Raw genomic sequence first — 86,710 nt, 5'->3', positions numbered from 1 at the left:
TTTGACCAAATTCGTCGTTATGCTTTGGTTTTAGATTGGGTGGATACTCTCCCTTATATTGTAGTGCTTTAAAGAATTTAAGAAGATGTTCAGAGAGATTGGTAATTCTTGTTGTGATATTTTTATGGACATAGAGAAATAGCACGACGATTAGTATTAGTAAGATGATAATGCTACAGCCTAATATTATGTAATTTAATTCATAAACATTAGCATAGATAGAATGTAAGGGAGCTAGGGCTACAGCGGTCCAAAAAATACCTGTTCCATAACCGATTTCAAAACTCGTTATAGCAGCAAAAGTATCTTCTCCTTTGTAATCAATAAAAGGAAAAACGCCATTTTGGTGATTTTTTATAGCATTGATTATCGTATCATCATTTTTCTTGTGGATAACATTCATTAAATTCTTTGCGAGAATATCTGGGTTAGGGTGAGATCCAATGGTTAAATCTTCTGAAAGTAAGATTCTGTAATCATCAGTGAAAAAAGAATACCTAGAATTATTGAGTTCTTCTGAGAGTTCGCTTAAATCAATGAAGATTCCAACAACCCCTTGCGTTACATTTTGTGTATCCTTTAAAGGAAAGTTAATAGCAATTCCTAAACGAGGAGTATCTCCTGCAAAGGTTTGCATACTAGGGTTACCCATAGAGATTCTTCCGGTTGTTAATGCTTTTTGAACACTTCCAAAGTTTGTAATTGTATCATCAGCTCGCATTATCACTATGCCACCTGGATTTTGAATGTTATTATCTTTAGCAAGCAGTATAAGTCCGCCATCATTTAATTTGTATTCAGGATTTATATAATTATCTCCGCCAATGATATTTGCATCTTTAAGGTAAATATAGCTATATGCTCCCCAATTATTGTTGTCTAAGGTATTTGCGATATTTTCTACTAAGAATTTTAGTTTGTCATTAGAAGAGCCTTGAATAAGAGATTGTATTCTTCCATGAGAGTTTGCAAGTGCCGTATAAACTTCATTAAAAACTATAAGAGAAGTTTTTGAGGCGTCTTCAGAGATCATCTCCAATAAATTTTTACTGCTTTTTGCTTGAATGTTTGAAGAAGTAATGGAGATGATGATAGATAAAGTCCCTAAACAGAGAATGAAAACCAATGAAATAATTATGGTAATTTTTGTGCCAATTTTTAAGTGTTTAAGCATAAGTTTAGCCCCTTATTTAATTGTATTTTGAAAAACGCATATCGTAATTATTTAATTATTAAGATTTAATTAATTGTTGGTAAAAAGTAAAGAAATTTTTATTTAGGCTTAGTTTTTAAGGATTGCTGGTAGTGATAAAATTGGCGGAATTTTTTGGGGAGATTCATTTTTCTATATATTTCTTTTGTTTCTTTATTTATCGAGATATTCGAGATGTATGGGAATATATAGATTTTGTTATTGCCTTTTTCTAGCGCAATTTTATTGCCAAAGACTAAGGAGTATTCTTGCTTGTTTAAGTATTTTTGGATTTCGAATTTTTGCTTTTTTGAGAGGATATAGCCTAATTTTTTATACGCTAAATCAATGGCATAGAAGTCTTTTGGAGTAGAATCAAAGCAGTAATAGCCTCCTAAATCATCAAGAGGTAATGTTGATTGAAACTCTTCTAGGAGTTTGAAGCTAAAATTAATCCCTTCTTTGAATTCTTCTAAAATTCTATGGGTAAAATGGTAGCGAAAATAATTGCGTTTAAAATGCGTATCAGAATTACTAAAATCCTCAAAATAAAAAATTTTTTGTTGTTTTAGATAATGCAAAATTTCTTTTTTATAAACCCCTAGCATAGGGCGAAGAATATTATAGGTGTAGCCTTTGATGCTTTGGGTGATGCAAGATTGCATTAACATAGCATTGATGTTTGTTCCCTTGCAAAATTGCATTAAAAACCATTCAAATTTATCATTGAGTTGGTGGGCTAAAATAACATTGGTATAAGAATGCCTTAAAACCAGAGATTGAAAAAAGTTATAGCGAATGATTCTTGCATTATGTTCGAAATTTTTTTCTATTTTTGGAGATTTTAAAACATAGCATTGTTTATTATCCCAAAAACAAAGCGTCTTTGCTCTTTGTATTTCTAAGATAGATTGGTATCTTTTGCCATAATCAACAATGGCTATATCAAAGCTAACGCCATAAGATTTTAATAAAAAATAAAGTGCCGTAGAATCTGCTCCACTTGAGAAAGCCAAGAGATTTTTCCCTTTTTTTAAGACTTCTAAGAATTCTAATTTAGGCTTTTCCAATCACGCAACCTAGAATGGTATCCCCTAGAATTTCTGTTATCCTTACGCGATAAAATCCAACCTCTAAAGACTCTTCAATGGTTTTGTCATTGATTAAAATCTCTCCATCAATTTCTGGAGCAAATCGCATATCTCTTGCTTTATAAAAGTATTCACTCTCTTCACTAATGCCTTCTAATATAGCAATGATTTCTCTACCTACCAAATTTTTTAGGTTTTGTCGGTATTGTTTTTGAAAAATAGTGTTGATTTGCTTTAATCGTGAATTTTTAATCTTTTGTGGGATTTGCTCCATTGTGGCACTTTTTGTCCCCTCTTCAGAGGAGAAACTAAAGAAATTTATCCTATCGAAGTTAAAGGTGTTTATAAAATTGCAAAGTTCTTTAAAATCTTCTTCCTCCTCTCCGGGATGCCCTATGATAAAGCTTGTGCGGATAAAGTTATTGGGAGCTTTTTGCATTAATTTTAAGAGGTTGATAAACTCTCCATTGCGCCCCATTTGTTGCAAAACTTTTTTAGAGCTGTGTTGCAAGGGCATATCAAAGTAATTATGAAAAATAGGCGATTTTGTGATTTTTTGGATAAGTTTTGTAGAGGTTGTGGCAGGATAGAGATAAAGGATTCTTGCGCTCTTAATCGCAATTCCTTCATTAGCAAGGTTTTCAACACCTTCAATTAAATCCACTAAACCATCTTTAATGCCATAGTCTCTTAGATAAGAGCTTGAATCTTGAGAAATGAAAGTAAAGTCTCTAAAGCCTTTTAAAGCAAGATTTTTGACTTCTTTAAGCGCAGAATCAAGTGTTCTTGAATGGAGTTTTCCTTTAAAAGAGGGGATAGCACAAAAGCTACATTTTTGGTTGCAACCTTCAGAGAGTTTGATGTAAGCGTGTATGGTGGAATTGCTAATAATGCGTTCATTATCTTGTATTAAAAAAGTGCCTTTTTGGTTAGAAACGATAGTTTTTCCGCTTTGTTTTCGCTCTTGTATGAGTTTATCAATCTTGTCATAATCTCCAACCCCTGTAATAATATCAATTTGTGGAATCTCTTCTTTTAGCTCTTTAGCATAACGTTCACTTAAACAACCACTAGCAATTAAAAGCGCATTCTCTTTTTTGTTTTCTAAAGCATTTAAAATCTCTCCGATACTCTCTTTTTTTGCAGCTTCAATGAATCCACAGGTATTAATGATGATTAAATCCGCTTCACTCAAACTTTGGGTGTTTTCATAATCTTTTAATTTTTCTAGCATAACCTCGCTATCAACGAGATTTTTAGTGCAACCAAGTGAAATTAAATGTAGTTTTTTGCTCATTTATAAACCCTGTATTTTTTTTAAAGCAGCTTTTACCATAACTCCTACTTCATTAGCCTCTAAATCTTTAGTAGCCTTTTGGATAACATCATTTTTATAGCCTAGAGATTCTAAAGCTAAGATAACTTGATAAAGATTAGAATCTTCTTTGGGTAGAGTATTATGGCTAAGCTCCAAAGACCAGCCAGAGAGTTCTACTAAGATTCTACCTGCGCTCTTTGGTCCAATGCCCGGCACTCTTTGCATAGATTTAATATCATTGCTTTCAACAACTTTGGCAAAGGTTTGTGGGGTATAGGTTGAGAGGATTGCCATTGCCACTTTTGGACCCACGCCATTAATTTTAATGAGTGTATCAAAAAGCTTCTGCTCGGTTTTTTCTAAAAAGCCAAAGAGTGTTTGGGAATCCTCACGCAAGATATGGGTTGTTAAGAGGGTTAAGGTTTCGCCTATTTTTTGAGAAATTTGATTGCTTGTTTGTAAGGAGATAAAAACCTCATAAACCACTCCTGCACATTTTAGGGCGATTTTAGTGGGTTCTTTTAAAAATATTTCACCTTCTAATGCTATAATCATCGTTACTCCTGTAAAGTTAGTTGTTTGGTTTGTTTGTCATAAGCGACTTTTTTGGGTTGGCTAGGTTTTGGGATAAGCATTAATTCTAGCTTTGGTGCATAGAAGCGGTAATGCACTTCATTGTATCCTACCCAACCGCTTTGTATTTCAATCGTTGCTTCTTGGGTTGCTTCATCAAAGGCATTTAAATCTTTTAGGGATTGTTTATAGGTTTGGCTAAGTTGGTTGATTTTTTCTCGTTTTTGTTTGAGGTTTAAAATTAACTGATGATAGGCTTCAAATTCTTTAAGGAGATAGCTAGGTGGAGTTGTTTTGGTATTTTTATAAAGTATTAGAGTTTTTCTTATTTCATCTGCTGTTGGTTTGAGTTTTTGGATATGTGCATTTTCTGTTTTTAGTTCTTTGGTTAAAGTAATGGCTTCTTGTATGGAATCATTTTTTTTCTTTATGAGTGTCTTGTAGTATTCTCTAGCCTGTGGGCTGTAATTAGCAGCGATGAAAAATTTATTCTCTCCTTTTTCCATAGCGGTAACTCTAATGCTCTTTGTTGCATACAAAAAGGCGTTAGAGTGAAGATTTTGGATAATAATTTCTTGAGCATAAACTTTTCCTCCATACATTTGCTCTATTTCTACTATTTTTCCCTCAACAATGCCTGTTTCAAGGTTTTCTATTTTGATTATCTCTCCATATAAATAACCCTTATGGGTTTTAATAGTGGCATTTTGGGTATAAATTTTTGAGCTTTGGTGTGTAAATCCCCCGATATTGACTTCTTTAGCCTTTATTTCGGTGTAAGCACCAATGTTTCCTGTAATATTGACTTTAGAGGCTTCTACTTTCATACCTTGCCCTAAAGATTCTTTAAGGCTATCGGATTCTGTGATGTTGATAATGGTTCCGCTATCAATTCCTCCTATAAGCGAACCTGTTGTTTTAAGACTTACTTCTTTGGTTTCAAAAGTGTCTTTAATTTGCAAATAATCTTTATCGTATTGTAAAATCCCTCCCATAGCCGATAGGTAATAGATAGCATTAGGGTATTCTTTGGGTTTGATACTCGCATTATCATACTTTAGCGGACTATTTTGATGAAGTGTTTTTGGCTCTTCTGGGATAATGTATTCCCCACGCGCATTTCTGCCGGGTTTGCCTTGCAAAGCTTTGTGGTAAATGCAAATAATTTCATCTTTATTGATGGTTTGGAAGTTCTGTGTTATTTCTTTTTTAAATTCAAGCTTTGATTCTATGGTTGGGAGGAGGTTAGTCCCTTGTGCTAAGAGGTATTTTATTTCTTGTTTTAAGGGGTATTGTAGGCTTATTAAAAACTCTTTTAAAGCCTTTTTTTCTAAAAATTCGTTAAAAAAGAGGATTTTATTCCAAGCTTTTATTTTTCTTATTTCTTGATAGAGGGATTCAAAGTTAGCATCAGTATGCGTAAAACCGGCTCTAAAAATTAAAAAAACCTCTGAAACTATCTTGTCGGCTTGAAAATGGAATTGCTTTTGTTGTTTGGCTTGTTCTTTGATTAAAATACAATATCGTTGGGTGATGGTTAAATTAGGGTCTAAGAGATTATTACGATTATTTAAAAAAAGATTGACTTCATTTGGTGGAATGAGTTGTATTTGGTGATCATAAGAAGTTTTTTTATAAGTTGTAATGCTTTGTAAATCAAAATCTAAAGTATTAGGGTCTTTATTAAATTGTGAAGCGACTTGTTTAATGGCAAATTTAATATCTTCACACTCATTGACATAGTAAGGTCGAAATGTTGAGCTTAGTTTTTTGTTTAACATATTCTAAAACCTTTTTATGCAAGAATAAATTTCTTAATATTGTAATGCAAAATTACTATAAGAAGTATAAAATTAAAAGAGGCAAGGTGTTTTTTAAAGCTTTTTTAACCAATAGTAGTGGAATTTTAGTATCGAGAATATTGGGGTTTATACGTGATTTGTTGATGGCTACTATTCTTGGGGCGGGAATTTATAGTGATATTTTTTTTGTGGCTTTTAAACTCCCTAATTTGTTTCGTAGAATCTTTGGCGAGGGGGCTTTTAATCAATCTTTTTTACCGAGTTTTTTAAAGGCTAGGTATAAGGGAGGATTTGCGCTAAAAGTTTTTTTGATTTTTTGTATCTTGCTTTTGTTGCTTTCTTTGTTTGTGTGGGTGTTTTCTTTGGAGATAACCAAACTCTTAGCTTATGGATTTTCTGAAGAACTCATTGCGCTTACCGCACCCTTAGTTGTTATTAATTTTTGGTATTTATTGTTAGTTTTTGTTGTAACCTTTTTGGGCGCAATTTTGCAATATAAGCGTAATTTTACTGCTTGGGCGTATTCCCCTGCTGTATTAAATTTAGCAATGATTGTTGTATTACTTTTAGTGCAAAATACTGATTCTTATAGGAGTGTTTTATATCTAAGTTATGGGGTTTTAGCTGGTGGAGTTGGGCAGATTTTGTTGCATATCTATCCTTTATGGAGGCTCAAGTTTTTTAAATTATTTTATGTCGGGATAAAGGAGCTAAAGGCTAAAAAGGATTCTATTACTCAAAGTGTCAAATCCTTTAATAAGCAGTTTTTTCCCGCTATGATTGGAAGTTCCACAGCCCAAATTGCTTCTTTTGTGGATACTTTGTTGGCTTCTTTTTTAAGTAGTGGCACTATTTCTTATTTGTATTATGCTAATAGAATCTTTCAGCTTCCCTTGGCGGTTTTTGCTATTGCTACTTCTGTGGCACTTTTTCCTCTTATCGCAAAATATCTCAAAGACAAAAAAGAGGATTTGGCACTTAGTGCTTTGAAAAAACCTTTTTGGTTTTTATGTTTCTTGCTAAGCGCTTGTGTAGTGGGAGGTATTTTATTGCGGAATGAGATTATTTGGCTTTTATTTGAAAGAGGGAGATTTTTGCGTGAGGATACGCTCCTAAGTGCGGCTGTTTTTAGTGCTTATATGATTGGGCTTTTGCCTTTTGGATTGGCAAAAATCTTTTCTTTATGGCTTTATTCACAAAACCAACAATCCCTAGCGGCTAAAATTTCTGCTTTTTCTTTGGTGGTAGGGATATTTTGCTCATTGGTGTTAATGCAGTTTTTTCAAGCCGTTGGATTAGCATTGGCTGGAAGCATTAGCGGAATCGTTCTTTTATTGCTCACTTTGCATTATTTTGGTTGGGACAAGTTTTTTACTCTCATAAGGGATTGGAGATTAATTGCTTTATGGATATTAAGCTTATGTGTAGAGGTTTTGTTAATTAGCGCATTTAAGCATTTTGTTTTTGAAATTAGCTCCTAATATGGCTTAAGAAAAATTTTAATCGCTCATTTTTGGGATGGTTAAAGAGTAGATTAGGAGGTTGGTCTTCTAAGATATTTCCATTTTCCATAAATAATACGCGTGTGGCAACTTCTTTGGCAAAACCCATTTCGTGCGTTACACAAATCATACTCATCCCCTCATTGGCTAAATCTTTCATAAGCTCTAATACTCCCCCTACCATCTCTGGATCTAATGCACTTGTGGGTTCATCAAAAAGCATTACTTCAGGTTTCATCGCTAAAGCTCTAGCAATAGCGATTCGTTGTTTTTGCCCACCACTAAGGCAAGAGGGGTATTCGTTTTTTTTATCATATAAGCCGATTTTTTCTAAGAGGGCTTTTGCGATTTCTTGGGCTTCTTGTGGTGTCGCCTTTTTTAGTTGTATGGGTGCTAAGGTGATGTTGTCTAAAACATTGAGATTGTTAAAGAGATTGAAATGTTGAAAAACCATTCCCATTTTGCTTCTTGCCTCATTAATATTTTGGCGCATTTTTAAGTCATATTCTTTAATTTTTAGTTTTAAGGCATTTTTAGAGAGATTTTTAAGCTCGGGATAGAGGTTAGGGCTTAGATGAGAGATTCTTTTGTTATTAAGCCATATCTCTCCGCTATCTGGAATCTCTAAGAGATTAAGGCAACGCAAGAAAGTGCTTTTTCCTCCCCCGCTAGGTCCTATAATCACGACTTTTTCACCCTTATGGAAGTTTATATTAATTTTATCAAGCACAATTTTTTTATGGTATTTCTTAATAAGTTCTTTAACTTCTATCATTGCTTTTACTCTTCGCTTTTTCTTAATTTTTTCTCATAAAGACTTACTAAATAACTAGCTATTAAAACAAGGGCTAAATAGCAAAGTGCTAAGAAAAAGTAAGGCACCATATATTCATAACTTGCGCCTCCAATAACCCTAAAGGCATAAGTTAGGTCATGCACAGTAATATAATTAGCCACAGAAGTTTCTTTTAAGAGGGTAATAAATTCGTTACCTAAGTTTGGTAGAGCATTTTTAAAGGCTTGAGGAAAGACGACAAAGCGCATACTTTGGTTAGCGTTTAACCCTAAGGCTCTAGCGGCTTCATTTTGCCCCCTATCCACACTTAAAATTCCACTGCGTATAATCTCACTGACATAAGCTCCACTATTTAAACCAAAAATAACAACCGCTACAAGCAATGCGCTACTTCCGGCTAATCCTAAGAGCGGTAAAATAACAAAGTAAATAAAGAGTAATTGCACCACAATGGGAGTGCCACGAAAAAACCCTACATACATCTTAACAATTATCGTAATATATCTTTGCAAGGGAGTTTTTTCTTTTTTGGTGATTAAAATAGCAATGAGTGTACCAATGATAATACCAATGAATAATCCGCAAATTGAAAGTAAGATTGTAACAAAAACCCCTTCAATCACAAGGTGATAACCACCTTTTAAGATTAGCTCTTGATAAAAGATTGCTAGTTTTTCACTCAAATTTTAAGCCTTAGAAATATTTTTGCAGGATTGTTTTTAGGCTTCCATCTTCTTGCATTTGCTTTAAAATATCATTGATTTGTTGTAATAATTCTTGATTATTTTTATTCACTCCAACACCATATTCCTCTTCTGTAAGGTAGGTATTAATAACCCTTGTTCCAGCATTTGCTGCAACAAACATTTTAGCGGGTGCTTCATCGATGATAACTAGGTCGATTTGCCTATTAGAGAGTGCATTAGTCGCTAAACTTCCATTAGTGAAGCTCTTAACCTCTGCATTTTTAAATCCTTCAAAGCCCCAGTTTGCATCCCCTATTGCATAAAAAGCACCAGTTGAACCGCTTTGCACTCCAATCTTGACCCCATTCTTGGCTTTAATCCAATCAATAAGGGCTTGTGTATCTCCCTCTAATGCAGGATTATAATCCTCCTCTCTAACGATAACGACTTGCGCAGCATTGTAATAGGGGATAGAAAAGTTAATGACTTTAGAGCGCGTAGCATTAATCGTTAATCCGCTTATTCCAAAGTCTGCATTACCACTATTGATAGCACTTACCACAGAATCAAACTCTATATCTAAGATTTCTAAAGTTTTGCCTAATCGTTTCGCAATTTCTTGTGCAATTTCTATATCAATCCCTTTAAATTCTTTGCCTTCTTTGTATTCAAAAGGAGCAAAGTTTGCTGCTGTGGCTACAACGAGTTTATTTTCTTTTTTGCAACCCAAAAGAAGTAGGGGAAATATTATTAAGCACAGTGTTAAAGCAAGTTTTTTCATTTTTACTCCTTGAATTTTGGAGAGTGATTATAACAGATTTTGCAAAATACTAAGGTAAGAATTCACTTATTTTCTAAATTATTAAGGGTATATATTTGTTAGGAGACATAAATCCTACTCCCCACTTCTTTGAAGTAAAAGATTCCCTAAAAACCGATAGAGACAAAAAGAAGCTTTTATGATGATAAAAGCTTGTAGTATCTTTTGCTTTTGCTTGGAGGGTGAAAATAAACTAAGTGTTTTTGGTTTTCTCTCTTTTAGATAGATAGAAATTCTTTAAAACAAAGAGAGTGGGGAGGCAAAGAATGAGAATACAAAGCGTTAGAAAAACAAGGAAATCAATCTTACTCCTTAACATTAAAACAAATAAAGAAAACATCGCAGGTGAAGAAAATATTATATAAAACAAATGAAAAGTTCTCTCTTTTTTTCTTTTGTGGATATGTGTATGGATAGCAAGGATAGAAGGGAGGAAAGAAAAAATAACAAGAGAAACAAAGATGTGAATAAAAAACCACCCCATTAAAGTAAGATTATTCTGCATATAATACCAACCCTGCAGGGATATATAAACATATAACAATGCCATTTATGACAACAATGACTCCTACAAACCAATCTAGCATTTGTTTTTTGTAAAGATAACAAAGAAAACAACAACTAATCAATAAACTTCTAAGTATAAATTCAACAATAATGGATAAAAGATCTTTGCCTAATGTCCCTAAAGTAAAAGCTAAAAATACTACTAAGAATTGTATAAGAATACATAACAATATCGGAATCAAATAATCTCTAGTTCTTATCATTTCCCATTCTCCCTTCATTAATTTCTCTAAGTCTATCTTGCAACATTATATTTTCAACTATATCTTTAATTCCAAAGAGAGGCTACAATTTTAGTTTGTATTAGAGTATCTTTAGAAAAAGTTGGTGTTAGTTTTAATCCTTTATTTAATTCTTTTTCTTGATAGCTTTGTAGAATTAGAGGTTTAATCTCTAAGGTATTAGCTTTTAAAGTCATATTATTAGAGCTAATCTTTACTCCCTCTAAAAGTAAAGAGGAGGTAGCATCTAAAGTAAGATTAGAATCACTTTGTATTAAAGCATATTTAGCATTTTGTATAAAAGAAGATTCTTTAAAAGAGGATTTCTTTAATCCAAAGAAACTAGAAGAGGTTTTAGAGTGATAAGAGAAAGTAGTATCTTTTACACCTGCTTGGAGAATGTTGTTAGCCTCTAGAGTAATAGAAGTATTAGAATTAGTATTAAGATTAGATTCTAAAGAAGTATTAGGATTAGAATCTAAGGTTAAAGAAGGATTAGTAAAAGTAGAATCCCTATCCCCTCTTGTCTTTATATCTACTCCATAAAGGGTTAAATCTTCTTTAGCCCTTAAAGTAATGTTTCTTCCTTCTAGGGTATTTTTAGTATAAGTATTCTTTTGAAAGAAACTAAATTCTTGAGTAGATTTAAACATTCCTTTCTTACTCTTTTTAACTTCTAAGCTTTGAGTATTTTCTCCTGGAATTAAATAAATATTATTAGCTTCTAAGAGGATATTCTCTTTAGCTAAGAAATTAGAGCCTACACTCTTTATATTTTCTTTAGCGAATAAATACATATTCTTAGATTCTAAGCTATTACCATTATGATTAATCTCTTTACTTAAAGAGCTATTATCTCCTAAACCTCTTTGGATACTCTTTAGAGTATTATCCCCTAAGAGGGAAATATCCTTTGCTAGAATAAAAAGGGAATCTTTAGCTTTAAATAAAGCAGCTTTACTTTGAAAGTCTTGTGCCTTAATAAAGATATTCTTAGATTCTAAGATAGCCTTATGGGTAAGAGAGGTTTGTAAATGATAAGCATTAGAATTATCTTTATACAGATTGCTTGTTTTAAAAATACTTTGGTTTAAGAAATCTTGAGTGTTAATACTAAGATTTTCTCCTGCTTTTAAATCTCCTCCTAAGTTTTTAAAAGAAAGAGTATTAAGAAAGAGATTATTTTGTGCTTGGAATCTAGCTTTAGTAAGATTAGATTCTTGATTAAAGCTTTGTAAAGAAGCAAAGAGGTTTTCAGCAGTAATGTTTGCTTGGTTAGTTAGGGTATTAGCTTGAAGGGTTAAATCCCCTTTAGCTTCAAGCGTAGAAGAGGAATCTAAAGTATGATTAGCTAAATAGACTTTAGGGACTAAGACTTCTTGAAGGTTTCCATCAGGAGTTTGTATGCTATGGTATTCATACCATAGAATATCTTTATTTAAAGATTTTATTTGTTCTACACTTAAAGGCATTCCTGCTTTTAACCCTAGTCTTGTTTGTTCTAAGAGAGCATTTTCTAAAAGATTATGCCTTAAGGAGAAATAATCTTTAGCTAGATAGTTTTTGCTAGATTGCTCTAAGAGACTTTGAGAAATAAGATATTCTTCTAAGGCATTATCTCCTAAGAGTTTAGTCTTTGGGTTAAAGCCAAGTCTTTTTAAGAAATAATCACTAGAGAGAACCATAGAAGGATCTGTATAGAGAGGATTAGATTCTATAGGGGCTTTTAGAGTAGGAGAAGCTAGAGTCTTAGAGAGAGAGTTATTCTCTTTGGTATAGAAATTTGCAAGAGAGGTATTAAGCTTAAGCAAAGGACCTTCTTTATCTAAATTAAGACTAAAGATGGAGTTATTAAGGGTGGAGAGATCAAGGGTAAAGGTTGGATGAGAGTTGGCATTAGTTCTGTTTGTTTTATTAGAAAATAAAGCATTGTTTTTAAGGCTTTGAGGGATTAGGAATGTTAAGAGGGGATTTAGGGGGTTTATAGTAGAAGGTTTGGTAAATGCTTGGGTGTTTTTATGATGACTAAGGAGCTCCCCATTTCCTATTCTTTTGGCTTTAATATTAGCATTCCCTGCTACAAGGATAGAGGTGTTAGAAGCAGAATAAAAGCCTTGATTTGTGCTTCCTCTAGCACTTGCTATATCATCTCCCCAACCCCATTTCCCCCATTTGTTTCGTTTAGAATACCTAAAGCCTTGATTAAGGATAAAATCTACTTTAGCATATTGGGGGATTTTAGAGTTGTTTAAAAGATTAGCTGTTATTTGCAAGTTTTTCCCTACAAGAATATCTGCTTCTTGGTTTAAAATCTCTTTAGCTTGTATATCAAGGTTTCCCTTAACTTCTAAAAAGGCTTTAAAGCTTGGAGCATTAGAGGTAAGTAGTTCTGATCTTACAAGATGTTCAGCAGGACTATTATCCCAAGTCCCATTTTTACGCGATGTTCTTTGAGCATTAAGGTAGGAGCGAGGTTCTCTTAAATCCTCTTGTGCAATCTCCTCTAAAATAAGCGCACTCTCTTGTGCATTCACCCACCTTTGGGAGTAGGTTTTATTAGATATTCCTTGATTTTTTAGGGTATGGAGGTTTAAAGAGGCATTATTATTTGAGACTATCTTCCCTGCAATGTTTTCTAAAGTATGCAAGGTAGCATCCAAACTCCCCACTCTTAATTCTCCCTCATTTTTAAAGGTATGAGCTTGGAGGGATAAGTTGCCATTATTAAAAAATATAGCGTCTTTAGTATTATTTAGGAGATGGGTAGTTAAGGTGGTGTTTGCTTGGAAACCTAAGAAAGATTGATTAAGAATATTTTGTGCTTGGATATTAGCTTCTCCTGCTGAGCGGATAAGGGTTGGGGTGTTAGAGAATAGGGAGGTAGCATAGTGGCTTTTGTATTCAGGGGTTATAGTTTTTGTGAGGGTGTAGGAGTAGATAAATCTAGATTTGCTAAATTTTCTGCTCCTGAAGCTTAAGTTTTCATTGCTTATTCTCCCCTCTTTTAAGGCTTCCTCTTTGATAGATTCTACCTCCTTTTGTGCTTCTTCTTGGCTTTGATTCTTCTTTAAAGGAATACTCCTGTTTTCTACCACTTCATAATCCCTCCCATATACCACTTGTAGCCTAAGAGGCATAGAAACTCTCGTGTTTTGTAAGGATTGGGTGGTAATATTTAGAGAGTTACCCGCTAGTATCTTTGCTTCTTGGTTTAAAATCTCTTTAGCGGTTATTGTTAGGTTTCCTCCTGCTTTAAGGGAGGATTGAGTAGTTTTAAGAGTGGAATTTGGGAGTTCTATGTTTTTCACATAAGGACTACTGCTCCATTTTCCTTGGGGTTTATGAAGCTGTGCATAGAGGCTTTGGAAGTCTTTATCTAAAGTCTTTAAGAAAATGTCTTTTGTGGTAATAGGTGGGGTTTTATGAGGGCTTGTTGTTAAAGGATAATACCATCTTGTGTTATAAGGGCTTTGGAGAATACTTCCTTGATTATTTAAGGTGTGCGTAGAGAGCGTGAAGTCTTGCAGGGATTGGATAGAGGCGGATAGGTTGTTAAGCGTTTGGGTGTGGATGTTTAAGGAATGAGAGAGTATTTCTCCTTTGTTCTCTAAAACTTGATTCTCTAAAGCTAGATGTTTTAGGCTTAGGAGTTTTGCATTTTTAGTATTGCTAAGGCTTTTACTCTCTAAAATAGAATCTTCTCTTAGGGCAATCACAGAGGTATTCATAATCTTATTGGCTTGGAGGTAGAGAGCGTTTAAAGAGAGGTTTTTAGTATTATGGAAGTCTCCGCTAAGGTTGATAAAGGCATTTGCTGGGATATTGAGGTTTTTAGAGAGTGTTAAGTTATTGGCATTAAGGGATAAAGAATCTTCTGCTACAATCTCCCCCTCTTGGAAGTTATAGTCTTTTAAGGACATATTAAGAAAGTTTGCCCTAAGGCTTCCTTGATTGCCTAAAATATCCGCCTTTAGGGTTAGGGTATGTGCTTGTAGAGAATCGGTATTCTCCAAAATATTAGAATTTATAAGCAATGTGCTACTTGCAAGAGAACCATAATTACTGAGGTTATGGGCTGTAATCTCTGCTTGATTGCTTTTTAAGCTTCCCTTATTGTTAAAGGCTTGGGTGGTAAGGGCTAGGTCTTTACTTTCGATATTTCCTAAATTTTTAAAAGTATTTGTTTGGATATTAAGCTTAGGGGATACAAGGATTCCTGAATTTTTAAAAGTGTTGGTATGTAAGTTTAAAGCCATAGAGTAAATTTGTGCTTGATTATCTAAGAGATTGGTAGTAATGGTGCTATCTTTAAAATGAAGTTTTGCGGTATTTTCTAAGATAGGGCTTATTATGGCAAGTCTTTGTGCCTGTGCTTCTTGTGTTAATGTGATTTTTCCTGAAGCCTTTAAGTTTATCTCATCTTTTGCAATAGCTTCTTTTAAGACTATCTCCCCTTTGGTATTAATGCTTAAAGAATCCGCATTGGCATAAAGCCCTCCTTCAGACTTCACCCCTACCCCTTCCTTATTAGCAATAATAGTGATTTTCCCAGCATACAAAGAACCAAGTATCCTAGCATCAAAGCCAAAGGAGGGTTGAGGAGGATTAGAAGTATTATTTGTATCCTCTTCTTTTGTAGCATTGTTTGGGTTAGGATTAGTAGCTTTAGAATCCTCAATCCTAAAAAGTACTTCCTTTCCTCCATATAAGGGAGCATTTAATCGTGCAATTTGGGTGATAAATTCTGCTTTATTAATGGCTGTTAAATCCGCACCTAAACCCTCAATTTCTATTTTAGAATCATAAAAAGGTTGAGGGGTATTAGCAGTAGTGTTTAAAAACAAATTATGGATGTTGATAAAACCCGCACCATTTAAATAGATTCCATTAGGATTGCTTAGGATTAAATCCGCTTTTCCTCCAGCAATTTCTAAATAGCCCAAAAGAGAACTTTTAGTGCTTCCAGAGACTTCAAGGAGAATCTCTTTTGCTAAGGGGGTGTTGGGGGAGTAATTAGGGTTTGCATAGATGATTCCTCCAAGCTTAGAGCTAGTAAGGGTATTGCTATTGTTTAAAATAGCCCCTTTTTCATCGACATTAAAGGCTTTAAAGACATTATGAGATTGGAGGTTTTCATTAGGGGCAGTTATATGGATTAAATCTACACCATTATTAGTTTTGTCTAAGGATAAAGAGGGGGATCTTTGTTTATCTATGATTTGATTAGCAGAGGCGGTAGAAGGGATAGATAATACAAAGGATATTAGCATTAAAAGCGAGGCTAGCCTTAATGGTTGTGTTGGTATTTTTAAGACTTTAGGTTGTAATTTCCCTACACCCATACTCCCCCCTAAGATTGTTAAAGAATCCCTCTTTCTTTAAAATATGCTTTTATGTTTAGATGAATGGTTAAAAATAGCTTAAAAGCAAATCAGTTAGAAATATTTATAATAAAAACATCCTTAAAAATTTATTTTTTCAAAGGCATTCTTTAATCTCAAGGATTGCAAAAGATTCTTTAAAAACTTTCTAAAATTTGTGTTTTAGGGTTAAAGATGACATTTAAGATGAAGCCATAGTTCCCTAATGTATAGTTACTAAATGCTACATCTGAAGTTTTAGAAATTCCAAGTTATGCTAGTGGCTATTTCTTTGGGATTAACCAGAAGTGTTTTAGGGTGTTTGAGGGCATGAGAGAAAGTAAAAGAGGTTTCAAGGGATTTATAGGTGATTCTTGCCCCTACGGATACTCCTTGCAGTTCCCTACCTGTCTCTTGTAAGCCATAGGAATTTTTCACTCGTCCTATATCATAGGCTACAAAGGGTTTAATCCTATTAAGATTAACACCTAACTCATTCCTTAAATAAAACCCTTTATCTCCTTGTAATCCATTGTTTCTAAACCCTCTAATCGTAGTATCATCGCCAATATAGAGCCTTTCATTAGAGTATAAAATATCTTTAGTGGCTTGTCCATTAAAGTCAAATTTATAATAATAATACGCAAAGGGTCTATACCAGCTAAGATGATAAGAGTATTTTAAAAATTGTGCTTCAGGTGTGGTGGGTGTGCGATACCATTCTTTATCTTTATTGGCTTTAAAGGACTTTAGTCCTTGATGTATTCCCACACTTGCAGTTGTTAAACCCCCTGCTATCCTACCAAAATAAGAAGATTCTAAAGAGGCTACGGAAAGTCTCCTTGAACTAAGAATTAATCGGTAATTATCAAGTAAATTGTCTATTTTCTTTAAGGCAAGATTAGCCTTTAGATGAATCTTTGTGCTTTCATCACGATAAAGCATTTTGGAGAGATTGAAGTTTTGGGTGGTGGAGTTTCCATTGGCTATATAGATCCTCCCTAGTGCATAAATGTCTTGTCGATAATGAGAGTTTTCATAACTATAGCCTAGATGATAATATTGCAAAGGAAGGGTAAAGGATAATAGATAGCTTTTGGCATTATTGTTTCGTTTTTTGGGATTTAGACGCTGCTGATGATAGAAAAAAAGCGTTTCATTCCACCCTAAGATGTCTTTTGATTTTAAGGAGATTCTTGCTCTTGCTTTACCTGTTGAGCTTTGCCCTAGATTGTTATAGTTAAGCACTCCCTCAAGGTTTAATGCTTTAGGGGTTTCTACATTGACTATGCTATATCCTAGCTTAGAGGAGGGAATAATAGAAATCTTAGCCAAGCTAGAGAGATTATCAATGCCTTGATCAATATCACGGATATTGAAATATTGATTTTTTCGTTTTGGAAAGGTAATGGCAGATTTTTGTGAGTTTTCTTGATGATTAAAGAGATATTTCTCAATTTTGCCCTCTAAGACAATGATAATAAGCTTTGGTTTGGGTGAATTAACAGCACTTAAATCCACTTTTATCCGAGTGCTAACATAGCCTTTATTAAGATAGAGATTTTCTAATGCGTTAATTGCTTGTTGTAGAGATTGCAAATCTTTAAGGGGTGTATGCTTGCTCTTCCATTGTTGCAGGATTTTAGGGGATAAAATCGTATTACCTTTAATCTCTATTGCTTCTAAAGGGTGGGTAAATTCTTTGTTTTGCAAAGAGGGCTTAGGGGAGATTTTAGGTAAAGGAGCAAAAGATTCTTCAAGCTTTTGGAGATTTTCTTGCTGCATTCTTCTTTTTTCACTTTGGTCAAGATTGTTTAGATAATTAGCTTGTAATATACCCATACTAAGCCAAAGCACTAAAAGTCCTTTAGAGAAAAAATACTTTGGAAATATAGAATCTAAAGATAAAACAAACAAAAAAGATTTGAGTATATGAAATTTTGCTAAAAATTTTATGATTGTATCTTTTAAAGAAGATTTCATAGTTTTTCTTAAATAGTTTCTTTTGAAGTTTATAAAATCATTGTAGCTGTTCTATTCTAAAGACCCTTGTTTGTTTAAATATCCTCTACATCCCTTTGTAGAATAATCACTCTAGCGCATATTGTAAGGAATAAAACCTATAAAATATCGCTAAAAGTCGTATTACTAAAAGTAGCCCCAACCAACCTAATAATTCTTCTAATCTCATCTCACTAACCTCATAAACCAAACCAATAAATAATCCTAGAAATACTAACTCTAAATAATCCATAATCCTATAATCTCCATAACCAGCCAAACAAATCCCATCAAAAAATACTAGAATATCCTCAATATCCTCACCTAAATATTTCCGCAGAGTTTAAGCATTTTATAATAGTAGCTCTATGCAAAATTAGGATGTTTAAGTTATTCTAAAATCTTATGGATATTTGACTTTTGTCATAAAAGATATTATAATTCGCACTCTTTAATCATTGGGGTATCGCCAAGTGGTAAGGCAGCTGGTTTTGGTCCAGCCATTCCGAGGTTCGAATCCTTGTACCCCAGCCAATTTAGCTTAAGTTTTAGCTTTTAACGCGGGGTAGAGCAGCCCGGTAGCTCGTTGGGCTCATAACCCAAAGGTCGGTGGTTCAAATCCGCCCCCCGCTACCAAATCATATCTCTCTAAGCTCTTCTATATTAGCTTTAAAGAACACTCTTAGACTTTTTTAACAAGCAAGTGATTATGAAAGTTTAAGATAAATTTAATAAAACTTCCATTGAATTTATTATACAATCCCACAATGTCTTTATGAAATTATTTAACACACAAGGTTGATTAATGACACAAGAAGAATTGAACGCACTATTAAATGAAGATGCTTCGGAGCAACAAACTCAAGAAGATATTCAACCAAATACAGAGGAAGTAGCGCAAGAGGGTAAAGAAGAGGATGGGTTACCAAGCAAATTTAAGATAGAACACGATACGCTTTGGCCACCTCCTCCTCCTAATGCCGAACATAAAGTTATCCATCAACTTGATGATGTTACGCAAGATTCAGAAGTAAAAGCAGCCCAAACTTTCGATAAATTAGAAGCAATAAGTAATGCAGGAGAGGCTATTGAACAATCACTAAGTGAGTTTGAAAAATTTATTGATTCCCAAGAAGAAATGCTCCAAAAACTCCACACAAAATTTCCAGATTTTAATACTTTCTCACAAAAACTTGAAGAGATTCAGCATATCAAAGAAAAATTAGAGACTATTACAAGCAATATCCAAGATATTAGCAATGCTACTTTAGAAGCTATGGATATTATGCAATACCAAGATATTCACCGCCAAAAAATCGAACGCGTTATTAATGTGATGCGCTCACTTGCTAGATATATGAGTTCTCTTTTTGAAGGTAAAATTGATGATTCCAAACGCGTTAGTTCTGCTGTGCATATAGAAGGTGATAATACAGAAAATGTCCTTAATGAAGAGGATATCGAAAGACTTGTATCTGACCTTAATAAATAATCAATGAAATCACAAAAGAAGCCGGAGATTCTCTCTCCTGCGGGAAACCTCAAGAAATTAAAAATCGCATTAGAGTATGGAGCAGATGCTGTATATGGGGGAGTAAGCCATTTTTCGTTACGGAATCGCTCGGGTAAAGAATTTGACTTTGAATCATTTCGCGCAGGTATAGAATATACGCACCACAAAGGCAAGAAAATCTATGTAACCATTAATGGATTTCCTTTTAATTCCCAATTAAAGTTACTCCAATCTCATATTGAGAAAATGGCAGATTTAAACCCCGATGCTTTTATCGTCGCTACACCCGGAGTAATAAAGCTTGCCCAAAAAATAGCACCCCATATTCCTATTCATCTCTCAACCCAAGCTAATGTTTTAAATATCCTAGATGCTGAAGTTTTCTATGAAATGGGGGTAAAGCGGATAATTGCTGCTCGTGAAATTAGCTTAAAAGATGTTATTAATATCAAACAAGCCTTGCCTGACTTAGAATTAGAGATTTTCATACACGGAAGTATGTGCTTTGCCTTTTCAGGTCGTTGCCTTATCTCTGCCCTGCAAAGCGGGAGAGTTCCAAACCGAGGTAGCTGTGCCAATGATTGCCGATTTGATTATGAATATTATGTAAGGAATCCCGATAATGGTGTGATGATGAGATTAGTGGAAGAAGAGGGGGTTGGCACACATATTTTTAATGCCAAAGATTTGAATCTTTTAGAACATATCCCGATGATTTTAGAGAGTAATGCTATTGACTCTTTGAAAATTGAAGGACGTACCAAATCAAGTTATTATGCGGGTATTACCGCCTATGCTTATAAGATGGCAATTAAGGATTTTTATGAGGGAAAGTTTAAAAAAGAGATCTATGAGCAAGAGCTAGACACTCTAAAAAATAGAGGTTTTAGTGATGGCTATCTTATTCATCGCCCCTATGAGAAGCTAAATACACAAAATCATCAAACCGCTATTAGTGAGGGGAGCTACCAAGTCAATGCCGAAGTTAGTGAAGATGGTAAATTTGCCTTATGCAAATTCACAATACGTACAGGAGAAGCTAAAGAAATCATTAGTCCTTATGGGCAATCTATTGTGGATTGCGAGAATGAATTAGGAAAAATTTTCACCAAAAATAACAAAAAATTCCTACAATTCCATAAAATACTCTTAGAGAATGGCAAAGAGCTAGAATCTATCCATAGTGGGAATGAAAATCGCTTTTTGCTCCCCGCTCCACTCCCACCTTTTAGCTTTTTGCGCCAAAGAGTGGAGTAGTATAAACCTAAGCTTAAGGAGACACAATGCGAAGCGACATCATCAAAAAAGGCTACCAAAAAGCCCCTCATAGGAGTTTATTACGCGCCACAGGGCTAAAAGATGGGGATTTTAATAAGCCCTTTATTGGTGTGGCAAATAGCTATATCGACATCATTCCCGGGCATTTTTTCTTAAACCGCTATGCGCAGATTGTCAAAGAAGAAATCCGCAAGGCTGGTGGTGTGCCTTTTGAGTTTAATACTATCGGTGTGGATGATGGCATCGCGATGGGGCATAGCGGAATGCTTTATTCTCTGCCAAGTCGCGAACTCATTGCTGATAGCATTGAGACAATGATGAATGCTCATAGTCTTGATGCGATGATTTGCCTACCTAATTGTGATAAAATCGTGCCCGGAATGCTTATGGGAGCGTTGCGCGTGAATGTGCCAACCATCTTTGTGAGCGGGGGACCGATGAAAGCGGGTAAGCTAGAAGATGGCACGATACTCGATCTAAACTCTGCCTTTGAGGCTGTGGGGGCATTTGGTGAGGGCAAAATTGATGAAAAAAGGCTTTATGAGATAGAGTGTAATGCCTGTCCAAGCGGTGGGAGTTGTAGCGGAATGTTTACTGCAAATTCTATGAATACACTTTGTGAGGCTATGGGGGTTGCGCTACCGGGTAATGGCACGATTTTAGCCTTGAGCCAAGAGAGGGAAGAGCTTTTACGCAAAGCAGCGCGTAGAATCGTGGAGATTGCGCTTAGTTCTGAAAAAACCGAGCAGTTTAGATTCCGCAATATTCTAAACGTCAAAGCCGTGCATAATGCCTTTGTCGTGGATATGGCGATGGGCGGTAGCACGAATACGATTTTGCATATGCTCGCAATCGCCAAAGAAGCCGAGGTGGATTTTAATTTAGATTCTATCAATGCTATCGCAAGCCAAGTGGCGCATATCGCCAAGATTGCCCCTGCATTAAGCACAATTCATATGGAAGATATTCATCGCGCAGGTGGCGTAACTGCTGTGATGAATGAGGTGGCAAAACGAGATTGCGTCTTAAAGCTTGATGCGCTCACGATTACGGGAGAGACTTTGGGTGAGCGCATAGCAAATGCCAAAATTACAGATTCTGAAGTTATCCGCCATAATGAAAATGCCTATTCGCAGGTGGGTGGGTTAAAAATCCTCTATGGCAACCTTGCGCGTGAGGGTGCGGTGCTAAAAGTCGCCGCAGTGGCAGAATCGATGAAAGAATTTGAAGGAGTGGCGGTGTGTTTTAACTCTCAAGATGAAGCGATTAAGGGCATTGCAGGAGGCAAAGTAAAGGCTGGGAATGTCGTGGTAATCCGCTATGAGGGACCCAAAGGAGGACCCGGAATGCAGGAAATGCTTGCGCCAACAAGTATGATTATGGGAATGGGGCTTGGTGAATCAGTGGCACTTATAACCGATGGACGCTTTAGCGGCGCAACGCGTGGCGGTTGCATTGGACATATCAGCCCCGAATCGGCAGAGGGAGGAGTGATTGCACTTATCGAAGATGGCGATAGAATCGCGATTTCGGTAAGTCGCGGAACATTGGAATTGCTTGTGGATTCTGCTGTTTTGGAGGCACGCAGGGCAAAATGGAAGCCCATCAAAAAAGAAATTAAAAGCAAATGGCTTAAAAGATATTCCTTGCTTGTAAGCAATGCCGCAAATGGCGCGGTACTGAAAACGGAGTTGTAAAATTATAGGATAAGAGATAATGCAAAAACACCTAAACAAAGAACGAACCGTTAATCTTGGTTCGTTTTATACCCCCACAAATATTGTCCAAAAAGCCTATGAGCTACTACAAAAAAGAGTGAATCTTAAGGATTTTTTGCTCTTTGATAGTGCTTGTGGTTATGGGGATTTTTTCATCGGTGATTATCAATATTTAGGTGCAGATATTGATGAGATTGCCTTGCAAAAAGTCAATTCTAAAATCCGTACAATTGCGACAAATTCTCTTTTAAATGTGTCTCGTTCTAAGTTTGGAATCCCAGAAAATGAAAATCTCATTATCATTGGAAATCCACCCTATAATGATAAAACTTCCATTATTAATAATGGCATTAAACGGCAACTTTTTGATATAGATAAAAATCTCGCCCACAGGGATTTAGGAATCTCATTCTTGCGATCTTTTGCGCTTCTTAATCCAGGTTTTATATGTGTGCTTCACCCACTCTCATATCTGATTAAAGAGAGTAATTTCAAGGCGTTAAAATTATTCAAGGAGTGTTATGCACTGCTTGAGGATATAATTATCAGTTCTGAAATTTTTACACCCCATTCCAAAACTTTTTTTCCAATTATTATTGCTCTCTATATAAAAGATAATCGGGGAATGGATTATGATTTTATTAAAAATTACCAATTTAGTACGGATAGCGGGAAAAAACTGCGATTAAATGACTTTGATTTTATTGGTAATTATGTCCTAAAATATCCAAACCCAAAAGACAAGCGTAAAGAAATCGCCTATTTTCATACTTTACGAGACATCAATGCACTCAAACGCAATCAAACTTTTATGACAAAATGCAGCGCAAACTCTATTCGTGTATTTCAAGATAACATACAATACTACTATTACATTCATCATTTTAAGAAATTCGCCGATAAACTTCCTTATTATTTTGGTAATTTAGATATTTTTATCAATCACGAGGAGTTTCTCAAAATTTCAGATGCCTTTATGGATTTTAAGACCAATGCATGCGTACAAGAATATTTTGAAACATTGTTTAAGGAATATATATGAAAAATTTAAAATACAAATTTCCATTGAGTAAAGCTATGGGTAAAATTCGGATTAAAGAAAGATTTGCTTTTAGTGATTACGGAATCCCCGTCGCGCCAACACAAACCATTATGACCGCCAAGCACTATATTGAATGGCAAATAGGATATGATAAAGTTGTGAAGAAAAATGAATCCTATCATTTTATCGGTGCGAATGGAAAAACAAAGCAAATTTATGAATTGAGTGAATTTTTAGATTTCGCATTATGTAAAAAATGGATAACTCCTAATGATATTAGAAACATTAAAACAAACATAAAGAACTATCAAGATTTTATAGAACGAAAAGAAAAAATAATGAGGACTAACTTTGTGAATGATAATCTTAATGGTATAGAGTTTTTGAAAGCAAATGTCAGCTATCCCTTGCTGATACATAGATTTCAAAATAATGATTTGCTTTGCGAGATTGTTGTGCGTGAAAAACAATTTGCAGTAGGCACAATGCCAATGCTATATTTCTGTGTTGCATTAAGTAGTTTAAAAGATTGCGACAACCAAAGCTTTATTGGTAGAAAAATTCAAAGTAATGAATATGGCTACCTAGAAATAACCAAAGAAAATATTGCGATTTTCATACAGATATTTAGAATCTTTGGACTTTTGAGCAAGGTACATCAATATGACTGTTTGCAAATTTTAGATTACTTATTAAGCAAATATTGTAGTGGCAAATGAATTAAGTTGTGGAAACTGATATATTTAAATATATTTTAAAAAACACATTAATGTTGCTCGTGGATTTTTGTTTTGGAATCATACAAGATAAAATGGACACCTATCAAAAAAATTAAAAGCAAATGGCTTAAAAGATATTCCTTGCTTGTAAGCAATGCCGCAAATGGCGCGGTGCTAAAGACGGAGCTGTAATTTATGAAAACCGCCCTAGTATTTCATCAGAATCAACAAAATCTTTTTTATAAGCATAATACTTTTGACGATAAAAAGGTTTGCTTTTTAGATTCGCTTAAAGGCAAATCTTTACACTACAAACACGGCTGTGAGTTGTTAATTATTAAGGAAAAGAAATGAAAAAACAAGATTTTATACAAAAATTTAGATTTTTTCTTAATACCATACAAGATAAAATTTGCGAAGATTCTAAATGGAAAATTAAGGGTTTTATTGATAATGATAAAACAATTTTTACTCTCTCAAATGATACAAAAGTTATTTCTAAAATTCTAGAAATTCATCTTTTTCCCTATATTTTAGACTTTGCAAACACTCATAACTTTGAGGTTATTTTACCTAGTCATCAAAATTATTATCCTGATTTATCTTTTATCTCAAAAAAAGATTCTCAAGTTAAGTTTGCAATTGATATTAAAACAACCTATCGTAATGAATCTAATCCAAATCTTTGCAATGGTTTTACATTAGGTTCGCACGGAGAATATTTTAAAAATAGAGAATCTAATAAGAATATTCAATTTCCTTATAAGCAGTATCAAGGACATTTTTGCTTAGGTGTAATTTATGATAGAGTGATGATTAATGAACTTACTCGTTATGGAATTGATGACTTAAAAAAGATTCCATCTGTGATACAAAATCTTACCTTATTTTTTGTGGAGAAATATAAAATAGCAAGTGATTCTAGCGGTAGTGGCAATACTGCAAATATAGGTAGTATCAAAAATATTGATGATATTATCAACGAAAGAGGGATATTTGCAAATTTTGGCGAGGAAATTTTTGATGATTATTGGATAAATTATGGGCAAATTAATATTACAGATTCTAGAGGAAACATAAAGACAATAACAAAACTCAAAGAGTATTTAGCATATAGGGGTAGAAATGAAAATTAGGATTCCACCACTTAAGATTCAAGGCATTAAAAGTAAGCTTGTCTGCTCCATTAAAAACGCAATGGAATGGGACAATCAAGGAATCTACTTTGAACCATTTATGGGAAGTGGTGTTGTGGGCTTTAATATCGCACCCAAAAGAGCTATTTTTAGCGATAATAATCCGCATATTATCAATTTTTATAGAGCAATTCAAAAAGGTTTTATTAATAAAGAATCTGTGAGAGAATACTTAAAACAAGAAGGTGCTACATTGGAAAAAGAAGGACTAGAGCATTATTTAAAAGTTAGAGAGAGATTTAATCAAACTGCTTGTTCTTTTGACTTTTTGTTTTTGAATCGCAGCTGTTTTAATGGGCTTATGAGATTTAATTTAAAAGGCGGTTTTAATGTGCCTTATTGCAAAAAAGATACAAGATTTACTCAAAGCTATATCACAAAGATTGTTAATCAAATAAATTGGGTAAGCAACCTTATAAAAAATAATGATTATGAATTTAGAATCTGTGATTTTACATATATTCTTAAACAAGCACAATATGGAGACTTTATCTATTGCGATCCACCTTATATTGATAGGCATTGTGATTACTTTAATACTTGGAATGAGACGAAAGAAAAAGAGCTTTATGAGATTTTATCCAGCACAAAAGCAAGGTTTATACTCTCAACTTGGCATAGTAATCAATATAGAGAAAATAAATACATAACAACATTATGGAGTGGGTTTTATAATGACATTATTGAGCATTTTTATCACTTAGGAGCGAGTGAAAATAACAGAAATGCAATGAAAGAAGCATTAATAAAGAATTATATTGTGGATATGAATCTTATGCAAAGCAATCCTACAAAACAAAAATCTTTATTTGGATAAACAATGCACGTCAAATTCTATGAATCACCTTATTATTCTGCCACAAAATCAAGGCTCTATGGCAAAAAAAGGGAATTTACATACAAATTTTGACCATAAAATGCTTTGTGAAAATCTAAAGCAAACAAATCATAAATTTTTACTAACCTATGATGATAGTCAGATTATTAGAAATCTCTATAAGGATTTTTATATTCTTGAATGGAGCTTGCAATATGGAATGAATAATTATAAACAAGAAAAAGCCAACATTGGCAAAGAGCTTTTAATTAGTAATTTTAATCTATTACAAAAAAATTGCTTATTTAGTATGCGATAGATTATGTATATAATAGGGAGATAAAGAATCAATGCAAAAACACCTAACTAAAGAACGAACTATCAATCTTGGTTCATTTTATACGCCTAAAAATATTATCCAAAAAGCCTATGAGCTACTACATAGAATGAATAATTACAAACAACAAAAGGTTAATGTTTGGCAAAGAGCCTTGTATATGGGTATTTTTAAATGAAAGTTTTTCACTTAGGGATACCCTGATTATAGGATTTTTGGGCTTAGGAGTTGGGTATATAGTCAGTTATATTCAGTGCAAAATCGCTAAAGGGCAACATAAGATAAGGTGTTCCTAAATTTTCTCCTTTTCCTCTTTGGTTAAGCGTTAAGATTAGGAATTCATCGCAATATTCCCTTTCTTTGATGATTTTATGAAGTTTTTGTTCTAAAGTTTGTTGTTGGATAAAAGGCATACATAAGATTCCTAAAGAGGAGTTAGGAAGATAAAAATCTAATTTATCAGTAAAAAAGATTTCTTCTTTTATGTTATAGAAAAGTTCTAAAAATACCATATTTTCAAAGAGTAAATGAAAATTTCTTTCAAAACTAAAGGCATTCTTTAAGGTGAAATCATAAAAATAAAGTTTTTTTGCCGATAGTTTATGTTCGAATTTTTCAACCCAAAAGAGCATTTTACTTTTTTGTAATAAGGCACAATATTCATAAAATATGTCTTTAGAGAGTTTTCTTTCTTTTTTTATTTTTAGGTAAATTTGATGTAAAGAGATTTTCAAGCCAAGATGTAAAATAAGATTTTTTAGTATCCAAAAATCCGTTGGATTATGACTGAAGTTTTGGAGAGATTGCGCTTTTTTATAATCATTATAGGACTCTCCTTCCCATAAATTTCCATATTTGATGAAATGGCTTAAGGCATCTTCTGAAGTAAGTTTATGGATTTGCTTATATTCTTGAAAGCTAAGGGGTGGGATGTGGATATAATGAAAATTTTTTATTTCATAAGGGATTTGTGAAATAAGTGTGAGGTTTGGGAGTTTGGGTAGTATGAAGTCTGGGTCGTAATTATCAATAATTAATAAATCAATATTTTCTTTTTGGCAAAAAGATTGAATGTCTTTAAAATCTTTATTGGAGTTTAATCTTGCATCCTTTAAATCCACATACATTTTTTTTAAAGAAGTAATGTTTTGGTAATAATGAAGAATGAGATTAGTTTTTCCTAGCCCTTTGCCCCCATAAATAAAATTGAAGTTTTTTAAAGATAGTGGCAAGTTCCTATTGTTTTTACAAAAAGGTTTAGGATAGGATTGCAATATTTTTTCTAAAAGCATAAGAAGCCTTCAATAAGAGATTGATAGAATATTTTAAGGGATATATTTTGGGTTATATTTTATAGTTTTCCTTTTAAAAAGGAAATAAAATACAAAAAAACTTCAGAAAATATTGCTAAAAATAAAGAATATAAGTATAATCACAGCTTCCAAAAACATTACATCAAATTCATTTGGTGAGTTCTTTGAAGGAAAATACATTATGGAAAAAATTAGACTTAAGTTAAAAGCATATGATCATCGTGTTCTTGATAGGTCAGTTGTCTCAATTGTAGAGGCGGTTAAAAGAACAGGTGCAGAGATTCGTGGTCCTATTCCACTTCCAACCAAAAAAAGACGTTATACGGTCTTAAAATCTCCTCATATTAATAAAGATTCAAGAGAGCAATTTGAGATTCGTGTCCATGCAAGGATCATTGATATAGTTTCAGCGACATCAGAAACAGTGGATAGTTTAACAAAATTAGATATGGCACCAGAGGTTGATGTTGAAGTTCGTTCAATGGGCAAATAAGGGGAATTAATGGAATTTTTAGCAGAAAAAATTGGAATGAGTAGAACGATTGCAAAACCTAGTATTCCTGTAACTTTACTAAAAGTAAAACCTCTAAAGGTATGTGAGGTTTTAGAGGGTGGAAAGGCTATCGTTGCTTATCATCAAGGAAAATCACTCAATAAAGCTATTGTGGGTCAGCAAAAAAAATATAATCTTGATAAAGAATATAATAAATTTGCTACCCTTGAAGTGGGTAATGCACAAACAGGTGATTTAGATTTGTCTTCTTTAGAGGGAGCAAAGCGCGTTAAAGTTTCTTTTAGCACAAAAGGGAGAGGCTTTAGCGGTGTTATAAAACGTTGGAATTTTCAAGGAGGTCCCGCAGCACATGGTAGTAGATTCCATAGAAGACCTGGGTCTATCGGGAATCGCGAATGGCCAGGACGCGTTCAACCGGGTAAAAAAATGGCAGGACATTATGGGAATGAAAAAGTAACCGTCCAAAATGAGGTTATCTCTTTTGATAAAGAACATAATATTCTTGTTTTAAAGGGTTCTATTCCCGGTTTTAATGGTGCATTTGGTAAATTGAAGATTATAGGTTAAAGGTTGTGAAATGAGTAAAGCAATTATTTTAAATAAAGATTTAAAGAAGAGTGGAGAAGCAGAATTACCAGAAAGTTATAAAACCATCAATGCTCACAATCTTTATCTTTATGTGAAGTCATTTTTAGCTTCCTTGCGAACTAATAATGCGTTAGCAAAAACGCGAGGTAAAGTAAGTGGTGGTGGCAAGAAACCTTGGAGTCAAAAAGGTGGTGGTAGAGCAAGAGCGGGAAGTATCACTTCGCCTGTATTTGTAGGCGGTGGTGTGGCTCATGGTCCAAGCAATAATAGAAATTACAATTTAAAAGTCAATAAAAAACAAAAAAAACTTGCTTTGCAATATGCCTTACAAGAAAAAGCTAATAATGGTAGTTTATTTATAGTGGATAAAATCCAAATAGAAAGTGGTAAAACAAAAGACGCCTATGCTATGTTTAAAGCATTAAACCAACGCAATACTCTTTTAGTATCAAAAATTTTTGATGAAAAGACATTTTTAGCATTTAGGAATATTAAAGATTGTTATTTAATTGATGGTGTTGAGCTTAATGCTTATTTGGTAGCAACATTTAGGTCTATAGTGATTGAAAAATCACTTTTTGAATCCATTACTAAAGAGGATTAAAAATGGCAAGTATTACAGATATTAAATCAATTATGTATACAGAAAAATCTTTAAAACTACAAGAACAAAGTGTTTTAGTGGTGCAAACTTCTCCAAAGATAAGTAAAACACAATTAAAAGAGGTTTTTAAAGAATATTTTGGAGTAACACCTTTATCGATTAATTCTCTAAGACAAGAAGGAAAGGTTAAGAGATTTCGCGGTGTTATTGGTCAAAGAAACAACTTCAAGAAGTTTTATGTCAAGCTTCCTGAAGGTGCTAAAATAGAATCATTAGCAGTTTAAGGAGTAAAAGATGGCAATTAAGACTTATAAACCATATACTCCAAGCAGGAGATTTATGAGCAATTTAAGCTCAGAGAATATCACGGCTAAACCTAGTGTCAGAAAATTATTAATAAAACTCCCTGTCTCTGCAGGTAGAAATAATAATGGACGCATTACAAGCCGACACAAAGAAGGTGGAGCTAAAAAGCTTTATCGCATTATTGACTTTAAACGTAATAAATTTAATGTTGAAGGCAAGGTAAGTGCCATAGAATATGATCCTTATAGGAATTGTAGAATCGCTCTTGTTACCTATCAAGATGGTGATAAGCGATATATTATCCAACCCAGTGGTTTGAAAGTGGGTGATAAAGTAATTTCTGCAGAGAGTGGGTTAGATATTCGTTTAGGCTATGCAATGAAGATTAAAAATATCCCTATTGGAACTGTTGTGCATAATATCGAAATGTATCCGGGACGTGGAGGACAGCTTGCAAGAAGTGCAGGTGCTAGCGCGCAACTTATGGGAAGAGAAGGGAAATATTCCATCCTAAGAATGCCAAGTGGTGAGATGCGATATATTTTGGGTGAATGTATGGCAACTATTGGCGTAGTAGGAAATGAAGATTTTGCCAATATTTCTATTGGTAAAGCCGGACGAAATCGTCATTTGGGTGTTAGACCACAAACAAGAGGAAGTGCTATGAATCCTGTGGATCACCCACATGGTGGTGGTGAGGGTAAAACAGGTTCTAGTGGACATCCTGTTTCTCCTTGGGGTATGCCAGCAAAGGGCTATAAAACAAGAAGAAAAAAAGCAAGTGATAAGCTTATTATTTCAAGAAGAAAAAAATAAAGGAAAGTAAATGGCTAGATCGATAAAAAAGGGTCCTTTTGTTGATGCGCATTTGATGAAGAAGGTTATCAAAGCAAAAGAAGCAAAAGATAATAAACCGATAAAAACATGGTCACGTAGAAGCACAATTATTCCTGAAATGATCGGATTTACTTTTAATGTTCATAATGGAAGGGCTTTTGTTCCTGTGTATGTAACAGAAAATCATGTTGGCTATAAGTTAGGAGAATTTGCGCCTACTAGGACTTTCAAAGGACACAAAGGAAGTGTCCAAAAGAAAATTGGTAAGTAGGAGGCTATAATGAGTAAAGCATTATTAAGATATATTCGCCTCTCTCCTACAAAAGCACGATTGATTGCAAAGGAAATTCAAGGAATGAATGCCGAATTAGCGATTGCTTCTTTAGAGTTTATGCCTAATAAGGCTGCAAGAGTTATTTCTAAAGTGATTGCATCGGCAGTGGCTAATGGTGGTTATGAAGCAGAAAATGTTGTTGTCTCTTCTTGTAGAGTAGATGCTGGTCCTGTGCTTAGACGTTTTACGCCAAGAGCAAGAGGTAGAGCAACTCCAATTCGAAAACCTACTTCACATATTTTTGTGGAAGTAGCACAAAAAAATAAGGATAAGTAATGGGTCAAAAAGTTAATCCAATTGGTTTAAGACTTGGGATCAACAGAAATTGGGAATCCCGTTGGTTTCCGTCATTTACAAGTGCTCCGCAAAATATAGCAGAAGATCATAAAATTAGAAAATTTTTGAAAAAAGAGCTTTATTATGCTGGCGTAAGTGATATTTTGGTTGAAAGAACTGCGAGAAAGATTCGGGTAACAGTTGTTGCTGCAAGACCGGGAATCATTATTGGTAAAAAGGGCGCAGATGTTGAGAAGCTTAAAGATTCTCTTAAAAAAATTGTTAATAAAGATGTTTTTATCAATATCAAAGAAGTCAAAAAGCCACAAAGTAATGCACAATTAGTTGCCGAAAGCGTTGCAACACAGCTTGAAAGAAGGGTGGCATTTCGTCGAGCAATGAAAAAAGTTATGCAAGGCGCAATGAAATCTGGTGCAAAAGGTATCAAGGTTAGAGTTTCTGGTCGTTTGGCAGGAGCTGAAATGGCAAGAACTGAATGGTATATGGAAGGAAGAATCCCTCTTCATACTTTAAGGGCAAAGATTGATTATGGCTTTGCTGAAGCTTTGACAACTTATGGAAATATTGGTGTAAAAGTTTGGATTTTTAAAGGTGAAGTTTTGCAAAAGGGTATCCAAGTAGAGAAACAAACTGAAGAGGGCGAAGAAAAAACTCGCTCTACAAGAAAGAGAAGGGGGCAATAACAATGTTGATGCCAAAAAAGACAAAATATAGAAAGCAAATGAAAGGAAGAAACAGGGGAAAAGCATCTCGTGGAACTTCATTGGCATTTGGTGAATTTGGAATTAAGGCTGTTGAACATGGCAGAATTGATTCACGGCAAATTGAAGCAGCACGTATTGCTATGACGCGTGCAACCAAAAGATCTGGTATGGTTTGGATTCGTGTTTTCCCTGATAAGCCCCTAACTGCAAAACCGCTTGAAACTCGTATGGGTAAGGGTAAGGGTGCTGTTGAGAAATGGGTTATGAATATCAAGCCCGGTAGAATTATTTATGAAATGGGTAGCGTAGATGAAGCTTTAGCAAGACACGCTTTATCTTTGGCACAGAGCAAACTCCCTTTTAAAACAAAAATTGTAACAAGAGAGGGTGAAAATGAAATATACTGAGATTAATGAAAAAGATATTGCAGAGTTATTAGGGCTTTTAAAGGAAAAAGAAACTCTTTTGTTTGAATTAAGATTGAAACTAAAAACTATGCAACTTACAAATTCTAATGAGATAAGAGTAGCAAAGAAAGATATCGCAAGAATCAAAACTGCTCTTAATAGCAAAAGGAGGGTAGAAGTATGAGTGATAAACAACCACATAAGCGGATTATCATAGGGAGAGTTGCTACTAAATCTGGTGATAAAAGTGTTACTATTTTAGTAGAGAGACGCGTAATTCACCCAAAATATAGAAAGATTGTTAAAAGATTTAAGCGATATATCGTTCATGATGAACAAAATAGTGTAAAAGTGGGTGATGTCATTGAGGCTATTGAATGTAAGCCATTATCTAAAAGAAAAGCTTTTACACTTCATAAAGTAGTATCTGTAGGAGTTGAATTATGATTCAAAGTTTTACAAGACTAAATGTTGCGGATAATAGTGGCGCAAAAGAAGTTATGTGTATTAAGGTTTTAGGTGGAAGCAAAAGAAGGTATGCAACCGTTGGAGATATTATAGTGGCATCTGTGAAAAAAGCACTTCCAAATGGCAAAGTTAAAAAAGGACAAGTTGTAAAAGCTGTTGTTGTTCGCACTAAAAAAGAATTGCATAGAGAAGATGGCGCACTGATCCGATTTGATGATAATGCAGCAGTGATTTTAGATAGCAAAAGAGAACCCATTGGAACGCGTATTTTTGGACCCGTTGGCAGAGAAATTCGTTATGCTAATTTTATGAAAATCGTATCATTAGCACCGGAGGTATTGTAATGGTTAAATGTAGAATTAAAAAAGGTGATATGGTAGAGATTATTACCGGAGATGATAAGGGTAAAAAAGCAAAAATTTTGCGGGTTTTTCCTAAAACTTCTCAAGTTCTTGTTGAAGGTTGTAAGGTAGTGAAAAAGGCTATTAAACCAAGCGATAAAAACCCAAAAGGTGGTTTTATCCAAAAGGAAATGCCTATTCATATTTCAAATGTTAAGAAAGCGGAGGAATAGTCTATGTATCAATTAAAAGCCGCCTATAAAAATGAAATCAAAAAAAAGCTTTTAGAAGAGTTAAATATCAAGAATCCTATGTTACTACCTAAATTAGAAAAAATTGTTATTAGTGTTGGTGCTGGAGAATATGCTAAAGATACTAAGGTGATGCAAAATATCGCAGATACTATTTCTTTGATAGCTGGACAAAAGGCTGTTATTACCATTGCTAAGAAATCTGTTGCAGGATTTAAAATTCGTGAAGGAATGCCAATGGGCGTAAAGGTTACTCTAAGAGGTAAGCAAATGTATAACTTTTTAGAAAAGCTTATTGTGATTGCTCTTCCACGAGTTAAGGATTTTAGAGGTATCTCTCGTAATGGTTTTGATGGGAGAGGGAATTATAATTTTGGCGTCAATGAACAATTAATTTTTCCAGAAGTTGTGTATGACGATATTATGGTAAGTCACGGTATGAATATCACTTTTGTTACTTCAACAACAAATGATAAAGAAGCCTTTAAGCTTTTAGAATCTTTTGGCTTACCTTTTGCAAAAGGAAGAGTCAATGGCTAAAAAATCAATGATTGCAAAGGCTAATAGAAAGCCTAAATTTAAAGTTAGGGCTTATACAAGATGTTCTATTTGTGGGAGACCACATTCGGTTTATAGAGACTTTGGTATTTGCCGTGTTTGTCTTCGTAAGATGGGAAATGAAGGTTTAATACCGGGACTTAGAAAAGCAAGCTGGTAAGGGGAGAATATGGTAAATGATATTATTGCAGATTCATTAACAAGAATACGAAACGCTAGTATGAGGCGATTAGATACTACGACCTTATATTATGCCAAGATTGTAGTATCGATTTTAGAAGTTTTTCAAGCAAAGGGATTCATTGAAGGCTATAAAGTCATAGAGCAGAATAAGAAACAATCCATCAATGTTGTTTTAAAGTATGATGAGAAAGGTTATTCTGTTATTAATGAAATAGCTCGTATTTCCAAACCCGGAAGGCGCGTTTATAAGGCTAAAAATGAATTGAAGCATTTTAAAAATGGTTATGGGACTATTGTTGTTAGCACTAGTAAAGGTGTTATTGCAAATGATGAAGCATATAAAGCAAATGTGGGTGGCGAAGCCCTTTGCAGTATTTGGTAGGAGTTTTAAATGTCAAGAGTTGGAAAGAAGCCTATTAGCATTCCTAATACTATCCAAGTTAGCGTTGAAGGAAGCAAAATAGTTTTTAAGGGTGCAAAACTTACCAAAGAGTTGGAAACTTATGGTCGTGTTGGTATTACCCATAAAGAAAATGAATTAGCTTTTTCACTCAATGGAGAAAATGCACAAGCTAGAGCTTATTGGGGAACTTATCGAGCCTTAGCAAATAATATTGTAGTTGGTTTGACAGAGGGTTTTACTAAGCAATTAGAAATTAATGGCGTTGGCTATAAAGCAGCTGTTAAAGGTAAGGTTTTAGAGCTTGCACTTGGTTTTTCTCATCCTATTAATTATGATATTCCAGAAGGTGTTGAAATTAGTGTTGATAAAAACTTAGTGATCATCAAGGGTTCTGATAAGCAGCAAATTGGGCAAATTGCTGCAGAAATTAGAGAATTTAGACCTCCAGAACCTTATAAGGGTAAGGGCGTGAAATATATTGATGAACGTATTATTCGTAAAGCTGGAAAAACTTCTAAAAAATAAGGATAGATTATGACAGATAAGATTATTAAGAAAAAAAGAAGTTTAAGACTAAGAAGAAAGTTAAAAATCCGCTCTCAAATATTTGGCAATGCTAATATTCCTAGATTGAGTATTTTTCGCTCAAATAGATATTTTTATGCACAAGCCATTGATGATACTAAAGGAGCAACTTTAGCGAGTGTTGATGGTAAAAAAATGGGCTTAAAAAATAACAAAGAAGATGTCAAAAAAATTGCTACTACCTTAGCGGATAATTTAAAGAAAGTGAATGTTAAAGAAGTAGTTTTTGATAGAAATGGCTATTTATACCACGGCGTTGTTGCAAGTTTTGCTGATTCTCTTCGTGAGAATGGAATTAGTTTGTAGGGGATAATATGGAGATCAATAGAGAAGATTTTAAAGAAGTTGTTGTAAATATTGGACGCGTAACAAAAGTAGTAAAGGGGGGTCGTAGATTCCGTTTTAATGCTTTAGTCGTAGTAGGAAATAAAGAAGGTTTAGTAGGTTTTGGGCTTGGAAAGGCAAAAGAAGTCCCCGATGCTATCAAAAAAGCTATTGATGATGCGTTTAAAAATATTATTAAAATTAATATTAAAGGCACAACCATAGCGCACGATGTGCAACAAAAATACAATTCAAGCATTATTCTGCTTAAACCAGCGAGTGAGGGGACGGGAGTTATTGCAGGTGGATCAGTGCGTCCTGTTTTAGAAATGGCGGGGATTAAAGATATTTTGACAAAATCTTTAGGTTCAAATAATCCCTATAATGTTGTTCGTGCAACGATTGATGCTCTTTCTAAGGTAAAGATGTAAGGGAGAAACAATGGCATTAGAAAATTTAGCACCCGCAAAAGGTAGTGTAAAAAAAATAAAAAGAGTTGGGCGCGGTCAAGGTAGCGGTATGGGAAAAACTTCTACAAGAGGAGGTAAAGGACAGACTGCAAGGACAGGCTCTAAGCAAAAAAGAGGTTTTGAAGGTGGTCAGCAACCTTTGCAAAGAAGATTGCCAAAGATTGGTTTTAATAGTAGAGTGATTAAGCCTTATGTTATTAATGTGGGAAAAATTAAAGCCCTTAATAATTTAGATGAAATTACTTTTGAAAGCATTAGGAGTGTTTATAAATTCCCTGCTTATACAACAAAAATTAAATTAATAGGTAAAGAGGCTAAGAATCTTGTATCTAAGATTAAAGATAAAAGAATCTTAACAAGCGGACAAAAATAATGAATAAAGCAATTGTCAATAAGATTCTTATTACTTTAGGCTTTCTTTTGCTTTATCGTATTTTAGCGTATGTGCCTGTGCCGGGTGTCGATACGATGGTTATTAAATCCTTTTTTGAAAATAATGCCTCTAATGCTTTAGGTTTATTTAATATGTTTAGTGGAAATGCTGTGGAACGTTTAAGCATTATTTCACTAGGGATTATGCCTTATATCACAGCTTCTATTATTATGGAGCTTTTAGCAGCTACTTTTCCGAATTTAGGCAAGATGAAAAAAGAGCGGGATGGTATGCAAAAATACATGCAAATTATTCGCTATCTTACCATTGTCATTACTTTAGTTCAGGCAATAGGTGTTTCTATTGGTTTAAAAAGCTTAGGGACGGGACACAATGGAGCGATTATGATTGATATGAATACCTTTATTGCTATTTCTGCTATTTCTATGCTTTGTGGAACAATGTTGCTAATGTGGATTGGTGAGCAAATCACTCAAAGAGGAATTGGCAATGGAATTAGTCTTATTATTTTTGCTGGTATTGTTTCTGGCATACCAAGCGCAATTGCTGGGACTTTTAATTTAGTAAATACTAATCAAATCACTTGGTTTGCCTTGTTATTTATTGCCGTGATTATCATTTTAACCGTTGGTTGTATTATCTTTGTTGAATTAGGCGAGAGGAGAATTCCTGTGTCTTATTCTAGAAAGGTGGTAATGCAAAATCAAGATAAAAGGATAATGAATTATATCCCTATTAAGATGAATCTTAGTGGAGTTATACCCCCGATTTTTGCCTCTGCTATTTTGATGTTTCCGGCTACTATTTTGCAATCCTCTTCTAATAGCGTTGTGGTTGAGATTGCAGATTATTTAAATCCAAATGGCTATCTTTATAATGTCTTAATGTTCTTTTTTGTTATTTTCTTTGCTTATTTTTATGCATCTATTATTTTTAATGCTAAAGATATTTCAGAAAATTTAAAAAGACAAGGTGGTTTTATACCGGGCATTAGACCGGGTGAAGGGACAGCAAATTTTTTGACGAATACTGCCAATAAATTAACTTTTTGGGGTTCTTTGTATTTAGCTATTATTGCTACTTTGCCTTGGGTTTTAGTCAAGGCTTCTGGAGTCCCTTTTTATTTTGGGGGAACGGCTGTTTTAATTGTGGTGCAAGTTGCTATTGATACAATGAGGAAAATAGAAGCCCAAATTTATATGAATAAATACAAAACCTTAAGTGCGGTTGGTTTGTAATGGCTATTGCAATTCGTAAAGATTCAGAAATTCAGTCTATTAGAGAGGCAAGTAGGATTGTAGCTAAAACGCTTAATCACCTTAAAGCACAAATAAAGCCCGGTATCACCCTTAAAGAGATTGATACTATGGGGGAGAAATTTATTCGCTCTTGTGGAGGAAAACCAGCTTTTAAAGGATTATATGGATTTAGTGGTTCTGTATGCACTTCGGTCAATGAAGTTATTATCCACGGTGTCCCCAATGAATCTTTTCTAAAAGAGGGGGATATTATAGGGCTTGATATTGGTGTAGAGCTTAATGGTTGGTTTGGTGATGCGGCTATTACTTGCGGAGTTGGTAATATTTCTGAAGATGATGAGCGACTTATTGCTTGTTCTAAAGATGCACTCCATTTTGCCATTAGCCAAATCAAAGTAGGTATGCACTTTAAGGAATTAAGTAGTTTGTTAGAAAATTTTATTTTAGATTATGGCTATGTGCCTCTTCTTGGCTTTTGTGGGCATGGAATTGGTAGAAAACCTCACGAGGCACCAGAAATACCAAATTATTTAGAGGGTAAAAAAGCTAAACAAGGTGATAAGATTAAAGAAGGGATGGTGTTTTGTATTGAACCTATGATTTGCCAAAAAGAAGGGACGCCAAAGATTTTAGAGGATAAGTGGAGTGTCGTTTCAAGTGATGGTATGCGAGGTAGCCATTATGAACATACAGTGGCAATAGTTAATGGCAAAGCAGAAATTTTATCAAAGGAATAAGAGTGGCAAAAGATGATGTAATTGAAGTGGATGGAATTGTTCGTGAGGCTTTACCTAATGCAACTTTTCGTGTTGAATTAGAGAATGGGCATATTATTTTATGCCATATTGCAGGAAGAATGCGAATGCATTATATTAAAATCTTGCAAGGGGATAAAGTAAAAATCGAGCTTACTCCTTATAGTCTTGATAAAGGTAGAATTACTTTTCGATATAAGTAGATTTTAATAGGATTCTTTATATAATCCAACCTTTATTTTACAAAAATGCAATTTCGTTTGTGGTTGCATTCACATAGTCGTTTGGGTGATGAATAAGCCTTTGGAGGACTATAAACTCAATGTCTAATGAATAATTAGAAAGCACTTTTAGGGCAATTCAAACATCAAACAGATTGTTAATGAGAGATTTTATATTCAAGGTAGGGAATAGGTTATGAAAGTTAGACCCTCTGTCAAAAAAATGTGCGACAAGTGCAAGGTTATTAAGAGAAAAGGTGTGATTCGAGTAATTTGCGAGAATCCAAAACATAAACAAAGACAAGGATAAAAAGGAAGAATAATGGCGAGAATTGCTGGTGTTGATTTACCCAAAAAAAAGAGAATAGAATATGCTTTAACCTATATTTATGGTATTGGTTTAAAGAGTGCAAGAGATATTTTAAATGCTGTAAATATTTCTTATGATAAAAGGGTTCAAGACCTTGGTGAGGATGAAATTTCAAAAATTGCAAAAGAGATTCAAACAAACCATATCGTAGAGGGTGATTTGCGCAAAAAAGTTACAATGGATATTAAGGCTCTTATGGATTTAGGGAACTATCGTGGATTGAGACATCGTAAAGGACTTCCTGTTCGTGGGCAAACAACAAAAAATAATGCTAGAACACGAAAGGGCAAGAGAAAAACTGTTGGTAGTGCATCAAAATAAGGGGTAATAATGGCTAAGAGAAATATTAATAAAAAAAGAGTAGTTAAGAAAAATATAGCAAGAGGTATTATACATATTTCTGCAGCATTTAATAATACGAGTGTAACAATTACTGATGAGATGGGCAATGTTATTTGCTGGAGTACTGCTGGTGCATTAGGATTTAAAGGAAGTAAAAAATCTACTCCTTATGCGGCACAACAAGCCGTTGAAGATGCCGTAGCTAAGGCAAAAGAACACGGAATTAAAGAGCTTGGAGTAAAGATTCAAGGTCCAGGAAGTGGTCGAGAAACTGCTGTGAAAAGTTTAGGAAGCATAGAGGGAATTAAAGTCTTATGGTTTAAAGATGTTACTCCATTGCCACATAATGGTTGTCGTGCTCCCAAAAGAAGAAGAGTCTAAGGAGAAAATATGGCTAGATATAGAGGTCCTGTAGAAAAGATTGAAAGAAGGTTTGGTGTTAGCCTTGCGTTAAAAGGCGAAAGAAGATTAGCAGGAAAAAGTGCATTAGATAAGCGTCCCTATGGTCCTGGACAACACGGACAAAGAAGAGGTAAAATTTCTGAATATGGGATTCAATTACGCGAAAAGCAAAAAGCAAAAATGATGTATGGAGTTTCTGAAAAACAATTTCGTGCAATCTTTGTTGAAGCTAATAGATTGCAAGGAAATACGGGAGAAAATCTGATTAAACTCATTGAAAGAAGATTGGATAATGTTGTTTATAGGATGGGATTTGCAACTACTAGGCGATTCGCAAGACAATTAGTAGTGCATGGGCATATTTTAGTGGATGGTAAGCGATTAGATATTCCCTCAGCCTTTGTTAATGTTGGGCAGAAAATTGAAATTTGTGAAAAAACAAAAAATAATGCTCAAATTCAAAGAGCTATTGAATTAACCAAGCAAACTGGTATTGTCCCTTGGGTTGATGTGGATCAAGAAAAGGTTTTTGGAATTTTTACACGATTACCAGAGAGAGAAGAGGTGGTTATTCCTATTGAAGAGAGGCTCATTGTCGAGTTATATTCTAAATAATACTTAAAGAAGGTGTTAGTATGAAAAGTATCAAAACTTCTCCTCATGTGCCAACAAAGATTGAAGTAAAAGAAATTGGTTTAAATAGAGTTCAAATTAGTGCATACCCCTTTGAATTTGGGTATGCCATTACTTTGGCGCATCCATTGCGAAGATTATTGCTTGGGAGTTCTGTTGGAAGTGCTCCAATAGCACTCAAAATAGCGGGGGTGGCTCATGAATTTGATTCTATTCGTGGCGTAGTAGAAGATGTTTCACATTTTATCGTTAATCTTAAAGCAATCCGTTTTACAACTAAAGATGACAAAGAGAGTATCACCATAGACTATAAATTCAATGGACCAAAAGTTATTACAGGTGCAGATTTAGAAAATGATATGATTGATATTGCTACCCCAGATACTCATTTGGCAACTATTAATGAAGATGCCTCATTGAATTTTTCTATTATTATTCGTAAGGGAATTGGTTATGTCGCTAGTGAAGATATTCGACCTGATGTTCCAGAGGGATTTATGGTGTTAGATGCGTATTTTACACCTGTTACAAATGTTACTTATACCACAGAGAATATTCTTTTAGAAGATGATCCTAATTATGAAAAAGTGATTTTTGATATTCAAACAGATGGGCAAGTAGAACCTTTAACTGCTTTTAAGAACGCATTAAGCGTTATGCATAGACAAATGGCGATTTTTAATTCAGAACTTAATATAGAAGTTTCAGAGGCTAGTGATGGAGAAGAAGATATTCCTGAAATGAAAGTTTTATTGCAAAGTATTGATAGCTTGAATTTTAGTGCTAGATGTTTTAATTGCTTAGATAGGTCAGGGATTCGATATTTAGGTGAGTTGGTTTTATTAAGTGAAGACCAAATTAAAAATATTAAAAATTTAGGTAAAAAGTCTTTAGATGAGATTACAATGAAACTTGATGAATTGGGTTATCCGGTAAATAAACCAGTTTCTAAAGATTTAGCTATACGTCTTAAGAAGAAATTTTCTAACTAAATAAGGATATAAAATGAGACATAAATATGGATATAGAAAGCTTGGTAGAACTTCATCTCACAGAAAAGCTTTATTGAAGAATTTATCTATTGCCTTGATTGCAAGTGGGAAAATTGAGACAACTCTCCCAAAGGCAAAGGAATTGCAAAGTTATTTTGAAAAACTTGTTACTAAGGCTAAGAAAAATGATTCTATGGCACATCGTTTAATTTTTTCACATTTACAACATAAAGAATCTGTGAAAAAGATTATTAAAGAAATTGCTCCAAAATATATGAATAGAAATGGTGGCTATACAAGAATTATTAAAACAAGATTAAGGGTAGGTGATGCCTCCCAAATGGCTATCATTGAATTAATCTAAGTCGTTGCAATAAATTTTTATTGCAATCTTTTTACTCCTCTCTCTGTTATATTCCTATTGAGCCTAATCTTTCGTGTGTTTGCCTAAAGTCATCAAAGTAAAATTTTTGCATTAAAGTCTCAAAGGCAAGTGTTTTGGTAAGATTTATTGCTACTTATGATAGATTTGTTATAGAACTTTTTGTGTTGAATATTTGCAAGATTTATACTTGAATCTTTAGAGTATTAAATATGAATGATCGGATTTTCGTAATTATTCCCTTGCTTTTTAGAATATGATTGAAGAATTATTTGCTTATAATTAGGCTTAATTACTGAATCTTTGTTATCAAATTGAAGTTTGATTATTAACGATGGGTATCGTTTTTTTACTTTGGATTTTAGGAGAATTTTTCTTTTTACCTATTTTTTTATTTTTGAATTTATCAATGCGCCAATGTAAAAATCTTAAAATTTAAGATATTTTTTACTTTTTATAAAATTATCATAAAAATATTTAAATAATTAAAGTTTCCTGTGTTAAAATAACGGGTTTTAATGTTTAAATTAATATGAGTTAGGAGGCAATAATGGCAGAAAATATGAATCGTAGGGATTTTCTTGGTATGACTCTTGGAGGCATTGCAGCCGTAGGTGTCGGTGCTTCATTGGTTGCTATGAAATCTTCTTGGGATCCATTGCCAAGTGTGGTATCGGCTGGTTTTACTACTGTGGATTTGAGTGGTATGCAAGAGGGTGAATATAGGCAAGTTGAGTATAGGGGGAATCCTGTATATATCATTAAAAAAACTGCGGCGATGAAGAAATGTGAAGATAGAGATGTTGTTGTAGGTAATGGAGATTATAGCGTAGGGATTCAGATATGTACTCATCTTGGCTGTATTCCTTCTTATAATGTAAATTCTGAAGAATTTCATTGCGCTTGCCATGGTGGTAAATTTGATGTATGTGGCAAAAATACTTTTGGTCCCCCACCTATTCCTATGAAAATCCCACCTTTTAAGATTGATGGAGATAAATTGGTATTAGGAGAAGAGGGTCCTGAGTATTTAAAGTTAGTTGGTAAGGCATAAGGAGGTTTGAATGGCACAAATACAAAAAGCAAATGGCATTATTGATTGGTTGGATCAAAGAATCGCAATAAGAACTCTAACAAAAGTTTTAATGACAGAGTATTGGATACCTAAAAATATTAATTTTCTTTGGGCAATGGGAGTAGTTTTAGTTGTTTTATTTACGATTTTAGTAGTTTCTGGATTATTTCTACTAATGTATTATAAGCCAGATACTAAATTAGCATTTGATAGCGTCAATTATACAATTATGCAAGAAGTGAAATATGGTTGGCTTTGGAGACATTTGCACGCTGTTAGTGCTTCTGTGTGTTTTTTGATAATTTATATCCATATGTTTGTTGGCATTTATTATGGCTCTTATAAACGCGGAAGAGAGATGATTTGGATTACTGGTATGCTCTTATTCATTCTTTTTTCTTCTGAAGCATTTAGTGGCTATATGTTGCCTTGGGGGCAGATGAGTTATTGGGCTGCATCAGTTATCACAAATCTTTTTGGTGCTATTCCTGTGATTGGTGCGGATTTGGTAGTTTGGATTCGTGGTAATTTTATTGTTTCGGATGCGACTTTAACAAGATTTTTTATGTTGCATGTTGTCTTGTTGCCTGTGGCTATTATGGCGGTTATTGTAATGCATTTTTATACTTTAAGAATTCCCCATGTGAATAATATGTATGGTGAAGAAATTGATTTTGAAAAAGAGGCAGAAAAGTTCAAAGCAGGGAATAAAAAAGAGTCTAAAGTTATTCCTTTTTGGCCAATGTTTTTGTCTAAAGATTTCTTTGTTGCAAGTTTCTTTTTAGCGTTTTTATTTTATTTAACTTGTTATCATTATGGCTTTGCTCTTGATCCTATTAACTTTGATCCTGCAGACCATTTAAAAACTCCTCCGCATATTTATCCAGAATGGTATTTTTTATGGAGTTATGAAGTTTTAAGAGGATTTTTCTTTAGTGCGGATTTGGGTTTAATAGCCTTTGGTATCGCAAATGTTATTTTTCTAATACTTCCTTGGCTTGATAGGAGCAAGGTTGTGGCTCCTGCACATAAGCGTCCGGCGTTTATGGTATGGTTTTGGGTATTAGTAGCAGATATGATTATTCTAACAATATGGGGTAAATTGCCTCCAACAGGTGCGAATGCTTATATTGGTTTTGTTGCTTCTATATTATTTTTAGCTCTGTTGCTTATTGTGCTACCAATTATCACAAAAATTGAAGATAAAAAGAATAGTTAAGGAGTAAAAATGAAAGAATTCTTAACCTTAATCATTGTTATTGTTGTTACAGGGATTATTTATTGGGGAGTTGAACCTTTTGCGCATAGTCAAATGCATCCAAAAGTTGCTCCTGCTGATTATAATTTTTCGGATTTAGCTCCAATCAATGCAAATGGAAATGCTATTAATGGAAAAGATATTGTCTTTGCCAATTGTATAGCTTGTCATAGTATTAAAAAAGAGGGTGTAGAATCTCCTTTTTCTGATACTGATGCGTTAGCCGCTTATGGAGTAGTTCCACCTGATCTTTCTAGTGCTGGTTTTATTTATGAGAAGAATTTTTTAGGAAATGTTATTAAAGATATAGCCGTAGCGACAAAGCAAACGCATAAGTTTGATGGTAATCATCCAATGCCAAGTTATAATTGGATGAGCGATCAAGAAATTGCTGATATTGTTGCTTATTTGCAAAGTATTGCACCCAAAAGTATGAGCAATAAGGAAGTCTTTATGGATGCTTGTGTGAGATGTCACGATATAAAATACGATAAAATATATGCAGCTGGCGGTTTAAAGACTTATCTTGAGGCAAAAGTTCCTGATTTATCAATGATGATTAGGAGTAGGGATATAGAGTATTTACATACTTTTATCAATGATCCGCAAAAGCATTTAGAGGGAACGGCTATGCCTAGAGTTGGTTTGAGTGAAGAGGCAGAAAAGCAAGTCATAGCTTATATAGAAAGCGTCGGAGATAGTAAAAAATCTGAACGCGAATCTTTGGGTTATAAACTCGTGATTTTTATGGTGGTTATGGGTATAGTTGCTTATTTATGGAAGCGTAAAATTTGGCGTGATACACATTAATCAAATACTGGCAAAAGCTAGTATTTGATACTTCTTTATTATTAATCCTTTGTTTTTATTCCTAGATTAGGTTATAATACCTTTTTAAATCCAACAAAAGGGATAAAATGCCAGCAGATGAATTTACATTAGCAAAAGTTCAAGTTCCCAAGGAAGAAGATTTGGCTCGTTATCTTGAGGGAATTATGGAGAATTATAGTGGGCTTTTAGATATGGAAGTGCTGTTTTGTTCGGAATTAGGTGCAACGAAAATCCCATTATTAGATATTTTACGTTTTGAGAAAGGTTCTATTATCGATTTACAAAAACCTGCCGGTGAAAGTGTGGAAATATTCATCAACAGACGAATTATAGGTAAGGGAGAAGTAATGGTTTATGAAAAAAATCTTGCAATTCGTGTAAATGAGATTTTAGATTCTAATGCCATTGTTTATTATCTCACAAGGGAAAGTATCAGCACAGTATGAGGATTTTGCTATTTTATTGTATTTTGTTATTGAATGGATTAGCACAAGAAAGCTCTTCTACCTCTTTAAACAAGTTTCAAAGTAGCAATGATGGCTTTCCTTTTGAAATGGCAAAATCTCCATTAGAGAGTATTGATTTATTCCAATATATAGGAGTAATCCTTATTCTAGTGGGTTTGTTGATTTTTCTTTGGTATGCGAAGAATCGTATAACTTCTCATAAGAATCATTCTTTATTGGAGCTATTTAAAAATAAAGAAAATTTAAACGATATTAGTATTGTTGCAACTATGACTTTAGGGATTCAAACAAAACTTGTTATCTTTGAGGCTTATGGGATACGTTATTTAGTTTTACTAAGTCCCAATGGGATAAGTATAGTAGATAAATATAATATTAAAAATTTTGAAAGGTTATTACAAGAGAAACAATAAAACTCTAATGCAAGAATCTTAGATTTTTGTTATTAGTATAGAATTGTTTTTTATGGATAAATGGTATGTTGAGAAAAGTAAGAAATGATATAAAAAGCAATGAGGATTCTAAAGCACGAAGTATAGTGGCATTTTTTGTATCTTTTTCATTACATTTAGTGATGATTGTTTTATTGTTTTGGGATTTTTCAAAAGAAGATTTACAAAATTTAGAAAAATATGGAAATCAAGAAAAAGAACGCATTAATATTAGGGATTTTAAGTTTGTTACACCTCCTAAAGAAATATTAACTCCTCCACAAAACCAGAAGTTTGCACAAAATGAAAAACCTGTAACAAAACCTCTAAAGCAAGATGTGCCAACGGAGAAAAAAAAGGCAAAACCTAAAGAGCAAGAAAAGCCTAAAGAGAAAAAGATAAAAACAGCACCTTCTGCTCCACAAAAAGTAGAAATCAAACCTCAAAAGGAAGATTTGCCCCAATCTCTTGCCCAAGAAACAATGCCTGAAAATAAGCCCTCTTCTCCCTCCATTTATAGTCTTGGAAAAAATACTTTTAATCCACCCAATAAAGAAATGGCAGAACTTTATGGAGAGGATTTGCATTCTTTAAGTGTGGAAGAGCGTAAATTTTTAGAAGATAATTTGAAGGCAATAGGTAAAATTACGCAATCTTATCTAAAATATCCACGAGTAGCAGGTAGGACAGGGCAGCAAGGAAAAAATATCGTAGAATTTTATTTATATCCCAATGGAAATATCTCTGATTTGAAATTTTTAACTTCTAGCGGGTATCAACTTCTTGATAAAAATAGTCAGCACACCATAGAGGTGGCTTATAAGGATTACCCTTATCCAAGCGTAAAAACAAAGGTTAGGATTCAATTTCATTACCGCATTCATTAATGGCGGAATTGTTTATATTCTATAGGAATAAGGCAGTCATTGGCTTCAAGGAGTTGAGGATAATAGCCTCTGTCATAACCGAGTTTAAAAAGCATATTAATGGCTTTTATTTGTGTGTTAGAAAGTGATATAGAATGATGGTTAGCGTAGAGATTTAAATAATGTTCTAGCTTTTGCGAATCTACCCGAATAAGATTCCTCTCTAAAAGCATTTTCGAGAGGAGTTGCTTGTGTTCTAAGCCTATCTTTATGGCTTTAGTTAAGATTTCTTCGCATTCTATTGCTAGACTTAGAGGGATGGAACGTCGTATGCACATTCCTCCAAGGGGTAGGGGGAGTCCTTCTTGATTGTAGTCATTCCAAATATCCCAAATCTCCTTTTCTACTTCTAAGGTAGAATCATATTCTAAAATAGATTCGTGGATTAAAACCCCAGCATCAACTTCTCCACTTAAAACGGCTTTTTCAATTTCTAAAAAGTTTTTGTAATAGATTTTAGCTTGTGGATAGGCGATTTTAAAGAGTAAGGCATTAGTTGTATGAATCCCGCTTAAAGCAACTTTAAAATTTCGCTTTAGCACAACTCCTCTTTTTTTGATAAGTTTTGGACCATAGCCTTCACCAAAGCTTACTCCGGTTCTTAAAAGGCATTGTTCTTGGAATAAAAGAGGATAAACACCAAAAGAAATAGCAGAGATGTCTAATATCCCATTAAGTGCCATTTCATTGAGGGTTTGTATATCAAGTGATTGATTTTTAAAATTTATGGAATCCCCAACCCACCCAAATGCGATAGCATAATACATAAAAATATCATCAGCATCTGGAGAATGCCCTATTTGTATCGTCCTCATTTTATACCTCTGTTGGGGGTTATTTTAATTAAATATTGCTTATAAGGGATTGAATTCTTTTGATAATAAAGGAGGGTTTTAAATCTATCATACAGGCGTGAAAAGCTCTAGAATCTTGGGGGAGAGGGCAGATTCTTTTTTTGCAGGGTTGGCAGAAGAGGGGTTGATTGAGTGTTTTTAGTGAAATAATATGGGCATTTTTTGCATTAAAGGGGGAAGTTTCTTGCTCATTAGTGGGACCAAAGATTGCTAAAGTTGGAACTTCAAATGCTGCTGCAATGTGCATAGGACCACTATCATTAGTTATAAACAGATGGCTCTTTTGTATATAAGCCATAAGGCTTTGAATGGTTGTTTGTCCGCTTAAATTTAAAATATTTTGAGGATTGGGTGGCAAAAAAGAGAGAATCTTGTCATTAATAGTGGTTTCTGATGCTATTCCAAAGAGTAGAATTTTGAAATTTTTGTCTAATAAAAAAGCAATAACTTCTGCAAAATATTCTTCTTTCCAACGTTTTGCACTACCAAAGGCTGCACCTGCATTGATACCTGCTATTTTTTGGTTTTGCCAATGTTGTGGTAAGAAAACCTCTAAAGGAGATTTTCTTAAATATAGTTTAGGGCTGAGATTAGTGTTTGGAATAAGTGTTTTTATAAGAGAGCTAAAATGCAAGGATTCGTGTAGATTTGCTTGTTTTTTAGGGGCTTTAGTAAGCAGGAGTGAGCGCATTTCTTTGTTGTATCCTATACGTTCTTTTGCTTGATTAAAAAATAAAAACAAAGCTGATAAAAAGTTGTTTTGAAAGGTAAAAGCAATATCACAAGGAGGAATCTTTTTAGCCAAAGCATACAAATGGAGTATTCTAAAGTTTTTCTTTTTGCTATTATCAACTAGAAGTGTGGTGTTTGGGTAATGCCTAAAGAGTTCGCAACTAACTTCGCTCCCTACTAAATAAAAATGGGCTTGTGGATAAGTTTGATAAAGAATCTCCATTGCAAAAGTTGCCATTACTGCATCGCCTAACCAATTGGGGATTCTAATAAGGATATTCATAAGTTTTTTATAATCTCTAATGTTTTGTCTAAATGATTTTGTAAGGTTAGGTGCTGGACGGCTTTTGCGCATTCTTTTTGTAGTGTAGAGAGTAATTGTTGATTTTCTAAGAGTGTATTTAAAATTTCACAACCTTTTGAAATCTCTTGAGGACTCTCCAAAAGAAGATTACTTGAAAACAGCTCTCCTGCCCCATTTTGTTTCGTAGTAAGGATAGCATTTTCATAGCTTGCCGCTTCTAAGGTGGCATTTGAACAAGGTTCATAGGCTGTGGGAAATAAGAAAATATCACTTGCTTGATAAAAAGATTCTATGTTTTCTTGTGCGTTTAGAAATAAAATATGTTCTTCTAAAGATAATTTTTTAACGAGTTTTTGGTAATACGCAACCTTTTTATCTTTGCCAATAATAAGAAAATACCATTGTTTAGAATTAAGCTTTGAAAGTATAAGAATAGCTTCTTTTAATCCTTTTCTTGCATATCCGCTTCCTACAAAAAGGATTAATGTTTTGTCTTTTAAGTCGGGAAATTTTTTGATAAGTGATTCTTTGGCTTTAGGTTTGTTGATAATCTTTGGGATTTTAATACCATTATAAATAACTTCAATTTTACTAGGGGGGATACCGAAGTATTCAATAAGTGAATCTTTTATCATTTGGGAGTTAGCGATGATTTTTTTAGTATTTTTAAAGAGTTTTGGTTCTAAAAAGGTATAGAGGAGATTCATAGGATTAAAGAAAGTTTTGAATTTTTTAAAAGGATTATTATGGGTTTTTATCGCTAACCATTGTCTGTGAATGCCATCCCCTGCACGATAAATATCGCAGTGTAAAACTCTCTCTAGACTAAAATAAAGAAATTGTGGATTGGATTTGCGGAATTTTTCATAATGATACAAGAAGTAAAGAAAAGCCAAAAAAGAGGGTAAAAATTTTGGAATTTTTATAAATAGCTTGGAATCTTGAGAATAATTGCCGCTTGAAAAAATAGGGGGATTTTTATCGTAAATGGCTTGTGTTATTCTACAAAGATATAATTCTGCACCACCGATTTTTGTATTTTTAAAGCGAATAAAAAGAGGTTTTTTCATAAGGATTGTAAAATGTCTTCAGAGATTTTTTCTAAGCTTTGGTTGGCATTAATCATAACATCTGCACAGCTTTTATAAACCTCTAATCGTTTTAGATAAAGCTTTAAGGCTTGGTTTTTATCCTGAAAAAGGGGACGCTTTTGGATTTCTTTTTTTGAGAGTCTAGAGAGGATATTGTCAAATTCTAAGTGTAGAAAAAAAACTTTTCCCATTGTGCTTACATCACAAAATAGAGGCATTCCTCCTCCTGTCGCAATAATGCAGTTTTGAATATTTTTGCTCACAAAATGGCAAAATTCTTTTTCGCATTGTCTAAAATAGCTCTCCCCCTTAGAGGCGAATATTTGTGCAATATTTAAATTTTCGTTATTTGCAATGATTTTATCACTATCTAAAACTAATTTTTTAGTCTTTTGGTAAAGTGATTTTGCAACGCTACTTTTCCCACTACCCATAAAACCGATTAACACAAGGTTAATATAAGTCAATTTCTAATGCCCCCTCTTTATTAGCATTGATAGAATAGTTGTATTGTCCATCAAGATTTAGGGTGATTCGATAAAAGTCTAAATGAGTTTCTAAACTAACTTTTGTGATAAAAGGGAGATTGGTTGTTAAGGATTGGCTTAGTGCTTTATTGGTAGTGCTTTTAAAGTCTAGTATAAGGCGAGTAGGTGAGGTAAGAGTGAAATTTCGTATAAGGCTAAGGGAAGTTTTTAATAGGGTTTTTTGCTTATTGATATTGAAGTTAAAAGAATCACCCAAAGTAAAATTGGGTTTTGGAGTTAGTTTTGGATCTAATCGCATATTAGGTAATTGGATTTCTTGTGTTAGGGTCAAGGGAAGATGCCAATCTATATTGCCATCTAAAACCTTTTCAAAGGTTGTAATAGAACCATCAAGATTTTGGTAGTCTATGGTTATTTTTTTAATTTTTCTTGCCGTTGAGGGAAGTGTAATTTCTGTTTTAGTAAATAAATTAAGTTCGGGTAGATTCGATAATTGTCCGCTTGATTTTGGGGTTACTAGAGCATCAAAAGGATTTCGTGAGAATTGTGATGTTTGAGTATTTCCCATATTATTGGTTGTATCTATAACAGGTGTGAGAGTTGGATCCACATTGGGGGTTGGATCTACATTGAGTGTTGGTATTTCTGGTAACTTTCTTGGTTCATTAGCAAATAATAATGAAGGTAAAGCAAATAGGAGGATAATTCTTTTCATTGTGGTTCCAAGCCTTTTAATTCAAAAAGCTCTTTTTGTAAGTTTGCGTTTTGGTGTGTGAGAAAATTTACCTCTTGACGCATTTTTTTTTCTTTTTCTTCAAGCTCTAATAAGACACTTAAGGAGTTACTACCAAAAAGTAGATTGCCAAAATAGATTCCTGCAATACAAACTATCAAGGCAAGACTAAAAATAGGGAGTAGAGGAAATATCTCTTGATAGGCTATGGTCTTATTTTTCATTTCAACATCTTAAAGAGTGTTTTTCCTAGATAGACTGAATGGGGGAGTTCATTTTCGATAGCTAATAAGCGATTATATTTTGCCATTCTCTCACTTCTTGCCGTAGAACCTGTCTTAATCTCTCCTGTATTAAGTGCCACAGCAAAGTCTGCTATGAAAGTATCTTCGCTCTCTCCACTCCGATGACTCATAATGCATTTGTAGTTATTTCTTTGAGCTAAACGTATGGTTTCCATAGTTTGCGTGATAGTTCCAATTTGGTTGGGCTTAATAAGAATGGCATTGGCGATATTTTGTTGAATGCCCTTTGAGAGTATTTTTGCATTGGTTACAAATAAATCATCTCCTACTAGCTGAATCTTATCTCCTAATTTTTGTGTGAGTTTCGCCCAACCTTCCCAATCATCTTCACTTAAACCATCTTCTATGGAGATGATAGGATATTTTGCGATAAGTTTCTCATAATATTCAATAAGCTCTTCTGCGCAAAGCTCTCTGTTCTCACCTTTGAGGGAGTAAATACCTGCTTGATTGACAAATTCACTGCTTGCGATGTCAAGAGCAAGGAAGATTTGTTCTCCTTCTTTATAACCGGCTTTTTTGATAGCTTCTGAAATAATTTGCAAGGGTTCTTCGTTGTTTTTTAGATTGGGTGCAAATCCACCCTCATCACCAATGCTTGTAATGTGTTTAGAATCTTTAAGGATTTTTTTTAGATATTGGTAGATTTCTGCACTAGCCCTTAGTGCTTCGCTAAAAGTATCAAAACCAAGAGGCATAATCATATATTCTTGAAAATCTACGGTATTATCGGCGTGACTCCCCCCATTGATGATATTTAGCATAGGAATAGGAAGTGTTAGGGCATTAGCCCCACCTAAATACCGATAAAGCGGGATATTTAAGCTTTTTGCTGCAGCCCTAGCAACAGCCATAGAAACACCTAGTGTGGCATTAGCACCTAAATTAGAAAAATTCTCTGTATTATCGGCTTCTATTAAGAGATTATCAATCATAGTTTGTTCATAAGGATTTAATCCGCTAATGGCATCGTAGATAGTTGTTTGTATATTTTCACAAGCTTTTAAAACGCCTTTTCCCAAAAAACGTTCATCCCCATCTCTTAATTCTAAAGCCTCTCTTTTTCCGGTGCTTGCACCACTAGGGACAATAGCACTTCCTATGCTACCATCACTTAAAATAACAGTTGCTTTAATGGTAGGATTCCCCCGACTATCTAAAACTTCCTCTGCGTGAATTTCATCAATAAAAGTCATTATTTCTCCTTAATTTAGATTATTTAGGGGTTATTCATCATCTTCTGAAGTATTGGATAAATCATCAGAGATAGAAATAGATGATTTGATTTTTTCTTCTATTTCTTGAGAGATTTCTGGATTTTCTTTTAAGAATACCTTAGCATTTTCTTTGCCTTGCCCTAGCTTTTTATCTCCATAGCTAAACCAAGCACCACTTTTGTCGATAATATCAAGCTTTACTCCATAGTCTATTAATTCTCCCTCTTTGCTGATGCCCTCTCCAAACATAATATCAAATTCTGCTCCTCTAAAAGGAGGTGCAACTTTGTTTTTTACAACTTTTGCTTTGACGCGATTTCCTATATTTTGCTCTCCTTGTTTTAAGCTTGCGATTCTTCTTACATCAATTCTAACACTTGCATAAAACTTTAAAGCATTACCACCTGTTGTTGTCTCTGGGCTTCCATAGCCCATTACGCCAATTTTCATACGAATTTGATTGATAAAGATAACGGTGGTGTTCATTTTGTGGATAATGCCTGTAACCTTTCTTAATGCTTGACTCATTAATCTTGCTTGAAGTCCCACATGTTGGTCGCCCATATCTCCTTCAATTTCACTTTTTGGAGTAAGTGCTGCCACAGAATCAATAATGATTAAATCTACACCCCCACTTCTTGTGAGTGTTTCTAATATTTCTAAAGCTTGTTCCCCAAAATCAGGCTGTGATACAAGGAGGTTTTCCACATCTACGCCTAATCGTTTTGCATAAGTAACATCTAAAGCGTGTTCAGCATCTATAAAAGCACAAATTCCCCCGTTTTTTTGACATTCTGCAACAACTTGTAGCGCAAGTGTGGTTTTACCAGAGCTTTCAGGACCATAAACTTCAATAATTCGTCCCTTTGGAATCCCACCAATGCCAAGTGCAATATCTAACCCTAAAGAACCTGTGCTAATACAATCAATTTTTTCAACAGGTTTATCTCCAAGTCTAATTAATGCACCTTTCCCAAAAGCTTTATCGATTTGTTTGATAGCAAGTTCTATGGCTTTTTGCTTACTTTCATCTAATGCCATTTTTTCTCCTAAAATTTAAAATTTTGATTGTATCGAAAATAACATAAAAAATATATTTTAGTTTTATTAGCCTGTATGGTTTTAAACGAAATTATATTTTTTTCAGAGATGATAAGCTACAATTCCTGCATTAATAAATAAAATTTTAGGTTGAGAGAATGAAAATCACACAAACTTGTTTCAAAATGATTTTAGCAATATTGTTTTTTGGATTTAGTATTCAGGTTTTTGCAGCTTCCAAAGCATCAGAAAGCTCACGTTTAGATTCTTATAATAAATTAAGAAAAGTAATTGGAACGATTGAGAATTATTATGTTGATGAATTGACACTTGATGAGATTATTAACAAAGCTATTGAGGGACTTTTAAGTAATCTTGATGCACATTCTGCCTATTTAGATGAGAAAAAATTTGAAGAGCTTAGGATACAAACCAATGGAGAATTTGGTGGGGTAGGCATTACTATCTCTTTAAAGAATGGGGGTATTACTATTATAGCTCCCATTGAAGGAAGTCCGGGTGATAGAGCAGGTTTAAAAAGTGGCGATATTATTTTAAAAATTAATGAAGAAAGCACTTTAAGTATGAGTTTAGACGATGCTGTGAATAAAATGCGTGGAAAACCTAATACAAAGGTGCAATTGACTATTGTTAGAAAAGATAATCCTAAACCTTTAGTTTTTAATATCACAAGGGATAATATTAAAGTGGAATCTGTTTATGCCAAAAAAATTGAAGATTCTGATTATGCTTATGTGCGAGTAACTTCTTTTGATAAAAAGGTTGCACAAAGGGTTGAAGAAGAGCTAAAGAAATTTAAAAAAATTGATGGCATAATTTTGGATTTAAGGAATAATCCCGGAGGGCTTTTAAATCAAGCTGTTGAGCTAAGTAATTTGTTTATTAAAGAAGGAACGATTGTTTCACAAAAAGGACGCGTAAAAGATGAAGATATCGTATATGAAGCTACTTCAAAAACCCCCTATGCAAGAATCCCTTTAGTCGTGCTTGTCAATAATGGAAGTGCAAGTGCGAGTGAGATTGTAGCAGGGGCATTGCAAGATCATAAAAGAGGAATTCTTATAGGGGAGACTACTTTTGGTAAAGGGAGTGTGCAAGTGGTATTGCCCACAGAAAAGAAAGAAGCTTTGCGTTTAACGATTGCTCGTTATTATTTGCCAAGTGGTCGGACGATACAAGCTGTGGGAGTAACTCCTGATATTGAAGTCTTACCTGGTGTAGTTCCTAATGATGAAGGTGGATTTAATATTAAAGAGGCTGATTTGAAAAAACATTTAGAGGGTGAATTGGAGAAAATCAATCCTAAAGAAAATATTAAAGCAAAAACTAAGGAAAATGAAATATCTTCTACGCAGATTATGAATGATATTCAGCTTAAAAGTGCCATTGATGTGTTAAAAACTCTAACAATCATTCAAAAGTGAGGAATGGGTTTATGCAAGTAGAGCAAAAAGAAAAGTTATATGAAGGGAAGGGAAAGAAGCTTTATAAAACTAATGATGAAAATTTTGTTTTAGCGGAATTTAAAGATGATTTAACAGCTTTTAATGCTCAAAAGAAAGGGAATGAAGAGGGAAAGGGCGCATTAAATTGTAAGATTTCTTCCGAGATTTTTAAGCTTTTAGAGAAAAGAGGCATTAAAACCCATTATGTAGAAACCTTAGCGGATAATTTAATGCTATGCCAATTTGTTGAAATTATTCCTATTGAAGTGGTTGTAAGGAATATTGCAACAGGTTCATTAACCAAAAGACTAGGGATTAAAGAAGGGGAGAGGTTACCCTTTGCTTTAGTGGAGTTTTATTATAAAGATGATTCTTTAGGTGATCCGCTTATTAATGATGAACACGCCTTGATTTTAGGTTGTGTGAAATCCATAGAGATTTTAGAGCATTTAAGAAAAATTGGTCGTGATGTTAATGAAGTGTTATGTGAGTTTTTTGATAGAAGAAATTTGATGTTGGTAGATTTTAAATTAGAATTTGGTTTAAATCAAAAAAATGAAATTTTGGTAGCTGATGAAATTACTCCTGATTCCTGTCGTTTTTGGGATAAAAATAGCAAAGAAAAGTTAGATAAAGATAGATTCCGAGAAGATTTGGGCGGTGTAAAAATGGCTTATGAAGAAGTATTAAAAAGGATTTTGCTAGGATGAGGTTATGAGAGTTGAAGTGATTGTGCGATTAAAAAATGGTGTTTTAGACCCTCAAGGTAAAGCCATTCATAATGCCTTAGAATCTTTAGGGCATACAAATATTCAAGATGTAAATGTAGGTAAAGCCATTATTTTAGAAATAGATAGCAAAGAAACCCAAGAAGTAAAAAAGCAAGTGCAGCTTATGTGTGAAACGCTCTTGGCAAATACGGTAATTGAAGATTACCAAATAAAGCTATAAGATGAGTGTAGCTATCTTACAATTTTTAGGAACTAATTGCGAATATGATATGGAGTATGCTTTTTCGCTTTTAGGGGTTAAAAGCCAAATTGTTTGGCATCAACAAAGAGCATTACCTAAGGATACTAAATTAGTTGTAATTCCTGGTGGTTTTAGTTATGGAGATTATCTAAGAAGTGGAGCGATTGCACGATTTTCGCCTATTATGCGTTGTGTTATAGATTTTGCAAACAAGGGTGGTTATGTGCTTGGAGTGTGTAATGGATTCCAAATACTCTTAGAGAGCGGATTGTTACCCGGTGCGATGAAGCATAATGAAAACTTGCAGTTTATCTCAAAAAATGTGAGTTTAGAGGTGGTAGATACCCATAATATTTTTTTGAAAAACTTTAAAATAAAAGAGGTTATAAATATTCCCATTGCTCACGCAGAAGGGAATTACTATATTCATCAAGAGCAGTTAGGGCAATTAGAAGCAAATGGGCAGATTTTATTAAAATATACACAAAACATTAATGGCTCTTTAGAAAAAATTGCTGGAATTTGTAATGAAAATAAGAATGTTTTTGGACTTATGCCTCATCCTGAAAGAGCCGTAGAGGAAGTTTTGGGTAATACAGCAGGATTAAAGATGTTAGAGGGGTTTTTAGAGGTTTTATGAAGTTTTTTCTTTATGCTATCTTGGTACTCCAATTATTTGCACAAGAGGAATTTGTATTTTCTGCGAAAAATAATACTTTTAATGCTCTAGTGGCAGAGGCGGAATCTCCTAAAGATTCTGCTTTGGAAGAGGACAAGATAAAACGAAAAAATATTCTACCTGAAGTAATGGTAGAGGAGAGTTCATCCCCCCTAGAATTTAATATCTCACAAGAAAACAAGAAAGAAAAGGGACAGGATGCTTATGAAGAGGAGGATTTAAAATTAGAAGAGATAAAAAAACAAAACCTTATTACTAAAAATGTTTATTTAGATATGATAAATCCGCCTTATAGTATCTTGTATGTTCATCAAATTGTTCCTATCACTTTTAAATTATTAGTATTAAGTCAATATTCTACTATTGAAACAAGATTTATATTAGATAATGCGAGCGTTGAAGTGCTAAACCCAAAAGAAACTTGGACTTTAAATCAAGATTCTAGCCTTAGCAATACTTTTTATTTTAAAATTAACCAACCTAATTTTACTATTCCTAAAGTTGAAGTTATTGTAAATACCATAGAAGGGGAGTTTCAAGAGAATACAGACTTTATTGTTGGTAGAGCCATTAAATTAGAGCGAAAAGGTAGATATTCGCAAGTCTTAGCCAAAGATTTAAAAATTTTAGATTCTAAAATTACTAATTATGACTCCCAGCACAATCTTGCTGTTTTTCAACTACAAAGCAATTTAGGGAATCTTTTTGATTTTCATTTGCAATCCTATCAGCAAGGCATTGAAAGTAAGAGTGGAGATTATAAGGAGGCTATTGCTTTTTATTATGCGATTGTGCCAAAGAGTTTAGGAATTATTTCTTTTGAATATTTTAATACAGAAAAATCTCAATATATTGAATTACAAGTGGATAATATTCCACAAGATGAGCGCGTTAGCACACAAAGTGATATAAGACCTAAAAACAATATCCAATTCTATCAAGTTTCTTTCGTGGTTTTTTTGATACTTGTGTCTTTTGGCTTGTATTTTTATAAACGAAAATGGATTTTTATTCTTTTAGGGATTCTTCCTTTAGTGCTTTTGTTTTATCTGCTATCAGCTAGAACTTCTGCAGTTTTAAAAGTCAATACACCTATTCGTATTCAACCAACTTTTAATTCTACCATTATTTTAATCACCAAAGAGCCAATGAAAGTAGAGGTTTTATCAGATATTAGGGGTTATTATAAGGTAATACTAGAAGATGAACGTATTGGATGGGTAGAAAAAAATGATGTCCAAGATTAGAGCTTGTAGCGCAATATTTTATGTTTTATTGCTAGTGCCTTGGAGTATTTTATTAATGTATATATTCCCTCAACACCATAGAATAGTGCGCAGAGTTACAGCTTCACTATTTTTTAGACTTTTTGGGGTTAATGCCAAAATAATAGGAGAATTAGATAAAACAGCACAAATTTTAGTGATGAATCATCAAAGTTTTATGGATGTGGTTTATTTTGAAGCATTTCATCCTAATGATTTATGTTGGATTGCGAAGAAAGAATTAGGTGAACCATTTTTTTACGGACACGCTCTAAAAGCCCCTAAGATGATTTTAATCAATCGTGAAAGCAAGAAAGAGGCTGTATTTTTGCTAAAAGAAGCCAAAGATAGATTGTCTAAAGGAAGAGTTTTATGTATTTTTCCAGAAGGAACTCGATCTTTGGGGAGAGAGAAATTTTTACCCTTTAAAAATGGTGCTAAATTTTTAATTGAACATTTTCATTTGAAAGTCCAGCCTATTGTTTTTTGTGGGACTAGAGATTGTTTGGATATAGGCTCTATGAAATTTGATAATCAACCCTTTATCGTAAAATATCTTCCCGCCTTTGTCCCTAGTGAAGAGAATTGGTATGAATCTTTAAGGGAAAAAATGCAAGAAGAATATTTAGAACTTTATAAAGAGAGAGAAAATGCATGGCAGAATAGTTAGATATTTAAGCAGTAATGGTAAAGGGGTAGTGATTAATGCCTCCAAAATGCTCTTTGAATTTACCAAAGATGCTTGGCATGATAAGAAAGTTATTCCAATGGAAGGAATGTTTGTAGAGTTTCGCTGTAATGAATCCAATCAAATTACAGATTGTAAGGTTTCGAAATTTCAAGAGTTTGGTGGCAATACTTTTATTAGTGAATCAGATTTTTGGCGTAATCAAACTGATGAGCAATTAGAGGCAATCCAAAGCAATAAGCGAGATTTAGCTATTCAAGAAATTTATAAAATAACTAATTATGATAAAATCAAAGATATACCTTTAACCATTAGTGTAGATAATGCACTGAAATGGTATTTTCAACAACATTTACTAGCCGTTAGTTTTCTTAATGATTTATACATTGCACACCAAAAAATCTTGTTGGAGTTTATGCATACTAAGCGGTTTGTTTTTAAGGCTTTAGATAATCTCCTTTTTAATGATAAAACAATGAAAAAAGATGATTTTATCGAAGAATTGGGCGTTGTTATAAGGCTTGAGAATTCCTTATTAGATTTTGACCATAAAGTTAATGTTGAAGCACTTTTTTTGGAATATTTTATCAAGTATCAATCGCATTATCAGGCATTAAATTTTGCTTTGGAGAATGCAAAAGATACCTTAAAAATAATTCAGCGAAAAATTCAATCCTGTAATGCGGAGTTAGCGGTGATTGTGCGTAAATTAGAATCTTTAGCAAAAAAGCCTCAAGAAATGCTAGAAAAACAAGAAAAAATTGAAGGAGAATTAAAAAAATTAACAAAAGAAGATGAAATAGTTACGCAAAGAATATCTCGCCTAAGTGCCATTAAAGCAGAATTTTATAAAAGTTATCATCAAAGCTTTGAAAAATCTTTTCAAAAAGTTCATAAAATGCTTTATAGGAAAATCAAAAATGGATTAGATATTTGCATTACTATTTTAGATAATAAGATTTACCAAAAATCTTTGGAATCCAAAGCTATGAAGAATTGCTATTTTAAGTATCCAGAAAATCAATTAGCCCCCATATCTATTAATTTTATGGAGCAGTATTTAGAGAGATTGAATAAAGATCGATTAAGTGAGGGTGATAAACAGATTTATCTTTATTACCAAAAGCTTAAAGAAAGCGTTAAAAAAAATTTTCTTATTGTTAGCACTAATGAAAAAACAACAATGGATATGAAGATAAAGATTCTAACAGAGGGAAAATTCCATTGTGTTAAAGTTGCCTATAAACAAATTTTGCTCTCAAGTATGATGAGAGATTTTGTATTTGATACTATCTATATTGATAAAAAATCTCTATGGACAACTTCACAAGAATTAATCACTGAAATAAAAAACTTTAAAGGTGGTAAAAATAGTAAATTCGTCATCTTTTAGAATGAAAGTTTATTGGCTTAAGATAGGGTTTTTTGGGAATGTTATGTTATAATTGAGGAATATATTTAGAGTTTGGAAGTTTATGGAAAACAAAGTAGAAAATAAAATAAAAAATGTTAAAAAAAGTATTGCAAAAGATTTTGTCGATGAGGTTTCAGATTTTTCGCATTTTGGATTCAAAAAAAGTCTATTAAGAGGCATTAAAGAGTTAGGTTTTATTCAGCCAAGTCCTATTCAAAAGGAGGCTATTCCCGCTATTTTAGATGGTCTTGATGTGATAGCACAAGCGCAAACAGGAACAGGAAAAACAGCCGCATTTGGATTGCCTTTGATTAATAGTTTAAAACATAATGGAAGCGTTGAAGCTTTGATTATTACTCCAACACGAGAACTTGCTATGCAAGTTAGTGATGAAATTTTTCAATTAGGCAAATATAGCAAAGTCCGAACGGTTTCGTTTTTTGGCGGACAATCAGTTTCTAGGCAATTAGAGCTTTTGGATAAAAAGCCACAAATTGTTATTGCTACCCCCGGAAGGTTATTGGATTATCTTCGCAATCATAAATTAAAAAATTTTTTTCCACGAGTTGTTGTATTAGATGAATCAGATGAAATGTTGGATATGGGATTTTTAGATGATATTGAAGAAATTTTTCAATATCTTTATAAAGAACACCAAACCTTACTTTTTTCAGCAACTATGCCTGTCCCTATTAAGCATTTAGCTCAAAAGATTCTTAATAATCCAAAATTTATCAAAATCACCCAAGAGAACACTACAAATGAGGATATTTCACAGCGGTATTATATTATTAATGAGGTCGAACGCGAGGATGCCATTATTCGTTTAATTGATAGTGAAATGCCTACTAAAGCTATTATTTTTACACGAATGAAAAAAGAAGCTGATATTTTGGCTAAGCGATTAATAGAGCGCGGATATAGAGCAGGTGCAATGCACGGAGATATGGAACAAAAGGATAGACAGAAGTCTATTAAAGCCTTTAAAGATTCTCAAATTAATATTTTAGTAGCTACTGATATTGCGGCGCGTGGGCTTGATATTAGTGGAGTTAGCCATGTTTTTAACTTCCACATTCCTTTAAATCCAGAATCTTATGTCCATCGTATTGGTAGGACAGGTAGAGCAGGAAAAAAGGGTGTTGCTATTACACTTGCAACACCTTTAGAGTTTAAAGAATTGCGTAGAATAAAAGAAAATACTAAGGCTACTATTGAGCTTTATGAAATACCCAACATTCAAGATACTATTAACAAAAAAGATTCGCAATGGATAGAAAAAATCTTGAAATACCAAATTAGTGATGAGGCTTTGCGTCTTTATGAGCAGGTAAGAAGTAATGCGGATATGACACAATTAGTTTGCAAATTGCTCTCAATGTTGCTTGAGGAAGTAAAGGTTTTAGGTCCTAATAAGATTGGTTTAGGAAAAAAAGATTTACAAAAATTTCAAAAAGAATTAACAAAAGAAGAAAAAGCTTTTTATAAAAAGCAAAAACGAGAGTATTCTAAAAAGGGTGATTATGGCAAAAAGGAAGATAGGAGAGAAAAAAGGGTAAATAAAGAAAAAAAGATCCCTAAAACTCCTAATGCAAAGACTAAAAGAAGTTCTAAGAGGAGATAAAATGGAGTTTCAGCCTTATCCTTTTGAAAAGTTAAATGCTCTTATTGAATCTATTTCTACAACAGGACAAAGAATCTCTTTAGGTGTTGGAGAACCGCAATTTAAAACTCCAGATTTTATCACCAAAGCTCTTGGAGATAATGCGTATTTGTTAAATAAATATCCCAAAACAAGCGGAGAGAAAAGTTTAAAAATCGCTTTGCAGAGCTTTATTCATAGGAGATTTAATGTAAGGTTGCGTTTAGAGGAGATTGTCCCTAGTTTTGGGACAAGAGAAGTTTTATTTAATTTTCCGCAATTTTATCTTTTTGGTAAAACTTCTAAGGTTATTGCGCATCCAAATCCTTTTTATCAAATTTATGAAGGTGCTGCGATTGCTTCAGGGGCAAAAACCATTTATATGAATCTCCTAAAAGAAAATGCTTTTAAACCCCAACTAACAAAAGAGCAGATGCAAGAATGTGATTTGGTTATTTTAAATTTTCCAAACAATCCAACAGGAAGCAGTTTAACTTTAGAGGAGTTAAAATTATGGGTGGAGTGGGCATTAGAATATGATTTTTTATTGTTGAATGATGAATGTTATAGTGAGATTTACACAGGAATAAAACCATATTCTATCTTAGAGGCTAGTGTGGCAGTGGGAAATACAGGTTTTAAAAATGTTTTAGCATTAAACTCTATTTCAAAACGTTCCAGTGCTCCGGGGCTTAGGAGTGGATTTATTGCAGGGGATAGTGCGGTTTTAAAAGATTATGCGCAATATAGAACCTATGTGGGTTGTGCTTCTCCTTTGCCTCTTCAAGAAGCAGCCGCTTTAGCTTGGAATGATGAAACCCATACGCAATATTTTCAAATGCAGTATGCAAAAAATTTAAAGATAGCAGAGGAGATTTTAGGTGTGGAAGTCCCCAAGGAGACTTTTTATGTTTGGTTGTATGTAGGCGATGATTTGGCTTTTACGAAAAAACTTTTAGAAAAAGAGAATATTTTGGTGCTTCCGGGAAGTTTTTTATCACGAACTAATGAGGGTATTGATCCGGGTAGTGGGTATGTCCGCTTGGCACTTGTTTATGAAGAAGCAGTTATTCAAGAAGCTTTGTTAAGGATTAAGCAGTGCCTATAAAAATGCCACAAAGTGTTCATTTTATTGGGATTGGTGGCATTGGGATTTCTGCATTAGCTAGATTTTTGTATGCACAAGGTGTGGAAATAAGTGGTTCAGATATAGCAGAGGGTGCTATGACAAAGGAGTTGAAAAAAATAGGCATTAAGGTAACGATTCCCCATAGTATTCAATCTTTAAAAAATCCCGAATTAGTAATCCATTCAGCTATTATTAAAGAGGATAATATAGAAATACAAGAGGCAAGAAGAAGAGGTATTAAGATTTTATCTCGTAAAGAGGCTTTATCTTTGATTTTAAAAGAAAAGCAAGTTTATGCAGTTGCAGGGGCGCACGGCAAAAGCACTACCACGGCTATTTTAAGCGCAATCTTGCAAGATTGCAGTGCTTTAATTGGTGCAGAAAGTAAGGAGTTTCATTCTAATACACGCGCTTTAAAGAGTGAGATGGTTGTTTTTGAAGCTGATGAATCTGATAAGAGTTTTTTAAATTGTAATCCTTATTGTGCGATTGTAACGAATGCAGAACCAGAACATATGGAAGCTTATGGGCATAATCTTGAAAAGTTTTATCAAGCCTATGAGGATTTTTTAAGATTAGCTAAAAGACGAATCATTAATGCTGAAGATAGTTTTTTAGGGGGGTTGGAGTTAGAATGTGTGCGTCTTTATCCCTCTAAAGAGATTTGTGAAATAGAATATTTCTTACGCAATAATCAGCCAACAACGAGATTTAGATTGCGGCATAACAAAAAAGATTATGGCTATTTTGAGGTTTATGGTATTGGAGAGCATATCGCATTAGATGCGTCTTTAGCTATTTTGAGTGTTTTAGATTCCTTAGATTTAGAGACTATTCGTAAAAATATTAAAAATTTTGTGGGAATTAAAAAACGTTTTGATGTTTTAGAGGTAGGTAATTGTATTATTATTGATGATTATGCACATCATCCAACCGAAATAAAAGCAACGCTTCAAGCACTCAAAAAATATCAAGAATTAACAAAGAGAGATAAAATTTGTGCAATTTGGCAACCACATAAATATTCTAGAATCTGTGATAATTTGGAGGGTTTTATAGAGTGCTTTAAGGGCGTTGATGAACTTGTTATTCTACCTGTTTATTCTGTGGGTGAGGCAAAAAAAGAGATTGATTTTAATGGGCTTTTTAAGGGTTATAATCCTATTTTTGCAGATTGTATTCAAAGAGATGGGAATGCGTTGATTTTATATAAAGACCAACAGCCCATTCACAAGATACAAGAGGGGATTGCTATTGGCTTTAATGCAGGAAATTTGACTTATCAATTAAGAGGCGGAATTTAATGTTAAAGTATGGATTAATTATCATTTTAGTGGCTTTTTTATTGTTTTTATTACTGCAATTACTTGTTTCTTATAATATTATTAGCACTAAGGGAAAAGTGTTTGTCGCAGGATTTTTAATTGTTATTGCTGTGGGTATTGGGGTTTTTACGATTTTTCAAGATAAAAGTGATGATAAGCTAACATCTCTGGCGCAACTCTTTTTACAAGATAAGAATCTTCAATGCCAAATAGGTGCAAAAACTCTTGAAGTTAATACCGCTACTTTTAATTTTGTAAGTGGAACTTTGACTTTAGTGGGTAAGGAAGATAGTCCCTATTTTAGAACCGTTATTCCGCTAAAAAATTGCGTGTTTAATGATGCTAATTAAGCAACTTGATTTAGTAGATTTTATTGGGCATTATGAGGGATTTTTATCTCGCCCTAAAGCCTTGCTTTTAGAGGGTGATTGCAAAATACACTTGCGTTATATTCAGGCTTTAGAATCTATTCTTTTTACGCCTCCTCAAGAAGTGAAGCCTTTAGAGTCCCAATTGCAATTATTAAAAAAGTTTGGTTATTTAAAGCTTGATGAAATTTTTGAGTTTATAAAAATTATTCGCTATTTTATGTATTTAAAGACATTAAAATGTGAGGGGATTTTAAAAGAATGGTTTGATAATATTTTAATCCCACAATCTTTATTAGAATGTGCGAAGACTTTTGAAAATAATGGCGAAATAAAACAAGGCATTTATTTAGAATTTGATGTATTGTGTCAGAGAATTGTAGAGCTTAAAAGAGAAATTTCTTCGCAAATGCACCAAATCCTATCCCAAAATAAACTTACTCCTTATCTGGTGGATAAACAGATTCATCTTATAGATAATGAAGAGTGTTTATTGCTTAAAGCAGGGTTTCATTATGTTTTAAAAGGGCAAATTATTCATCGCTCCAATACGGGGTTTTTTTATGTTTTGCCCCAAAGTATTATAAGCTTAAAAGATAGGCTTAATCACTTATGCAACCAAAAAGAAGAGCAACTTTTTAATATCTGTAAGGAAATATCCTTGCTTTTTGCTAAAAACTTTGTGTTTTTGAAGTTTATTAATAAAGAGTTTGATAGATTTGATTCCTACCAAGCCCGTTTAATGTTTGCAAAAGATAGAGGGTTGGAATTCTTATCCCCTAAGCCCAATGCAAGAAATATTCAAATTTGTGAATTTAAGCATCCTGCTTTAAAAGAACCTAAGCCTATTAGCCTTGATTTTAAGGGAAATGTTTTAATCTTAACAGGAGTGAATGCTGGGGGTAAAACGATGTTTTTAAAATCCGTTTTAAGTGTAGTGTTTCTTGCTAAATATTTGCTTCCTATGCCTATAAATGCTTCAAAGTCAAGCATTGATATTTTTAAGTTTATCCATCTTATTTTAGAAGATCCTCAAAGTAGCAAGAACGATATTTCTACCTTTGGCGGGAGGATGCTTGAATTCTCCCAAATACTTCATCAAAGAGAGGGAATTATTGGTATTGATGAGATTGAATTAGGCACAGATAGTGATGAAGCAGCAAGTTTATTTAAGGTGCTTTTAGAATATTTAATGAATAGAGAGAATAAGGTTATTATTACCACGCACCATAAACGACTAGCGGCATTAATGGCTGGGAATCCAAGAGTGCAACTCTTGGCTGCTCTTTTTGATGAAGAGAGAGAAATGCCAACTTTTAGTTTTTTAGAAGGCACTATTGGGAAGAGTTATGCCTTTGAAACCGCTTTGCGTTATGGGATACCTAAAATGCTAATTAATGAAGCCAAAAAAGTTTATGGAGAAGATAAAGAGAAGCTTAATATATTAATTGAGCATTCTTCGCATTTGGAGAGGAAGCTCCAAAAGGAAATACAAGAGGTGCAGCAAAAACAAAAGAAATTAGAGCATAAAAGATTGCAACTAAAAGAAAAAGAAGAAGAAATGCAAGAAACCTATAAAACAAAAATGAATGCTTTGGAAATGCTTTATTATGAGGCGATTAATGAAGCCAAAAAAGCTGTAAAATTACAAAACTCTCAAGAGATTCATCGTCAAATGAATAACGCTAATAAAATTTTTTATCAAATCAAAAAGCATTATGAAGAGAAATCTTTGGAGAGGATAAAGGAATTTAAAATAAAAGATAGGGTAGAATATCGTCGTTCCAAAGGAATAATAGTAAGTATTCAAAGACAAATGGCAGTGATGCAACTTGATGATGGAATAAAATTAAAAGTGCCATTAAATGAACTTAACCATAGTAGAAATGTTTTAGATACACCTCAAGTAAAAGTTAATGTTAAAATGCCTCAAAGTGTCAATGTGTCCTTGGATTTGCACGGAATGAGGGCAGAAGAAGCCCTAGAAAAGCTTGAAGAGTTTATTTCTAATAGTTTAATAGCAGGGCTTGATGAGGTGCTAATCTATCACGGCATTGGAACAGGTCGCCTCTCAAGCGTGGTAAGAGATTTTTTAGAGCAACATCCAAAAGTTGTGGAGTTTTTAGACGCTCCACCAAAATTAGGTGGCTTTGGTGCTAAGATTGTAAAGTTATAGGATTATCAAATTACTTTAAGGAGAAATAATGAAAAAAATGTTAGTTTTAATTGGGCTTGTGGCGTCAGTTTTTGTGTTTAGTGCGTGCGAAAAGAAAGAATATCAACATCCAGCGCATAGAAGTGGCGGAATGAGGTAAGTTTGAATTGTTTTAAGTTGATAGGTTTTTATGATGATGAAGTTTATAAATAGATTAGGCATAGTATCGGGTTTGTTTGTTGCGGTATTTGGTATTAATGTATTAGCCAATGAAAGTCAAGGATTTTTTTTAGGGGCAGATGGAGGATATGGAAAGACGAAAATCCAACAAGAAGAGTTTGATTTAAACATTAAAGATAAGGTATCAAACTTTGGATTAAGAGCAGGGTATAGATTATCCCCTGAGCATAGGGCTTATATTGCTTATTATCATCAATCTAAGATAAAAGATACAGATAATATACCTGTAATAGTCTCTGGAAATGTGATAGCTAATATACCAGTAGAATCCAAATATCGCGCACATAGGGCAGTTATTGGTTATGACTTTACGCCTAAGCTTTCGGAAAATATACGCGGTGTTTTGGGGGCTTATGGTGGGTATTCTTTTTTAAATGTCAATACAGAGTCTAATTTCTTTGGCGATATTTTCTCTTTGCCAAGTGCTTTTGATGGATTAATATATGGTGCCAAGATGGGGTTTTTATATGAATTAGGCAGAGTAGAGGTAGAATTAGGTGTTAAATTAGAGCAGATTCGGTATAAAACAAGGGATTTAAAGTTAAGTTTTGATGTAGGCGGAACAAAAACAGATGTTTTAAATGAAAATATTAAGCCTATGCAGACTACGGGGGGAATGTATTTAGGGTTTAACTATAAATTCTAGCTTCAATTTAAATTGACAAGAGGGGTATTATGACAAATATAATTCTTTGTGGTGGTGGTGGAACAAGACTATTTCCTCTAAGCAGGACGCTTATGCCAAAGCAGTTTATTCCATTTTTTAATGGAGAATCCCTTTTTGAACTTACTTTGAAGCGCAATTTTGCCTTTTGTGAGAAAGCCTTAGTGGTTTGCAATGCCGAGCAGTATTTTTTAGCACTTGATAAAATAGAGCAAATAAAATATTCTAAACCTCATACAGATATCTCCTATCTTTTAGAGCCTATGGCTAAAAATACTGCACCCGCCATCACTTTAGCTTGTTTGGGGTTACCATTAGAGGAAATTGTTCTTGTTACTCCAAGTGATCACTTGATTAAGGATATGGATTCTTATAAAGAAGTTTTGCAAAAGGCTAAAGAATTAGCAAATAATGATTCTTTAGTAACTTTTGGCATTACCCCAAAGTCTGCTCATACAGGATTTGGGTATATCCAAATGGGTGAGGATTTTAATGCAGAATCTTTTATGGAGAAGCCTAAGTTAGAAGTTGCACAAAACTTGTTAAGAGAGGGTAATTATTTTTGGAATTCTGGTTTATTTTGTTTTAGGGTTGAAGTTTTATTAAAAGAAATGCAAAAGCATAGTCCAGATATTTTTGAGCAGTGTGAGAGAGCCTATAATCAAGCCATTACAGATAAGAATCTAAGAAGAATACCTATAGAAGCAATGCAGGAGATTCCTCAAAATAGCATTGATTATGCTTTAATGGAAAAATCAAAATGTGTTAAAGTGTTGCCTTGTGATATAGGCTGGAGTGATGTTGGGAGTTTTGATTCGCTTTATGAAGAATTGCCTAAAGATAAGGATGAAAATGTTATTTTAGGGAATTCTTTAGCATTGGATTCTAAAAATAATCTTATTATTAGCCATAAGGAGAAATTAATCGCTCTTATAGGCATTGAGGATTGTATGGTAATTGATACAGGTGATGTTTTATTGGTGGGTAAAAGAAGCCAGAGTCAGAGAGTAAAAACTTTGGTGGAAAATTTAGGGGATAGCGAAATTTGTAAAACTCATCTAACAACCCATCGTCCTTGGGGAAGTTACACTATTTTAGAAGATTCTATGGGGTATAAGATTAAGAAAATTATTGTAAAGCCCGGAAAGTCTCTAAGCCTACAAAAACACTTTCATCGCAATGAACATTGGATTGTTGTAAGTGGGAGTGCAAGTGTGCAAGTTGGTAATGAGAAGAAATTAGTGCGACCTAATGAATCAACTTATATTAAAATGGGAGAAGTGCATCGATTAAGCAACGAGGGTAAAATTCCCGTAGTTTTGATTGAAGCACAAGTGGGCGAATACACAGGAGAAGATGATATTGTTCGGCTTGAAGATGATTTTGGGAGAAGCTAAAGGAATATAATATGGAGATGGATTCCAAACAAATTAATGAAGTAATCTATTATTTTCTTAAAAAAATCTTAATTAGTATTGTGCAGAGTTTAATACCCTTTAAAAGCTTAAGACGTAAATTAAGAAACAGCAATAAAAAACCTATTATCTATTGTAGAAATGATAGGTATGGTTATGGTAAAGTCTATATGCCCTATCCTATGTTTTCTCGCCAAATTCCAGAAATTTATAATAAAGATGGTAAAAAGGTTGAAGTCTTTTTTATACGTGATTCCCATATGGCATTACCCAGTATCAATTTTGATGGTGGTGGGGGGGGGGAGGGATATTTTGGGATTATTGGAATATTTGCTTACCTGTTCATTTTTATACAGGGCTTTCTATGTTAGAAACTATGGGAGAGCCTATAAAACGTTATGGTTGGTTATGTGAATCCCAATCTATAGCGACAAAAGAATATGAATTATTTGATACTTATTTGGGTTTGCACAAGGATTTTGATTTGGTTTTTACTTTTTCGGAAACTTTGTTAGAGAGATTCCAAAATTTTCGATTATTATTGTCTTGGTTTTGGTGGTATGGGAATGAAACTTATAATGGAATCCGTGATAAAGTGCAAATAACAGATTTAGCTTATCAAAAAAAGGATAAAAATATTTCTATGGTATGCAGTGACAAGGTTGCGTGTAAAATGCATAAAATTCGACAATGTTTTGCTAAAGATGCTTTAAAGAGTGGTAAAGTTGATGTTTTTGGGAGGTTTAATCATAGACCAATACCCTTTAAATCCCAATCTTTAGAACATTATCGTTATCAAATTGTTATAGAAAACGATATTTCTTCTTTTTATTTTACCGAAAAGATTTTAGATTGTTTTGCTTCAATGACAATTCCCATTTATCTAGGAGCAACAAAAATTGATAAATTTTTTAATGCGGATGGAATAATTATTTTAAAAGAGGATTCTAATTTAGATTCTCTTTTAAAGACTTGTTGCAAAGAAGATTATGAAAGTCGCTTAGAGGCAATAAGGGATAATTATCATCGTTTGTTTAGTTATAATGTAGAAAACAAAATTTTAGAAACTATTAAAGAGGGAGAAAATGGCTAAAGTAGCGTTAATTACCGGAATTACAGGGCAAGATGGAGCGTATTTATCGGAATTTTTGTTAGATAAGGGATATGAAGTGCATGGGATTAAGAGGAGAGCATCTCTTTTTAATACCGATAGGATTGATCATCTCTTTGAGGGGCATCATTGTAAGCATAATAACTTTTATCTCCATTATGGAGATATGACAGATTCTATGAATCTTACACGATTGATTGCGGATATTTGTCCTGATGAGATTTATAACCTTGCGGCACAAAGCCATGTAGCTGTTAGTTTTGAAACACCAGAATATACTGCTAATGCTGATGGTATAGGAACACTTAGAATCTTAGATGCAGTGCGATTTTTAAAACTTATTGATAAAACAAGGATTTATCAAGCCTCCACTTCAGAGCTTTATGGTAAAGTTCAAGAGATTCCCCAAAATGAAAAAACTCCCTTTTATCCACGCTCTCCTTATGCGGTGGCAAAAATGTATGCGTATTGGATAACGGTAAATTATAGAGAAGCTTATAATATGTTTGCGTGTAATGGGATTTTGTTTAATCACGAATCTCCGGTGCGAGGGGAAACCTTTGTAACGCGTAAAATTACTCGTGCTGCTGCTAAAATTGCTCTAAATTTGCAAGAGAAGCTCTATCTTGGGAATTTAGATGCTAAAAGAGATTGGGGACACGCTAAAGATTATGTGAAAATGATGTGGATGATTTTGCAATACAAAGTCCCAGAAGATTGGGTGATTGCTACGGGTCAAACAACAATGGTAAGAGATTTTGTCAAACTTGCCTTTGAGTATTGTGGGATTGTTTTGGAGTTTGTAGGGGAGGGGATTAATGAGAAAGGCATTATTGCAAAGATAGATTTCAATAGGGCAGAAGAGCTTCCTATTGATTTATCACATCTTAAAATTGGACAAGAGTTAGTTTGTGTAGATCCACGATATTTTCGCCCTACAGAGGTAGATTTACTTTTAGGTGATCCTAGTAAGGCTGAATCAAAACTTGGTTGGAATCGTGAATTTAATTTAGAGGATTTAGTTTGTGATATGATGCAAAGTGATTTGAAACTAATGAATAAAGATAAATACTTACAAGAAGGTGGATATACCATTATGAGGTATTATGAATAAGATTTTAATTACAGGTTCTACTGGAATGGTTGGATGCAATATTGTAGAATACAAAGAGAGTCGATTTTATGAGGTTTTAGCTCCTAAAAGGGGAGAATTAGATTTATTGGATAAAACACAAGTATTGGCTTATCTTAAAACCCATAAACCTGATGTTATTGTCCATTGTGCGGGACTTGTAGGTGGGATTAGTGCAAATATCGCAAATCCTGTGGAGTTTTTAAGCCAAAATGTTGCTATGGGCTTACATATCATAATGGCTGCTTTAGAATGTGGAGTGCAGAGGTTTTTAAATATCGCAAGTTCTTGTATGTATCCTAAAGAGGGCAAAAATCCTTTAAGCGAAGATTTGATTTTAAGTGGAGAGTTAGAGCCTACTAATGAGGGTTATGCGTTAGCTAAGATTGTTTCTACTAAGCTTTGTGAGTATATTTTAGATTCTAAAAAATTCCTCTATAAAACCATTATTCCTTGTAATTTATATGGTAAATACGATAAGTTTGAAATCAATAAAGCCCATATGCTTCCAGCAGTGATTGCAAAAATCCATAATGCTAAAATGGATGGAGCTAAAGAGGTCGAGATTTGGGGAAGTGGAAAAGCCAGAAGAGAGTTTATGTATGCAGAGGATTTGGCGGATTTTGTATATTATGCGTTAAAAAACTTTGAGAGGATGCCAAAGATTATTAATGTAGGTAGGGGCGAGGATTTTAGCATTACAGAATATTATGAAGTGATAGCAGAAGTTATAGGCTATACAGGTAATTTTATTTATAATACGCAAAAGCCAGAGGGAATGGCACAGAAACTTGTGGATATTGACCGCTTAAAAGAATTTGGTTGGAGTTCTAACACAAATTTAAAAGAGGGTATCACAAAAACCTATCAATATTTTTTGGGGAAGTAGTTATGCAACATTATTCTTTAGCTTCATCAACTTGGGATTATAAGGAGTTACAAGCCATAGAAGAGGTTATAAAAAGTGATATTTTCACTATGGGAGCAAAGGTTGCAGCCTTTGAAAAAGATTTTGCCGCTTTTGTAGGAGCTAAATATGCCCTAATGACAAGTAGTGGTTCTACAGCAAATTTAATCGCAACAGCTGCATTATTTTATACAAGCACTCCTAAGATTCAAAGAGGTGATGAAGTTATCGTTCCAGCGGTTTCTTGGGCTACGACTTATTATCCTTTATACCAATATGGCTTGAAGTTAAAGTTTGTTGATATTGATTTAGAAACTTTAAATTATGATTTAGAGGCTCTAAGTGGCGCAATTAGTGAAAAGACTAAAATGATTATGGTAGTAAATTTACTTGGGAATCCTAACGATTTTGATAAGATTAAGGAGATTATTGGCAATAAAGATATTTTGCTCTTAGAAGATAATTGTGAATCTATGGGGGCAGAATATAAAGGAAAACAAGCAGGCACATTTGGGGTTATGGGGACATTTTCTACCTTTTTTTCGCACCATATGGCGACAATGGAGGGAGGACTTGTTGTAACCGATGATGAAGAGCTTTATCATATTTTACTTTGCTTAAGAGCGCACGGTTGGACTAGGAATTTGCCAAAAGACAATAGGGTAGCTCCTAAGAGTGAAGATGGCTTTAGCGAGTCTTTTCGGTTTGTTTTGCCCGGATATAATGTTCGTCCAGTAGAAATGAGTGGTGCTATTGGGATAGAGCAGCTAAAGAAATTGCCAAATTTCTTAAAGCACCGCCGAGAGAATGCAGAAATTTTTAAGCAATATTTTCAAAACCATCCGGATTTTATAATACAAAAAGAAATCTCTTCTAGCTCGTGGTTTGGGTTTTCGCTAATTATCCGCAGAGATTCTAAACTTAATCGCCAAGAGGTAATCCAAAAGCTTCAAGCTAATAATATAGAATGCCGCCCCATTGTTACAGGGGATTTTACTCAAAATGAAGTAATGCGGTTTTTTGACTATGAAATTTTTGGAACACTCAAAAATGCCCAACATTTACATAAAAATGGATTTTTCGTAGGAAATCACCAAGTTAGTATTAAAGATTCTCTTGCTTTACTTGCTAAAGTATTGCGGGGGGGGGGGATTTATTAGCTAATTGCTTTAAAACTTTCTTTGTTTTTACTGCTTTTGTTGTTTTACAAACATATCTTCGTTTATTAGAGACTCTGCTTTCTTGTATTTCTTTCTTTTTTCACTTTTCTCACCTTGTTTGCTTTTTTAAGTTTTTTCAATCTTTTGGTGATGTGCTGGGAGTTTTTATTGTTAAATCTTTTTATCTAGGAGTAAAGTATGCAAAATATTGAAAAAGCCATAAGGGAAAATACACAAATTAATTACAATCTCTTAATGTCTAATATTATTATTCACTCTCACATTAAAGAGGAGGATAAGCAAATTTTATTATTGCTTTTGCAAGATAGAGATAGAAATTATGTGCGTATCAATCCCAATCAACAATGTTTTGAAAATATACAAAAATATTTAGAGCTATTAAGACCCCTTAAAGTGGATTATGAAGATTTAGTAAGGGTAGGTGGTAAGGGTGATGGTGGATATGTAATGTATAAACCTAATCTTATGGATTCTACTATGGATTCTGCGGGGGGGGGGGGATTATCCCTTGCTAAAAGCTATTTCATTAGGTGTTAGTGAAAGTTCTCCTTGGGATTTAGAGATGGCACAGAGGGGTTATAAGGTGATTGAGTATGATGGAAGTATAGAACACTGCCCCTATAATCACCCTAATATTATCTTTCATAAACATTTTGTGGGAGTAAATAAGGATTGCATTTCTTTATCCTCCATCATTAAGGATAATGATTTAAAGCAAGTGGAGAATATTTTACAAGTGGATATTGAAAATGCAGAATGGGAAGTTTTAGAACAGATGGATATAGGCTTATTAGCAGAATATTTTACGCAAGTGATTTTTGAATTTCACGGATGTAATCCTGAAGAAAATGAGGGTGTTAAAAGGCGATTAGCGGTATTAAAGCGAATAAATGAGTATTATGAGCCTTTGCATTTGCATTTGAATAATCACGGAAAGATTTTTTATTCACAAGGTTTGTTTTTTAGCACAACTTTGGAGGTTAGCTATATCAAAAAAGGAATGATTCCATTTTTTCAACAGAAGCGAATGGAGGGTATATTAGAGGGATTAGATTATCCTAATCACCCCTCTAACCCAGAAATTCCTATTTATTTTAAGGAGTAGAATGCAAAAGGATTCTAAAATTTATGTTGCGGGACATAGAGGGCTTGTAGGGAGTGCCATTGTTAAGGAATTGCAAAGGCAGGGCTATACAAATTTGTTGGTTAAAACACACCAAGAGCTAGATTTAACCAACCAAAGTGCAGTCGCAGAGTTTTTTGCTTTAACAAAACCAGATTATGTTTTTTTGAGTGCTGCAAAGGTGGGTGGAATTCTTGCTAATAATACTTATCGGGCAGAATTTATTTATCAAAATTTAAGTATTCAAAATAATGTGATTCACTTTGCATATTTGAATGGAATAAAAAAGCTTTTGTTTTTGGGTTCAACTTGTATTTATCCCAAAAATGCCCCTCAACCTATGAGCGAATCAGTTTTATTGCAAAGTGAATTAGAATACACCAATGAACCTTATGCGATTGCTAAGATTGCGGGATTAAAAATGTGTGAGTCTTATAATTTGCAATATGGGACAAATTTTATCGCTGCAATGCCAACCAATCTCTATGGAGAAAATGATAATTTTGATTTAGAAAAATCCCATGTTCTTCCTGCCCTTTTACGAAAAATGCATTTAGCTAAACTTTTAGAAGAGGGAAGAATGCAAGAAGTTTTAGATAATCTTGGTTGTGATGAGCAAAAAGCTTTAGAAATTTTGCAAAAATTTGGAATCTCTTCTAAAAGCGTTCAAATATGGGGAAGTGGAAAAGTAAGGAGAGAGTTTTTACATACTCAAGATTTAGCAAGTGCTTGTGTATTCCTTATGCAAAAAGTTGATTTTTGGGATTTGTATAAAAAAGATTCTCAAGAAATTAGAAATACACATCTTAATATCGGCACAGGTGAGGATATTTCTATTCAAGACTTAAGTTTAATGATTAAAGAGATTGTAGGATTTAAGGGGGAATTGGTATTTGATAGCTCTAAGCCTGATGGCACTATGGTTAAACTTACAAATCCTGATAAAATTAATCAGCTTGGCTGGAGGGCAAAGATTGATTTAAAAAATGGAATCCAAAAGGTATATGGATGGTATTGTGGAGCCAAAAATAGCTAATAAGGACTTTGCATACAAGAACTGCCAAAGAATTAAGATAATAGAATAGTTTAAAAGAGAGAAGTAATGACTTGCTAATTTGAAAAATATAAAAAATAGCATAAAAATACCACAAAAGAATAAGAGATTCTAATACCTAATATCCCTTTTTGGTATTTTGGCAACTCTTAAGGTATAATAAGCCATTTATTTTTGGACTAGAGTATAATGATTGATTTAAAACTGCTTATAAATAGCTTTGATGAGACGATACAAAAGCTCTCAAAACGCAATATTGATGAAATTTTTTTAAATAATCTTAAAGAAGTGAGTTTGCAATATAAACAAAAAAAGACTGCTTTAGAATCACTCCAAGCGACCCAAAATGCTAAGTCTAAGCTTTTTGCACAATATAAACAAGAAGGCAGAGATATTGAAGACTTAAAGAAAGAATGTGATTTGTTAAAATCTAAGATTAATCTTCATCTCCAAGAAATAGAGCTATGGGAACATAAGCTCCAAGAACTCTCAACTAATCTCCCTAATATTCCTGATGAAAAAACACCTTTGGGTAAAAATGAGAAAGATAATATAGAGATTAAAAAGGTATTAGAGCCTAAAGACTTTTCTTTTAAGCCTAAAGAACATTGGGAATTAGCCGCACAAAATGGTTGGATTGATTTTGAAAGAGGAGTGAAATTAGCTAAAAGTCGTTTTAGTGTTTTTATGGGAATGGGGGCAAGGTTAGAGAGAGCTTTAATTAATTATATGCTTGACTTTAATGCCAAGAGGGGTTTTAGTGAGGTGGCAACACCTGTAATTGTCAATAATCAAGCATTATTTGGAACAGGACAATTACCAAAATTTGAAAATGACCTCTTTAAAATTTCAGATTTGCAAGAGGAAGAAAATACTAAAGGGCATCAGCTCTACCTTATCCCTACTGCTGAAGTGCCATTAACCAACCTTTATAGCGATGAGATATTAAGTGAGGAAGATTTACCTTTAATGATGAGTGCTTATACGCCTTGCTTTAGGAAAGAAGCAGGAAGCGCAGGACGCGATACAAGAGGCATTATAAGGCAACATCAATTCGATAAGGTTGAGCTGGTAGCTATCACTCTCCCTAGCGATAGTGAGATGATGCAAGAGAGGATGGTAGCTTGTGCATCAGATTTGCTAACTTCTTTGGGATTACCCCATAGGCTTATGCAGTTATGTGGTGGGGATTTGGGTTTTAGTGCAAGTAATACCATTGATATTGAAGTATGGCTTCCGGGACAAAACTGCTATCGCGAGATTAGTTCTATCTCTAATACAAGGGATTTTCAAGCAAGAAGGGCAAAGATTCGCTACAAAGATTCCCACAAAAAAAACATCCTTGTGCATACTTTAAATGGCTCTTCTTTAGCAGTTGGTAGGACATTAGTTGCTATTATGGAAAATTACCAACAAGAAAATGGAAGTATTCTTATCCCCTCTGTATTAGAGACTTATTTGAGGTAATATTATGCCACCAGAAGATCCAAAAGAAAATATTATTCAACTCGATGATGATTTTGATATTTTGCGTGATGTTTTAGAAAAAGAGCCAAAAGAAAAACCTCCAACCAATATTGAAAAGATTCAACAATTTTTTAATGAGCATAAAAAGCTTACTATAATTCTTGCCTTATCTGCTGGTGTGTTAATCCTTGTCTTTATCTTTGTGCTAGGGGCTGTATTTTCCGAAGAAACAGAGATGCAATCTCAAGAAGATGAAGTTCTAATGCCACCTCCACAATTTTCTATTGAAGGTGGAGGAGAGATTATCGTCGATGAGGGGGAGTTAGAAGAACTCATTAGCAAGGCAAATTTTCTTTATACGAATGGGAATAAAGAGGAAGCCCTTGATTTATATAGTAGGATTTCTAGTTATTCTGAAGGGCTATCAAGCTATAATTTGGGCGTAGCACAAATGCAAGAGGGGGCTTATAAAGAGGCTTTAAAGTCTTTTCAAAAAGCCATTGATGTGGGAGAATATAGAGTTATTAGTGCCTTAAATGCCGCTGTTTCTGCCTTGTATTTAAATGAGCCTTTGTCATACCAATATTATTTGCAACTTGCTCAAACTTATCTTCCCTATGCTGTAAATTTACCCATTTATTCTTATTTATATGCGCTTATTCATTATTATCAGGGGAATTACGTTGAAGCAATCTCTCCCCTAACACATCAAAATACCCCTCATTATAAGCAACGCAATGATCGTTTATTGGCTGCTTTGTATAGTTATTTTAACAATAGTAAAAAGGCTATTGCTTATTTAGATGATGATTTTTTGGAATCTAAAGAATGGTTTAATCTTGCTTTGCTTTATGCAAGAATTGGTGAATACCAACAAGCCGATCAAATTTTAGGACAGATTATTCAAACATCGGGTAATACCTTAGAAGTAGATATGGCATCGGCATTAGTGAAGCTAAAGTTAGCCCGTTTTAACCAAGTGGTGAATTTTTTAAAGCCTTATGCGGATAATCAAGAAATGATAGATAAAAATCCTTACCCTATTAAAGTTATCCTAAGGGATGATTTTTTTAATGTTGATATTGCGCAAAAGCGGTTTTGGAATGAGTTTAGAGGGTTGAAAGTCAATGCTTATGAAATTTTATTTTATTATGCCCCTTATAGGGTATTTGATGCTAAGGAAGCCTTATATATTATCCAAGAAGGAGGGATTAATATTTCTATTGAAAATTTACAAGAAGCTAAAGAAGTGCTTTTGAGAGGACAAACTATTTCTAAGGTTAATCGGAATATTGCCAATGCGATTTTAGAAATATTAAGTGGAGATATAAGGATTGCCAATGAGATTTTAAGACGAGCCGTAGGGCAGTATCCAAACCACGCTATTTTGCATTATAATTTAGGTTTAAATTATGCGCAAATGGGGGATTATGATCGCGCTTACCAGCATTTTATCCGCTCTTTTCACCTTAATCCCAAAGATATTCAAGCAGGGATTTTTGCGCTTGCAACTGCAAAACTTACGCATAGAGATTTTTCAAGACTTGAAAATGATTTAGGAAAAGAAATGGTAAATTTTCAAGGAAGCAAGGAAGAAATGCAGTTTTTACAAGTGCTTTTAAATTTTGTCCGTGATGGCTCTCCTATGGCTTTAACATTTTTAGAGGAAAGTCCTAGTAATGTATTGATTTATTATGCCTTAAATTTTGTGCAAGGGGTATTATTGGGCGATCAAAGCTTACTTGTAAATTCCGCTTATCATCTAAAGAGTATTCATCCAACAGACCCCTTAAGCAATCTTTTAGAACTCTTAGCGATTAATTATTATGACGACGCTAAAGCACTTTCTTTAAAGCTTCAAAATTATTATCAAGATAAGAATCTCAATAAAGACTTAATTTATTATGGACCCTCTATTGTAAGAGAGATGTATATTAAGGTGGGGCATATTGTAGGGACACTACATTATGTCCAGCAAGATTTAGATTATCGTTTGATTTCAGAACGCAAAGATGTTCGTGGAGTTACTCAAGCTTTGGCATTGACTTATATTTATCTCCAAGAATTTGAAAAGGCTTTTACGCTTTATAATAATCTCATCGATGATTTAAAAGAAGATGATACACAAACCTTGTTTTTAGCAGCTGTTGCAGCTATTGGCGCAGGGCATACAGAAAATGCAGCTACTTTATTGCAACTCTCTAAATTAGAAGCACCAACAAATTACGAAACGCGTGTGGCTAATGGACTTTTATATTTGCAAGAGAAAAACTTTAATGCGGCTAATTCACAATTCACGGTTATTGGGGATAATGAACAAAAGTCGGATTATTTTGATTTTAAAATTGATACAAGTTCTCTTTTACGTAGAGCTAATATGGATTAAAACCCCCTCTAAGATTTCATCAATATCTCCATTAAGGATTGCATCAACATTGCTATAAGCAATTTGGGAGCGTAAATCCTTGACTTGTTGATAAGGGGCTAAGACATAACTTCGTATCTGATGTCCCCAACCAATTTCGCTTTTTTCTTGGTTAGAGTTTAATTCATCACGTTTTTGACGCTCTAGCTCATAAAGTTTGGATTTTAGCATTTTTAGTGCCACTGCTTTATTTTTGTGCTGACTTCTATCATTTTGGCATTGCACGACAATCCCTGTAGGGATATGAGTGATACGAATAGCGGATTCTGTTTTATTAATATGTTGCCCTCCAGCTCCAGAGGCACGATAGGTATCAATGCGTAAATCTTTTTCTTCTATGGTAATATCAATGCTATCATCAATTTCGGGGCTAACAGAGACAGAGGCGAAGCTCGTATGCCGTTTAGCATTAGAATCAAAAGGAGAGATTCTAACAAGCCTATGAATACCATTTTCTACTTTGGCATAACCATAGGCATTCTCTCCTTTAATCAGAAAACTCACATCTTTAATCCCTGCTTCATCGCCTTCTTGATAATCTAAGAGTTCGACTTTAAACCCGCGTCGCTCTCCCCAATGCAAATACATTCTATAAAGCATACTCGCCCAATCTTGAGATTCTGTCCCACCCGCTCCGGGCGTAATAGTAAAAATTGCATTATTGCTATCTAATTCATCATTAAGCATAACTTCAATTTCTGCATTTTTAATTTGGTGTTCTAGTTCTTTAGATTCTCCAAAGAGTAGCTGGAGTGTTTCCTCATCATTTTGTGAGATTTCAAAAAGCTCTTTAGCATCTTCTAGGGCATTAGAGGCGGTATGGTATTTTTCAAATTGTCTTTGGAATCGTTTTTTTTCTTTTTGCAACTCTCCAGCTTTTTTAGCGTCTTCCCAAAATTCTTTTTGTTGCTCTAGGCTCTCTATTTCTTCAATCTTTGCTTTAAGCTTATTAGGTTGCAAAATCTTTTGGATATTTTGCACTTTAATTTCTAAGTTTTTAAGTAATTCTCCATATTCGTAAGTATCCAAAACATTCTCCATTTTTTTTCAAATTCTATCATATTTTAAGGATAATAAATTTTACTAATCTCACAAATTTCTTGGAGTGTATCGTGGGTATTTTTAAAGGTTAGGGTGTGATGATAAGATTCTTTTTTATAGACCTTATCATAATATTCTAACAACAAAATCTCCGCAACTTTTGGTAAATCCCCCTTTGCAAAAGCCTCTTTGGCATCTTCCCAAAACTCTTTTTTCATAAAAGGCGCAATTTTTTGCATAGCTTGGTAAAAGAGGGTTTCAGAGATATTGCCATACTGCTGAAGAATGCGTTGAATCCTCTCTTGAAGTGGAGAGGTGATAAGAATCTTTGGAGCTTTTTGGTAAGCTAGATAGAGTTTGGAGGGCAAAATAAGATTTCCAAGCCTTTTACTCTCTCCCTCTACTAGCACAAATGGGGCATTTTCTAATTCCCTTAGTCTTGTAAAGAGTGTGTTTTGGAAGCTTTTAGTGCTGGGTTGAGTTCCACAAATATTACCAAAGCTAGAGCCTAAATGCTTTGCTAATTTTTCAATATTTAAAGAATCACTAAATGCTTCTATAAGCTCACTTTTGCCACTTCCTGTCTGCCCTATTAATGTCAAGAATCGATGTTTTGGAGAGGTTTCTAAAGATTGAGTAACCTCTTTTCTATAAGATTTATAACCCCCTTTTAACAAAGCTACTTGATAGCCAATATTACCCAAAACAAGCCCAAAGGATTGACTACGCATACCACCTCTTGCACAATAGATACCAAAAGGCATAGAAGGAGTGATAAAGCCTTTTAGCTCCAAAAGATGTTTAGCAATATTTGCACACACCATACTAGCACCTAAGATTTTGGCATTAAAGGCATTTTGTTTATAGAGGGTTCCAATGTGTTGGTATTGTGCATTGTCTAAAACAGGGAAATTTAAAGCATTGGGGATATGAGAGTGGCAGTATTCGCTAGGAGACCTTACATCAATGATAAGCGGTAGTGATAAAAACTCTTGCATAGAAACGATTTGGAACATAGCACCTCTTAATAAAAGCAATTTTAATAAAATTTGTTATTGTAGCTATTTTATTTATAATTAAAAACTTAAACTTATAAAATAGTTTTTTATTTTAAGTTAAGTTTTATTTTTTTATAATGCCAAAGCTAAATTTTAAAAAAGCTAACTTCTAAAAAGGAGATTTTATGGAAAAGATTTTTAAAGTTGAAATTATTACGCGCCCTGAAAAGCTCAATAGCTTAAAAGATGCTTTAGCCCAAAGAGGGATTAAAGGAATGACGGTTAGTAATGTAATGGGGGCAGGTAATCAAAAGGGTAAAACCGAAGTTTATCGGGGGAGTGAGATGACTATTGATTTGCTACCAAAGATTCGTATAGAGATTATCGCTAAAGAGAGTCTTGTAGATAATATTATTGAGGTTGCTAAAAAAACTCTCAATACAGGAAGTATGGGAGATGGAAAAATTCTCCTCTCACCTTTAGAAAATGTTATTAGGATTCGCACAGGGCAAGAGGGAATTGACGCTATATAAGGAGAAAAGATGAAAAGTTTATGGATTATTTTATTAAGTAGTGGCTTTGCTTTTGGAGTAGAAGAAGAAATCTCCGCAGTGGATACTCTCTTTGTGATTGCCTCATCGGCTTTGGTTTTGCTAATGACACCTGCTTTGGGGTTGTTTTATGCAGGTATGGTAAATCGTAATAATACTTTAAATACGATACTAAATAGCACAATGCTTTATGCTTTGATTGCTTTGCAGTGGATTATAGTAGGCTATACTTTAGCCTTTGGCGATGATAAAGGGTGGATTATTGGGAGCTTAAATCATATTTTTTTAATTGATACAAATTATTCTTATGTAGGCAATATACCCGAATCCCTTTTTGTCTTCTTTCAAATGCTTTTTGCGGTTATTGGAGCGGCAATTATTACAGGTTCTTTGGTAGAACGTATGCGATTTGGTGTGCTTTTGATTTTTATTTTATGTTGGAGTAGTTTGGCTTATGATATTTTAGCGCATTGGGTATGGGGCGGAGGTTGGCTTATGAAGATTGGCTCTTTAGACTTTGCAGGAGGAGGAGTTGTCCATATTGCTGCTGGAGTTGCTGGACTTGTAGGCTGTATTATGTTAGGAAAGAGGAAGTTTAAAAGAGGGCTTTTACCCCATAGTTTGCCCCTTTCATTTATTGGAGCGATTTTGCTTTGGATGGGCTGGTTAGGGTTTAATACCGGAAGTGCTTTAAGTGTAAATTCTGTTGCCATTAATGCTTTTATTACAACAAATTTTTCCGTAGTAGGAGCAATGCTATCTTGGATGATTATAGAATGGACAAAATATGGCAAACCGACACTTTTAGGGAGTATTACAGGGATTGTAGCAGGACTTGTTGCTATTACTCCTGCAGCAGGATTTGTAACGCCTTTTGCAAGTATTGTTATTGGCTTTTTGGCTTCACCCATTTGTTTTTTTGCCATTAGTTTTTTAAAGAGTAGATTCGGTTATGATGATACCCTAGATGCTTTTGGATTGCACGGAATAGGTGGAATTTGGGGAGGTATTGCTACGGGGCTTTTTGCTACAAGCTCTATTAATGCCATTGTTGGAGAGGAAGCTGCCGGAGAGGGGCTATTTTATAGTGGAGATTTTAATTTGCTTTTTGTGCAAATTATAGCGATTCTAACCTGTTTTTTACTTTCTGCTGTTGCAAGTTATGTGATTTTAAAAGTAATGAGCTATTTTGTGGCTTTGCGCGTAGAAGAAGAACAAGAAGAAAATGGACTAGATCAATCTCTGCACGGAGAGATTGCTTATCGGTGAATTAAGAAGTTTAAATTGCGCCAAATATATTTTGGTTTTGAAAGGCATTAGGGTGAGTGTTGTTTGTTAAATCAAGTTTAATGGAAATAATCAAGCTTACCTTATGCTAGAGCATAATGGCAAATCTAAAATTTCAAATTTATAAATATTTCTTTAAAAAATGCGAAATTAAATAGCTCCCACTTTAAAGTAGGAGTAATTGCTAAAGTGTTCTAAAGGGTGTTTGCCCTGCTTGGTAGAAGTTATTGCCTTGAGAATCAATAGCCACAATAGCAGGGAAGTCTTCTACTTGCAGTCTTGCGACTGCTTCAGGACCTAATTCAGGATAGGCTAAAACCTCATATTTTTTGATACTCCTTGAGATAAGCGCACCCGCTCCACCAATAGCCACCATATAAACCGCTCCATTTTTAATAATACTTTCAATAACCTCTTTAGAGCGATAACCTTTGCCAATCATACCGCTAACCCCTAGTTCTAGCATAGTAGGTGTGTATTTATCCATTCTGCCACTTGTCGTAGGACCAGCAGCCCCAACTGCTTGATTTTTATCAGGATTAGCAGGGCTTGGACCTAAATAATAGATAATTTCATTATGGAATTCCACAGGGAGTTTCTCTCCTTTAGCAAGTGTTTCTGTAAGCACCTTATGAGCAGCATCTCTTGCCGCAATGATGGTTCCGCTAATGAGGACATTATCTCCAGCTTTTAGTTCTTTAACCTTTTCTTTAGTAAGTGGGGTAGTAAGTTTAATGGTTGCCATAAGTATTCCTTTATAATTCTACATCTGCGTGTCTTGCAGCGTGGCAGTTGATATTGACACATACAGGCAAACCTGCAATATGTGTAGGATAGACTTCGATATTTACCTTAAGTGCGGTAGTATTCCCCCCAAGTCCTTGAGGACCTACTCCGGTTTTGTTAGCAAGTTCTACAAGCTCTTCTTCAAGTTTGGCATATTCGGGATTAGGATTCTTGCTATCTGCAGCTCTCACAGCCGCTTCTTTGGCTAAAATCGCGCATTTTTCCATAGTTCCCCCGACACCTACGCCTACCACCAAAGGAGGACAGGCATTAGGACCAGCATTTTCTACCGCCTCTAAAAACACCTTTTTAACACCCTCTAATCCATCAGCGGGGACAAGCATTTTTAAGATTCCTTTGTTTTCGCTACCAAACCCTTTAGGAGCAACTTTGATTTTAAGTTTATCTCCGGGGACTATTTTGGTATGAATAACAGCAGGCGTATTGTTTTTAGTATTGTCTCTATGATAGATAGGATCTTTAACGACAGATTTACGCAAAAAGCCTTGCGTATAACCCTGTGCTATCCCTTCATTAATAGCATCTTCTAAATACCCATTAATGATATGCACTTCTTGTCCAATCTCTACAAAAACCACTGCCATTCCGGTATCTTGACAGATAGGCATCATCTCTTTTTTGGCAATATCGGCATTTTCTAAGATTTTTCCGAGTATATCCTTGCCAAGCGGGGATTGTTCTTTATCCTTTGCTTGTGTAAAAGCCTCATACATATCGTTAGTAACAACACAACAAGCTTGAATACATAGCTCTTTGACCGCTTGTGTGATAGTATCACAAGAAATATCACGCATAGTTTCTCCTTTAAGATTTAAGTGTCGTATATTGTATAGTTTTGAGTTTGAAATTGTGTTTAAAATTTTCAAATTTTAGCGCATTCTTAAGAGAGATAAATGCCCTAAAAATCATTAAAAAGTTGATATAAACTAAGGGTGTAAAATATAAAAAAGTAAAACTTTAATAAATTGACAAGAAGAACTTTTGATACACTGCGTGAATGTAGGCTGAAATTACTTGATTTTTACATTACAAATTTGATACAATCAACATCGTAATTTCAAAAATACAAGGAGATCTAATGAAATTCTTAAAATTAAGTTTAGCAGCAAGTGTTGCGCTTGGTGCTTTATCAACTTCAAGTTTCGCACAACCTTTAGAAGAAGCTATTAAAGGTGTGGATGTTAGTGGTTATTTAAGATATCGCTATACCGATGATAGATACAATAAAAATAAATTTGGGATTAGCGGTAGAGGTAGTGCAGCACATCAATGGAGAGCGGTAGCTGATTTTAAAACACCTAGCGTGAATAATGTTGCCTTAAATTTAGGGGTATGGTATCAAAATGCTAACAATGTAAATCACGGGAAAGGTAATGCAACTGTTCCATTTGTAGGAAACAATTTAGGTGCAGGTGCTGATACAGGGTTTGGTGTCCGAAGCTTTTATGCAACTATTACTCCAGATAATACCTCTACAACAGTGTTAATCGGTAAGCAGCCTCTTGATACCCCTGTTACTAATGCCTATGATGGGGATAGAGGGACAGGTATTTTAGTGCTTAATAGTGATGTGCCTAATCTTACTTTAGCAGCTGCAGCTTTTGATAGCTGGATTGTTAATGAAGCGAGCAATAGTAATTCTAATCCTAGTACTAATCCTGAGAATGCTGGAGTACAAGCAGTTAATTTAAATTCTAATAATAATTCTATCGCTAAAAATCTTTATGGTGTAGCAGGTATTTATAATCTTGATACAGATTATGGGAACTTTGGAGGGCAACTTTGGGGATTTTATATCGATGATGCAGTAGATGCGCTTGTCTTTGGAGAGCTTTCTTGGAAAAATAGTCTTTTAAGAGCTAAAGCACAATATACTTATGCCTCTCTTGATAATGATTCAGATTCTATTTTTGCTACTTACTATGGTCAGGTAAACGATAGAAAAAACCACGCTGATATTAAAAAATCTAACGATGTCTTAGTCTTAGAGGTGGGGGCAAATCTTGCACAAGACTATCAAATTCCTTTGGATGTTCGTTTAGGGTATATCACAAACTTTGCAGATGGGACAGCAGTAGCACTTGAAGATGAAGGAACAAATGTTTCAAGAGCAGGGAAAATCTGGTGGGGTAATACCGCAACAGGGATTAGCACTTCTGCTTTAAGAGGTTATGGAGTTCAAGGAATTGACACCGATCAAAGTATTAATGTTTTCTATGCGGCAGCAAACTATGGATTTATCGATAATCGTTTAAATCTAGGTTTGGAGTTTGCCAATGGTGAAAATAAACTCTCTAATAGTTCTGGTAGTGCAAAGATTAAATTTACAGAGATTACTCCAACTATTAAATGGAAACATAACAAAAACTTAACGGTTTCTAGCTATTATGCTTATCTAAAAACTGATCTTGATGACCCAAATACTGAAGATCAAAAAAGAGGTAGATTCCGCGTAGAAGCAAAATATAGCTTCTAATTCCTCTCCCCTTTGGGGATTCTTATTTTATTTACTTTATTTTTTCTTCTTAAGCATTATAGAGCTTTACTTTTAATCTTTAGTTTTTACTATTCTTTAGTTAATCTTTTTATTTTTTATTATTTTTATTTTCTTTAGTCTTTCTTTATTCTTTATTGCATTCTTTAAACTCTATTTACTATTTAAACT

General features: G+C 34.0%; 97 protein-coding genes and 2 tRNA genes. 75 read left to right on the top strand and 24 right to left on the bottom strand.

What is annotated here, in order from left to right; translation table 11 throughout:
* The 5 genes from C6H18_RS04590 to C6H18_RS04570 form a co-directional block, all read right to left on the bottom strand.
* Positions 1–1,174: PDC sensor domain-containing protein (locus tag C6H18_RS04590; protein ID WP_104721933.1), on the bottom strand; the 1,174-nt coding region annotated here is incomplete at its 3' end.
* Between the two features lie 98 nt (positions 1,175–1,272).
* Positions 1,273–2,262 carry a tRNA lysidine(34) synthetase TilS gene (gene tilS / locus C6H18_RS04585; RefSeq protein ID WP_104721932.1) on the bottom strand — a complete coding sequence of 330 codons (990 nt, stop codon included), beginning with the start codon at positions 2,260–2,262 and terminating at the stop codon, positions 1,273–1,275.
* Entirely contained in the window at positions 2,249–3,580 is a 1,332-nt protein-coding gene (gene rimO, locus C6H18_RS04580) for a 30S ribosomal protein S12 methylthiotransferase RimO (RefSeq protein WP_104721931.1), read from the bottom strand. Before rimO ends, tilS begins: the two co-directional genes overlap by 14 nt.
* On the bottom strand, positions 3,581–4,156 hold the full coding sequence (gene ruvA / locus C6H18_RS04575) for a Holliday junction branch migration protein RuvA (RefSeq protein WP_104721930.1): 576 nt from the start codon (positions 4,154–4,156) through the stop codon (positions 3,581–3,583).
* A 2-nt stretch (positions 4,157–4,158) separates the two neighbouring features.
* Positions 4,159–5,955, bottom strand: coding sequence for a FapA family protein (locus C6H18_RS04570; RefSeq protein ID WP_104721929.1), 1,797 nt, complete (start codon positions 5,953–5,955; stop codon positions 4,159–4,161).
* A gap of 86 nt (positions 5,956–6,041) precedes the next feature.
* Between C6H18_RS04570 and murJ the strand changes: the two genes are divergently transcribed.
* The gene (gene murJ / locus C6H18_RS04565; RefSeq protein WP_104721935.1) at positions 6,042–7,457 is read left to right on the top strand and encodes a murein biosynthesis integral membrane protein MurJ; all 1,416 of its coding nucleotides are present in this window, start codon (positions 6,042–6,044) and stop codon (positions 7,455–7,457) included.
* Here the strand turns inward: murJ and C6H18_RS04560 are convergent.
* The 6 genes from C6H18_RS04560 to C6H18_RS04525 all read right to left on the bottom strand — a co-directional run bounded on the left by C6H18_RS04560 (position 7,447) and on the right by C6H18_RS04525 (position 18,209).
* Positions 7,447–8,253, bottom strand: coding sequence for an amino acid ABC transporter ATP-binding protein (locus C6H18_RS04560; protein ID WP_104721928.1), 807 nt, complete (start codon positions 8,251–8,253; stop codon positions 7,447–7,449). The two genes, murJ and C6H18_RS04560, sit on opposite strands and share 11 nt — an antisense overlap.
* A gap of 5 nt (positions 8,254–8,258) precedes the next feature.
* Positions 8,259–8,957 carry an amino acid ABC transporter permease gene (locus C6H18_RS04555; protein ID WP_104721927.1) on the bottom strand — a complete coding sequence of 233 codons (699 nt, stop codon included), beginning with the start codon at positions 8,955–8,957 and terminating at the stop codon, positions 8,259–8,261.
* Between the two features lie 10 nt (positions 8,958–8,967).
* The gene (locus tag C6H18_RS04550; RefSeq protein ID WP_104721926.1) at positions 8,968–9,741 is read right to left on the bottom strand and encodes a transporter substrate-binding domain-containing protein; all 774 of its coding nucleotides are present in this window, start codon (positions 9,739–9,741) and stop codon (positions 8,968–8,970) included.
* An 874-nt stretch (positions 9,742–10,615) separates the two neighbouring features.
* Complete coding sequence (locus tag C6H18_RS04535; protein ID WP_104721923.1) at positions 10,616–15,910, bottom strand: filamentous hemagglutinin N-terminal domain-containing protein; 5,295 nt, start codon at positions 15,908–15,910, stop codon at positions 10,616–10,618.
* 276 nt (positions 15,911–16,186) lie between these two features.
* On the bottom strand, positions 16,187–17,911 hold the full coding sequence (locus C6H18_RS04530; protein WP_104721922.1) for a ShlB/FhaC/HecB family hemolysin secretion/activation protein: 1,725 nt from the start codon (positions 17,909–17,911) through the stop codon (positions 16,187–16,189).
* A 106-nt stretch (positions 17,912–18,017) separates the two neighbouring features.
* The gene (locus tag C6H18_RS04525) at positions 18,018–18,209 is read right to left on the bottom strand and encodes a hypothetical protein (protein WP_104721921.1); all 192 of its coding nucleotides are present in this window, start codon (positions 18,207–18,209) and stop codon (positions 18,018–18,020) included.
* A 179-nt stretch (positions 18,210–18,388) separates the two neighbouring features.
* On the opposite strand from C6H18_RS04525, the gene C6H18_RS04520 reads away from it, so the two are divergent.
* From C6H18_RS04520 to C6H18_RS09420, 12 genes are all read left to right on the top strand, one after another.
* A tRNA-Gln gene (locus tag C6H18_RS04520) sits at positions 18,389–18,463 on the top strand.
* A gap of 25 nt (positions 18,464–18,488) precedes the next feature.
* Positions 18,489–18,565 (top strand) — tRNA-Met (locus C6H18_RS04515).
* 169 nt (positions 18,566–18,734) lie between these two features.
* Positions 18,735–19,421 carry a chemotaxis protein gene (locus C6H18_RS04510; protein WP_104721920.1) on the top strand — a complete coding sequence of 229 codons (687 nt, stop codon included), beginning with the start codon at positions 18,735–18,737 and terminating at the stop codon, positions 19,419–19,421.
* 3 nt (positions 19,422–19,424) lie between these two features.
* The gene (locus tag C6H18_RS04505) at positions 19,425–20,699 is read left to right on the top strand and encodes a peptidase U32 family protein (RefSeq protein WP_104721919.1); all 1,275 of its coding nucleotides are present in this window, start codon (positions 19,425–19,427) and stop codon (positions 20,697–20,699) included.
* A 26-nt stretch (positions 20,700–20,725) separates the two neighbouring features.
* Complete coding sequence (gene ilvD / locus C6H18_RS04500) at positions 20,726–22,417, top strand: dihydroxy-acid dehydratase (protein ID WP_104721918.1); 1,692 nt, start codon at positions 20,726–20,728, stop codon at positions 22,415–22,417.
* A gap of 19 nt (positions 22,418–22,436) precedes the next feature.
* A complete protein-coding gene (locus C6H18_RS04495) occupies positions 22,437–23,480 on the top strand; it encodes an N-6 DNA methylase (RefSeq protein ID WP_104721917.1) in 1,044 nt (347 codons plus the stop codon).
* On the top strand, positions 23,477–24,199 hold the full coding sequence (locus C6H18_RS04490; RefSeq protein ID WP_104721916.1) for a R.Pab1 family restriction endonuclease: 723 nt from the start codon (positions 23,477–23,479) through the stop codon (positions 24,197–24,199). The genes C6H18_RS04495 and C6H18_RS04490 overlap by 4 nt, the downstream gene beginning before the upstream one ends.
* Before the next feature lie 195 nt (positions 24,200–24,394).
* Positions 24,395–24,553, top strand: a complete 159-nt coding sequence (locus tag C6H18_RS09425; RefSeq protein WP_158654869.1) for a hypothetical protein — start codon at positions 24,395–24,397, stop codon at positions 24,551–24,553.
* Entirely contained in the window at positions 24,550–25,335 is a 786-nt protein-coding gene (locus C6H18_RS04485; protein ID WP_104721915.1) for a type II restriction endonuclease, read from the top strand. Before C6H18_RS09425 ends, C6H18_RS04485 begins: the two co-directional genes overlap by 4 nt.
* Complete coding sequence (locus C6H18_RS04480; protein ID WP_104721914.1) at positions 25,325–26,212, top strand: DNA adenine methylase; 888 nt, start codon at positions 25,325–25,327, stop codon at positions 26,210–26,212. The genes C6H18_RS04485 and C6H18_RS04480 overlap by 11 nt, the downstream gene beginning before the upstream one ends.
* 19 nt (positions 26,213–26,231) lie before the next feature.
* Positions 26,232–26,531 carry a hypothetical protein gene (locus C6H18_RS04475; RefSeq protein ID WP_233704057.1) on the top strand — a complete coding sequence of 100 codons (300 nt, stop codon included), beginning with the start codon at positions 26,232–26,234 and terminating at the stop codon, positions 26,529–26,531.
* A 31-nt stretch (positions 26,532–26,562) separates the two neighbouring features.
* Entirely contained in the window at positions 26,563–26,727 is a 165-nt protein-coding gene (locus tag C6H18_RS09420; protein WP_158654868.1) for a hypothetical protein, read from the top strand.
* A 43-nt stretch (positions 26,728–26,770) separates the two neighbouring features.
* On the opposite strand, the gene C6H18_RS04470 is transcribed toward C6H18_RS09420, so the two are convergent.
* Positions 26,771–27,841, bottom strand: a complete 1,071-nt coding sequence (locus C6H18_RS04470; RefSeq protein ID WP_104721913.1) for an ATP-binding protein — start codon at positions 27,839–27,841, stop codon at positions 26,771–26,773.
* Positions 27,842–28,043: 202 nt separating this feature from the next.
* Between C6H18_RS04470 and rpsJ the strand changes: the two genes are divergently transcribed.
* The 35 genes from rpsJ to C6H18_RS04295 all read left to right on the top strand — a co-directional run bounded on the left by rpsJ (position 28,044) and on the right by C6H18_RS04295 (position 46,735).
* Complete coding sequence (gene rpsJ / locus C6H18_RS04465; RefSeq protein WP_104721912.1) at positions 28,044–28,355, top strand: 30S ribosomal protein S10; 312 nt, start codon at positions 28,044–28,046, stop codon at positions 28,353–28,355.
* Positions 28,356–28,364: 9 nt separating this feature from the next.
* Positions 28,365–28,943: a 50S ribosomal protein L3 gene (gene rplC / locus C6H18_RS04460; protein ID WP_104721911.1), complete on the top strand. Its 579-nt coding sequence runs from the start codon at positions 28,365–28,367 to the stop codon at positions 28,941–28,943.
* Between the two features lie 10 nt (positions 28,944–28,953).
* Positions 28,954–29,568 carry a 50S ribosomal protein L4 gene (gene rplD / locus C6H18_RS04455; protein ID WP_104721910.1) on the top strand — a complete coding sequence of 205 codons (615 nt, stop codon included), beginning with the start codon at positions 28,954–28,956 and terminating at the stop codon, positions 29,566–29,568.
* 2 nt (positions 29,569–29,570) lie between these two features.
* Entirely contained in the window at positions 29,571–29,852 is a 282-nt protein-coding gene (locus C6H18_RS04450; protein ID WP_104721909.1) for a 50S ribosomal protein L23, read from the top strand.
* A 10-nt stretch (positions 29,853–29,862) separates the two neighbouring features.
* Entirely contained in the window at positions 29,863–30,690 is an 828-nt protein-coding gene (rplB, locus tag C6H18_RS04445) for a 50S ribosomal protein L2 (protein ID WP_104721908.1), read from the top strand.
* A gap of 10 nt (positions 30,691–30,700) precedes the next feature.
* Entirely contained in the window at positions 30,701–30,982 is a 282-nt protein-coding gene (gene rpsS, locus C6H18_RS04440; protein ID WP_104721907.1) for a 30S ribosomal protein S19, read from the top strand.
* A 9-nt stretch (positions 30,983–30,991) separates the two neighbouring features.
* A complete protein-coding gene (gene rplV / locus C6H18_RS04435) occupies positions 30,992–31,321 on the top strand; it encodes a 50S ribosomal protein L22 (RefSeq protein WP_104721906.1) in 330 nt (109 codons plus the stop codon).
* Positions 31,321–32,025, top strand: coding sequence for a 30S ribosomal protein S3 (gene rpsC / locus C6H18_RS04430; protein WP_104721905.1), 705 nt, complete (start codon positions 31,321–31,323; stop codon positions 32,023–32,025). Before rplV ends, rpsC begins: the two co-directional genes overlap by 1 nt.
* 2 nt (positions 32,026–32,027) lie before the next feature.
* The gene (gene rplP / locus C6H18_RS04425) at positions 32,028–32,453 is read left to right on the top strand and encodes a 50S ribosomal protein L16 (protein WP_104721904.1); all 426 of its coding nucleotides are present in this window, start codon (positions 32,028–32,030) and stop codon (positions 32,451–32,453) included.
* Entirely contained in the window at positions 32,440–32,637 is a 198-nt protein-coding gene (gene rpmC / locus C6H18_RS04420; RefSeq protein WP_104721903.1) for a 50S ribosomal protein L29, read from the top strand. Before rplP ends, rpmC begins: the two co-directional genes overlap by 14 nt.
* Positions 32,634–32,900 (top strand): 30S ribosomal protein S17, encoded by a 267-nt coding sequence (gene rpsQ / locus C6H18_RS04415; RefSeq protein WP_104721902.1) that lies wholly within the window; start codon positions 32,634–32,636, stop codon positions 32,898–32,900. The genes rpmC and rpsQ overlap by 4 nt, the downstream gene beginning before the upstream one ends.
* Positions 32,897–33,265 carry a 50S ribosomal protein L14 gene (gene rplN, locus C6H18_RS04410; RefSeq protein ID WP_034552044.1) on the top strand — a complete coding sequence of 123 codons (369 nt, stop codon included), beginning with the start codon at positions 32,897–32,899 and terminating at the stop codon, positions 33,263–33,265. Before rpsQ ends, rplN begins: the two co-directional genes overlap by 4 nt.
* Complete coding sequence (gene rplX / locus C6H18_RS04405; protein ID WP_104721901.1) at positions 33,265–33,495, top strand: 50S ribosomal protein L24; 231 nt, start codon at positions 33,265–33,267, stop codon at positions 33,493–33,495. The genes rplN and rplX overlap by 1 nt, the downstream gene beginning before the upstream one ends.
* Positions 33,496–33,498: 3 nt before the next feature.
* Positions 33,499–34,053, top strand: coding sequence for a 50S ribosomal protein L5 (gene rplE / locus C6H18_RS04400; RefSeq protein WP_104721900.1), 555 nt, complete (start codon positions 33,499–33,501; stop codon positions 34,051–34,053).
* Positions 34,046–34,231, top strand: coding sequence for a type Z 30S ribosomal protein S14 (locus C6H18_RS04395; protein ID WP_006655282.1), 186 nt, complete (start codon positions 34,046–34,048; stop codon positions 34,229–34,231). The genes rplE and C6H18_RS04395 overlap by 8 nt, the downstream gene beginning before the upstream one ends.
* Positions 34,232–34,240: 9 nt before the next feature.
* Entirely contained in the window at positions 34,241–34,636 is a 396-nt protein-coding gene (gene rpsH, locus C6H18_RS04390) for a 30S ribosomal protein S8 (protein ID WP_104721899.1), read from the top strand.
* Positions 34,637–34,645: 9 nt separating this feature from the next.
* The gene (rplF, locus tag C6H18_RS04385; protein WP_104721898.1) at positions 34,646–35,182 is read left to right on the top strand and encodes a 50S ribosomal protein L6; all 537 of its coding nucleotides are present in this window, start codon (positions 34,646–34,648) and stop codon (positions 35,180–35,182) included.
* A 9-nt stretch (positions 35,183–35,191) separates the two neighbouring features.
* Positions 35,192–35,548: a 50S ribosomal protein L18 gene (gene rplR, locus C6H18_RS04380; RefSeq protein ID WP_104721897.1), complete on the top strand. Its 357-nt coding sequence runs from the start codon at positions 35,192–35,194 to the stop codon at positions 35,546–35,548.
* An 8-nt stretch (positions 35,549–35,556) separates the two neighbouring features.
* The gene (rpsE, locus tag C6H18_RS04375; RefSeq protein ID WP_104721896.1) at positions 35,557–35,997 is read left to right on the top strand and encodes a 30S ribosomal protein S5; all 441 of its coding nucleotides are present in this window, start codon (positions 35,557–35,559) and stop codon (positions 35,995–35,997) included.
* Positions 35,998–36,007: 10 nt separating this feature from the next.
* Complete coding sequence (gene rplO / locus C6H18_RS04370; RefSeq protein ID WP_104721895.1) at positions 36,008–36,409, top strand: 50S ribosomal protein L15; 402 nt, start codon at positions 36,008–36,010, stop codon at positions 36,407–36,409.
* Complete coding sequence (secY, locus tag C6H18_RS04365) at positions 36,409–37,668, top strand: preprotein translocase subunit SecY (protein ID WP_104721894.1); 1,260 nt, start codon at positions 36,409–36,411, stop codon at positions 37,666–37,668. The genes rplO and secY overlap by 1 nt, the downstream gene beginning before the upstream one ends.
* Entirely contained in the window at positions 37,668–38,426 is a 759-nt protein-coding gene (map, locus tag C6H18_RS04360; RefSeq protein ID WP_104721893.1) for a type I methionyl aminopeptidase, read from the top strand. Before secY ends, map begins: the two co-directional genes overlap by 1 nt.
* A 2-nt stretch (positions 38,427–38,428) precedes the next feature.
* Positions 38,429–38,647, top strand: a complete 219-nt coding sequence (gene infA, locus C6H18_RS04355) for a translation initiation factor IF-1 (RefSeq protein WP_034552019.1) — start codon at positions 38,429–38,431, stop codon at positions 38,645–38,647.
* A 214-nt stretch (positions 38,648–38,861) separates the two neighbouring features.
* Entirely contained in the window at positions 38,862–38,975 is a 114-nt protein-coding gene (gene rpmJ, locus C6H18_RS04350; RefSeq protein ID WP_005022299.1) for a 50S ribosomal protein L36, read from the top strand.
* Between the two features lie 12 nt (positions 38,976–38,987).
* Positions 38,988–39,356, top strand: a complete 369-nt coding sequence (gene rpsM, locus C6H18_RS04345; RefSeq protein ID WP_104721892.1) for a 30S ribosomal protein S13 — start codon at positions 38,988–38,990, stop codon at positions 39,354–39,356.
* Positions 39,357–39,365: 9 nt separating this feature from the next.
* The gene (rpsK, locus tag C6H18_RS04340; RefSeq protein ID WP_034552015.1) at positions 39,366–39,758 is read left to right on the top strand and encodes a 30S ribosomal protein S11; all 393 of its coding nucleotides are present in this window, start codon (positions 39,366–39,368) and stop codon (positions 39,756–39,758) included.
* A 9-nt stretch (positions 39,759–39,767) separates the two neighbouring features.
* Positions 39,768–40,394 carry a 30S ribosomal protein S4 gene (rpsD, locus tag C6H18_RS04335; protein WP_104721891.1) on the top strand — a complete coding sequence of 209 codons (627 nt, stop codon included), beginning with the start codon at positions 39,768–39,770 and terminating at the stop codon, positions 40,392–40,394.
* Positions 40,395–40,414: 20 nt separating this feature from the next.
* Positions 40,415–41,404, top strand: coding sequence for a DNA-directed RNA polymerase subunit alpha (locus C6H18_RS04330; protein WP_104721890.1), 990 nt, complete (start codon positions 40,415–40,417; stop codon positions 41,402–41,404).
* Positions 41,405–41,417: 13 nt separating this feature from the next.
* The gene (rplQ, locus tag C6H18_RS04325; protein ID WP_104721889.1) at positions 41,418–41,768 is read left to right on the top strand and encodes a 50S ribosomal protein L17; all 351 of its coding nucleotides are present in this window, start codon (positions 41,418–41,420) and stop codon (positions 41,766–41,768) included.
* A gap of 568 nt (positions 41,769–42,336) precedes the next feature.
* A complete protein-coding gene (petA, locus tag C6H18_RS04320) occupies positions 42,337–42,840 on the top strand; it encodes a ubiquinol-cytochrome c reductase iron-sulfur subunit (protein WP_104721888.1) in 504 nt (167 codons plus the stop codon).
* Positions 42,841–42,850: 10 nt separating this feature from the next.
* On the top strand, positions 42,851–44,080 hold the full coding sequence (locus C6H18_RS04315; protein ID WP_104721887.1) for a cytochrome b: 1,230 nt from the start codon (positions 42,851–42,853) through the stop codon (positions 44,078–44,080).
* A 9-nt stretch (positions 44,081–44,089) separates the two neighbouring features.
* A complete protein-coding gene (locus C6H18_RS04310; RefSeq protein ID WP_104721886.1) occupies positions 44,090–44,929 on the top strand; it encodes a c-type cytochrome in 840 nt (279 codons plus the stop codon).
* A gap of 107 nt (positions 44,930–45,036) precedes the next feature.
* Positions 45,037–45,396, top strand: coding sequence for a flagellar motor switch protein FliN (gene fliN, locus C6H18_RS04305; protein ID WP_104721885.1), 360 nt, complete (start codon positions 45,037–45,039; stop codon positions 45,394–45,396).
* Positions 45,393–45,830 (top strand): hypothetical protein, encoded by a 438-nt coding sequence (locus C6H18_RS04300; protein ID WP_104721884.1) that lies wholly within the window; start codon positions 45,393–45,395, stop codon positions 45,828–45,830. Before fliN ends, C6H18_RS04300 begins: the two co-directional genes overlap by 4 nt.
* A gap of 65 nt (positions 45,831–45,895) precedes the next feature.
* Positions 45,896–46,735 (top strand): energy transducer TonB, encoded by an 840-nt coding sequence (locus tag C6H18_RS04295; protein ID WP_104721883.1) that lies wholly within the window; start codon positions 45,896–45,898, stop codon positions 46,733–46,735.
* On the opposite strand, the gene C6H18_RS04290 is transcribed toward C6H18_RS04295, so the two are convergent.
* Genes C6H18_RS04290 through recA form a run of 8 tightly spaced genes read right to left on the bottom strand, consistent with a single transcriptional unit; the run spans position 46,732 to position 53,539 of the window.
* Positions 46,732–47,589 carry a menaquinone biosynthesis family protein gene (locus C6H18_RS04290; RefSeq protein WP_104721882.1) on the bottom strand — a complete coding sequence of 286 codons (858 nt, stop codon included), beginning with the start codon at positions 47,587–47,589 and terminating at the stop codon, positions 46,732–46,734. The two genes, C6H18_RS04295 and C6H18_RS04290, sit on opposite strands and share 4 nt — an antisense overlap.
* 28 nt (positions 47,590–47,617) lie before the next feature.
* Complete coding sequence (gene waaF, locus C6H18_RS04285) at positions 47,618–48,643, bottom strand: lipopolysaccharide heptosyltransferase II (RefSeq protein WP_104721881.1); 1,026 nt, start codon at positions 48,641–48,643, stop codon at positions 47,618–47,620.
* Entirely contained in the window at positions 48,640–49,734 is a 1,095-nt protein-coding gene (locus tag C6H18_RS04280; protein WP_104721880.1) for a glycosyltransferase family 4 protein, read from the bottom strand. Before C6H18_RS04280 ends, waaF begins: the two co-directional genes overlap by 4 nt.
* Complete coding sequence (locus C6H18_RS04275; RefSeq protein ID WP_104721879.1) at positions 49,731–50,222, bottom strand: shikimate kinase; 492 nt, start codon at positions 50,220–50,222, stop codon at positions 49,731–49,733. The genes C6H18_RS04280 and C6H18_RS04275 overlap by 4 nt, the downstream gene beginning before the upstream one ends.
* On the bottom strand, positions 50,209–50,958 hold the full coding sequence (locus C6H18_RS04270) for an AMIN domain-containing protein (protein WP_104721878.1): 750 nt from the start codon (positions 50,956–50,958) through the stop codon (positions 50,209–50,211). The genes C6H18_RS04275 and C6H18_RS04270 overlap by 14 nt, the downstream gene beginning before the upstream one ends.
* Entirely contained in the window at positions 50,955–51,200 is a 246-nt protein-coding gene (locus C6H18_RS04265) for a hypothetical protein (RefSeq protein WP_104721877.1), read from the bottom strand. Before C6H18_RS04265 ends, C6H18_RS04270 begins: the two co-directional genes overlap by 4 nt.
* Positions 51,197–52,477 (bottom strand): phosphopyruvate hydratase, encoded by a 1,281-nt coding sequence (gene eno, locus C6H18_RS04260; RefSeq protein ID WP_104721876.1) that lies wholly within the window; start codon positions 52,475–52,477, stop codon positions 51,197–51,199. Before eno ends, C6H18_RS04265 begins: the two co-directional genes overlap by 4 nt.
* Before the next feature lie 30 nt (positions 52,478–52,507).
* On the bottom strand, positions 52,508–53,539 hold the full coding sequence (gene recA, locus C6H18_RS04255) for a recombinase RecA (protein ID WP_104721875.1): 1,032 nt from the start codon (positions 53,537–53,539) through the stop codon (positions 52,508–52,510).
* Between the two features lie 158 nt (positions 53,540–53,697).
* On the opposite strand from recA, the gene C6H18_RS04250 reads away from it, so the two are divergent.
* The 24 genes from C6H18_RS04250 to C6H18_RS04140 all read left to right on the top strand — a co-directional run bounded on the left by C6H18_RS04250 (position 53,698) and on the right by C6H18_RS04140 (position 79,322).
* Entirely contained in the window at positions 53,698–54,984 is a 1,287-nt protein-coding gene (locus tag C6H18_RS04250; protein ID WP_104721874.1) for a S41 family peptidase, read from the top strand.
* Between the two features lie 11 nt (positions 54,985–54,995).
* The gene (gene purC, locus C6H18_RS04245; protein ID WP_104721873.1) at positions 54,996–55,715 is read left to right on the top strand and encodes a phosphoribosylaminoimidazolesuccinocarboxamide synthase; all 720 of its coding nucleotides are present in this window, start codon (positions 54,996–54,998) and stop codon (positions 55,713–55,715) included.
* Positions 55,716–55,719: 4 nt separating this feature from the next.
* On the top strand, positions 55,720–55,956 hold the full coding sequence (gene purS / locus C6H18_RS04240; RefSeq protein WP_104721872.1) for a phosphoribosylformylglycinamidine synthase subunit PurS: 237 nt from the start codon (positions 55,720–55,722) through the stop codon (positions 55,954–55,956).
* 1 nt (position 55,957) lies between these two features.
* The gene (gene purQ, locus C6H18_RS04235; protein WP_104721871.1) at positions 55,958–56,617 is read left to right on the top strand and encodes a phosphoribosylformylglycinamidine synthase subunit PurQ; all 660 of its coding nucleotides are present in this window, start codon (positions 55,958–55,960) and stop codon (positions 56,615–56,617) included.
* Positions 56,614–57,903: an SH3 domain-containing protein gene (locus C6H18_RS04230; protein ID WP_233704055.1), complete on the top strand. Its 1,290-nt coding sequence runs from the start codon at positions 56,614–56,616 to the stop codon at positions 57,901–57,903. Before purQ ends, C6H18_RS04230 begins: the two co-directional genes overlap by 4 nt.
* Positions 57,890–58,591: a lysophospholipid acyltransferase family protein gene (locus tag C6H18_RS04225; protein ID WP_233704054.1), complete on the top strand. Its 702-nt coding sequence runs from the start codon at positions 57,890–57,892 to the stop codon at positions 58,589–58,591. Before C6H18_RS04230 ends, C6H18_RS04225 begins: the two co-directional genes overlap by 14 nt.
* A complete protein-coding gene (locus C6H18_RS04220) occupies positions 58,572–60,002 on the top strand; it encodes a hypothetical protein (RefSeq protein ID WP_104721869.1) in 1,431 nt (476 codons plus the stop codon). The genes C6H18_RS04225 and C6H18_RS04220 overlap by 20 nt, the downstream gene beginning before the upstream one ends.
* 82 nt (positions 60,003–60,084) lie before the next feature.
* A complete protein-coding gene (locus C6H18_RS04215; RefSeq protein ID WP_104721868.1) occupies positions 60,085–61,647 on the top strand; it encodes a DEAD/DEAH box helicase in 1,563 nt (520 codons plus the stop codon).
* 1 nt (position 61,648) lies between these two features.
* Complete coding sequence (locus tag C6H18_RS04210; protein ID WP_104721867.1) at positions 61,649–62,773, top strand: succinyldiaminopimelate transaminase; 1,125 nt, start codon at positions 61,649–61,651, stop codon at positions 62,771–62,773.
* A gap of 2 nt (positions 62,774–62,775) precedes the next feature.
* The gene (gene murC, locus C6H18_RS04205) at positions 62,776–64,098 is read left to right on the top strand and encodes a UDP-N-acetylmuramate--L-alanine ligase (protein ID WP_199770125.1); all 1,323 of its coding nucleotides are present in this window, start codon (positions 62,776–62,778) and stop codon (positions 64,096–64,098) included.
* Positions 64,098–64,469 (top strand): hypothetical protein, encoded by a 372-nt coding sequence (locus C6H18_RS04200; protein WP_104721865.1) that lies wholly within the window; start codon positions 64,098–64,100, stop codon positions 64,467–64,469. Before murC ends, C6H18_RS04200 begins: the two co-directional genes overlap by 1 nt.
* Positions 64,456–66,663 (top strand): endonuclease MutS2, encoded by a 2,208-nt coding sequence (locus C6H18_RS04195; RefSeq protein ID WP_104721864.1) that lies wholly within the window; start codon positions 64,456–64,458, stop codon positions 66,661–66,663. The genes C6H18_RS04200 and C6H18_RS04195 overlap by 14 nt, the downstream gene beginning before the upstream one ends.
* 172 nt (positions 66,664–66,835) lie before the next feature.
* Entirely contained in the window at positions 66,836–67,528 is a 693-nt protein-coding gene (locus C6H18_RS04190; protein ID WP_158654867.1) for an outer membrane beta-barrel protein, read from the top strand.
* 29 nt (positions 67,529–67,557) lie between these two features.
* Positions 67,558–68,943, top strand: a complete 1,386-nt coding sequence (locus tag C6H18_RS04185) for a mannose-1-phosphate guanylyltransferase/mannose-6-phosphate isomerase (RefSeq protein WP_104721862.1) — start codon at positions 67,558–67,560, stop codon at positions 68,941–68,943.
* Between the two features lie 11 nt (positions 68,944–68,954).
* Positions 68,955–69,332, top strand: coding sequence for a hypothetical protein (locus tag C6H18_RS04180; RefSeq protein ID WP_104721861.1), 378 nt, complete (start codon positions 68,955–68,957; stop codon positions 69,330–69,332).
* A complete protein-coding gene (locus C6H18_RS04175) occupies positions 69,326–70,054 on the top strand; it encodes a glycosyltransferase family 10 domain-containing protein (RefSeq protein ID WP_104721860.1) in 729 nt (242 codons plus the stop codon). The genes C6H18_RS04180 and C6H18_RS04175 overlap by 7 nt, the downstream gene beginning before the upstream one ends.
* Entirely contained in the window at positions 70,047–71,186 is a 1,140-nt protein-coding gene (gene gmd, locus C6H18_RS04170; protein ID WP_104721859.1) for a GDP-mannose 4,6-dehydratase, read from the top strand. The genes C6H18_RS04175 and gmd overlap by 8 nt, the downstream gene beginning before the upstream one ends.
* A complete protein-coding gene (locus tag C6H18_RS04165; protein WP_104721858.1) occupies positions 71,179–72,093 on the top strand; it encodes a GDP-L-fucose synthase family protein in 915 nt (304 codons plus the stop codon). Before gmd ends, C6H18_RS04165 begins: the two co-directional genes overlap by 8 nt.
* A 2-nt stretch (positions 72,094–72,095) precedes the next feature.
* Entirely contained in the window at positions 72,096–73,271 is a 1,176-nt protein-coding gene (locus C6H18_RS04160; RefSeq protein WP_104721857.1) for a DegT/DnrJ/EryC1/StrS family aminotransferase, read from the top strand.
* A 198-nt stretch (positions 73,272–73,469) separates the two neighbouring features.
* Positions 73,470–73,829, top strand: coding sequence for a hypothetical protein (locus C6H18_RS09610; protein ID WP_233704053.1), 360 nt, complete (start codon positions 73,470–73,472; stop codon positions 73,827–73,829).
* The gene (locus tag C6H18_RS09605; protein WP_233704052.1) at positions 73,801–74,397 is read left to right on the top strand and encodes an FkbM family methyltransferase; all 597 of its coding nucleotides are present in this window, start codon (positions 73,801–73,803) and stop codon (positions 74,395–74,397) included. The genes C6H18_RS09610 and C6H18_RS09605 overlap by 29 nt, the downstream gene beginning before the upstream one ends.
* A gap of 1 nt (position 74,398) precedes the next feature.
* Complete coding sequence (locus C6H18_RS04150; RefSeq protein WP_104721856.1) at positions 74,399–75,451, top strand: GDP-L-fucose synthase family protein; 1,053 nt, start codon at positions 74,399–74,401, stop codon at positions 75,449–75,451.
* Between the two features lie 207 nt (positions 75,452–75,658).
* The gene (gene serS, locus C6H18_RS04145) at positions 75,659–76,936 is read left to right on the top strand and encodes a serine--tRNA ligase (protein WP_104721855.1); all 1,278 of its coding nucleotides are present in this window, start codon (positions 75,659–75,661) and stop codon (positions 76,934–76,936) included.
* A 4-nt stretch (positions 76,937–76,940) separates the two neighbouring features.
* The gene (locus C6H18_RS04140; protein WP_104721854.1) at positions 76,941–79,322 is read left to right on the top strand and encodes a tetratricopeptide repeat protein; all 2,382 of its coding nucleotides are present in this window, start codon (positions 76,941–76,943) and stop codon (positions 79,320–79,322) included.
* Here the strand turns inward: C6H18_RS04140 and prfB are convergent.
* Both prfB and mnmH read right to left on the bottom strand, forming a co-directional pair.
* On the bottom strand, positions 79,299–80,390 hold the full coding sequence (gene prfB, locus C6H18_RS04135; RefSeq protein WP_104721853.1) for a peptide chain release factor 2: 1,092 nt from the start codon (positions 80,388–80,390) through the stop codon (positions 79,299–79,301). The two genes, C6H18_RS04140 and prfB, sit on opposite strands and share 24 nt — an antisense overlap.
* A 35-nt stretch (positions 80,391–80,425) precedes the next feature.
* Positions 80,426–81,418 carry a tRNA 2-selenouridine(34) synthase MnmH gene (gene mnmH / locus C6H18_RS04130; RefSeq protein ID WP_104721852.1) on the bottom strand — a complete coding sequence of 331 codons (993 nt, stop codon included), beginning with the start codon at positions 81,416–81,418 and terminating at the stop codon, positions 80,426–80,428.
* 167 nt (positions 81,419–81,585) lie between these two features.
* On the opposite strand from mnmH, the gene C6H18_RS04125 reads away from it, so the two are divergent.
* A complete protein-coding gene (locus C6H18_RS04125; protein WP_104721851.1) occupies positions 81,586–81,933 on the top strand; it encodes a P-II family nitrogen regulator in 348 nt (115 codons plus the stop codon).
* A gap of 69 nt (positions 81,934–82,002) precedes the next feature.
* Entirely contained in the window at positions 82,003–83,220 is a 1,218-nt protein-coding gene (locus C6H18_RS04120) for an ammonium transporter (RefSeq protein ID WP_199770123.1), read from the top strand.
* A 202-nt stretch (positions 83,221–83,422) separates the two neighbouring features.
* Here the strand turns inward: C6H18_RS04120 and C6H18_RS04115 are convergent, their stop codons facing one another.
* Together C6H18_RS04115 and C6H18_RS04110 are read right to left on the bottom strand one after the other, a co-directional pair.
* A complete protein-coding gene (locus C6H18_RS04115) occupies positions 83,423–83,983 on the bottom strand; it encodes a Fe-S-containing hydro-lyase (RefSeq protein ID WP_104721849.1) in 561 nt (186 codons plus the stop codon).
* Between the two features lie 10 nt (positions 83,984–83,993).
* Positions 83,994–84,839, bottom strand: coding sequence for a fumarate hydratase (locus C6H18_RS04110; RefSeq protein ID WP_104721848.1), 846 nt, complete (start codon positions 84,837–84,839; stop codon positions 83,994–83,996).
* Positions 84,840–85,123: 284 nt separating this feature from the next.
* Between C6H18_RS04110 and C6H18_RS04105 the strand changes: the two genes are divergently transcribed.
* Entirely contained in the window at positions 85,124–86,521 is a 1,398-nt protein-coding gene (locus C6H18_RS04105; protein WP_104721847.1) for a major outer membrane protein, read from the top strand.
* Positions 86,522–86,710 lie beyond the last annotated feature (189 nt).

The organism is Helicobacter mesocricetorum, assembly GCF_900198605.1.
GTDB lineage: Bacteria > Campylobacterota > Campylobacteria > Campylobacterales > Helicobacteraceae > Helicobacter_D > Helicobacter_D mesocricetorum.
The sequence above is the reverse complement of the archived record's forward strand: the minus strand, read 5'-3'. Positions and strand labels throughout refer to the sequence as shown.

What these genes read in the sequence shown, in the direction of transcription:
- rplX (WP_104721901.1), top strand. Translation starts at nt 33,265, where the DNA reads ATGGTTAAATGTAGAATTAAAAAAGGTGATATGGTAGAGATTATTACC.
- C6H18_RS04530 (WP_104721922.1), bottom strand. Translation starts at nt 17,911, where the DNA reads ATGAAATCTTCTTTAAAAGATACAATCATAAAATTTTTAGCAAAATTT.
- rpmC (WP_104721903.1), top strand. Translation starts at nt 32,440, where the DNA reads ATGAAATATACTGAGATTAATGAAAAAGATATTGCAGAGTTATTAGGG.
- C6H18_RS04450 (WP_104721909.1), top strand. Translation starts at nt 29,571, where the DNA reads ATGGCAAGTATTACAGATATTAAATCAATTATGTATACAGAAAAATCT.
- C6H18_RS04480 (WP_104721914.1), top strand. Translation starts at nt 25,325, where the DNA reads ATGAAAATTAGGATTCCACCACTTAAGATTCAAGGCATTAAAAGTAAG.
- eno (WP_104721876.1), bottom strand. Translation starts at nt 52,477, where the DNA reads ATGACTTTTATTGATGAAATTCACGCAGAGGAAGTTTTAGATAGTCGG.
- C6H18_RS04185 (WP_104721862.1), top strand. Translation starts at nt 67,558, where the DNA reads ATGACAAATATAATTCTTTGTGGTGGTGGTGGAACAAGACTATTTCCT.
- C6H18_RS04195 (WP_104721864.1), top strand. Translation starts at nt 64,456, where the DNA reads ATGATGCTAATTAAGCAACTTGATTTAGTAGATTTTATTGGGCATTAT.
- rplQ (WP_104721889.1), top strand. Translation starts at nt 41,418, where the DNA reads ATGAGACATAAATATGGATATAGAAAGCTTGGTAGAACTTCATCTCAC.
- rpsM (WP_104721892.1), top strand. Translation starts at nt 38,988, where the DNA reads ATGGCGAGAATTGCTGGTGTTGATTTACCCAAAAAAAAGAGAATAGAA.
- purQ (WP_104721871.1), top strand. Translation starts at nt 55,958, where the DNA reads ATGAGTGTAGCTATCTTACAATTTTTAGGAACTAATTGCGAATATGAT.
- rplO (WP_104721895.1), top strand. Translation starts at nt 36,008, where the DNA reads ATGGCATTAGAAAATTTAGCACCCGCAAAAGGTAGTGTAAAAAAAATA.
- C6H18_RS04225 (WP_233704054.1), top strand. Translation starts at nt 57,890, where the DNA reads ATGTCCAAGATTAGAGCTTGTAGCGCAATATTTTATGTTTTATTGCTA.
- rplB (WP_104721908.1), top strand. Translation starts at nt 29,863, where the DNA reads ATGGCAATTAAGACTTATAAACCATATACTCCAAGCAGGAGATTTATG.
- waaF (WP_104721881.1), bottom strand. Translation starts at nt 48,643, where the DNA reads ATGAATATCCTTATTAGAATCCCCAATTGGTTAGGCGATGCAGTAATG.
- ilvD (WP_104721918.1), top strand. Translation starts at nt 20,726, where the DNA reads ATGCGAAGCGACATCATCAAAAAAGGCTACCAAAAAGCCCCTCATAGG.
- rpsQ (WP_104721902.1), top strand. Translation starts at nt 32,634, where the DNA reads ATGAGTGATAAACAACCACATAAGCGGATTATCATAGGGAGAGTTGCT.
- C6H18_RS04190 (WP_158654867.1), top strand. Translation starts at nt 66,836, where the DNA reads ATGATGAAGTTTATAAATAGATTAGGCATAGTATCGGGTTTGTTTGTT.
- C6H18_RS04180 (WP_104721861.1), top strand. Translation starts at nt 68,955, where the DNA reads ATGGAGATGGATTCCAAACAAATTAATGAAGTAATCTATTATTTTCTT.
- C6H18_RS04265 (WP_104721877.1), bottom strand. Translation starts at nt 51,200, where the DNA reads ATGAAAAATAAGACCATAGCCTATCAAGAGATATTTCCTCTACTCCCT.
- rplD (WP_104721910.1), top strand. Translation starts at nt 28,954, where the DNA reads ATGAGTAAAGCAATTATTTTAAATAAAGATTTAAAGAAGAGTGGAGAA.
- C6H18_RS04175 (WP_104721860.1), top strand. Translation starts at nt 69,326, where the DNA reads ATGTTAGAAACTATGGGAGAGCCTATAAAACGTTATGGTTGGTTATGT.
- C6H18_RS09425 (WP_158654869.1), top strand. Translation starts at nt 24,395, where the DNA reads ATGAAAACCGCCCTAGTATTTCATCAGAATCAACAAAATCTTTTTTAT.
- gmd (WP_104721859.1), top strand. Translation starts at nt 70,047, where the DNA reads ATGGCTAAAGTAGCGTTAATTACCGGAATTACAGGGCAAGATGGAGCG.
- C6H18_RS04230 (WP_233704055.1), top strand. Translation starts at nt 56,614, where the DNA reads ATGAAGTTTTTTCTTTATGCTATCTTGGTACTCCAATTATTTGCACAA.
- C6H18_RS09420 (WP_158654868.1), top strand. Translation starts at nt 26,563, where the DNA reads ATGCAAAAACACCTAACTAAAGAACGAACTATCAATCTTGGTTCATTT.
- rplV (WP_104721906.1), top strand. Translation starts at nt 30,992, where the DNA reads ATGAGTAAAGCATTATTAAGATATATTCGCCTCTCTCCTACAAAAGCA.
- C6H18_RS04125 (WP_104721851.1), top strand. Translation starts at nt 81,586, where the DNA reads ATGGAAAAGATTTTTAAAGTTGAAATTATTACGCGCCCTGAAAAGCTC.
- purS (WP_104721872.1), top strand. Translation starts at nt 55,720, where the DNA reads ATGAGAGTTGAAGTGATTGTGCGATTAAAAAATGGTGTTTTAGACCCT.
- C6H18_RS04140 (WP_104721854.1), top strand. Translation starts at nt 76,941, where the DNA reads ATGCCACCAGAAGATCCAAAAGAAAATATTATTCAACTCGATGATGAT.
- C6H18_RS04115 (WP_104721849.1), bottom strand. Translation starts at nt 83,983, where the DNA reads ATGGCAACCATTAAACTTACTACCCCACTTACTAAAGAAAAGGTTAAA.
- ruvA (WP_104721930.1), bottom strand. Translation starts at nt 4,156, where the DNA reads ATGATTATAGCATTAGAAGGTGAAATATTTTTAAAAGAACCCACTAAA.
- rplF (WP_104721898.1), top strand. Translation starts at nt 34,646, where the DNA reads ATGTCAAGAGTTGGAAAGAAGCCTATTAGCATTCCTAATACTATCCAA.
- C6H18_RS04315 (WP_104721887.1), top strand. Translation starts at nt 42,851, where the DNA reads ATGGCACAAATACAAAAAGCAAATGGCATTATTGATTGGTTGGATCAA.
- rplR (WP_104721897.1), top strand. Translation starts at nt 35,192, where the DNA reads ATGACAGATAAGATTATTAAGAAAAAAAGAAGTTTAAGACTAAGAAGA.
- rpsH (WP_104721899.1), top strand. Translation starts at nt 34,241, where the DNA reads ATGGTAAATGATATTATTGCAGATTCATTAACAAGAATACGAAACGCT.
- C6H18_RS04210 (WP_104721867.1), top strand. Translation starts at nt 61,649, where the DNA reads ATGGAGTTTCAGCCTTATCCTTTTGAAAAGTTAAATGCTCTTATTGAA.
- C6H18_RS04310 (WP_104721886.1), top strand. Translation starts at nt 44,090, where the DNA reads ATGAAAGAATTCTTAACCTTAATCATTGTTATTGTTGTTACAGGGATT.
- C6H18_RS04105 (WP_104721847.1), top strand. Translation starts at nt 85,124, where the DNA reads ATGAAATTCTTAAAATTAAGTTTAGCAGCAAGTGTTGCGCTTGGTGCT.
- fliN (WP_104721885.1), top strand. Translation starts at nt 45,037, where the DNA reads ATGCCAGCAGATGAATTTACATTAGCAAAAGTTCAAGTTCCCAAGGAA.
- rimO (WP_104721931.1), bottom strand. Translation starts at nt 3,580, where the DNA reads ATGAGCAAAAAACTACATTTAATTTCACTTGGTTGCACTAAAAATCTC.
- C6H18_RS04510 (WP_104721920.1), top strand. Translation starts at nt 18,735, where the DNA reads ATGACACAAGAAGAATTGAACGCACTATTAAATGAAGATGCTTCGGAG.
- C6H18_RS04300 (WP_104721884.1), top strand. Translation starts at nt 45,393, where the DNA reads ATGAGGATTTTGCTATTTTATTGTATTTTGTTATTGAATGGATTAGCA.
- rpsK (WP_034552015.1), top strand. Translation starts at nt 39,366, where the DNA reads ATGGCTAAGAGAAATATTAATAAAAAAAGAGTAGTTAAGAAAAATATA.
- C6H18_RS04495 (WP_104721917.1), top strand. Translation starts at nt 22,437, where the DNA reads ATGCAAAAACACCTAAACAAAGAACGAACCGTTAATCTTGGTTCGTTT.
- C6H18_RS04485 (WP_104721915.1), top strand. Translation starts at nt 24,550, where the DNA reads ATGAAAAAACAAGATTTTATACAAAAATTTAGATTTTTTCTTAATACC.
- C6H18_RS04475 (WP_233704057.1), top strand. Translation starts at nt 26,232, where the DNA reads ATGAATCACCTTATTATTCTGCCACAAAATCAAGGCTCTATGGCAAAA.
- C6H18_RS04150 (WP_104721856.1), top strand. Translation starts at nt 74,399, where the DNA reads ATGCAAAAGGATTCTAAAATTTATGTTGCGGGACATAGAGGGCTTGTA.
- C6H18_RS04560 (WP_104721928.1), bottom strand. Translation starts at nt 8,253, where the DNA reads ATGATAGAAGTTAAAGAACTTATTAAGAAATACCATAAAAAAATTGTG.
- rpsE (WP_104721896.1), top strand. Translation starts at nt 35,557, where the DNA reads ATGGAGATCAATAGAGAAGATTTTAAAGAAGTTGTTGTAAATATTGGA.
- serS (WP_104721855.1), top strand. Translation starts at nt 75,659, where the DNA reads ATGATTGATTTAAAACTGCTTATAAATAGCTTTGATGAGACGATACAA.
- C6H18_RS04490 (WP_104721916.1), top strand. Translation starts at nt 23,477, where the DNA reads ATGAAAAATTTAAAATACAAATTTCCATTGAGTAAAGCTATGGGTAAA.
- C6H18_RS04550 (WP_104721926.1), bottom strand. Translation starts at nt 9,741, where the DNA reads ATGAAAAAACTTGCTTTAACACTGTGCTTAATAATATTTCCCCTACTT.
- C6H18_RS04570 (WP_104721929.1), bottom strand. Translation starts at nt 5,955, where the DNA reads ATGTTAAACAAAAAACTAAGCTCAACATTTCGACCTTACTATGTCAAT.
- C6H18_RS04220 (WP_104721869.1), top strand. Translation starts at nt 58,572, where the DNA reads ATGCATGGCAGAATAGTTAGATATTTAAGCAGTAATGGTAAAGGGGTA.
- C6H18_RS04165 (WP_104721858.1), top strand. Translation starts at nt 71,179, where the DNA reads ATGAATAAGATTTTAATTACAGGTTCTACTGGAATGGTTGGATGCAAT.
- C6H18_RS04200 (WP_104721865.1), top strand. Translation starts at nt 64,098, where the DNA reads ATGTTAAAGTATGGATTAATTATCATTTTAGTGGCTTTTTTATTGTTT.
- rpsC (WP_104721905.1), top strand. Translation starts at nt 31,321, where the DNA reads ATGGGTCAAAAAGTTAATCCAATTGGTTTAAGACTTGGGATCAACAGA.
- rplN (WP_034552044.1), top strand. Translation starts at nt 32,897, where the DNA reads ATGATTCAAAGTTTTACAAGACTAAATGTTGCGGATAATAGTGGCGCA.
- rpmJ (WP_005022299.1), top strand. Translation starts at nt 38,862, where the DNA reads ATGAAAGTTAGACCCTCTGTCAAAAAAATGTGCGACAAGTGCAAGGTT.
- C6H18_RS04270 (WP_104721878.1), bottom strand. Translation starts at nt 50,958, where the DNA reads ATGAAAAGAATTATCCTCCTATTTGCTTTACCTTCATTATTATTTGCT.
- secY (WP_104721894.1), top strand. Translation starts at nt 36,409, where the DNA reads ATGAATAAAGCAATTGTCAATAAGATTCTTATTACTTTAGGCTTTCTT.
- C6H18_RS04470 (WP_104721913.1), bottom strand. Translation starts at nt 27,841, where the DNA reads ATGCTTTTAGAAAAAATATTGCAATCCTATCCTAAACCTTTTTGTAAA.
- rplE (WP_104721900.1), top strand. Translation starts at nt 33,499, where the DNA reads ATGTATCAATTAAAAGCCGCCTATAAAAATGAAATCAAAAAAAAGCTT.
- mnmH (WP_104721852.1), bottom strand. Translation starts at nt 81,418, where the DNA reads ATGTTCCAAATCGTTTCTATGCAAGAGTTTTTATCACTACCGCTTATC.
- recA (WP_104721875.1), bottom strand. Translation starts at nt 53,539, where the DNA reads ATGGCATTAGATGAAAGTAAGCAAAAAGCCATAGAACTTGCTATCAAA.
- rplC (WP_104721911.1), top strand. Translation starts at nt 28,365, where the DNA reads ATGGAATTTTTAGCAGAAAAAATTGGAATGAGTAGAACGATTGCAAAA.
- rpsD (WP_104721891.1), top strand. Translation starts at nt 39,768, where the DNA reads ATGGCTAGATATAGAGGTCCTGTAGAAAAGATTGAAAGAAGGTTTGGT.
- C6H18_RS04110 (WP_104721848.1), bottom strand. Translation starts at nt 84,839, where the DNA reads ATGCGTGATATTTCTTGTGATACTATCACACAAGCGGTCAAAGAGCTA.
- C6H18_RS04250 (WP_104721874.1), top strand. Translation starts at nt 53,698, where the DNA reads ATGAAAATCACACAAACTTGTTTCAAAATGATTTTAGCAATATTGTTT.
- C6H18_RS04160 (WP_104721857.1), top strand. Translation starts at nt 72,096, where the DNA reads ATGCAACATTATTCTTTAGCTTCATCAACTTGGGATTATAAGGAGTTA.
- C6H18_RS09610 (WP_233704053.1), top strand. Translation starts at nt 73,470, where the DNA reads ATGCAAAATATTGAAAAAGCCATAAGGGAAAATACACAAATTAATTAC.
- C6H18_RS04330 (WP_104721890.1), top strand. Translation starts at nt 40,415, where the DNA reads ATGAAAAGTATCAAAACTTCTCCTCATGTGCCAACAAAGATTGAAGTA.
- C6H18_RS04290 (WP_104721882.1), bottom strand. Translation starts at nt 47,589, where the DNA reads ATGAGGACGATACAAATAGGGCATTCTCCAGATGCTGATGATATTTTT.
- C6H18_RS04395 (WP_006655282.1), top strand. Translation starts at nt 34,046, where the DNA reads ATGGCTAAAAAATCAATGATTGCAAAGGCTAATAGAAAGCCTAAATTT.
- rplP (WP_104721904.1), top strand. Translation starts at nt 32,028, where the DNA reads ATGTTGATGCCAAAAAAGACAAAATATAGAAAGCAAATGAAAGGAAGA.
- rpsS (WP_104721907.1), top strand. Translation starts at nt 30,701, where the DNA reads ATGGCTAGATCGATAAAAAAGGGTCCTTTTGTTGATGCGCATTTGATG.
- C6H18_RS04280 (WP_104721880.1), bottom strand. Translation starts at nt 49,734, where the DNA reads ATGAAAAAACCTCTTTTTATTCGCTTTAAAAATACAAAAATCGGTGGT.
- C6H18_RS04295 (WP_104721883.1), top strand. Translation starts at nt 45,896, where the DNA reads ATGTTGAGAAAAGTAAGAAATGATATAAAAAGCAATGAGGATTCTAAA.
- C6H18_RS04535 (WP_104721923.1), bottom strand. Translation starts at nt 15,910, where the DNA reads ATGGGTGTAGGGAAATTACAACCTAAAGTCTTAAAAATACCAACACAA.
- purC (WP_104721873.1), top strand. Translation starts at nt 54,996, where the DNA reads ATGCAAGTAGAGCAAAAAGAAAAGTTATATGAAGGGAAGGGAAAGAAG.
- rpsJ (WP_104721912.1), top strand. Translation starts at nt 28,044, where the DNA reads ATGGAAAAAATTAGACTTAAGTTAAAAGCATATGATCATCGTGTTCTT.
- petA (WP_104721888.1), top strand. Translation starts at nt 42,337, where the DNA reads ATGGCAGAAAATATGAATCGTAGGGATTTTCTTGGTATGACTCTTGGA.
- C6H18_RS04505 (WP_104721919.1), top strand. Translation starts at nt 19,425, where the DNA reads ATGAAATCACAAAAGAAGCCGGAGATTCTCTCTCCTGCGGGAAACCTC.
- C6H18_RS04215 (WP_104721868.1), top strand. Translation starts at nt 60,085, where the DNA reads ATGGAAAACAAAGTAGAAAATAAAATAAAAAATGTTAAAAAAAGTATT.
- map (WP_104721893.1), top strand. Translation starts at nt 37,668, where the DNA reads ATGGCTATTGCAATTCGTAAAGATTCAGAAATTCAGTCTATTAGAGAG.
- murC (WP_199770125.1), top strand. Translation starts at nt 62,776, where the DNA reads ATGCCACAAAGTGTTCATTTTATTGGGATTGGTGGCATTGGGATTTCT.